This window comes from Acinetobacter sp. ANC 5414, assembly GCF_013004295.1.
Taxonomy (GTDB): Bacteria; Pseudomonadota; Gammaproteobacteria; order Pseudomonadales; family Moraxellaceae; genus Acinetobacter.
Genome location: NZ_JABERM010000006.1, coordinates 1 through 99,332, shown reverse-complemented (window position 1 = coordinate 99,332; position 99,332 = coordinate 1). Strand labels below are relative to the sequence as shown.

86 protein-coding genes and 1 pseudogene are annotated in these 99,332 nt (G+C 38.8%); 57 read left to right on the top strand and 30 right to left on the bottom strand.

The window, feature by feature from the left end:
* The first annotated feature begins 566 nt into the window (after window positions 1-566).
* From HLH18_RS04375 to HLH18_RS04360, 4 genes are all read left to right on the top strand, one after another.
* On the top strand, window positions 567-1,916 hold the full coding sequence (locus HLH18_RS04375; RefSeq protein ID WP_171545897.1) for an aromatic acid/H+ symport family MFS transporter: 1,350 nt from the start codon (window positions 567-569) through the stop codon (window positions 1,914-1,916).
* A gap of 112 nt (window positions 1,917-2,028) precedes the next feature.
* Window positions 2,029-2,994, top strand: coding sequence for a DUF3644 domain-containing protein (locus HLH18_RS04370; RefSeq protein WP_214647264.1), 966 nt, complete (start codon window positions 2,029-2,031; stop codon window positions 2,992-2,994).
* A gap of 77 nt (window positions 2,995-3,071) precedes the next feature.
* Entirely contained in the window at window positions 3,072-3,395 is a 324-nt protein-coding gene (locus HLH18_RS04365) for an ankyrin repeat domain-containing protein (protein ID WP_131289214.1), read from the top strand.
* A 546-nt stretch (window positions 3,396-3,941) separates the two neighbouring features.
* Window positions 3,942-5,303, top strand: coding sequence for an MFS transporter (locus HLH18_RS04360; protein ID WP_171545895.1), 1,362 nt, complete (start codon window positions 3,942-3,944; stop codon window positions 5,301-5,303).
* Window positions 5,304-5,606: 303 nt separating this feature from the next.
* Here HLH18_RS04360 and HLH18_RS04355 read toward each other — a convergent pair whose 3' ends face one another.
* The gene (locus HLH18_RS04355; protein WP_171545894.1) at window positions 5,607-6,299 is read right to left on the bottom strand and encodes a TIGR04219 family outer membrane beta-barrel protein; all 693 of its coding nucleotides are present in this window, start codon (window positions 6,297-6,299) and stop codon (window positions 5,607-5,609) included.
* A gap of 148 nt (window positions 6,300-6,447) precedes the next feature.
* Between HLH18_RS04355 and HLH18_RS04350 the strand changes: the two genes are divergently transcribed.
* From HLH18_RS04350 to HLH18_RS04340, 3 genes are all read left to right on the top strand, one after another.
* Window positions 6,448-7,893 carry an aldehyde dehydrogenase family protein gene (locus HLH18_RS04350; RefSeq protein ID WP_171545893.1) on the top strand — a complete coding sequence of 482 codons (1,446 nt, stop codon included), beginning with the start codon at window positions 6,448-6,450 and terminating at the stop codon, window positions 7,891-7,893.
* A 410-nt stretch (window positions 7,894-8,303) separates the two neighbouring features.
* A complete protein-coding gene (locus HLH18_RS04345; RefSeq protein WP_171545892.1) occupies window positions 8,304-9,779 on the top strand; it encodes a sodium-dependent transporter in 1,476 nt (491 codons plus the stop codon).
* Window positions 9,780-9,789: 10 nt separating this feature from the next.
* Window positions 9,790-9,900 (top strand): methionine/alanine import family NSS transporter small subunit, encoded by a 111-nt coding sequence (locus HLH18_RS04340; RefSeq protein ID WP_004814066.1) that lies wholly within the window; start codon window positions 9,790-9,792, stop codon window positions 9,898-9,900.
* 209 nt (window positions 9,901-10,109) lie between these two features.
* Here HLH18_RS04340 and rsmB read toward each other — a convergent pair whose 3' ends face one another.
* Together rsmB and fmt are read right to left on the bottom strand one after the other, a co-directional pair.
* Window positions 10,110-11,417 carry a 16S rRNA (cytosine(967)-C(5))-methyltransferase RsmB gene (rsmB, locus tag HLH18_RS04335; protein ID WP_171545891.1) on the bottom strand — a complete coding sequence of 436 codons (1,308 nt, stop codon included), beginning with the start codon at window positions 11,415-11,417 and terminating at the stop codon, window positions 10,110-10,112.
* Window positions 11,417-12,376 carry a methionyl-tRNA formyltransferase gene (gene fmt / locus HLH18_RS04330; RefSeq protein WP_171545890.1) on the bottom strand — a complete coding sequence of 320 codons (960 nt, stop codon included), beginning with the start codon at window positions 12,374-12,376 and terminating at the stop codon, window positions 11,417-11,419. Before fmt ends, rsmB begins: the two co-directional genes overlap by 1 nt.
* A 429-nt stretch (window positions 12,377-12,805) precedes the next feature.
* Here fmt and ilvD (HLH18_RS04325) point away from each other — a divergent pair, with 429 nt between their 5' ends.
* The 4 genes from ilvD (HLH18_RS04325) (at window position 12,806) to HLH18_RS04310 (ending at window position 18,373) form a co-directional block, all read left to right on the top strand.
* The gene (gene ilvD / locus HLH18_RS04325; protein WP_171545889.1) at window positions 12,806-14,635 is read left to right on the top strand and encodes a dihydroxy-acid dehydratase; all 1,830 of its coding nucleotides are present in this window, start codon (window positions 12,806-12,808) and stop codon (window positions 14,633-14,635) included.
* Window positions 14,636-15,038: 403 nt separating this feature from the next.
* Window positions 15,039-16,724 carry a dihydroxy-acid dehydratase gene (ilvD, locus tag HLH18_RS04320; protein WP_131289198.1) on the top strand — a complete coding sequence of 562 codons (1,686 nt, stop codon included), beginning with the start codon at window positions 15,039-15,041 and terminating at the stop codon, window positions 16,722-16,724.
* Between the two features lie 70 nt (window positions 16,725-16,794).
* Window positions 16,795-18,105, top strand: a complete 1,311-nt coding sequence (locus tag HLH18_RS04315) for a hypothetical protein (protein WP_171545888.1) — start codon at window positions 16,795-16,797, stop codon at window positions 18,103-18,105.
* Window positions 18,086-18,373 carry a chorismate mutase gene (locus tag HLH18_RS04310; RefSeq protein ID WP_171545887.1) on the top strand — a complete coding sequence of 96 codons (288 nt, stop codon included), beginning with the start codon at window positions 18,086-18,088 and terminating at the stop codon, window positions 18,371-18,373. Before HLH18_RS04315 ends, HLH18_RS04310 begins: the two co-directional genes overlap by 20 nt.
* Window positions 18,374-18,451: 78 nt before the next feature.
* Here HLH18_RS04310 and HLH18_RS04305 read toward each other — a convergent pair whose 3' ends face one another.
* The 4 genes from HLH18_RS04305 to HLH18_RS04290 all read right to left on the bottom strand — a co-directional run bounded on the left by HLH18_RS04305 (window position 18,452) and on the right by HLH18_RS04290 (window position 24,537).
* On the bottom strand, window positions 18,452-18,943 hold the full coding sequence (locus HLH18_RS04305; RefSeq protein ID WP_171545886.1) for a peptidoglycan amidohydrolase family protein: 492 nt from the start codon (window positions 18,941-18,943) through the stop codon (window positions 18,452-18,454).
* A gap of 522 nt (window positions 18,944-19,465) precedes the next feature.
* Window positions 19,466-20,767, bottom strand: coding sequence for a solute carrier family 23 protein (locus tag HLH18_RS04300; RefSeq protein ID WP_171545885.1), 1,302 nt, complete (start codon window positions 20,765-20,767; stop codon window positions 19,466-19,468).
* A gap of 301 nt (window positions 20,768-21,068) precedes the next feature.
* Entirely contained in the window at window positions 21,069-23,753 is a 2,685-nt protein-coding gene (ppc, locus tag HLH18_RS04295; protein WP_171545884.1) for a phosphoenolpyruvate carboxylase, read from the bottom strand.
* 160 nt (window positions 23,754-23,913) lie between these two features.
* Window positions 23,914-24,537: a TetR/AcrR family transcriptional regulator gene (locus HLH18_RS04290; protein WP_171545883.1), complete on the bottom strand. Its 624-nt coding sequence runs from the start codon at window positions 24,535-24,537 to the stop codon at window positions 23,914-23,916.
* 146 nt (window positions 24,538-24,683) lie between these two features.
* Between HLH18_RS04290 and HLH18_RS04285 the strand changes: the two genes are divergently transcribed.
* The 4 genes from HLH18_RS04285 to dnaJ all read left to right on the top strand — a co-directional run bounded on the left by HLH18_RS04285 (window position 24,684) and on the right by dnaJ (window position 30,676).
* Entirely contained in the window at window positions 24,684-25,790 is a 1,107-nt protein-coding gene (locus HLH18_RS04285) for an efflux RND transporter periplasmic adaptor subunit (RefSeq protein WP_171545882.1), read from the top strand.
* Window positions 25,787-28,945: an efflux RND transporter permease subunit gene (locus HLH18_RS04280; RefSeq protein ID WP_171545881.1), complete on the top strand. Its 3,159-nt coding sequence runs from the start codon at window positions 25,787-25,789 to the stop codon at window positions 28,943-28,945. Before HLH18_RS04285 ends, HLH18_RS04280 begins: the two co-directional genes overlap by 4 nt.
* A gap of 133 nt (window positions 28,946-29,078) precedes the next feature.
* A complete protein-coding gene (locus HLH18_RS04275; RefSeq protein ID WP_171528773.1) occupies window positions 29,079-29,456 on the top strand; it encodes a hypothetical protein in 378 nt (125 codons plus the stop codon).
* 107 nt (window positions 29,457-29,563) lie between these two features.
* Window positions 29,564-30,676: a molecular chaperone DnaJ gene (gene dnaJ, locus HLH18_RS04270; RefSeq protein WP_171545880.1), complete on the top strand. Its 1,113-nt coding sequence runs from the start codon at window positions 29,564-29,566 to the stop codon at window positions 30,674-30,676.
* Window positions 30,677-30,746: 70 nt separating this feature from the next.
* Here dnaJ and HLH18_RS04265 read toward each other — a convergent pair whose 3' ends face one another.
* Together HLH18_RS04265 and HLH18_RS04260 are read right to left on the bottom strand one after the other, a co-directional pair.
* Window positions 30,747-30,995: a hypothetical protein gene (locus HLH18_RS04265; RefSeq protein ID WP_171545879.1), complete on the bottom strand. Its 249-nt coding sequence runs from the start codon at window positions 30,993-30,995 to the stop codon at window positions 30,747-30,749.
* A gap of 28 nt (window positions 30,996-31,023) precedes the next feature.
* Window positions 31,024-31,191 carry a hypothetical protein gene (locus HLH18_RS04260; RefSeq protein ID WP_171545878.1) on the bottom strand — a complete coding sequence of 56 codons (168 nt, stop codon included), beginning with the start codon at window positions 31,189-31,191 and terminating at the stop codon, window positions 31,024-31,026.
* Window positions 31,192-31,275: 84 nt separating this feature from the next.
* On the opposite strand from HLH18_RS04260, the gene dapB reads away from it, so the two are divergent.
* From dapB to HLH18_RS04245, 3 genes and pseudogenes are all read left to right on the top strand, one after another.
* The gene (gene dapB, locus HLH18_RS04255; protein ID WP_171545877.1) at window positions 31,276-32,097 is read left to right on the top strand and encodes a 4-hydroxy-tetrahydrodipicolinate reductase; all 822 of its coding nucleotides are present in this window, start codon (window positions 31,276-31,278) and stop codon (window positions 32,095-32,097) included.
* Between the two features lie 58 nt (window positions 32,098-32,155).
* Complete coding sequence (locus tag HLH18_RS04250; RefSeq protein ID WP_171545876.1) at window positions 32,156-32,800, top strand: START domain-containing protein; 645 nt, start codon at window positions 32,156-32,158, stop codon at window positions 32,798-32,800.
* A 362-nt stretch (window positions 32,801-33,162) separates the two neighbouring features.
* Window positions 33,163-34,058: pseudogene (locus tag HLH18_RS04245) on the top strand (LysR substrate-binding domain-containing protein).
* Between the two features lie 83 nt (window positions 34,059-34,141).
* On the opposite strand, the gene ahr reads toward HLH18_RS04245, so the two are convergent.
* From ahr to HLH18_RS04185, 12 genes are all read right to left on the bottom strand, one after another.
* Window positions 34,142-35,164 (bottom strand): NADPH-dependent aldehyde reductase Ahr, encoded by a 1,023-nt coding sequence (gene ahr, locus HLH18_RS04240; RefSeq protein WP_171545875.1) that lies wholly within the window; start codon window positions 35,162-35,164, stop codon window positions 34,142-34,144.
* Window positions 35,165-35,195: 31 nt separating this feature from the next.
* Window positions 35,196-35,768, bottom strand: coding sequence for a DNA-3-methyladenine glycosylase I (locus tag HLH18_RS04235; RefSeq protein WP_171528767.1), 573 nt, complete (start codon window positions 35,766-35,768; stop codon window positions 35,196-35,198).
* A gap of 22 nt (window positions 35,769-35,790) precedes the next feature.
* Window positions 35,791-36,036, bottom strand: a complete 246-nt coding sequence (locus HLH18_RS04230; protein ID WP_171528766.1) for a hypothetical protein — start codon at window positions 36,034-36,036, stop codon at window positions 35,791-35,793.
* 17 nt (window positions 36,037-36,053) lie between these two features.
* Complete coding sequence (locus HLH18_RS04225; RefSeq protein ID WP_171528796.1) at window positions 36,054-36,557, bottom strand: M23 family metallopeptidase; 504 nt, start codon at window positions 36,555-36,557, stop codon at window positions 36,054-36,056.
* 101 nt (window positions 36,558-36,658) lie between these two features.
* Window positions 36,659-37,693: an A/G-specific adenine glycosylase gene (gene mutY, locus HLH18_RS04220; RefSeq protein ID WP_171545874.1), complete on the bottom strand. Its 1,035-nt coding sequence runs from the start codon at window positions 37,691-37,693 to the stop codon at window positions 36,659-36,661.
* Between the two features lie 118 nt (window positions 37,694-37,811).
* Window positions 37,812-38,174, bottom strand: coding sequence for an HIT family protein (locus HLH18_RS04215; RefSeq protein WP_171545873.1), 363 nt, complete (start codon window positions 38,172-38,174; stop codon window positions 37,812-37,814).
* An 86-nt stretch (window positions 38,175-38,260) separates the two neighbouring features.
* Window positions 38,261-39,001: a dienelactone hydrolase family protein gene (locus HLH18_RS04210; RefSeq protein ID WP_171545872.1), complete on the bottom strand. Its 741-nt coding sequence runs from the start codon at window positions 38,999-39,001 to the stop codon at window positions 38,261-38,263.
* A gap of 363 nt (window positions 39,002-39,364) precedes the next feature.
* Window positions 39,365-40,066: a BamJ family beta-barrel-assembly machinery protein gene (gene bamJ / locus HLH18_RS04205; protein ID WP_171528762.1), complete on the bottom strand. Its 702-nt coding sequence runs from the start codon at window positions 40,064-40,066 to the stop codon at window positions 39,365-39,367.
* A gap of 50 nt (window positions 40,067-40,116) precedes the next feature.
* Window positions 40,117-40,821, bottom strand: coding sequence for a BamJ family beta-barrel-assembly machinery protein (gene bamJ / locus HLH18_RS04200; protein WP_171545871.1), 705 nt, complete (start codon window positions 40,819-40,821; stop codon window positions 40,117-40,119).
* A gap of 334 nt (window positions 40,822-41,155) precedes the next feature.
* Entirely contained in the window at window positions 41,156-43,348 is a 2,193-nt protein-coding gene (locus tag HLH18_RS04195) for a polysaccharide biosynthesis tyrosine autokinase (protein WP_171545870.1), read from the bottom strand.
* 17 nt (window positions 43,349-43,365) lie between these two features.
* Window positions 43,366-43,794 (bottom strand): low molecular weight protein-tyrosine-phosphatase, encoded by a 429-nt coding sequence (locus HLH18_RS04190; RefSeq protein WP_171545869.1) that lies wholly within the window; start codon window positions 43,792-43,794, stop codon window positions 43,366-43,368.
* Between the two features lies 1 nt (window position 43,795).
* The gene (locus HLH18_RS04185) at window positions 43,796-44,863 is read right to left on the bottom strand and encodes a polysaccharide biosynthesis/export family protein (RefSeq protein ID WP_250852369.1); all 1,068 of its coding nucleotides are present in this window, start codon (window positions 44,861-44,863) and stop codon (window positions 43,796-43,798) included.
* Window positions 44,864-45,270: 407 nt separating this feature from the next.
* Here HLH18_RS04185 and tviB point away from each other — a divergent pair, with 407 nt between their 5' ends.
* The 28 genes from tviB (at window position 45,271) to galE (ending at window position 73,827) form a co-directional block, all read left to right on the top strand.
* Window positions 45,271-46,548, top strand: a complete 1,278-nt coding sequence (gene tviB / locus HLH18_RS04180; protein WP_171545867.1) for a Vi polysaccharide biosynthesis UDP-N-acetylglucosamine C-6 dehydrogenase TviB — start codon at window positions 45,271-45,273, stop codon at window positions 46,546-46,548.
* Between the two features lie 14 nt (window positions 46,549-46,562).
* The gene (locus HLH18_RS04175) at window positions 46,563-47,588 is read left to right on the top strand and encodes an NAD-dependent epimerase/dehydratase family protein (protein ID WP_171545866.1); all 1,026 of its coding nucleotides are present in this window, start codon (window positions 46,563-46,565) and stop codon (window positions 47,586-47,588) included.
* Window positions 47,585-48,760 (top strand): lipopolysaccharide biosynthesis protein, encoded by a 1,176-nt coding sequence (locus HLH18_RS04170; protein ID WP_171545865.1) that lies wholly within the window; start codon window positions 47,585-47,587, stop codon window positions 48,758-48,760. The genes HLH18_RS04175 and HLH18_RS04170 overlap by 4 nt, the downstream gene beginning before the upstream one ends.
* Entirely contained in the window at window positions 48,757-49,371 is a 615-nt protein-coding gene (locus HLH18_RS04165) for an acyltransferase (protein WP_214647261.1), read from the top strand. Before HLH18_RS04170 ends, HLH18_RS04165 begins: the two co-directional genes overlap by 4 nt.
* 137 nt (window positions 49,372-49,508) lie before the next feature.
* The gene (locus HLH18_RS04160; protein ID WP_171545864.1) at window positions 49,509-50,060 is read left to right on the top strand and encodes an acyltransferase; all 552 of its coding nucleotides are present in this window, start codon (window positions 49,509-49,511) and stop codon (window positions 50,058-50,060) included.
* 23 nt (window positions 50,061-50,083) lie between these two features.
* Complete coding sequence (locus HLH18_RS04155) at window positions 50,084-51,202, top strand: glycosyltransferase (RefSeq protein WP_171545863.1); 1,119 nt, start codon at window positions 50,084-50,086, stop codon at window positions 51,200-51,202.
* Window positions 51,199-52,287 carry a glycosyltransferase gene (locus HLH18_RS04150; RefSeq protein WP_171545862.1) on the top strand — a complete coding sequence of 363 codons (1,089 nt, stop codon included), beginning with the start codon at window positions 51,199-51,201 and terminating at the stop codon, window positions 52,285-52,287. Before HLH18_RS04155 ends, HLH18_RS04150 begins: the two co-directional genes overlap by 4 nt.
* Window positions 52,288-52,289: 2 nt before the next feature.
* Window positions 52,290-53,429: a glycosyltransferase family 4 protein gene (locus tag HLH18_RS04145; protein ID WP_171545861.1), complete on the top strand. Its 1,140-nt coding sequence runs from the start codon at window positions 52,290-52,292 to the stop codon at window positions 53,427-53,429.
* Complete coding sequence (locus tag HLH18_RS04140) at window positions 53,429-54,037, top strand: sugar transferase (protein ID WP_171545860.1); 609 nt, start codon at window positions 53,429-53,431, stop codon at window positions 54,035-54,037. The genes HLH18_RS04145 and HLH18_RS04140 overlap by 1 nt, the downstream gene beginning before the upstream one ends.
* The gene (locus HLH18_RS04135) at window positions 54,030-54,686 is read left to right on the top strand and encodes a NeuD/PglB/VioB family sugar acetyltransferase (protein WP_171545859.1); all 657 of its coding nucleotides are present in this window, start codon (window positions 54,030-54,032) and stop codon (window positions 54,684-54,686) included. Before HLH18_RS04140 ends, HLH18_RS04135 begins: the two co-directional genes overlap by 8 nt.
* Before the next feature lie 22 nt (window positions 54,687-54,708).
* The gene (locus HLH18_RS04130) at window positions 54,709-55,878 is read left to right on the top strand and encodes a DegT/DnrJ/EryC1/StrS family aminotransferase (RefSeq protein WP_171545858.1); all 1,170 of its coding nucleotides are present in this window, start codon (window positions 54,709-54,711) and stop codon (window positions 55,876-55,878) included.
* A gap of 62 nt (window positions 55,879-55,940) precedes the next feature.
* Complete coding sequence (locus tag HLH18_RS04125) at window positions 55,941-57,809, top strand: polysaccharide biosynthesis protein (protein WP_171545857.1); 1,869 nt, start codon at window positions 55,941-55,943, stop codon at window positions 57,807-57,809.
* Window positions 57,810-57,935: 126 nt separating this feature from the next.
* Window positions 57,936-58,988 (top strand): dTDP-glucose 4,6-dehydratase, encoded by a 1,053-nt coding sequence (rfbB, locus tag HLH18_RS04120; RefSeq protein WP_171545856.1) that lies wholly within the window; start codon window positions 57,936-57,938, stop codon window positions 58,986-58,988.
* Between the two features lie 9 nt (window positions 58,989-58,997).
* Entirely contained in the window at window positions 58,998-59,876 is an 879-nt protein-coding gene (rfbA, locus tag HLH18_RS04115) for a glucose-1-phosphate thymidylyltransferase RfbA (RefSeq protein ID WP_171545855.1), read from the top strand.
* Entirely contained in the window at window positions 59,873-60,274 is a 402-nt protein-coding gene (locus tag HLH18_RS04110) for a sugar 3,4-ketoisomerase (protein WP_171545854.1), read from the top strand. The genes rfbA and HLH18_RS04110 overlap by 4 nt, the downstream gene beginning before the upstream one ends.
* Window positions 60,271-60,993, top strand: coding sequence for an N-acetyltransferase (locus tag HLH18_RS04105; protein WP_171545853.1), 723 nt, complete (start codon window positions 60,271-60,273; stop codon window positions 60,991-60,993). The genes HLH18_RS04110 and HLH18_RS04105 overlap by 4 nt, the downstream gene beginning before the upstream one ends.
* 85 nt (window positions 60,994-61,078) lie before the next feature.
* Window positions 61,079-61,231, top strand: a complete 153-nt coding sequence (locus HLH18_RS04100; protein WP_171545852.1) for an LbetaH domain-containing protein — start codon at window positions 61,079-61,081, stop codon at window positions 61,229-61,231.
* 168 nt (window positions 61,232-61,399) lie between these two features.
* Window positions 61,400-62,515, top strand: a complete 1,116-nt coding sequence (locus tag HLH18_RS04095; protein WP_171545851.1) for a DegT/DnrJ/EryC1/StrS family aminotransferase — start codon at window positions 61,400-61,402, stop codon at window positions 62,513-62,515.
* Window positions 62,516-62,517: 2 nt separating this feature from the next.
* Window positions 62,518-63,789 carry an O-antigen translocase gene (locus HLH18_RS04090; RefSeq protein ID WP_171545850.1) on the top strand — a complete coding sequence of 424 codons (1,272 nt, stop codon included), beginning with the start codon at window positions 62,518-62,520 and terminating at the stop codon, window positions 63,787-63,789.
* Window positions 63,776-64,663: a glycosyltransferase family 2 protein gene (locus tag HLH18_RS04085; RefSeq protein ID WP_171545849.1), complete on the top strand. Its 888-nt coding sequence runs from the start codon at window positions 63,776-63,778 to the stop codon at window positions 64,661-64,663. The genes HLH18_RS04090 and HLH18_RS04085 overlap by 14 nt, the downstream gene beginning before the upstream one ends.
* Window positions 64,664-64,665: 2 nt before the next feature.
* Entirely contained in the window at window positions 64,666-66,015 is a 1,350-nt protein-coding gene (locus HLH18_RS04080) for an O-antigen polymerase (protein WP_171545848.1), read from the top strand.
* Window positions 66,015-67,109 (top strand): glycosyltransferase, encoded by a 1,095-nt coding sequence (locus HLH18_RS04075; RefSeq protein ID WP_171545847.1) that lies wholly within the window; start codon window positions 66,015-66,017, stop codon window positions 67,107-67,109. The genes HLH18_RS04080 and HLH18_RS04075 overlap by 1 nt, the downstream gene beginning before the upstream one ends.
* Complete coding sequence (locus tag HLH18_RS04070; RefSeq protein ID WP_171545846.1) at window positions 67,099-68,250, top strand: glycosyltransferase family 4 protein; 1,152 nt, start codon at window positions 67,099-67,101, stop codon at window positions 68,248-68,250. The genes HLH18_RS04075 and HLH18_RS04070 overlap by 11 nt, the downstream gene beginning before the upstream one ends.
* Window positions 68,251-68,337: 87 nt before the next feature.
* The gene (locus HLH18_RS04065) at window positions 68,338-68,967 is read left to right on the top strand and encodes a sugar transferase (protein ID WP_284729606.1); all 630 of its coding nucleotides are present in this window, start codon (window positions 68,338-68,340) and stop codon (window positions 68,965-68,967) included.
* Between the two features lie 28 nt (window positions 68,968-68,995).
* On the top strand, window positions 68,996-69,871 hold the full coding sequence (galU, locus tag HLH18_RS04060; RefSeq protein ID WP_171545844.1) for a UTP--glucose-1-phosphate uridylyltransferase GalU: 876 nt from the start codon (window positions 68,996-68,998) through the stop codon (window positions 69,869-69,871).
* Between the two features lie 14 nt (window positions 69,872-69,885).
* Window positions 69,886-71,142 (top strand): nucleotide sugar dehydrogenase, encoded by a 1,257-nt coding sequence (locus HLH18_RS04055; protein WP_171545843.1) that lies wholly within the window; start codon window positions 69,886-69,888, stop codon window positions 71,140-71,142.
* Entirely contained in the window at window positions 71,142-72,815 is a 1,674-nt protein-coding gene (gene pgi / locus HLH18_RS04050; protein ID WP_171545842.1) for a glucose-6-phosphate isomerase, read from the top strand. Before HLH18_RS04055 ends, pgi begins: the two co-directional genes overlap by 1 nt.
* Entirely contained in the window at window positions 72,808-73,827 is a 1,020-nt protein-coding gene (galE, locus tag HLH18_RS04045; RefSeq protein ID WP_171545841.1) for a UDP-glucose 4-epimerase GalE, read from the top strand. Before pgi ends, galE begins: the two co-directional genes overlap by 8 nt.
* 70 nt (window positions 73,828-73,897) lie before the next feature.
* Here galE and HLH18_RS04040 read toward each other — a convergent pair whose 3' ends face one another.
* The 8 genes from HLH18_RS04040 to ribBA are packed head-to-tail and all read right to left on the bottom strand — an operon-like array spanning window position 73,898 to window position 82,077.
* Window positions 73,898-75,268 carry a phosphohexomutase domain-containing protein gene (locus HLH18_RS04040; protein ID WP_171545840.1) on the bottom strand — a complete coding sequence of 457 codons (1,371 nt, stop codon included), beginning with the start codon at window positions 75,266-75,268 and terminating at the stop codon, window positions 73,898-73,900.
* Between the two features lie 59 nt (window positions 75,269-75,327).
* Complete coding sequence (gene glmS / locus HLH18_RS04035; RefSeq protein WP_171545839.1) at window positions 75,328-77,166, bottom strand: glutamine--fructose-6-phosphate transaminase (isomerizing); 1,839 nt, start codon at window positions 77,164-77,166, stop codon at window positions 75,328-75,330.
* A 12-nt stretch (window positions 77,167-77,178) separates the two neighbouring features.
* On the bottom strand, window positions 77,179-78,543 hold the full coding sequence (gene glmU / locus HLH18_RS04030; RefSeq protein WP_171545838.1) for a bifunctional UDP-N-acetylglucosamine diphosphorylase/glucosamine-1-phosphate N-acetyltransferase GlmU: 1,365 nt from the start codon (window positions 78,541-78,543) through the stop codon (window positions 77,179-77,181).
* Window positions 78,544-78,566: 23 nt separating this feature from the next.
* On the bottom strand, window positions 78,567-79,043 hold the full coding sequence (locus HLH18_RS04025) for a phosphatidylglycerophosphatase A family protein (protein WP_171545899.1): 477 nt from the start codon (window positions 79,041-79,043) through the stop codon (window positions 78,567-78,569).
* Between the two features lie 22 nt (window positions 79,044-79,065).
* Window positions 79,066-79,998, bottom strand: a complete 933-nt coding sequence (thiL, locus tag HLH18_RS04020; RefSeq protein WP_171545837.1) for a thiamine-phosphate kinase — start codon at window positions 79,996-79,998, stop codon at window positions 79,066-79,068.
* Between the two features lie 20 nt (window positions 79,999-80,018).
* Window positions 80,019-80,468 (bottom strand): transcription antitermination factor NusB, encoded by a 450-nt coding sequence (nusB, locus tag HLH18_RS04015; RefSeq protein WP_171545836.1) that lies wholly within the window; start codon window positions 80,466-80,468, stop codon window positions 80,019-80,021.
* Window positions 80,469-80,472: 4 nt separating this feature from the next.
* The gene (ribH, locus tag HLH18_RS04010) at window positions 80,473-80,943 is read right to left on the bottom strand and encodes a 6,7-dimethyl-8-ribityllumazine synthase (RefSeq protein ID WP_004649641.1); all 471 of its coding nucleotides are present in this window, start codon (window positions 80,941-80,943) and stop codon (window positions 80,473-80,475) included.
* Between the two features lie 18 nt (window positions 80,944-80,961).
* Complete coding sequence (gene ribBA, locus HLH18_RS04005) at window positions 80,962-82,077, bottom strand: bifunctional 3,4-dihydroxy-2-butanone-4-phosphate synthase/GTP cyclohydrolase II (protein ID WP_171545835.1); 1,116 nt, start codon at window positions 82,075-82,077, stop codon at window positions 80,962-80,964.
* Window positions 82,078-82,582: 505 nt separating this feature from the next.
* Here ribBA and HLH18_RS04000 point away from each other — a divergent pair.
* Genes HLH18_RS04000 through HLH18_RS03960 form a run of 9 tightly spaced genes read left to right on the top strand, consistent with a single transcriptional unit; the run spans window position 82,583 to window position 93,718 of the window.
* The gene (locus HLH18_RS04000; RefSeq protein ID WP_171545834.1) at window positions 82,583-83,410 is read left to right on the top strand and encodes an ABC transporter permease; all 828 of its coding nucleotides are present in this window, start codon (window positions 82,583-82,585) and stop codon (window positions 83,408-83,410) included.
* Entirely contained in the window at window positions 83,407-84,069 is a 663-nt protein-coding gene (locus HLH18_RS03995) for an ABC transporter ATP-binding protein (protein ID WP_171545833.1), read from the top strand. The genes HLH18_RS04000 and HLH18_RS03995 overlap by 4 nt, the downstream gene beginning before the upstream one ends.
* Window positions 84,059-85,156, top strand: a complete 1,098-nt coding sequence (locus HLH18_RS03990) for a KpsE/RkpR family capsule polysaccharide export protein (protein ID WP_171545832.1) — start codon at window positions 84,059-84,061, stop codon at window positions 85,154-85,156. The genes HLH18_RS03995 and HLH18_RS03990 overlap by 11 nt, the downstream gene beginning before the upstream one ends.
* Window positions 85,157-85,159: 3 nt before the next feature.
* Complete coding sequence (locus HLH18_RS03985) at window positions 85,160-86,842, top strand: polysaccharide biosynthesis/export family protein (protein ID WP_171545831.1); 1,683 nt, start codon at window positions 85,160-85,162, stop codon at window positions 86,840-86,842.
* A gap of 2 nt (window positions 86,843-86,844) precedes the next feature.
* Complete coding sequence (locus HLH18_RS15835; protein ID WP_214647260.1) at window positions 86,845-88,419, top strand: tetratricopeptide repeat protein; 1,575 nt, start codon at window positions 86,845-86,847, stop codon at window positions 88,417-88,419.
* A 14-nt stretch (window positions 88,420-88,433) separates the two neighbouring features.
* Window positions 88,434-90,860, top strand: coding sequence for an alpha-2,8-polysialyltransferase family protein (locus HLH18_RS03975; protein WP_171545830.1), 2,427 nt, complete (start codon window positions 88,434-88,436; stop codon window positions 90,858-90,860).
* 14 nt (window positions 90,861-90,874) lie between these two features.
* Window positions 90,875-91,999: a UDP-N-acetylglucosamine 2-epimerase gene (gene neuC, locus HLH18_RS03970; protein WP_171545829.1), complete on the top strand. Its 1,125-nt coding sequence runs from the start codon at window positions 90,875-90,877 to the stop codon at window positions 91,997-91,999.
* Entirely contained in the window at window positions 91,996-92,682 is a 687-nt protein-coding gene (locus tag HLH18_RS03965) for an acylneuraminate cytidylyltransferase family protein (protein ID WP_171545828.1), read from the top strand. The genes neuC and HLH18_RS03965 overlap by 4 nt, the downstream gene beginning before the upstream one ends.
* Complete coding sequence (locus HLH18_RS03960) at window positions 92,675-93,718, top strand: N-acetylneuraminate synthase family protein (protein WP_171545827.1); 1,044 nt, start codon at window positions 92,675-92,677, stop codon at window positions 93,716-93,718. Before HLH18_RS03965 ends, HLH18_RS03960 begins: the two co-directional genes overlap by 8 nt.
* Window positions 93,719-93,744: 26 nt before the next feature.
* Here HLH18_RS03960 and HLH18_RS03955 read toward each other — a convergent pair whose 3' ends face one another.
* On the bottom strand, window positions 93,745-94,722 hold the full coding sequence (locus HLH18_RS03955; RefSeq protein ID WP_171545826.1) for a polysialyltransferase family glycosyltransferase: 978 nt from the start codon (window positions 94,720-94,722) through the stop codon (window positions 93,745-93,747).
* Window positions 94,723-94,832: 110 nt separating this feature from the next.
* Here HLH18_RS03955 and HLH18_RS03950 point away from each other — a divergent pair, with 110 nt between their 5' ends.
* Window positions 94,833-96,827 carry a capsule polysaccharide biogenesis protein gene (locus HLH18_RS03950; protein WP_171545825.1) on the top strand — a complete coding sequence of 665 codons (1,995 nt, stop codon included), beginning with the start codon at window positions 94,833-94,835 and terminating at the stop codon, window positions 96,825-96,827.
* A gap of 9 nt (window positions 96,828-96,836) precedes the next feature.
* Complete coding sequence (locus tag HLH18_RS03945) at window positions 96,837-98,096, top strand: capsular biosynthesis protein (protein ID WP_171545824.1); 1,260 nt, start codon at window positions 96,837-96,839, stop codon at window positions 98,094-98,096.
* Window positions 98,097-99,332: the final 1,236 nt, after the last annotated feature.

The window sequence follows — 99,332 nt, the reverse complement described above, 5'->3', positions numbered from 1 at the left end:
AGAAGTGAAACCTCTTTGCGCTGATGGTAGTGTGGGGTTACCCATGTGAGAGTAAGTCATCGCCAGCTCATTCATTCTAAAATCCCCCTGACTCGTAGAGCAGGGGGATTTTTTTATGCCTATAAAAAAGCCAATGCATTTTATTTTAGTCGGATTTTGCTGAGCATCATATTAGATAAATATTTTTAGAATTTATTACGAGAAATTTCAAATAAATTTGATTAAAAAATAAACTAAAATAGGTCAAGACGCACTGAACATGAATGGCAATTTTTATACTCTTAAATTTTTATTATTACTTAGAATATATTAATAAAAATAAAACGATTAAAGTCAAAATTAATCAATTAGTCGAATATCACGGTAGTAAATAACGAACATTTCTTCATTTGTATATAAAATTAGTTATTTCAATACAATAAGATAGAATACATTTTATAAAGAAATACTCATATTCTTTAGTCTTATTGAGCATGTATTGTGTTGTCAGTATATTAACACATAAATGAAATTTAACTTAATAATCTTTATTAAGTATGGACAAGTACTCATGGGAGATGAGAACGATGACAACGGAAAAAATAGATGTAAATTCTGTAGTCGATAATGCGAAATTTACGCCTTTTCACTTCAATGTAGTTGCTTGGTGTTTACTCATTATCTTATTTGATGGCTATGATCTAGCAATTAATGGCGTGACTTTACCATTGCTGATGAATGATTGGGGCTTGAGTGCTGTTCAAGCAGGCATGTTAGCCAGTACGGCACTTGCGGGCATGATGTTTGGCGCAATGTTCTTTGGATCATTGGCGGACAAAATTGGTCGTAAAAAAGTGATCATGATTTGTATTGTACTGTTTAGCGGATTAACTTTTGCAGGTGGTTTTGCATCGAATCCGACTGAATTTGGTATTTTACGTTTCTTGGCGGGTCTAGGGATTGGCGGTGTGATGCCAAACCTTGTGGCTTTAACCTCTGAATATGCACCGCAAAAGATGCGTAGTACGCTGGTTACAACCATGTTTAGTGGTTATGCCGTGGGTGGCGTAATGGCTGCACTGTTGGGTTCATGGTTTACTCCAACTTATGGTTGGCAGGTAATGTTCTTTATTGCGGGCATTCCTTTATTTTTACTTCCGCTTATTTGGAAATTCTTACCTGAATCTTTAGCGTTTATGGTGAAGCAAAACAAACAGGAAAATGCACGTGCTATCGTGCGTCGTCTTGAGCCTTCACTTAAAGTTACAGAATCCACGATTTTTACTTTGCCACAAGAAAATGTGCCTGAAGCTGCAAACGTAGTGAGCTTGTTCCGTCGTGGACGTGCAACCAATACCTTATTGTTCTGGCTTGCATTCTTTACCTGTTTACTGACGATGTATGCGTTAAGCAGCTGGTTGCCTAAGTTGATGATGGCGGCTGGTTACTCGATGGATAACAGCTTGATGTTCATGATGGTGATGAATGTCGGTGCGGTAGTCGGTATTGTCGGCGGTGGTATCTTGGCAGATCGTTTCCACTTGAAACCAGTACTGATGTCTCTTGGGATTATGGGTGCGATTGTGATGAGCTTAATGGGCTTCCAATCGAATCAATTCCTTCTGTACATTTTGGTGTTCTTGGCAGGTGCAGCTTCAATTGGCTCGCAAATGCTTCTATATAGCTATGTTGCGCAATATTACCCGCTTGCTGTACGTTCGACGGGGATTGGTTGGTCTTCTGCGATTGGTCGTATGGGCGCGATTGTAGGTCCAATTTTAATTGGTGGCTTACTGGGTATGAACTTACCTGCGCACTTTAACTTTATGGCAGTTGGTTTACCGGTACTGATTACTGCGATTGCGGTTGCATTGATTATGAGTGAAGATGAATCTGAAAAGATTGGTTCAACTGAGCCAGCAGTTTCTAAAGCTTAAAAGATTAAGTTTGAAAAAGAAGCCTCCGAAAGGGGGCTTTTTTTATTTGTTAATATACTTATAATGAAAAAAATAATGAAATTAATAAGATATGAAATCTAGATCGAGATTAATGTTAGAAAAATCGATAGCTGCAATGCTGTCTGCTATCGAAATCTATAACAAACCAGATTTTAAATATCGAGAAGATACATTTGCAGTGTTATGTATCAATGCTTGGGAATTACTACTTAAAGCTCAAATTTTACATTTATCAAGTAATAAGCTGAATGCCATTTATAAGACTGAGTATAAAACCTTAAAAAGTGGAAAAAAATCTACATCATCAACGATTAAAAAAAATAGATCTGGTAATCCTATGTCAATTAATTTATTTGAAGCATATAAGATTATTACTAGTGAATTTGGATTAAAGATTGATAAGGTTGTATACGATAATTTGATAGCTCTAACAGAAATAAGAGACAATTCGATTCATTTTATAAATGACGACATCAATATAGCTATAAAGATACAAGAGTTGGGAACAGCGTCATTACAGAACTATTTACATTTAGTGAATGAGTGGTTTGGTAATGTATTAGCAAGGTACAATTTTTATTTAATGCCTATTTCTTTCTTTAGAGATTTTCAACATGCTCCTGGTATTGCACTAAACACTAATGAGAAAAATGTTCTAAATTACATAAAAAAATCTGAAGAAAAATATGATGAAAAGGATCTTGGAAATTATAATTTAACTCTTAGGATTGATCTTAAATTTCAAAAAGTTAAAAGTACTACAGGAATACCCGTTTCAATAACTAATGATCCAACGGCAACACTTGTACAACTGTCAGAAGAAGATATTAGTGATAAATATCCTTGGAACTATGATGTACTAAACACAAGATGTATTAAACGGTACTCTGATTTTAAAATAAATGGTAAATATCATGAAATCAGAAGAAAATTTGAGTCAGAGCAAAAATATGCATATCAAAGACTTTTGGATCCATCCAATCCTAATAGCTCTAAAAAGACATTTTATAATGCTAATATCTTAAAAGAATTTGATCAGTATTATGAAAAAAAATGAACCATAACTATCCTCAATAATTTTAAGTAAGTGTTATTTTAGTTGTTATCAAAGACCAGCAGATTTTAGGATAATTTATGAAACTCAACTCATTCTCTCCAATCCCCGAAGATGACGAAGAATTGCATCTTCCTGAACTTGTGTACTGGGCTTCACTTGGTGATCTTGAACAGGTGAGTGAAACCTTAAAGCAAGGCATTGACCCTAATTCTACCGATGATGAGGGTTATAGTGCTTTACAAGCAGCAGCTGAAAATGATCATTTGGAAGTTGTGAAGTTACTTGTCAGTAAAGGTGCTGATATTGATCATCGTAGTACATATACTGCATTGGAGCTTGCAGAAATGGCAGGAAATCAAGAAGTTGTTGCTTACCTAAAAAGCCTGGAAAGCCTACATTAATAATTTAATAAATTAATAAAAAAGCCCTAGATTGATAGGGCTTTTTTATATCAGTTGCTTCGGTATCACTTCGATCGTACTTCCTTCTCTCAAATTTTATTGCTGTTTTTACTTTGATAAAAATAGCGCTTCCTGATGTATTTAGAATATGAAACTTATCTGAATGAATATCTATCCCAATATAAACATTCTTTAATATTACCTAGGATTTAAGGGTGCATTTCAACGTATCCGTTCTTGTCATTTTAGGACTTTAGTCGGCAAACTCTGACAATCTTTCAATCAAATCATCTTTAGTCGGGTATAAAATTTTAAATTTTTAAGATATTGTTTTTTATAAATAAAATAAGTGTGAACTATAGTTCACAGCAAAATATGTAACAAAAAATCCTACTCTTAGCGTGTATTGTCCTGACATTTTATTCCAGATGGGATTTTACATACCTTCAAGGTATAGGTTTATGCCTTTCAAGTTGTGGACAAAATTCCACCAGAAACCCATTGTAGATTGAAATTATAAAGTCTCACAATTGGAGGTGAGTACTCATGACAGCAACAATAATGAATGTAAATGCTGTAGTAGATCAGGCCAAGTTCAAGTCATTTCACTTGAAACTTGTGCTTTGGTGTCTGTTTATTGTGTTATTTGACGGTTATGACTTAGCAATTAATGGCGTGGTTTTGCCCTTACTGATGCAAGAGTGGGGCATGAGTGCCGTGCAGGCAGGCATGTTGGCCAGTACCGCTTTGGCCGGCATGATGTTTGGCGCGATGGGCTTTGGCATGTTGGCAGATAAAATTGGCCGCAAAAAAGTGATTTTAATTTGCGTTTCAATGTTCAGCCTGTTTACTTTTTTAGGCGGATTTGCCACTAATCCCACAGAATTTGGAATATTACGCTTTGTTGCAGGTTTGGGCATTGGCGGTGTATTACCAAATTTAGTGGCTTTAACTGCAGAATATGCACCGCAACGTGTGCGCAGTACTTTAGTGACCACCATGTTCAGCGGCTATGCCATGGGCGGGATTATGGCAGCTTTGTGCGGAACATGGTTTACCGCAGACTATGGCTGGCAAATCATGTTCCAGATTGCGGTGATTCCTTTACTGTTTGTGCCATTGTTCTGGAAATTCCTGCCTGAATCTTTAATATTTCTGGTTAAAGCAAACAAACAAGATCAGGCGCGTAATTTTTTACAAAAAGTTGAGCCGACTGCGCAAGTATCTGCAAATACACAATTGGTTTTAGCTGCGACTGATCAAAGCGGAAGTACTTCAGTAAAAGAATTGTTCACTGAAAATCGTGCTGTAGGAACATTCCTGTTTTGGCTTGCATTCTTTATGTGCTTATTAATGCTTTATGCATTAGGCAGCTGGTTGCCAAAATTGATGATGGCAGCAGGTTATTCTTTAGGCAGCAGCTTAATGTTCTTACTGGCATTGAATATTGGAGCAGTGATTGGAACAATCAGTGGAGGGGTTTTAGCTGACCGCTTTGACTTTAAACGCGTTCTGATTGGTATGTTAACTGTAGGCGTACTTTCTTTAGTTGGATTAGGCTTCAATTCTCCACAGCCTGTTATTTATTTACTGGTGAGTCTGGCAGGTGCATCCTCAATTGGTAGCAGTATTTTGCTATACAGTTATGTTGCACAGTATTATCCGGTTGCAGTCCGTTCAACGGGTATTGGCTGGGCATCAGCAGTGGGCCGTACTGGGGCGATTGTAGGTCCAATCGTGATCGGCATGCTTTTGGGCATGGAACTGCCGCATAAATGGAATTTTATCGCTGTGGCTATTCCTGGAATTATTGGTGCACTTGCCATATTCTTTATCCGTCCAGCAAAATCGGCTGAAATTAAAGCTGAAGCAAAAGTTGTGGCATCTGCACGAGCTATACGTTCTTAAAGCAGTTCATCTACATAAGATAGATTTTTGTAAAACTTAAGCCTCCTTCGGGAGGCTTTTTTTCTGTATGAGATGAATTTGAGGCATGAAAAAAGCCCCATCATCCTGATAGGGCTTCTTCGTATTGGTGACTTAGGGGTATAACTCCTGTCGTACCTCACATCCTGATGCTCAAACTGATTATTATTGTTTTTAGTTTGGGAAACTTCCTGTTTCCTGATGAGTTAAATATAGGGTGAATCAAACGGCTTGAACAGCTGGCGTTTTCTGCAGTTCATGTAAGCTAAAGCGTACAACACTGCTTTAGAAATGCGCTTCTAGACCAATATAAGGTCCTTTAAATTTCAATTTCGCTTCCTGATTTGAACCTTCTTCCAGTTGAATATCCAAAATGCGATAACCGGCTTTAGCACCGACATCGACCAGTACCGTATCCACAAAATTATATTTGAGTTCTAGCTGAGCGTCGGTCACTTGTGTATCGGTTAACTTGGCAAAACTGGCTTCTGCTTTGGCACTCAAACCTGTAAAGGGCAGTTTTACCCCTGCTTCTGCATAGAGCATCGGTAAAGTTTCACTGACTTCAGTATTTTGGGTAAAGTTCTGCTGGAGATCTCCATCCAGTAATTTGGCACCGAAGCCCACATCGGCAGACACGACATTATCGAGTATTTCGTAATACAGAATAAAGTCTGAATAATCGAGATCGACCTGATGGCTTTTCACCCCTGCAAAACTCTGATCACTTTCAGCCTGTAGATTGCTATGTTTAATTTTTGCATTGGGCAAAAAGGGTACCGGGTGTTCTACGGCAACGGAAAATGACACGCTGTGATCATCTTCAAGTTGTGGTTGTGGAACTGCTGATGCTGGATTGCTTAAATCTGCACTGTAGTTCCAGTAATCAATGCTGGCTTTAACACCAATGAAATCGGCTTGTGCAGAGTTGAATGTACCAAGTCCAAGGATGAAGCAAAATAATTTGAGTGATTGCATGGATATCCTGAATATCTGATCTGTTATTTTTAGAAAATAATTTTGTTACTTAAATATAGTGAACTGCTGCCCAACTCAGCGCATCATATAGTGAATCAAAAAAAATTGCATTGTTGTTATTTCTAGAAAATGAAAGGAAAATTTTTACATGTTAGATAAAGCTGTAAAAGTGATTGATTATCCTCTGTATGTTGCAGGTAAAGCGGTTAAAACCGAGCAATGGCTTGAAGTAGAACATAAATATACGCATGAAGTTTATGCACGGGTCGCTTTGGCCAGTGAAAAAACCATCGAAAAAGCCATTCAATCCGCAGTAAAAGCGGAAAAAGAAATGGCAGCTTTGGAACCTTTTCAAAAACAAAAAATCTTGCTGCATTGTGTGAAACGCTTTAATGAAATGCGAGCGGAGTTGACAGAAATTCTGATTGCAGAAGGCGGAAAACCACGCAAGGCAGCTGCTGCTGAAGTGGAACGCTTAATTAATACCTTTCAAATTTCGGCCGATGCGGTCACCCAACTGGATGATGGACGCATGATTCCTTTGGCTGTGACAGCAGCCGCATCGGGTTATCAAGGCATGATGAAATATGCACCGGTTGGCGCAGTTTCATTAATTAGTCCGTTTAATTTTCCATTGAATTTAACCGCGCATAAAATTGCGCCTGCAATTGCTGCGGGTTGCCCATTTGTGCTTAAACCGGCGAGTTTAACCCCTATTTCAGCGTTGAAAATTGCCGAAGTTCTTGCTGAAACAGATTTACCCAAAGGTGCATTTTCGATTTTACCTTGTCCACGTGAACATGCCGATGTACTGGTCACCGATGACCGTTTCAAACTGCTGAGCTTTACCGGTTCCGATGTGGTCGGCTGGGATATGAAGGCACGTGCCGGGCGGAAGAAAGTCATTTTGGAGCTGGGGGGGAATGCTGCAGTCATGATTGAAGCGGATACTGAAATTACTGATGCTTTGGTGGATCGCTTGATTGGTGGTGCCTATAATCATGCCGGGCAGGTGTGCATTAGTGTGCAACGCATTTTAGTGCATGCAGATGTCTATGCCGAACTGAAGAAAAAACTGGTCGCCAAACTGAAAAAAATCAAAGCCGCTGATCCTGAGCTGGATAGCACGCTGGTCGGTCCGATGATTAAGGAATCTGAAGCGATCCGTCTGAAAAAATGGGTCGATAAGGCCATGAAAAAAGGCGCAAAACTGCTTGTCGGTGGTGAGCTGAACGGGGTGATGTTTGAACCGACTTTGCTTGAAAATGTCGATGCCTCTTTAGAAGTGTATAAAGATGAAGTGTTTGGACCAGTCGCGATTATTGAGAAATATAAAAGCTTTGAACAAGGCATAGACCGAATCAATAGCAGCCGCTTCGGTTTACAAGCAGGGGTGTATACCCAGAATCTGAATAAAATGCTCTATGCCTGGGATCATTTGCATGTCGGTGGCGTGATTATTAATGACATTCCCTCTTTCCGGGTCGATAACATGCCGTATGGCGGTGTAAAAGACTCCGGTCTGGGACGTGAAGGCGTGCAATATGCGATTCGTGATATGCAGGAAGAGCGTATTTTAGCGATTAAAAGATAAAAAAATTCAGGCAATCAGTGTATTGAAATACGCTGATTGCCATTGATTTAAGCAAAATAAAAAATCAGGTCACACTTTAAAAAAAGTGCGCGGACTTAAAAATGGGTTAAATCAGCCATATTTTGATCAATTCATAATTTATAGATTATAAAATTAAATAATCTCCGCAAAAACTACAGAAAAAGGCCCAAAAAGTGGGTATTGTTCAAGCATTGAAAGGCAAAAAGAAGCAAAAGACTTTAAGCAAGATTTTGTGATGACTGCCTGTTTGCAATTTAGGACAGAATGCTCAAAAGGCGTAGAACTAACTTCAGACATAAAAAGATTAATTTTTTGAATGGTACTTTTTTTGCTCGCGAGATAACCCAACAACAAGCAGCAGCGAAAGATGCCTAAGGTTGAGGTGTTTTATGACAGATACTCGTGAAAACTGGACGTCACGATCGGGCTTTATTATTGCCGCGGTTGGATCGGCTGTTGGTTTAGGTAATATTTGGCGCTTTCCCTACATTGCTTATGAAAATGGCGGTGGCGCGTTCCTAATTCCATATCTGATTGCGATTTTTGCAGCAGGTTTACCTTTATTATTTTTAGATTATGCAGTCGGACACAAGTTCCGCAAAGCACCGCCGATGGCCTATAAAAAACTCATGAATGCAGAATCTCTGGGTTGGTGGCAGGTGATGGTGACCCTGATCATCGGCATTTATTATGCCAGCGTATTGTCCTGGGCCGGCAGCTATATGTTCTATTCCTTTGGACAGCAGTGGGGAACAGATACTCAGGGCTTCTTCTTCAACAGCTACCTTCAAAATGGTGAGAGCCTGACTTTCGGTTTTGTACCTGTACTGTTCTTTGGTCTGGTAGTCGTTTGGGCGGTGGTCATGCTGATTCTTTACGGTGGGGTACGCCGTGGGGTGGAACTGGCGAATAAAATCTTTATGCCATTGCTGGTGATTTTATTCACGATCCTGGTGATTCAGGCGGTACGTTTACCCGGTGCCGTTGATGGTTTAAATGCCTTCTTTACCCCGAACTGGGACGCCATGACCAATTATAAAGTCTGGCTGGCAGCTTTTGGTCACATCTTCTTCTCACTATCGGTGGGCTTCGGGATTATGTTGACTTATTCTTCTTATTTGAAACGCAAAACCAACCTGACTGGTTCAGGCATCGTGGTGGCATTGGCTAACTCGTCTTTTGAAATTCTGGCGGGTATTGGTGTCTTTGCAGCGCTTGGTTTTATGGCGTTCAGCTCAGGTGCCAAAGTTGAAGATGTAGTGTCCGGTGGTATCGGTCTGGCCTTTATTGCCTTCCCGAAAATCATTTCCAGTTTAGGCTCAGGCGGTGACCTGTTCGGCTTCCTGTTCTTTGGTTCATTGACGGTAGCGGGTATTACCTCCATGGTGAGCATCCTGCAAGTTCCGATTGCGGCGTTCCAGGACAAACTGGGCTGGTCAAAGAACAAGTCAGTGACGATTATTGCTGGTGGTTCAGCAGTGATTTCTACCCTAATGTTCTCGACACATAGTGCGATTACCTTTGTCGATATCATCGACTACTTTGCCAATAACATCGGTATTGTCGGTGGTGGTCTGTTATCGATTATTTTATTGTCCTGGTTCCGCCGTCCATTGATGAAACAGCTAGAAATACATGTGAACGAGTTTTCTAGTGTGAAACTTGGTGCCAGCTGGAAGTTCATGCTGACCGTGATCACGCCGTTGTCTTTATTATTGGCATTGGGTTTAACCCTGAAATCAATCATGGCAGAAGGCTATGGTGATTATCCCGCAAGTACGCTGTGGGTGATCGGTGGGGGCACCATTGCATTCTTTATTCTGGGCGCCGTTCTATTAAGCCTAGTTAAAGATCGTCATAGTTAGGAGAAGGAATATGAATACATCTGCATTGATCATGATGATTTTCTCCATTGTTTTATTATGGGGTGGTCTGGTACTGTCTGTAATTCATCTGGCAAAAAATCCAGAAGAACCAGAAGACTAACAATCTTCAAATAAACTGATTATTGTTGTAAACGAAAGTCATTATCATTTATGATGATGGCTTTTTTGTTTCTGAAATGGAGCATGGCATCCTTAGCTCTTAGTTTAGTGCTCTTTAATTTGTCTTTTAAAAACCATAGAGTTAAAAAACATAGACACAAAAAAGGTAGCTCAAAAGCCACCTTTTTGATTTGCATCTCGGTTATGTCATTATGCAGTTTTCTGGATACGACAATAGAAGAAACCATCGCCATGACCCACTTGTGGTAGTAATTGGCGACCGTGAATTTGTTCAATTCCCCAGTCAGCATCAATTTTTTGTTCTTGCGCATCGGCATGATTAGCAAAGAAATCCACCATTTGCTGTTCATTTTCAGCTTTTAAAATCGAGCAGGTGATGTACAGCAAGGTGCCACCGATTTTCAGCTGTTGCCACATATTTTCAAGAATCTGCTTTTGCAACTGAACAGTTTTGGCAATATCACCCGACTGACGCAATAAACGAATGTCTGGGTGGCGACGGATTACCCCAATCGCTGAACAAGGTGCGTCCAGTACGATGCAGTCTGCAAGCTCAGGCGCAGTCCATGTCACTGCATCTGCCGTGATAATTTCCACGTGTTTGCCATCGAGAACCAGGCGCTCCAAGTTTTCAGACACACGTTTTAAGCGTTTTTCGTCTTGGTCGAGTGCAATCAGTTTTTTCGGCTGATATTTCTCTAAAAGATGCGCCGTCTTACCACCGGGTGCTGCACAGGCATCAATCACAAATTTACCATCAAGATTAGGCACTAAGGTTGCGCAAAGCTGAGCGTGTTCATCTTGTACCGAAAAACCGCCGGCTTCAAAACCTGGCAGGCTAGGCACATGAATACTTTCATCCAGTACAATACCAACATCCGAAAGTTCACAACGATGTGCATCGATGCCTTCATCTTCCAGAATGTCGAGATATTCTTCACGGCTGACTTGGCGAGTATTGACACGTAAAGTCAGTGGTGCAACCTGTTTAAGCTCATAGCTAATTTCAGCCAGTTGCTCGCCCCAGTCCTTTTTCAAGCGTTTTGATAACCAGCTTGGCAAATTCGATGCCTGTTCCAAGACATCGTAGAACTGTTCAGTTTCACGCGTTGCACGGCGTAAAATGGCATTCACCACACCACTTAAACTTTCCATGCCCAGTTGTTTACTGGCTTCTACCGTTTCAGAAATCGCAGCATGTGCAGCCACACGGGTACATAGCAATTGATATAAACCAACATATAAACAGGTTTCAACCACTGCATTTTGAAGCGGTACAGAAAGGAGGGGTAAAGTCACCTGTTTCAATGCATGCCACTGGCGTAGACAGCCAAGAACCAGTTCGTGATACAACGCGCGGTCTTTATCTGACACGATATTCATGTGTTGATTTAACACTGATGCCAGTGATTGACCATTTTGGACAGCCAATAACGTTTTAACAACCTGAGCACGTAAGTTTAAAGTCTTACCAGAGGCGTGGGGAGATTGTCTCATTATAAAATTTGTCCGATATTCAGTTTTTGAGTTTGTAAAATTTGTACGGCATTCAGCGGTTTGCCACCTGGCCATTGTAAAGCAGTTAGCGTGATTACAGTGTTATTTGCACAGGCAACATGTACACCATGTTTATCAATCGCAATGATTTCACCCACTTGGGAATTTTCTGCAGTGGCATTTGATAACTTGGAATTCCATACGCGTAAGTTGTTTTGCTCATCAAGTACGATAAATGCCACGGGCCAAGGATTGAAGGCACGAATATTACGGTCGATTTGTACTGCATCGATTGACCAGTCAATTTGAGCTTCAGCTTTTGACAATTTGTGCGCATAGACAGTCAATGCTTCGTCTTGAACTTCACGCGTTTCTAAATAGTGTTGCAGTTTTTCTTCTGACTCTAAAACAGCGGCAATTGCAGTCGCACCTTGAATGGCCAATTTATCATGCAAAGTGGCTGAAGTATCTGTCGCTTCAATTGGGCAGATGGTTTTATACATCATGTCACCGGTATCCAGACCTGCGGCCATTTTCATAATGGTCACGCCTGTTTCGCGATCACCTGTGGCAATGGCACGTTGAATCGGTGCTGCACCGCGCCAGCGTGGCAATAAAGAGCCATGAATATTAAGACAGCCATATTTAGGCGTGTCTAAAACCACTTGTGGCAAGATCAAGCCATACGCTGCCACCACCATAATATCAGCGCCCAAGGCAGCCAATTGTTGTTGCGCAGCCAGACCTTCTTCAGTCGATGATTTGAAATGGAGCGGTTGATAAACCGGAATGTTGTGTTCTAAAGCCAATTGTTTGACTGCGGATGCGTGAAGTTTTTGCCCGCGACCTGCTTTGCGGTCAGGTTGGGTATAAACAGCCACAATTTCATGGTCGGTTTTTAACAGCGCGTCTAAAGCGACAGCTGCAAATTCTGGGGTACCCGCAAAGATGATTTTCACACATGAAATTCCAAATAAACTTAACTTATTATAAGGCAAAACCAGAGCGAGACCTAAGGTCGTGTACATGAACTCACAAGCTACTGAAACTAGGATACTTATCGAAGATTTTTGAAGCTGGATCTTTATTTAAGATGGGGCAGTAATAAAATAAAGTAATGCAAAATTAAAAAATTATTCATGAAAGTTTTGTATTTAATTCAGTGTTATGGCGTTATATTAGCTTTCAGCATCAGTTTATTTTATATAAATCGTCGAAAGATCCATAGATTTCTCTCATAAAAGATCATGCTTATGAGGCTTTGCTTAACCGCAAGCTGTAGTAAGATAGGTCTATATTTCGACTGATTTAGCGTTATACATCAGTATCATTCAGCCAGAGTGAATCCTAGAATTCATTTCGAGCACAAACTTTGTTGGAAATACACAATGCCTGACTATCGTTCAAAAACATCGACACACGGAAGAAATATGGCTGGCGCACGTGGCTTATGGCGTGCAACCGGCATGAAAGATGAAGATTTTGGTAAACCGATTATTGCGGTGGTCAACTCTTTCACTCAGTTTGTACCGGGTCATGTGCATCTGAAAGATTTAGGTCAACTCGTGGCACGTCAAATTGAAGCGTCAGGCGGTGTAGCCAAAGAATTCAATACCATTGCGGTGGATGATGGGATCGCCATGGGTCATGACGGCATGCTGTATTCATTGCCTTCACGTGACCTGATTGCGGACTCAGTGGAATATATGGTCAGCGCGCATTGTGCCGATGCCATGGTATGTATCTCCAACTGTGACAAAATCACCCCGGGAATGTTGATGGCAGCAATGCGCCTGAACATTCCAGTGGTATTCGTTTCTGGCGGTCCAATGGAAGCTGGTAAAGTCAAAATTCGAGGCAATGAAAAAGCCATCGATTTGATTGACGCAATGATTGTTGCCGCAGATGACAGCTTTAGCGACGAAGAAGTTGCAGAATACGAACGTTCGGCATGTCCAACTTGTGGTTCATGTTCAGGCATGTTCACTGCCAACTCAATGAACTGTTTGACTGAAGCTTTAGGTTTATCTTTACCGGGTAATGGTTCAACACTTGCAACCCACGCCAACCGTAAAAAGCTTTTTGAGCGTGCCGGTCAACTGATTGTTGAGATTACTAAACGTCATTATGAACAAGACGATTACAGCGTTCTTCCACGTTCAATTGCCACCAAAGCATCGTATGAAAATGCCATGACTTTAGATATTGCGATGGGTGGTTCAACCAATACCGTACTTCACTTGTTGGCTGCTGCAAATGAAGCTGGCGTTGACTTTACTATGGATGACATCGATCGTTTATCACGTAAAGTGCCGGTACTATGTAAAGTAGCGCCTGCAAAACAAGACGTGCATATGGAAGACGTGCATCGTGCCGGCGGCATTATGTCGATTCTTGGCGAGCTTGACCGTGCTGGTCTGTTAGTCACCGATGTTCCAACTGTTCATGAAAAAACGCTCAAAGACGCTTTGGATAAATGGGACATCATCCGTACCGAAGATCCGGAAGTGTATCAATTCTTCCGTTCAGCACCGGGTGGCGTACCGACTCAAACTGCATTCTCGCAAGATCGCTACTATCAAACTTTAGATGGCAACCGTGAAACGGGTGTGATCCGTAATGCAGAACACGCCTTCTCGAAAGATGGTGGTTTAGCTGTGCTTTACGGCAACATCGCGCTGGATGGCTGTATCGTAAAAACTGCCGGTGTAGATGAATCTATTTTGAAATTCAACGGTACAGCACGTGTCTTTGAAAGTCAGGATGCCGCAGTAGATGCAGTATTAGGTGGTGTAGTTAAAGCTGGTGATGTAGTTGTCATCCGTTACGAAGGTCCACGTGGTGGTCCTGGTATGCAGGAAATGCTGTATCCAACCAGTTACCTAAAATCGAAAGGTTTAGGTAAAGAATGTGCCTTATTGACTGATGGTCGTTTCTCTGGTGGTTCATCGGGTCTATCTATTGGTCACGTTTCTCCTGAAGCGGCTGAAGGCGGTGCGATTGGTCTGGTTGAAGATGGTGACCTGATCGAAATTGATATTCCAAATCGTACTATTCACTTGGCAGTAGATGAAGCAACCATGGCTGCGCGTCGTGAAGTACAAGAAGCGAAAGGCTGGCATCCAGTTGAAGAACGTCCACGTAAAATTTCGAAAGCATTGAAAGCGTATGCGATGCATACCACAAGTGCGGCGAAAGGCGCGGTACGTGAAATCTAATTTGTAATTCCTTTTACAGATCGAAAAAAGCACTCCAGATGGGGTGCTTTTTTATTGACCATTGAAAATAGTACGGTCGCATTTTACTTTGTGATCTTGCAATGGTATTGCGTAGACGAGATTTTACTTTTGGCGGCGCAAAAGTAACAAAACGCCTTTATTTTCCTGATGCAGCATCCTGAACAAGTTTAAAGCACTGCTTTTAAACGTAGTGCAAGACAGGAAAACAGCGACATCCATGTCGCTTCATCATGTGATCTGGTTGGAGTTGAAAAGCATTAAATAGGATAATGTGATAACACAGAGTTTCACTTTTATGTGCTGCCTGCCTTCTATACAATGATCTTAGAATAAATTGCTATAGACTGAAGCTTAAAATCGGTCATCGCCAAGGAATAAAATAATGAGTAAAGAAAATATCCGCGAGCATTCAGCACCGGTGTATGAAGGTATTGAAAATGCACCGGCACGTTCCATGATGCGTGCCACAGGTTTTAAAGATGCAGACTTTACCCGTCCATTTATTGGTATTGCCTCAACCTGGGCCAATGTCACGCCATGTAATATGCATATTGATGGGCTGGCACGTGAAGTGGAAAAAGGCGTCAATGCTGCAAATGGCAAGGGGATTATCTTTAACACCATTACTATTTCTGACGGTATCTCCAATGGTACTGAAGGCATGAAATACTCACTGGTTTCTCGTGAAATTATTGCCGATTCGATCGAAGCTGTTGTCGGCTGTCAGGCATATGATGGTGTAATTGCGATTGGTGGCTGTGACAAAAACATGCCGGGTTGCATCATGGGACTGGCTCGCTTAAATCGTCCGGGTTTGTTCATTTACGGTGGAACGATTAAACCGGGCGCGGGTCATACCGACATGATCTCTGTATTTGAAGCGGTCGGTCAGCATGCCAAAGGCGAGATCAACGAAATTCAAGTCAAACAGATTGAAGAAGTGGCACTGCCTGGTCCGGGCTCTTGTGGCGGGATGTACACCGCAAACTCAATGGCGTCCGCGATTGAAGCACTTGGCATGAGCTTACCCGGTTCATCTGCACAGGAAGCTGTTTCAGAAGAGAAGAAAATTGACTGTCTGCGTGCCGGTGAAGCGGTGATGAACTTACTGCGTCTGGACATCAAGCCTCGTGACATCATGACTAAAGCGGCATTTGAAAACTCCATTAAAGTGCTGATTGCTCTTGGTGGATCGACTAATGGGGTGCTGCATTTATTGGCCATGGCCCATACTGCAGGGGTGGAACTGTCACTGGATGATTTCGTGCGTATCGGTAAGGATATTCCAGTGGTAGCAGATGTGCGTCCATCAGGGAAATACTTGATGTCTGAACTGATCGCGATTGGCGGTATTCAGCCTTTAATGAAACGTATGCTCAATGCCGGTATGCTCGATGGTTCCTGCTTAACCGTGACTGGTAAAACCTTGGCTGAAAACCTGGCGGATGTTGAAGATTATCCTGAAGGTCAGCAAATCATCCTGCCATTTGATGCACCGATCAAAAAAGACTCTCACTTAGTAGTCTTAAAAGGCAACTTGTCACCAACCGGTGCTGTGGCAAAAATCACCGGTAAAGAAGGTCTGTATTTCGAAGGTCCAGCACGCGTGTTTGAAGGTGAAATTGGCGCCATGCGCGGGATCTTGGATGGTGAAGTACAAGAAGGTGAAGTGGTGGTGATTCGTGGTGAAGGTCCTAAAGGTGGACCGGGTATGCCAGAAATGCTCAAACCCACCTCAGCCATTATTGGTAAAGGTTTAGGGAAATCAGTCGCACTACTCACAGATGGCCGTTTCTCTGGTGGTAGCCATGGTTTTGTGATTGGTCATGTGACCCCGGAAGCCTATGAAGGCGGCCCGATTGGTTTGGTCAAAAATGGCGACAAAATTTCCATTAATGCTGAAACCCGAGAAATGACCTTGCATATTTCCGATGAAGAAATGGCAGCACGTCAAGCGGCTTGGGTGAAACCAAAACCCAATTACACCTACGGTGCTTTGGCGAAGTTTGCTAAATTGACCACCGGGGCTGAAAAAGGGGCAGTTACGGATTTAAATTTAGATGTATAATTGATCATTCCCTAACAAATTGTTATAAACCCTTGTAGCACTACAAGGGTTTTTTTTCGAGGCTTATCTCATGTCACTGTTGCGCCGTTGGTTTGATCCACTTCGATCGCGTTGGTTTTACCAAAAGCCGATTCGTAAAGTGGTGTTATCTACGGAACAGGGTTTAAGTATCCATTTACGTCTGGATGATGTGTACAGTTATTTGGCTGTACAGCAGTTACCTGAGCTTGAAGAAATTTTGAGTGATGAACTCAAACCTTTAAAAGTCATTATTTCCAGTCGAACGGCAGAACCCCCCAATAATATGTCTGCAATTGAGTGGCAAAATTACTGCTTAAACGATGCCAAAATCCTATCTAAACAGCATCGCTTTAGTTTCCATGAAACCCCCGAACAACCGCCCCTTGATGCCATAAAACAAGCAGAAACCATCCTTCGCAATACCCCATTACGCGGTCAAGATTTTCTCTATTTACTCGAAGATGTATTCCACATGCTGTGGCAAAAACAGTATGGAAAATTACGTACATTGCATGCCATGGCCAGCCGCCATCATAGCGCTCAAGAGTTTCCAGAACGTATTTTTAACGATGACGAAGTTCTTGCCAGCTATTTTGAGTTTGGCGAGCGTAAATACCATGCAGTTGATGATTTACTTCGCCTGATGCGCCGTTTAAAACAACAAAAATTGCTGACCGGAAATCCCATCTTTCTGATTAATCATATTGACTGGTGTGAACATTTAATTAGTGATGCTGAAGAACTGAATGAAATTCAGGCACTAGACCCTGAACTGGATTTGTATATTGCGCTTGAAGATCCAATCTCCTGGTTGTTGTTGGCCTATATTAAAGAAGAACTGGCCAACTTTTATAATATTCACCTGAATGTCTATCCGCTTTCTTATCATGGACGCGATCTATTTGACTGGGGGCTGGCGACGCGTCTTTCAAAACGCACAGAAGTGACCTTTACCCCGTTTTGCCGTCCCACACAGCAAGCCACTTTTGAGATGGCGAAACTATTTTATAGTGTGCCTGAAGAGCAGCGTGTTGAAGCGATGTATCGCATTTTGCAGGCGGTATGGACCCAAGGCAAGGACATGTCGTTTAAATCACATTTCGATCAGATGCAGCGTGATTTAGAGATCGATGAATTAACTAGTAAAGATATCACTGCCAAACTGAAAGAAAATGACATACTCTGTGAAATGAAATCACAGCCTGATTTTCCAGTACTTGAACTTCGCATTGATGGTCAAAGTTATGTGTTTAATAGCTTGTATCGGGTCTGGATGATTGAAAGTATTTTTAGTAATGTTTTAGAAGACCAATATAAAAGTGAAAATGATGATAGAAAAGATGAAGAAAGAAAAATGTGAGTCTTTAGAACAAGTCCGTGAAAAGATTGATGCCATTGATACTGCACTGATTGAAATGATTGCAACACGTCAATTTTATGTTGACCAATCGGTACGCTTTAAACGTACTGTGCAGGATGTGCAGTCACCGGAACGGGTTGAGCAGGTAATTAACAAAGTGCGTGCACAAGCGGTTGAATTGGGAAGCGATCCGGATTTGGTTGAACACTTATATAGAGAAATGATTCAGCGTTTTATTCAACGCGAATTGAAAGAGATTAGACCCTAATTTAATGGAGTTTAATGCCTAACATGCTATAAAAAAGACACCTTAAAAGGTGTCTACTCGAACTGTGCTGCCTATCTATTACACAAGTCGGTAATAGGTATAGTTCACCTGATCATTCTTGTAAACTGCATGACTGTTTTGGCGGAAATCAGAAACCCATTGGCGGCCTGTATAGGCAGCAATATGACCATAAACATGCTTTTGGGTTCTATGAATAATATAAATATCGCCTTCTTTAGGATTATTAAAAGAGGGATTAATTTTTTTATAGCCAATCGTCTGGAGAGTATTTCCCCAATCTGCAGCTGCCACCGGATGGTTCACAATTTTGGCACCTGCTGACTGTAGTGCAATACGAATGCTTCGTGCACATTTTTTAGTACTGGTGGCTGACGACATACTATGTAACTTTTGCGTGAATTTACGCACATCAAGATAGGGGATACCTGTATTCTTCTGTGGATTTTTGGCTCTTAAACCTGCTTGATTATCTTGATATTTCTGGGAGATCACTGCAGTGTTCTGGTTTGCAGCATTAATCATATTGCTATGATGTGCATCATAAATCATTCTTAAATCTCTACCTTATCTTCAATTGCTTTTAGAAAAAAATAGACAGCATTTTTCAGAACTGAAATACCAATATTTTTTCCTTAAAGTTATTTAAATGCTATGTTATTACATAGCGTCTCCTCATCGGAAGTGCGTACTTTAAACAGTTTGTGATCAAAAATCCACCCGATTTGTGACTCAACAAAGCAGATGTGAGGGGGTAAGCACCCTAAAATTGAAGATATAAAAACGAAAAGAGGGGAAGGGATAATTTATAAATCAGATATTTAAGGACAACTTACAAATATGTTATTTGTTAGATGAATTTTTATGTAATTATGCAATTAAATGATCAGTTGTTAATCAATTCTTAACATTTTGTCATATTTATAGTGCATATTTTTAACATTGCAGTATCAAAAAAGTCCAGACGCATGTGCGGTGTCATCTAAGTGAAATTCACTTCATCATACTAAAATTTTCTGAGCATCCGACATAAAAAAAGCAGCCTTGCGGCTGCCTAAAAATGTGTATTTATATTTATGATTTATCGCCCAAGCTAAAGAACCAGTTGAGGATCAGTGCTGCAAATGTAGCGGTACCAATACCGCCTAGGTTAAAGCTACCGAATTGCAGCGCAAAGTCACCTGTCCCTAAAATAATGGTCACCGCAGCCACCATCAGGTTTTTGTTTTTAGAGAAATCGACCTTGTTTTCAATCCAGATTTTCGCACCGGCAATGGTGATTAAACCGAATACCACAATAGAGGCACCAGTTAAAATTGCAGTCGGAATAGTATGAATAATCGCACCAAACTTAGGAGATAAACCTAAGAACACTGCAAATACACCGGCAAATACAAAGATGATGGTTGAATAGACACGCGTCACCGCCATTACACCAATGTTTTCACCATACGTGGTCATGCCTGGAGCGCCGACACCACCCGATAACGTCGTCGCAATGCCATCTGCCACAAAGGCTTTACCAATATGCGGATCCAGGTTTTCACCGGTCATGGCGCCGACTGCTTTAATATGACCCAGGTTTTCAGCCACTAAAATCAAGGCAATTGGAGCAATGATCAGCATGGCATTGAAGTCAAAGACCGGAGAGTGGAATGTTGGTACACCAAACCAGGCTGCCTGTTGAATCGGAGCGAAGTTAATTGCTGTGCCGTAACCCATGACATTGGAAACAATATAATAAGTCAGGTAAGCCAGCAATAAACCGATCAGTAACAACAGACGTTGCAACAAGCCTTTGGTGAATACCGCAATTGAACCCATACACATTACGGTTACCAGCGACATCCACATGTTAAAGTTATTGCCCGCCACACCTTTTACCGTAACCGGAGCAAGGTTTAAACCAATGATCATGACTACAGCACCGGTGACTACCGGAGGCATCAGTTTTTCAATCCAGTTGGTGCCGGTTGCCATCACAATAAAACCAACAATGGCATATAACACACCACAGGCCATAATGCCGCCCGCGGCTAAAGCGAGATTGGCATTGGGTGCACCTGTACCTGAAGCGGCATAACCCGTTGCGGCAATCACTACTCCAATAAAGGCAAAACTTGAACCTAAATAACTCGGTACACGCCCCCCTGTAATCAAGAAAAACAGAATGGTACAAATCCCTGACATTAAAATCGCCAGATTGGGATCAAAACCCATCAAAAAAGGGGCAAGAACCGTTGCACCAAACATGGCGAAAGCATGTTGCACACCTAAGACCACACTTTGAGCGGGAGGGAGATACTCATTGGTACCGACTGGACGTGCATCGATTTGACCTGAATAAGGACGCCATTTGGGAAACCAGCTGGACATAAAATGAGCACTCAAAAGATAAATTGTGCACATCATACTCTTGTTTTTTAGAAGATTTAATCTCTTTAACAATATTTTTGTTCAAATTAATATACTGACTTTTCTTATTTTTTTACCAGATGGTAAAAGTTTTATTATTGGAAAATTAATGCTAAATCAGCGCATTAATAGAGTAATAGAGCCAGTCCATTATTCATAACTAATACTTATTTTACTTATAAACAATATGATATTTCCTGCTAATTGCTGAGCAATAAAAAAGCACATCCTAAAGATGTGCTTTGCTGTGCAGATGAAATGCTTAACCGGTATTACGTAAACCTGCGGCAATTCCGGCAATACTGACCATCAAAGCATGATCGACCGGGGTATGTTCAGCCTGACATTCCGCTAAATAGCGACGACGACGTTTCATCAACTCGGCCTGTAATAAATGTAGCGGTAGTAAATACGGTTTACGTACTTTCATGGATTGATCCAGTACCTCGTTACTGCTGAGCAGTTGCGATTCACCTTTTAAAGCCAACAAAGTTTGTACCGCATCTTTTAAACGTTGACGCAATTGTTCGCCCAATATTTTTAAATCTTCATCATCGGTTAAATGCGATTCGTAATATAAGGCCACATGGCTGTCGGCTTTAGACAACACCATTTCCAGCATATCAATCAGGGTCTGGAAATAAGGCCATTGCTGCAACATTTCATCCAGCAGGTCTTTTTGACCCTGATCAATCACCTGATTAATCGCGGCGCCTGTACCTAACCACGCAGGCAGCATCAAGCGAATTTGGGTCCAAGCGAATACCCAGGGAATCGCACGTAAGGATTCAATGCCACCGCTGACTTTACGTTTCGCAGGGCGTGAACCTAAAGGCAACATTTGCAGTTCAAGCTCTGGGGTAACGGTACGCAGATATTTCACAAAATGTGGATTTTCGCGCACTGTTTCACGATAGACCTGTACCGACAAATCGGTCATGCTGTGCATCAACTGACGCCATTCCTCTTTCGGCACCGGTGGTGGCAACAAGGTTGCTTCCAGCGTTGCTGCGGTATAAATCTCTAAATTTTGCAGCGCAATGCCTTCCAGGCCAAACTTAAAGCGAATCATCTCGCCTTGTTCGGTGACCCGAATGGCACCCGAAATAGAACCCGGTGGTTGTGAAAATAGCGCTTGCTGGGTTGGTGCACCACCACGGCTGATTGAACCGCCGCGACCATGGAACAGGGTTAGTTGCACCGCATGCTTTTGCGCAACCGCAGTCAGTTCTTCCTGCGCCCGATATTGCGCCCAGTTGGCCGACATAAATCCGGCATCTTTGGCGGAATCCGAATAGCCAATCATCACCTCATGTTTGCCCTGAATATGCTGTTTATACCAATGCATATTGAACAAAGTGTTCATAGTGTCGGCTGCGCCGTCTAGGTCTTTGAGCGTTTCAAACAAGGGAACAACACGTAAGGGCTGTTTAATACCGGCTTCTTTTTGTAGTAGCAAAACTGCCAATACATCACTTGGATATTCAGCCATCGAAATAATATACGCGCCTAAACTTTCGCTCGGTTGTTCAGCTAAGGTGCGCATGGTGGCAAAAACTTCTTGCACATCCGGATGTTCAATCAGGCTTTGTTCAGGTTCATTCAAATGTTTCGGCAGCAATGGACGCTTGCTTTGTAATTCTTGCAACAAGAAGTTTTGACGTGCCTGTTCGGTCCAGGTTTCAAAATTGCCCAAGCCTAAATATTCGGTAATGGCGGAAATGGCTTGGCGATGGCGACCTGATTCCTGACGGATATCTAGTTTTAGCAATTCAATGCCAAAGCAGTTCACGCGATGGATAAAATCGAGCAGTTTACCATTGGCAATTTCAGGCAAGTTGCAGGCAATCAATGAGCGATAGCAAAGCAGCAAGGGTTGTAATAATTCATCTTTGCTTTTAATGACCAGATGATCATCGGCATCTTGCCCTTGCAGTTTTTGCGCCAGCCAGTGACGGGTCGCTTTTAGACGCTCACGGGTATCTCGCAGATATTCACGGTACGGTTCGGGATGTGAATGTCCAAGTGCCTGCATCAGTTCATCGCTTGCATTTTGAATCGACAGTTCCCAGCGCAGGTCTTCAATATCGCGCAGGTATAAATCCGCCGCTTTCCAGCGCGATAACCACAGGACTTCCTGGGTAATGTTATGCGTGACATTCGGGTTGCCATCTCGGTCACCGCCCATCCACGAAGCAAAACGAACCGGTGCAACATTTAAGGGTAAACGCTGGCCACAGTGATCTTCGACCATTTCATCCAGTTCACGAACGAACTTCGGTACTGCATTCCACAAGGTTTGTTCAATGGTGGTAAAGCCCCATTTCGCTTCATCAATCGGAGTGGGGCGATGCTGACGGATTTCATCGGTTTGCCAGGCAGAACAGATTAGTTGTTTGAGTTCTCCGAGTACTGCTTTGCGTTCACGCGGGGTCAGTTTTTGTTGATCTGCCTTGAATAAGCAATCATTAATATCGTCATATTTTTGAATCAGGGTACGACGGCTGACTTCTGTCGGATGTGCCGTGAGCACCAATTCAATTTTCAGTTCACAGATTTGCTTGAATAAGGTATCTGATGAAATTTCATGGTCTTTAAATTTTTGGAACAGATGATCGAGCGGATTCGGTGAAGGTGCATTTTCATCAAACTCACTCTTACGACGATTACGCACTACATTGTACTGTTCGGCAATATTGGCAAAATTAAGAAAGTGGGTAAATGCACGCGTCAGAGGAAGAATTTCCTCATCTTCCAGACTTAAAAAAAGTTGTTCGAGTTGTTTTTCTGCTTCAACCTGACCATCACGTGCACCTTTAGATAGCGCACGAATTTGCTCAACCTGATTAAACAAATCTTGACCTGCATGTTCCTTGAGGGTCTCTCCCAGTAAGTTCCCAAGTAAGCGTACGTCCTCACGCAGTGGAGCATCAATTTGTTGAATCATTTTTTTCATTCTCCTAGGCTTCTGTTCTGAATATACCCCGATTCGATGACATTCCAAGTAGGGGCAGACAAAAGTATGTAATCTGTTGCTGCTAAAACTCGCAATTAATCTGCCAGTTGAGCTTTTAGGAAAATGAAAGCTGATTTTTTAAATAATCGTTTTAAATGCGTTTTTGATATTTCAGCATAAATAATTCAATACTGTTCAGAATAATCTGCTGCTTTTCTTCAGCAGTCGGAACCTCCCGAACGCCGAGCAGCACTTCATGATGGCGCATACCAAACAACAAAGACACGATCAGCATCGTCAGCGTTTTTAATTCTTCAGCTTGAATAAAACCCAGATCAATCGCTTGTTGAAAGAAGTTTTCCCACACTGCATTCATGCGCAGGTGCGAAGCCTCATAAAACTTTTGTGCCAATGGATTTTGTGCAGCCGCCAGTTCCACCAATAACCGTTCCAGTTTAATGGCTTCAGGCAAGTTGGTGATATTGAGCGCCAGCTCGCAGGCATGCACGAATGCATGCTGAAAATCACTGTCGGCCTGCAAATTCAGTGGACGCGCGCTGATCAGCTCTTCGCAGGTCACTGCAATCGCACAGACAAATAAATTGGCTTTATCCTGAAAGTGATTATAGACCGTCAGTTTGGTCACGCCTGCTTCTTGCGCAATCTGATTCATACTGGAACCATGATAACCACATTTTAAAAATAGATTTTTTGCCGCATTTAAAATTTGCTGACGTTTTTCCAAGTCCTTCGGGCGACCTACATTTATTTGCACAATTTTTTCCAAAAAAATCAAAAAGGTCATTGCTTTGACCGATGAGTTTTAATTAATGTACCAGTAAGTATATTAATTAAAAAATAGACAATTTAAGATACTCGTTATTTTGCCCTAAAAAACATTTTTAAATAAGAGCGAATTTCATGAGCATAATTAAGACCGCAGTTGTCAGTATGATCATCGTTTGCAGTGTGACCTTATGGGGATGCAGCACGGATGCAACCGAAACAGAACATGTCCCCTTTGTGATGGTGACTCAACCGAATAGCACGCATAACGAGCAGAAAAGTTATGCTGGTGATGTACAGGCACGCCAACAAACGGCTTTGGCATTCCGGGTTGGGGGGCAAATCATTGAACGTTATGTCGATGTCGGTGATCAGGTCAAAGTCGGTCAGGTACTGGCCAAACTGGATGTCAAGGATGCACAGCTACAACTAAATGCGGCCAATGCTCAACTGGAAAGTGCGCAATCTACAGCAAAAAATGCCGAAGATGAACTGCAACGCTTTAAGCAGTTACTTCCAATGAATGCGGTCAGCCGTTCACAATATGATGCGGTGGAAAACCAATATAAAGCGGCGATGTCAGGCTTAAAACAGGCGCAATCCAATTATGACGTCAGCCGTAACCAAACCGGTTATAACCAGTTGGTCGCCAATAAAAATGGCGTGATTACTGCGCGTAATATTGAAGTGGGGCAGGTAGTCGCTGCAGGACAAGCAGCCTATCAAATGGCGATTGCCGGTGATCGTGAAGTGGTGATCGGGGTTCCTGAACAGGCTATTTCCGAGATTAAAGTGGGTCAAACCGCATGGGTGACCTTGTGGTCTAAACCAGAAGATAAATTTGCAGCTTATGTTCGTGAAATTTCACCCGCAGCAGATCAGTCCCGTACCTTTAGCGTCAAAGTTGCATTACGTGAAGGCAATGATGCGATTCAACTGGGGCAAAGTGCGCGGGTATTTTTTAACAACACCCAAAACAATGTATTAAGCGTACCTTTATCCAGTGTTTCTGCCAATGATCAGCATGCCTATGTTTGGGTGGTGAAACCTGACCAGACCATTCAGAAAGTCTTTGTGACCTTAGGTGCTTATGGTCGTGACAGCGTACCGGTATTGTCCGGCTTGAATCCGCAAGATTATGTGGTGATTGGTGGGGTGCATTTATTACGTGAAAAACAAAAAATCCAGCCGATTGACCGTGAAAACCGTGCCGTGAAAATTCAGGCAGGGACTGCATCATGAGCCAAGACCTGAATTCTGGATCGCGTTATAACCTGTCGGAATGGGCACTGAAAAATAAAGGCTTGATCCTTTATTTTATGCTGCTGTTGGGTATAGTCGGTATCGTTTCCTATTCCAAACTGGCGCAAAGTGAAGATCCCCCTTTTACCTTTAAAGTGATGGTGATTCAAACCTATTGGCCCGGCGCAACGGCTGAAGAAGTTTCCTTACAGGTCACCGAACGTATTGAAAAAGAACTGATGAGCACGGGCAAGTATGAGCGCATCATGGCCTTTTCACGTCCGGGCGAATCGATGGTGACTTTTGTTGCCAAAGACTCGTTGCGCTCCAATCAAATTCCAGATGTGTGGTATCAGGTCCGGAAAAAAGTCGGGGATATCAAACAGCAATTACCCAGTGGCGTACAAGGTCCATTTTTTAACGATGAATTTGGCGATACCTTCGGCAATATTTATGTGCTCACCGGCAAAGATTTTGACTACGGCATATTGAAAGAATATGCCGACCGCTTGCAACTGCAATTGCAACGGGTGAAAGATGTCGGCAAGGTCAATCTGGTCGGCTTGCAAGACCAGAAAATCTGGATTGAACTCTCCAATACCAAAGCAACTCAACTCGGTATTCCGGTCACCGCTATTCAACAAGCCCTGCAACAACAAAATACCGTGGCCAGTGCCGGTTTCTTTGAAACAGGCACCGACCGTATTCAGATGCGGGTCAGTGGTCAGCTACAAAGTGTTGAAGAATTAAAACAAATGCCACTTCTGGTGGCAGGCAAAACCATTCAATTGGGCGATGTCGCAGAGGTCTATCGTGGCTTTAGTGAGCCGGCTCAACCGCGTATGCGTTTTATGGGTGAAAACGGGATTGGCATTGCGGTCTCAATGCGTAAGGGCGGAGATATTCTGGCTTTGGGTGAAAACCTCGAAACCGAATTTTCCCGGTTACAAAAGTCTTTGCCTTTAGGCATGCAGCTGCAAAAGGTTTCCGATCAACCGGTGGCAGTGAAACACAGTGTCAATGAGTTCATGAAAGTATTGGCTGAGGCGGTGATTATCGTTTTACTGGTCAGCTTCTTCTCCCTCGGCTTCCGTACCGGACTGGTGGTGGCATTTTCCATTCCCTTGGTACTGGCGATGACCTTTGCCGGGATGAATTTATTCGATGTCGGGCTGCATAAAATTTCACTGGGTGCACTGATTCTAGCGCTCGGTTTATTGGTCGATGATGCCATTATCGCTGTCGAGATGATGGCGATTAAAATGGAGCAGGGCTATAGCCGGCTTGAGGCTGCAGGCTTTACCTGGAAGACCACTGCTTTTCCCATGCTGACCGGAACCTTAATTACCGCAGCAGGTTTCTTGCCGATTGCCACAGCAGCATCCAGTACCGGTGAATACACGCGTTCCATTTTCCAGGTGGTGACCATTGCCCTGATTGTGTCCTGGTTTGCTGCGGTGCTTTTTGTACCGTATTTGGGTGATAAACTGTTGCCGGATTTTGCAAACTTGCCACAAAAAGCGCGGTGGTATCAGCGTCTTTGGGCACATTTACGCAAGCAACCTGAACCACAACCGCTCCAGCATCATGCCGGTGAACATCATGATCCGTATCAAACCAAGTTTTATCAAAAGTTTAGAACTTGGGTGAATACTTGCCTGACCTATCGTAAAACGGTGATTGCAGCGACGGTGGGTATTTTTGTATTGTCGGTATTGATGTTTAAACTGGTGCCGCAACAGTTCTTCCCACCCTCAAATCGTGCCGAAATTTTGGTGGATTTAAAACTGGAAGAAGGGGCATCGCTCACTTCAACTGAAAGTGCGGTGAAAAAAGTCGAAAAATTCTTGTCGACCAAACAAGGCATTGATAACTATGTAGCCTATGTCGGCACAGGTTCAACCCGCTTTTATTTACCGCTAGACCAGCAACTTCCACAGGCGAGTTTTGCCCAGTTTGTGGTCTTGGCCTCCTCTCTGGATGATCGCAATGAAATTCGTAAATCTTTAGATCAGGAAATCCGTAAATTGTTGCCTGATGTGCGTACTCGGGTTTCATTACTGGAAAATGGTCCGCCCGTCGGTTATCCATTACAGTACCGCGTTTCTGGTGAAGACTTGCATCTGGTTCGTCAGTGGGCACATAAAGTTTCGGCCGTCATTGCAGAGAATCCGAATAGCACCAATGTCCATCTGGACTGGGGCGAGCCAAGCAAAGTCATTCATTTGAATATTGACCAGGACCGTGCCCGTCAAATGGGGGTATCGAGCTTGGATTTAGCCAATTTCTTAAACAGTTCAGTGAGTGGTGCCACCATTAATCAATATCGTGAAAAACGTGAGTTGATTGAAATCCGTCTGCGTGGTGATCAGGCTGAACGGATTAATGTTGAAGCGTTATCCAGTTTGGCGGTACCCACTGCAAATGGCGGTTCTGTGCCGCTGGCGCAAATTGCAAAAATTGAATATAACTTTGAAGATGGTCTGATCTGGCACCGTAACCGTTTGCCGACCATTACCGTACGTGCCGATATTCGCAGCAAATTACAGCCGGCAACCGTGGTCGGTGAACTGGCTGAAAAAATGGATCAACTGCGTGCTGAACTGCCAAGTGGTTATTTGGTTGAAGTGGGGGGAACCGTGGAAGAGTCGGCGCGTGGACAAAACTCGGTGAATGCCGGTATGCCATTTTTCTTGGCGGTAGTGATGACGTTATTGATGATTCAGCTCAAGAGCATGTCACGTGCGTTCATTGTCTTGTTAACCGCACCTTTGGGTTTGATCGGGGTGGTATTATTCCTGTTACTGTTCAATAAACCTTTTGGTTTTGTAGCGATGTTGGGCACGATTGCACTTTCGGGTATGATCATGCGAAATTCTTTAATTTTGATTGATCAGATTGAACAGGATATTCAAGAGGGACATGATCCATGGTCTGCGATTGTTGATGCAACCACGCGCCGTTGTCGTCCGATTGTGTTGACGGCATTGGCTGCGGTACTGGCGATGATTCCTCTATCTCGCAGTATTTTCTTTGGTCCGATGGCAGTTGCCATTATGGGCGGATTGATCGTTGCAACCCTGTTAACCTTGTTCTTCTTGCCTGCATTGTATGCACAATGCTTTAAAGTGAAAAAAAATAAGCAAAGTGCATAATTATTTGACAAGAATCAGGTGCGAAATATTGAAAATTTCAATATAGTAGCACCTAATATTTGTATATATTTCTATAAAGCAATTTACTGCATATTAAAAAACTAAACGTGTAGTAAATGGGGTTAAAAAGCACATGAAGCAAGATAACTTAAGCCGACTTCGCCGTTCCATTGCGACTTCTTATGTCTTCATGTTTTTTGCTTTATTTACTGTGATTAGTGGCATATTTGCTTACTGGTATGCGCGCAAAGTCACACAAGTGGATGAGGTTGAAGTATGGCTTGAAGCTCAAGCGCTTTGGGTGATGCGAAATATTGTGATCTATTCTATTTTGGTGTTATTTGCTGCACTTTGGTTTATTCCGCTGATTTTCTTTTATTGGGATAGCGCACTTTGGGTAACCGGTTGTACGGTTGCTGGTGTAGTATTTACGATTATTGCCTTTTTGTTTCTGCTTAATGCTTGGCTTAAAGGCATCTCTCGATTTTTAAAAAATAAAGCCGTTTTCTAATCTGGCTAAATTTTTTTCCATCATTCCCCTTGTAAAATTTGGATTGACCCCCAATTTCAGTCCACAGTTAAGCATTAAATCAAATTCCGTGAGGAGCATCGCCAGACATGGCTAAACGTGATTATTATGAGGTTTTGGGCGTCGCTAAAACCGCTAGTGATGATGAAATTAAAAAAGCCTACCGTAAGTTGGCGATGAAATATCATCCGGACCGCAATCCAGACAACCCTGAAGCTGAAGATAAATTTAAAGAAGCTGCTGAAGCTTATGAAATTTTATCTGATGGCGAAAAACGCAGCATGTATGACCGTATGGGGCACAATGCCTTTGAAGGTGGTATGGGCGGCGGTGGCGGCTTTGGTGGTGGTTTCAATGCAGAAGATATCTTTAGCCAGTTTGGCGATATCTTTGGTGGCGCTTTTGGTGGCGGTGGTCGTCAACAACAACGCGCACGTCGTGGATCTGACCTTCGCTACGTGATGGAATTGACCCTTGAAGAAGCGGTCAAGGGCGTGAAAAAAACCATTACCTTTACTGCACCTGCACCTTGTGATGTGTGTGATGGCAAAGGTTCAAAAAATCCTAAAGATGTTGAAACCTGTAAAACCTGTCATGGTGCAGGTCAAGTGCGCATGCAACAGGGTTTCTTCTCGGTGCAGCAAACCTGTAGCACCTGTCGTGGCCAAGGTACCATCATTAAGAATCCATGTAATAAATGTCATGGTTCTGGTGTATCAGATCGTCAACAAACGCTGGAAGTTACCATTCCTGCAGGCGTGGACAATGGCGATCGCGTACGTTTAACCGGCAAAGGCGAAGCGATTCGTGATGGTCAGTCAGGCGATTTATACGTAGAAGTTGTGGTGCGTGAACACGAAATCTTCCAACGTGATGGTGCAGATCTGTATATGGATGTGCCTGTCAGCATTGCTGATGCGGCTTTGGGTAAAGAAATTCAAATTCCAACCCTCGATGGCCGTGTAAGTTTGAAAATTCCTGAGGGAACTCAAACCGGTAAAATGTTCCGCTTACGTGGTAAAGGGGTTAAACCTGTACGTACTAGTATGCAAGGCGATTTACTCTGCCGCGTCGTGATAGAAACACCGGTGAATTTGACTGCTCGCCAACGTGAGTTGTTAAAAGAATTGCAAGAAACGATGGATGGTGAGGACAGCAAATCATCTCCAAAGAAAAAATCGTTCTTCGGTCTGTTTGATTAATTTCAGACACAGTTTGAAAAAAAAGGGGGAATATTCAATATTCCCCCTTTTTTTATAACCATTTAAGCGCTTATTCGATGATTGGTTGGTCAATAGCTTCGACATCTACCAATTGCGTTGCTGCTTCGCCAGCCGGTTCTTGCTTGGTCGCTGCCTGATTATTTTCAGCTTGAGCCGGTGTAGCGCTATGGGTACGAATATTGATTTTGACTTGCGATAAGCTTTCTAAAGTATCTCCCGCTTGGATTGCAGGTTCTGCCCACGCTGTGCTGATGAGAGTTGCCATAAAAACGGTTAACGCGATTTTTTTCGAATGCATGCTGATCTCCTTATAATTCATCTTTTGATCATTCGTGTCGCGTAGTCTGCGCAGTGATGTTTACAGGGAGATGAAAATCAGCAGCAAAATCATTTATTTTTAACGCTGAACGTTCAATACAGCAACTGGCCTGGGCTGAACCATTGCATCGTGCTTTGGCATAAGCATTCACCATGACCGGTTTTTCTTTTTTCAATAAAAAATTTCAGGCTGAAACTTAGTCTCTGTACAGAGTTTTGCTATAGTAATAACAATTTAGAAGCAACATTAGGAATATGTTATGTTAGCAGCTCCACGCATTGGTGTATTAGGTGCAGGCGGTCGTATGGGACGCATCCTCATTCAAGCAGTAAAAGAAGCAGGTTACCAGCTTGCAGCGGCAGTTGAACGCCCTGAAAGCAGCTTGATTGGTGCAGATGCAGGCGAGCTTGCCGGTATTGGTGCTGTGGGTGTTAAGGTTGTGGGCAATCTGCAAGACGTATTAAAAGACTGTGATGTGGTCATTGATTTCACAGCGCCTGTTGCGACTGAACAGCATTTAAAATTGTGCCGTGAAGCAGGTGTTGCCATTGTGATTGGCACTACAGGCATGAATGACGAACAAAAAGCATTTTTAGATGACAGCGCGACTCAAACTCCTGTGGTTTATGCAGCGAATTATTCGGTGGGTGTAAACGTTTCAATCAAACTGTTAGAACTCGCGTCTAAAGTGTTTGGTGACACAGTCGATATTGAAGTGATCGAAGCACATCACCGTCATAAAGTGGATGCGCCATCGGGTACAGCACTGATGATGGGTGAAGCGATTGCCGGTGCTTTGGGTCGTAACTTAAAAGAAGATGCTGTGTATTGCCGTGAAGGGCATACCGGTCCGCGTGAGCGCAAAAGTATCGGTTTCCAAACCATCCGTGGTGGTGACATCGTGGGTGAACATACTGCAATGTTTATTGCCGATGGCGAACGTGTGGAAATCACCCATAAAGCAACCAATCGCATGAACTTTGCTTCAGGTGCGGTACGTGCTGCAGCTTGGGTGGTAGGCCGTGAAGCGCGTAAATATGACATGAAAGATGTACTTGGATTTAACGATATTCAAGTATAAAAATGCATCAAAATCATTTATAACAATACAACAAAATTAAAATAAGATGTTCAACGGAATGAAAAAAGTGATATTGATGGCTTGTGCTGTAGCAATGTTGGCTACAGTGCAGGCTAAACCTGTTGATAATGCCAAGCTCAGCATTAATAAAAATAATATTAAAGTTTGGACCTTTCAAAATAGTCAAAACCCAGTATTTTTATATAAAGCTGAAACGACCTACGATACTGCGCTAGAAAAAGCGGTCAGTCTGATTTTAGATGTCGATCATGCAGTAAAATGGGTGCCGTATATGGGCAGTATCAAAGTGCTTTCGCGAGATGACAAGAAAGGCGAATTTTTATTGTATATGGTGCTGGATTTTCCTTTTCCGCTGAAAGATCGTGATTTGGTGGTGCAAGGTAAAATGATCAAAGATGCTCAAGGTACGATCACGATTAAAAATAAAGCAGTCGATAAAGGCTATGCCAAAAATCCAGATTATGTACGTTTAACCCATTATGAAGGCGATTGGACTTTTCAGAAACTTGCCAATAATCAAATCAAAGTTTCAACTTATGGTTATGCCAATCCTGAAGGTTCTATTCCTTTAACCTTTGTGAATATGTTTGTACAGCAGCAACCCTATCAGATGCTGCAAAAAATGAAAATGGAACTCGGCAAGCCCTCCAGTATTCCTGCTTTGCCAGAAGCTTTGCGTTAATCAATAATATTAAAAAGTCCGCATGATGCGGACTTTCTCTTCACAGTGTTTTATGAACAGGGTTGATAATCCAGTACTTTATTAGATGCAAGTTTCATTTGAATAAGTATCTATATTTACTGAAGAAACCAGACCTGAAGCATCATGAGCCACAAATATTGCAGGTATTTGTAGGATCAAATTGTCGAAACCACGACAAAAGCCGCTGTATTCCAAATGATGAATGCCAATGTAGTCGATAGATTTCGGTTAATTCAATCTTTAAGTTTTCAAGATAAGCGTGATTCTGAAGCTTTTATTGTTGTTAAAAATACATTAATTTGAAAAATATGATGGAATAAAAATCAATAAATGAGAGGAAGATGAAATCGACTATTGAAGAACTCCACGCTTTTGTGACTATCGTGGATAGTGGCTCGATTGTAATGGCAGCAGAGCGTTTAGGACAAACTACCTCGGGAGTCAGTCGAGCCTTACAACGTCTTGAGAACAAGTTGAATGTGACCTTGTTGGAACGGACTACTCGCAAGCTGAAACTGACCCAGGAAGGGCAACTGTTTCTTGAAAGATCCCGCAAAATTTTAAATGATCTCGCCGAAGCCGAAGATGCTTTACTCAAATCAGATACCGATACCTCTGGACTGATTCGGGTGGATTCTGCAACGCCTTTTATCTTGCATGTGATTGTGCCGCTGATTCAGGAATTTATGCAGCAATATCAGAATATTGAAATTGAATTGAATTGAATAATCATGATCAGGTAATTGATTTATTGGAACATAAAACCGATGTCGCGATTCGTTTTGGGGAACTGCATGATTCAAGTTTACATGCCAAATTATTGTGTCGCAGTCATTTATATATCGTGGCCAGTCCTGCCTACTTGGAACAAAACGGAGTACCGCAAGCTCCAGAGGATTTATCGCAACATGCTTTATTGGGTTTTAGTCAGCCGACCCATTTAAATACCTGGCCGATTCAGTTAAATGGTGAAGATTTTATTGCTCATCCCAAAATAAAAGCATCCAATGGTGAAACGGTTCGGCAATTAGCTTTACAAGGTGTCGGGATTACCTGCTTATCACGCTTTCTGGTGGAAGAGGATTTACAGGCCGGTCGTCTGAAAGCTTTATTTGAGGATCAAATCAGTCTGCATTATCAAAAAATTCATGCAGTTTATTATCGACAAGAACACCTGCCGAAACGGGTGCGTTTATTTATTGAGTTCCTGGCACACAAGCTTGCAGGGTATTTATGAGCGATTTAATTGTGGAGTTTTCAAGAAAATCTACCCAACCGCAATGGTTGGGCAGATTTGAATTCAGCAAGATAAAAGAAAAATTAGAAATCCGCTTTTAACACAATCCGGTAACGCGCTTTTCCTGAATGTAAGTGTTCAATCGCTTCATTGAGTTGTGACATTGGGAAGATTTCAATTTGTGGCGCAATATTTTTACGCGCTGCAAATTTTAGTAATTGACGCAGTGCAGCAGGGGAGCCGGTAGGCGAACCTGTGACCGATTTTGCACCACCAATCAGCATGCCCGCTGGAATTTGCATCGGCTCCAAAACCAGACCCAACATATGGATTGTGCCATGTGGCGCCAGACTGCCTAAGTAAGCAGGCCAATCTAAAGTCACATTGACGGTGCAGAGTAATAAATCAAATTTTCCGCGCTGAGCTTTTAGCGCAGCCGAATCGCGACTATTTACCACATGGTCTGCGCCCATAGCTTTCAGTTCTTCTGTTTTGTCTAAACTTGATGTGAATGCAGTAATTTCACAGCCCCAAGCTTTTAGCAGTTTAATTGCCATATGCCCCAAACCGCCAATCCCAATCACCCCAACATGGTGAATCGCTTGAATCTGGTGTTTAAGCATAGGATCAAATACGGTAATCCCACCACACAGCAGTGGACCAGCACTTTCTGGATCTAAATCTTCAGGGAGTGGAATTACCCATTGCCAGCCAGCGCGAACTTTGTTGGCAAAACCACCAGCATGTCCAACAATGGTCGCCGTTTGTCCACCACTACACATGACTTGTTGACCTGAAACACACGGGTCACAGTGCTGGCAACTTTCTGCTGTCCAGCCGATGCCAACGCGTTGACCCACTTTCAAGCCTTTGGCTTCTGCACCCAACTGGGTAATGATGCCAATAATTTCATGCCCTGCGACTACAGGATAAACCGAAGATTTCCAGTCATTATTAATCACTGAAATATCAGAATGGCATAAACCGCAATATTCAACTTTGACTTCAACTTGATGCGCTTGTAATTCTCCAGCATCAAATTGATAGGCTTCAAGTTCTGCGCCAGCCTGCATGGCTGCATAGGCATGGATGATGTTGTCATTCATAAGTGAATCCTTTTATTATCTTGTTTGTGCTTTAAAATGATTTAAAAGAGCAGTGATTTTCATGATCATCGACCATACCGACAGCCTGCATAAATGCATAACAGGTGGTCGGTCCGACAAATTTAAAACCTTTCTTTTTTAAAGCTTTGGAAAGTGTCACACTGATTTCTGTTTGGGCAGGTGCCTGACGATAATCTGGTACATCATTATGTTTAGTTTGATCTGCAACAAAACGCCATAACCAGTCGCTGACATTGATCTGCTGTTGTTGTAATTCTTGGGTTAAATGTTGCCAGGCAATGGCATTGTTACGAATGGCTTTGAGTTTACCGATATGCCGAATCAAGCCAGCATCTTGTAGCATCTCTTCTAATTTAAGATCACTGAATTGTGCGATTTCGGCAATAGGGTATTGAAAAAAATGCTGACGATAGTTGTCCCGTTTTTTCAGCACCGTAATCCAGGACAACCCCGCTTGTTGGCCTTCCAGACACAGCATTTCAAATAAATGGGCTTCATCATGACTGGCTTTGCCCCACTCATGATCATGATAAGCGATATAAAGAGGATCATTCGAGCACCAACCACAGCGTTGAATCGACAATTTTTGATGCTCCTGAAGCGGCTTAAAGCTTAAATTCAGCCCATTGATCGTGTTGATTATCCCAATAATACAGCTCTGCTTGTGGTAAATCGGTGAATTGAATCCACATATCTGTTCCGGTTTTTTCGGCAAAACCGGTACTAATCAAAAGCGCTTCTTCAGTGATTTCCATCACCCAGCCTTGATGGCTTTTTCCAGCCAAAACAATTTTTTGTTGATTGCCTGATTCAGCAAATTCGACCAAACGATTGATCAGCGCTTCTGACATGAATAGTTCCTAAAAAATTAACGTAAATAAGGATAGGGGTTGACCACACCACGACCTTTACCATCCAGGTAAATCCCATAGTGCAAATGCGGTGCTGTATGCCGCGCATTACCGGTGTTACCGACATAACCAATCAGATCACCTTTTTTGACATAATCCCCGACATTTAAGCCGCGTTTATGCTCATCCAGATGGGCATAGTAATGCCAGGTTCCGCCAGGTCCCATAATCCAAACCACTTTACCACCCAAATTGTTATTGCGTAAGTCAGCAATTAAACCTTCTGTGGCACTCAGTACTTTTGTTCCACGTGGAGCCATGATGTCAATGCCTTCATGGGTACGTCCACTACTGCGGGAAGCTCCCCAAGTATCGCGTAACTGTTTGGCTTTTATATTTTGTACTGGAATAGGTAATGATGATTTCAGCTGCATACTTTTCAGCTTTTGTACTTGAGCAGGCGAAAGGGGTGTCGTTGAGGACTTTTTAGGACTTGAGGTACATGCGGCAATCCATAGCATGCTAAAACCAAGTAATAATGCATAAATAAAACGGAGCACTGTTCATCCTTTTTTCATTCTAATCTGTGTGAAAATTATTTGAATAACAGTGCCTGACTATGTCATAAATTTATGGCAGAGATCAATTTTTTCATCGCCGTGGGAATGCCCATTTCGGTTGCATTTTGTGTAGCTAACCAAGTGCCATTCAGTTCAATGGAAAGATGCTCTTGTTGATCCGCATCAACCTCAAAACACACCGCTTCAAGTTGCCAGGTAAAATGGGTAAAGCTATGCGTGATCTCAGCGCGTTGGATCACTTTTTTGAGTCCCAGTGTTTGGCACAGGTTTTCAAATTCAACTGGATTTTCAATAATTGGCAAGCACCATAAGCCACCCCATAAGCCGCTATTTGGACGCTGCTGCCATAACCATTGATCATTCGACTGAATCACCAAGACTTGTGCCGATTTGACCGGCACGGCTTTTTTCGGTTTTTTAAAGGGCAGTTCGGTTTCTAAACCCTGCTGATGTGCTTTACAGTGCTGTTGCATCGGGCAATATAAACACAGTGGTTTTTTCGGCGTACATACGGTTGCACCCAAGTCCATAATCGCCTGGGTATAGTCGTGATTGCGCTCAACAGGACAAAGTTGTTCTGCCAGTTGCCACATCGCACGTTCATGTACAGGTTTAGTCAGATCATCTTCAATGGCAAAGAAACGCGCCAATACCCGCTTTACATTGCCATCCATAATGACACCGTATCGACGTAAACCAAGTGACATGAGTGCACCAGCGGTCGAAGGACCAATCCCGGGAAGTTCGATCCATTCTTCTAAGTTCGTTGGAAAATGGCCCTGACGTGCCACAATTCCCGCAGCTTTATGTAAATTTCGTGCGCGGGCATAGTAACCGAGCCCTGCCCAATAGGGCGCAACATCATCCCAACTGGCTAAGCCTAAATCGTTAACTGTTGGAAAGCGCTCTATAAAACGATCAAAATATTGCAGCACGGTTTTGACTTGGGTTTGCTGTAACATAATTTCAGATACCCAAACCTTATATGGATCATCAACCACTTGCCACGGCAGATCATGACGACCATGGACATCGAACCAGGAAAGAAGAGCATCGGAAAAAGAAAACTGTGACATGCGAACCGCGTATTTGGAATAGATGAATAGTATAGCGAAAACTGTGCAGCATTGCGGTTGCAACAAGACATAAAAAATGATGCCGGAGCATCATTTTTAAATTATTCGAATCTATTATTTACTCGCTGGTCATGCCCCAACGCTCATCCAGCTTTAAGGTCTGACCTTCATAACGTGGAATAATATGAATGTGCAAGTGCTGCGCTGCCTCACCAAATACGGCTCCATCATTGAACCCAATATGAAAGCCAGAAGGGTGGTGGCGCAGTTGAAGCTCATTACGTGCAAGCTCAAGCAAAGACATTAAGCTTTTACGTTCTTTATCGGTGACATCGAAAAAAGAGCTGATATGACGTAGAGGGACAATGACAGAATGACCTTTAGATAATGCATTCGGCTCAGGCAAAATCACACCAAAGTCATTTTTATCAATGATGTCATATTCATCAAAGTTGCAATATGGGCAGTTATTTTCAGTCATTGTTCTATCCTCTTTAAAAATTATATTTTTAAAATATCCAGGTCACTGGATGGGTAAAGATGGCACAGCCATATTTACCTTCATTGCTACTCACCAAGTCGCTTGTTTAATAATTCATACATGGCAGATAAGCCTTGTTGTTCTGCGGCTGCGTTATAGCCCAGATCAACTCCATTCTGTTTAGCACGTTCGTCTGCAAGCGGATTACTAAAACCATGTTTCGCATCTTCAAAAATCATTACCTCATGCTCGACTTGAGCCGCCTGCATTTCTTCTTTAAAGCGTGCCACATCATCCAGGCTGACCATGCTGTCGAGTTCTCCGTGGAGAACTAAAATTTCAGCTTTTACTTTTCCTAGCTGTGCAGGTGCTTTCGGAGTCAATGTGCCATGGAACGTGACCACCGCTTGTAAAGAGGCACCAGAACGTGCCAGATCAAGCACCACTTTGCCGCCATAACAGAAGCCTACAGCAGCCAGTTTATCTGCATTTACTTCTTCTTGCGCGGCTAATGTCGCTAAACCTGCAGACGCACGAGTCACAATTGTTTCAGGATCTTCAAAGGTTTGCATCATCCATTCACTGGCTTGTGGCACTGCAGTAGTTACTTTTTTATCGCCATACATATCAATGGCAAGTGCTGCATAACCATGTTCGGCGAGTTCACGGGCACGCTGTTCGGTGTATTCATTTCGTCCCCACCATTCAGGCGCTACAATCACGCCCGCGACTGGTGTTTCTGATTCAGGCGCTGCAAAGTATCCAATTAAATGAGTTCCATCTGCAGCTGTGTACTGAATTTCGCGAGTTTTGATTGTTAGAGCCATTGATTCAATCCTTGTTCTTAGTGAAGTTGGTGTATTGATGAAAATATAGAAATAAAACATCTTTGATGATTGTACAAGATCGATTTATTTTGACTGCATAGTATTATTAATAAATTGAAACATGCTATTAAACAAGATTATTTTAAAATATAAGAATTTAATAAATATAGCTTTATTTTTATATGGGTATGTTAAGTAGGGTCATATACATCGCTTGAAAAAGAACAAGCGTATTTATATTGAAAGCCAATACTGAAAATACGTTGATTAAATCATAAAAAAAATAGCGAGCAGGGAATGAGCATGATTTTTGCTCATATTGACCTGCTTGCTATTTTTTAATATGGATTAAATAGGGGGGGGCTATTTAGTCGATTTAGGTAAGACTTCAAGAAGTTCTACATCAAAAATTAAAGTGCTATTCGGTTCGATCACATCACCAGAGCCAATTTGACCATAACCAAGTTGTGCTGGAATGAAGAAACGATACTGAGCACCTTCTTTCATCAGTTGTAAGCCTTCAGTCCAACCTTGAATGACTTGACTGACCTGAAATTCAGCCGGTTGATTCCGGGCAATTGAGCTGTCAAAAACTGTACCGTCTATTAAACGACCTTCATAATTGACTTTGACAACGGAATTGGCCTGAGGGGATTTCCCTGTACCTTGTTTTAATATTTGATATTGCAAACCAGATTTAGTGGTTTGCACACCTTGTTTTTTAGCATTGGCTGTTAAAAATTCTGCCCCGATTTTGGCGTTGGCATCGGCTTTTTGTTTCAGTTCGATAAGCTGTTTTGCATCACTGAGCTTTTTATGTTGGGTCAGAACGCGCGCCATTTCCTCATCAGTGAGGGCAGATTTACCGCCTTGAGCTGCGGTCTTTAAACCGAGCATGAAAGCATCTAAATCCAAATCTTTAACAGATTCGGCATTGCTACGCCCCATTAAGTAGCCAAAGCTGTAGCCGACTTGTTCATTCAAACTACTGGTATTGGTTACGGGTTTTGCAAAGCTAGCCGTGGTAAAAAGGCAGAAACAAAGCAATGTTATAGGTGTTTTCATTCTCTTATCCCAAGATAAATAAGGAGAGCAAAAGCTCTCCTTGAATTTTTTTATTTTACTTTGATCAGTTCAACATCAAAAATCAGGGTACTGTTGGCAGGAATCATTCCCGGCACACCTTGTTCACCATAGCCCAATTTTGAAGGGATATAAAGGGTCACTTTACCACCTTCTTTCATCAGTTGAAGACCTTCAGTCCAACCTGGAATGACTTGATTTAATGGGAATTCAATCGGTTCACCACGTTCAATCGAGCTATCAAATACTTTACCGTCAACCAACTGACCTTTGTAATGGACGGTCACCATAGAGTTAGCAGCAGGCTGTTTGCCTGTACCTTCTTTGATGATTTTGTACTGTAAGCCAGAAGCCGTGGTTTTCACACCCGGTTTTTTCGCATTTTCAGTTAAGAAAGAATCGCTAGCTGTTTGTACTTGCTGTGCTTGCTGAACTTGCTTTTGTTGCATTTCTTTCTGGAATTGCTCATAAGCTTGTTGAAGTTCTTGTTCTGTATAAGCAGGTTTATTTCGAGCGTGACCTTCACGTACACCGGTAACAAAGCTATTGATATTTAATTCAGGTGGTGTTTGATGTGCAACTTCGTAGCCTAGCGCATAACTGATTTTCTCAACAGCAGATGCATTCTTTGATGCTTTTGATGTCACAGTAGCCGGGTTTTGAGTTGCATAATAAACAGGTACAAGTGCAGCACCGCCTAAAAGAACAGCGACAGCGATGGGTAAGGCTTTACTCATAGGTTTTCCCAAATTCATTTTATATTCAAAAGTTGCATTAATTTTAGCAGACTTTTCTATCCAACACGTTTCGAGGAAGCCGCATTGTACAGAAATCCAATATATTCTTATCAAGCCAGTTATTCTATAACAGACTGAATATATAAAACATTTTTAATACAATTAAATATCAATTTTTATCTACTTTAGAGAGTGAATTATTTTTTTGCTGTGATCCTGATTTTTTTTGTAAACTAAATTATTTTTTAGATTAAGAGTATCTTAAAAAGAAAAAGCCAGTGAAAATCACTGGCTTTTACAATAAAGAGATGCAATTGATCTGAATCAGATCTATTTAATCATTGTCTTTTGAAGCCGTGTAACTGTAGATATAATTATATCCATACTCATCAGCACCACGTTGAATATCATTTAGAATAAAGCCATTCACTTTTACACCTGCTTGTTCAAAGCGATTAACAGTTAATTCTAGTTCTTTCATTTGTGATTTTGCATAACGTGTAACCACTAAATTTACACCTGCATATTGTGAAATGATAACACCATCCGTTACTGCAAGTATTGGAGGTGTATCAATAATAATATGGTCATACATAGATGAAGTTTGTTCTAATAATTGTGCAAATTTTGCAGAATTTAATAACTCTGAAGGATTAACAGGACTCTTGCCACGCGTAATTACCTCTAAATTATGAACTTCAGTAGGTTTAATAATATCTTCCAATGTTTGCTGAGTATTTAAATATTCAGCCAAACCCGGTTGTTTATCATGATTGAAATGTTTATGTAAATTACCACGGCGCATATCCCCATCAATGATTAATACGCGTTTATTACTTTGCGCTAAAATAGCAGCTAAGTTCTTAGAAATAAAAGATTTACCTACTTCTGGTGAAGGACCCGAAATCATAATGATATTATTTTTAGCTTTATTCATAGCAAAGTGAATTGTGGTACGCATGCTGCGTAAGCTTTCAATTGCAATATCGTCCCCATTTTTAATCGCTAAAATAGGAACATGTTTTTTCTTCAGCAGTTTAGTGTGGCTTTCTTGAATAAGTGAATGAGGTACTGTCGCATATACAGGTAAGTTTAATTCATTTTCAATTTGACTTGAATCCTTAATGCCTGAGCGCATCGTATTGCGCAGTAGAGCTAACAAGCTTCCCAGGAAAATACCTACAAAAAGAGCAAGACTTAATACTATAAGTTTTTTAGGTTTAATCGGCTCAATAGGAAGGACTGCTGTATCTACAACACGCACACTACCAATTTCACCTGCTTTAGCAATACGTAATTGTTGGTAAGAGTTCAGTAAAGCTGTATAGAGTTGAGTTTTAACTTCAACCTCACGATATAATTGTAGATAGCGACGTTGTAAATCTGGCAATTGTTTTAACGTCCCATTCAACTCACCAATTTTTTTATTAATAACATAAAGCTGTGCATTAATTTGCTGCATCGCTGGGTGTTGGGTTGTGTATTGCGCTGCCATCTCTGCTTGTCGCTGTTGTAATTGTATTTTTTGGGTCTCTAAAGTAATACTTTGAGTCAAATACAATTCAGATTCTCTAGTCACATCAACTGTATTATATTTTTGACGGAATGTGTTAAATTCACGCTCTGCAAAATCAAGTTGTTGTTTTAATTCGGGTAATTGTGCATTTAAAAAATTGAGCGTTTGGGCGGTTTCTGCCGAACGACGTTCGATATTTTGTTGGCTATAAGCAACAAGAATAGAATTTAGAACTTTAGTAATATGTTGTTTATCTTGTCCTTGATATTGTAAACCTAAAATACCCGTTAATCTGCCTTTTTCAGCTACAGAATAATTTTTTGTAATTGACTTCATTGTTGAAGGTAAAGACATTTTTTGAATGTTGTAAGTGTCTTTAAGTGAGTCTTGGGTATAAATCGCAACTTTCCAAGTTCCATATTTAGAAGTGAGACTGCTTTCTTGGTTGATCGGTGCACTAAAAATGATTTGTTTAGTTTTTTTATCGGTTAAAGTAAATTTATTAGCATTAAAATTCAGTAGAAGATTTTTATCTAAGTAATAAGTTGGAACTTCAAATTTTCGAACATCAAAAGACTTAGAGTCATCTTGGAATAAAACTGATTTTGCTTGATATTGAGTTTTATACCTATGTGGGCGGAGTAAACGATCAAAAGAACTGTTTTCTGTTTCAGAAATTTTTAAATCTAAATTTAAGTTTTTAATGACAGAACCAAGCACTAAACGTGATTGAAGAAGTTCTATTTCAGCTTGAACAGGCTGCCTCTGCTCAGGATTCGGCTCAACTATATTGGATAAATTACCTAATAAAGCTGCAGAGGTTCCTCTGCTTTCTTCAATTTGTACTAATGCATCGACAGAATAAGTGTCGGGTGTGATTCTTAAATACAATAATGCACATACCAAACTTAAAATCACACAGAGTGCAATCAGTTTCCATTGAGCAATGAGCAAAAAAAACAGCTCTTTTAAATCAACGGTATCTTCAGTTAAACTATTTTTTTCGTTCATAATAATTATTCTAAAAGTTAAATATATTTTTTCCAATCAGCAATATAATTTTGTATGAGTTGACACGTCTCATCAAACACAACCTGATCGTGTTTGTACGGGTCAGGTACATTCTTACTTTGCCAATGCCCCAAACGGAAAGTCTTGCCTTTTGCGAAAGGCCAGATTTGTTCTAAATGTTTTTGTTGATTTTGACTCATCACCAAAATTAAGTCCGCTTTTTTGATCAATTCAGCATTCAGCTTGCGAGCAATATGTGGCTGCATATTAATCCCCAAGAGCTGCATAGATAATTGTGCTTTTTCATCTGCAGTATGGCCGATTAAACCGGAAATACCTGCAGACTCAATATTAAATTGCGGAAATTCCTGTTTTAAAAAATATTCAGCCATAGGACTGCGACAGATATTACCCACGCAAACCACAAGAATATTTTGAATATTCATATTAATTACCCGAATAATAGGCAGCATCAACAATGCTAGAAAAAGGAACTATTTGATTAATCACACGTTGCCAACGAGCAAGTCCAGTAGCATCGACATAGACAATATCATTCCTGCGCATTTTAAAATTATTGGCTAAACCAAAATCGCCAATGCTGGTCAAATCTAAATGATAAATTTCTGTCATCGGGTTATTTGGAGTGCTGCGCACCACATAGATTTTACTGCGGCTGGCAGAAAGAGGATTCAAGCCTAAGCTTTCACCTAACACATCACTTAAACTCATGCCTTGATCACGAAGCGAAACAGGTTGATTTTGTCCAGATTCACCCAGGACATAGATTCTTTGATTTTCTTTAGAATTGACATAGATCGTGTCATTTGGCTGAATTAATAAGTTATGTAACGAATAACCATTTTTTTCCAATTCAATACTGTTTAAATTGTAAATCTGTCCTTGACGTACCAACGTAATCGAAGTGTTATCACCATATTGTGTATTTACGCCGCCGGCCAAGCCCAATGCCGTATAGACACTTATGGGTTGGTCACTTAAGAAAAATTGACCTCCATTCATGACATTGCCTTGCACAGAAAAGCGCTGGCCTTGATAGGACAGTACACGTACTACTACATCAGGTGTTTTCAAATAGCGTGCAAGCTGAACTCGCAGTTCTTGATTGACTTGGGTTAAAGATTTTCCAGCAGCTTTATAGCGCCCAATGACAGGAAATTGAATATAGCCCTGCTGATCAATTTGATAGCCATTCGCTTGTGCAGAAAAATTGTTGCTTGCTGAATTATTTGGAGGTGTTATATCAGGATAAGCCCATAAATAAATAGAAAGAATATCGCCGGGACTTAAATGGTACTGGTTGTGCTTAACATTAAATAAATGCGCAAAGTTTTGCTGATTATACTGATCTGACTGAACTGCAGGAAGCGTTTCCTGAGATAAGCGGATGACATTGACTTGAGTGCCTAAATCGGTTTGATAAACTCCTTTTGAAGGTAAATCATAGGTTTGCAGACCAGAAGTAACTGCACAGCTAGTCACTCCCAATGTCATTGCGGCAATTAAACTGTAACGATAGAATTTCACTCTATAGAATCCCATTTATAAAAATTATTATGTGATGTCGCTATAATTTATTCATGTTACTAATTTAAATTTGTATTTTGTTATAGCGTTATTTTTCTTGAATATACCAAAAATAGGATTGAATGATAAGCTTTTTAATTTAAAAAATAGGGTACAAATTGTAAGAACTTTTCTCTGAATTATAGAAGTATAAATTTTTTTATTTATTATATTGATTTTTAATAATAAAACTTAAGAGGTGTAATTTTATTTTATAATCGATTGAGCTGGCAGGATAAGATTTTATACTAAAAAATGTCTTAAAATCTGCTATATTATAGGGCTGTTTATAACGTAATGATGATGAATAAAGCATCAATCACATAGGCTTCTATATGTTACAACTCTCTGAACTAAAAATAGCAATTATTGGTCTAGGTTATGTAGGACTACCTTTAGCTGTGGAGTTTGGAAAAAAAGTTCCAGTTGTTGGCTTTGATATTCACCAAAAACGCATTGATGAGCTGCGAAGCGGACAGGATCATACTTTAGAAGTCTCGCCTGAAGAATTAAAACAATCGACACATTTAAGCTATACCACGAGTTTGGATGACTTAAAAAGCTGTAATTTTTTTATTGTGACTGTGCCAACGCCAATTGATCAATATAAGCAACCTGATTTAACGCCATTGGTAAAAGCCTCCCAGAGTATTGGTCAAGTCTTGAAAAAAGGCGATATTGTGGTGTATGAATCAACAGTTTATCCGGGTGCGACCGAAGAAGTGTGTATTCCTGAATTAGAGAAAATTTCAGGTTTAAAATTTAATGAAGACTTTTTTGCTGGTTATAGTCCGGAACGTATTAATCCGGGCGACAAGCTGCACCGTGTGACCAATATTCTAAAAATTACCTCGGGTTCTACATTAGAAGTCGCTGACTTTGTGGATCAGGTTTATAACTTGATTATTGAAGCCGGGACACATAAAGCTGCAACTATTAAAGTCGCCGAAGCTGCAAAAGTGATTGAGAATACCCAACGTGATGTCAACATTGCACTGATTAATGAGCTGGCTTTAATTTTTAATAAAATGGGTATTGATACGGAAGCAGTTTTAGAAGCTGCGGGCACTAAATGGAACTTCTTACCGTTCCGTCCGGGTCTGGTCGGTGGCCACTGTATTGGGGTTGACCCGTACTACCTCACTCATAAAGCGCAAGCGATTGGTTATCACCCTGAAATTATTTTGGCAGGCCGTCGTCTGAATGATGGTATGGGCGCGTATGTGGTGACGCAGCTGGTCAAAGGTATGATCAAGAAAAAAATTCAGGTTGAAGGTGCTAAAGTTTTGGTACTTGGCTTAAGTTTTAAAGAAAACTGTCCAGATATTCGTAATACCCGAATTATCGATATCGTAAATGAATTGCAAGAATATCATGTCAATGTTGATGTTTATGATCCTTGGGTAGATGCTGCGGAAGCAGAGCATGAGTATGGTATCAGTCCTGTACAGTCTGTGGGAAAAGGTACTTATGACGCGGTGATCTTGGCAGTTGCACATGAGCAATTTAAAGATATGGGTGCTGAAGCGATCCGCGCACTTGGCAAGCCTGCACATGTGCTATATGACTTGAAATACGTACTGTCTCAAGCCGAATCTGACCTTCGCTTATAATAGGACATGCCCTTATGAATCAATATCAACAGGTATGTGAAACCCTGCAAGCTCAACCTAAAATATGGTTAGTCACAGGGGTTGCTGGCTTTATCGGCTCTAATTTATTAGAAACTTTATTAAAGTTAGATCAAACGGTTGTGGGTTTAGATAACTTTGCAACAGGTCATCAATATAATTTAGATCAAGTACAAGCTTTGGTGAGTCCTGAGCAATGGGCTAAATTTAAGTTTATTGAAGGTGATATCCGTCAATTCGCAGATTGTCAAAAAGCCTGTGCAGGTGTGGATTATGTCTTGCATGAAGCCGCGCTTGGCTCTGTACCGCGTTCCATTGCAGATCCGATCACCACTAATGAGACCAATATTAGCGGTTTCTTAAATATATTGACTGCTGCACGTGATACTGGTGTATCTAGCTTTACTTATGCAGCGAGCAGTTCAACTTATGGTGATCATCCTGCATTGCCAAAAGTCGAAGAAAACATTGGTAAGCCATTATCACCTTATGCAGTGACTAAATACGTGAATGAGCTGTATGCTGATGTATTTGCCAAAACCTATGGTTTTAAGGCGATTGGTTTACGTTACTTTAATGTGTTCGGTCAGCGTCAGGATCCAAACGGTGCCTATGCTGCGGTGATTCCAAAATGGACCGCAGCGATGATTGCCGGTGATGATGTGTTTATTAATGGTGATGGTGAAACCAGCCGTGATTTCTGCTTTATCGACAACACGATACAAGCCAATATTTTGGCAGCGACTACGCAAGACGAAGCAGCGAAAAACCAGGTTTATAATGTGGCAGTGGGTGACCGTACCACGCTGAATGACTTGTTTAATGCCATTAAAGTTGCGTTGAACGAAAATGACGTGAACTATGCCAAAGATGCTGTGTATCGTGAATTTCGTGCAGGCGATGTACGTCATTCACAAGCCAGCATTGCCAAAATTGAAAAGGCTTTGGGCTATGCACCTGAGTTCCGTATTGATGCCGGTATTCAATTGGCGATGCAGTGGTATGTGCAAAATCTGAAATGAGACTGGCACGTTTGGCCCATCAATATAAATCGATTGGCTTAATTACTTTAAGTTTATTAGTGGGTGCGATAATGACATTTATCGCACTTCCTTTTTTAACGCGCCTCTATTCTGTAAATGATTTTGGTCAGTATGGTGTGGCGTTGGCCTTCGTAAGTGTGTTATCCACGGTGGCGAATTTACGTCTCGATCAAGCCTTATTGGTGGCGAAGCCTGAACATCAAAAAAGCTTAATTTTTGAGAGCAGTGTTTTTTCACTGATTTTTTCAATTTTAAGTGCTGTGGTGATTGGCTTGATTTACGATGCGGAAATGGCAGTTGCCATTGCACTCGGTGTGTTTGCCAATACTCTCATTCAAAGTGTCTATAATTATAAATTTGCCCATGAAGCGGAGTGGTTTTGTGCAGGCTTAAATATTTTCCGCAGTCTGATTATTGTGGCGGTACAGCTCAGTCTGCCGTTGATGTTGAACATCAATTTACTCAATAGTTATAGCGTCAGTTCACTTGTCATGATCATGGTGCTGTTGATCTATGTGCTGAATCAGCATCTCTATCAAGTCAGTTGGAATGCCTTTAAAAATTATAAGGATTTTATTTTCAGTAATACCCCGCATGCTTTACTGAACAGTTTTTCGCATAATTTGCCATATTATGTGGTGGCGCATTTTGTTGGCTTTCAAGCGGTGGGTTTTTATTCCATTGTCGAGCGGACCTTGCGTGTGCCGATTAATTTGATGTCGCAAACCATTCGCCAGTTCTTTATCCGTAAATTCTATCAGCAGAATTCTGCTACTGAGGCTTTAAAAAACAGTGTCTTTTTAAGTCTTGTATCTTTACCTTTTTTTGCAATTTTCTTTGTGTTGCCTGAATCTTTTTATTTAATGATTTTTGGTCAAGCATGGCAGGGGATTGTTACATATTTCCAGATTTTAGCCTTGGGCTATTGGGCAGTCTTCTGTAATCCGCCAAGTTCGGCATATCTGATTGCCAAGCGCCAAAGCCATATTTTGTTTAAACTGCAAATTATCGAACTCATCATTAAATTTATTTTGTTTGCAGGGTTGTATTGGCTGTGTGCGGACAAACTGTATATGTTGCTTGCAGTGCCTGTTGCGCTGATCTTCTATAATTTTGCCATTTTAGCCGTGGTGTGGAGACGTCCAGAATGATCTTTTTTAAATGTTTAAAATTGCTGAACTGGTTCTCTGCACAGTGTCGCAAAAGCTTATATGGCATGGCTTTTGGCAGTCAGTTTAAATATTTTGGACGCCGAACCAAACTCGAAATTTCAGGCAAAGTCATCATCGGAAAAAATGTCTATATTGGCGATGATGTCACGCTGATTGTCGAGTCAGGCGCATCATTGATTATTGGTGATAACAGCTTTATTGGTGAAAGCTGTTACATCAAATGCTTTGGTGGAGAGATTGAAATTAGTCAAGATGTCAGCATTAATTCCAAATCCTTTTTAAATGGCTGCGGCGGTTTAAAAATTGGCAACAACACCCGTATCGGCACGCAAAGCATCATGATTGCCAGTAACCATAAGTTTGATGATCCCGAGGTTTTGGTGAAAGATCAAATTACCAAGCAGGGCATTGTGATTGGTGAAAATATTTGGTTTGGTGCAAGAGTGACAGTTTTGGATGGAGTCACGATTGCCGATAATAGCGTGATTGGGGCGTGTTCGTTGGTCAGTAAAAACATCACTGAAGCAGGCGTTTATGTAGGCATTCCTGCCAAGAAGCTGGAAAAGTCCTTACTGAAGTCAGTAGATTAAACCAAGATGTTGGGCAGTATCTGTCAGGCGCATTTTCGGTTAAAATAATCTGTCGAAAAAATGGGCTGATTAAAGCCCATTTTCTTTTGCTGTTTCACTTGAATTATTGCCTTTATCGGATCACATAGGTTTCAATCATGAGCTTTATCCGTGCTGTTTTTAATGCTGTCTTTGATTTGGTGTATTTTTTTGCCAAAGGCAGTGTGGCATACGCGCGAAAAAAAGGCGTGACCATTGGCAACAATTGCAGAATCTATATCCGCAGTTGGGGTTCTGAACCATTTTTGGTGAGTATGGGTGATGATGTTACCGTGACATCAGGAGTAAAATTTATTACCCATGATGGCAGTACCTGTTTGGTCAAAGATGAGCACGGCAAACGCTATCAACGCTTTGCCCCGATTCAAGTCGGTTCGCATGTGTTTATTGGGGTCAATACGATTGTGATGCCGGGTGTCATCATTGGTTCAAATGTGGTCATCGGTGCTGGTTCCGTGGTGACCAAAGACATTCCAGATAATTCAGTCGCCATTGGTGTGCCTGCCAAAGTCGTTTCAAGCTTTTCCGACTATCAAGCCAAAATCAAAGCCACTTGCGCCAGTGATTCTGAACTTGCAGGCATCACTGATTATGCCGAGCGTGTGCAGCGCGCAATTAAGCTACAAGCTCAAAAACAGTCCCATCATTAATCTCCCATTCATTAGGTTTCGTTATGCTGAATAAAGTCATGTTCTTTTTACCCACACTCGGTGGTGGCGGGGCAGAACGTACGGTCATTCAACTTGCCAACAGTTTTGCTGAGCAAGGTTTGCAGATCGATTTGGCCGTATGTAATTTGAATGGTGAAAAAGCGAAATTGCTTGCTGAAGTGAACAGTAAAATTCAGCTGATTAATTTTAATTGCGGGCGTGTGGCCAATGCCTTATTTCCACTAAAAAAGCGTTTACAAGAACAACAATATGATTGTGTGGTTGCCACACAAACCCATACTAATATTATTTGCGCTTTTGCCAAAAAATTGGCGAGGGTGAATACCAGACTGATTTTTAGAGAGGTATCCACACCTTCTAAAAATATGAAGCTTTCAGGCTTCAAGAAGTTTATTTTGACTAGTCTCATCAACTGGACGTATAACACGGCAGACCACGTCGTCTGTGTGTCGAATGGTGGCTTGGAAGATTTTCGTGAATATTATGGCTATCAAAAGCAAAATTTAATCACCATCTATAACCCTGTGATTGATGATGCCTATTTGGCAAAACTAAAAGCGCCTGTTGAGCATCGTTTCTTTCAGCCAGAACAGAAAGTAATTCTGGCGGTGGGACGTTTAACTGAAGCGAAAAATTTTGGCTTTTTGATTCGTTCTTTTGCGAAATTACATCAGCAACACCCTGAAACCCGTTTGCTGATTTTGGGCGAAGGCGAACTGCGTGCTGAGTTTGAAGCTTTGGTGAGCAGTTTGGGGTTGCAAGATGTGGTTGATTTACCGGGCTTCGATCCAAATCCTTATGCCTATTTAAAATATGCCGATTTATTTGTTTTAAGTTCAAATTGGGAAGGCTTGCCAGGTGTCTTAATTCAGGCCTTAGCCTCTAAAATTAAAGTGGTCAGCACCAATTGTCCAAGTGGTCCAATGGAAATTCTGGTGAACTCGAAATTTGGTTTATTGGTTGAATGTAATGATGTCGAGGGCATGGTTGCTGCGATGCAACGCGCGCTCTTCCAAAATTATGTCGAATATACCGATGCTGAATTTGAACAGCATTGCCAGCAATTTTATAAATCCAATGTGTTAAATCGCTATTTAATGATGATGGAGAACCCATCATGAACAAAGAATTGATGGTACATGTGATCACCAATTTTGCCGGTGTGGGTGGTGCCGAAATGATGCTGGCACGCCTGATCAAGCAAACGCAAAATGAATATGATCATGTGGTGATTTCATTGATGAAAACATCCGATGTCTATGCGGATACTTTGGCAATCTGTTCATCACATTATGCACTGGCCTGGAATGGTTTAAACAGTTTTAGTGTGCTTGCCAGACTTAAAAATTTATTAAAACAACTCGCACCAAAAACAGTGCAATGCTGGATGTATCATGCCAATGTGATGACCAGTCTCAGTGTGTTGGGCTTAGCGAATAAACCGAAGGTGTTTTGGGGTATCCATCACTCACTGGCTTCTCCAAAAGAAGAGTCGATAGCGACTAAATTATCTTTGGCAATCAGTAAAATGTTGTCAGCCAAACCTGCAGGCATTATCTACTGTGCGCATTCATCGTTACACCAACATCAGCAATATGGTCTGAATAACTCGAATACACAGGTGATTGCCAATGGTGTATCGCTAGATAAATTTCAGCCGAATCCTGTATTGCATGAGCCGATTGTGATTGGTTTTGCAGGGCGTTATCACACGGCAAAAGGCTATCCTTATTTATTTGAAACGATCGCCAAACTGAAAGATCAGCCGATTATTTTTAAAATTGCCGGCCAGGGTGCCCATTTAGACAATCCTGAAATCAAGGGCTATTTTGAGCAATATCAGCTCGATGAAAATCAAGTACAGTTACTCGATCAAATCTCCGATATGCCTGCGTTTTATCGATCGATTGATGCCTTCCTGCTGACTTCGATTACCGAAGGTTTTCCAAATGTTTTGGTCGAAGCGATGGCATCGGGTTTGCCATGTATCAGTACAGATGTCGGCGATGCCAAATATATCGTGCAGGAACTTGGCTCAATTGTTCCGCCACGTGATGCTGATGCTTTGGCAAAAGCAGTCATGGACTATGTTTATTTAAGTCCAAGCCAGAAGCTTGAACTGAAGCAGTTGACCCGTCAGCGTGTGGAACAAAATTTTAGTATCGAATATGTCAGTCAGCAGTATGTGGCAGCGTGGAGACAGTAGGCATGAAGTTTTTAATGATTTGTAGCTATCTTCCTTCAGCCTTGAATTTTAGGGGGAAACTGTTAGAAGCCATTCAAGCTAAAGGCTATGAAATTCATGTGTTCGCACCTGACTTAATTGACTTTGCTGATGAGTTAAATCAGCTGCAGCAATTGGGTTATCAGATTCATGAAATTCCAATGCAGCGCACTGGCACTAATCCGATCAAAGACTTGAATACATTGATGGAAATGTATCGTTTAATCCGTAAAGTTCAGCCAGATGTTGTATTGTCTTATACTATTAAGCCTGTGATTTACGGTACATTGGCGGCTTGGTTAGCGAAGGTTCCGAAACGTTTCGCACTGATTACCGGATTGGGTTATGCCTTTCAAAATGTCGAGTCGGGCAAGCGTAGTCTGTTTCAAAAAATGGTGCATGGCCTCTATGCGCAAGCCTTAAAACAGGCTGACAAAGTCTTTTTCCAAAATCCGGATGATCTTAAACTATTCCAAGATATGCATTTGCTTGAAGCCAATAAGCCGACAGTGGTGGTGAATGGTTCAGGGGTGAATGTGCAAGACTTTGAGGTTATGCCTTTGCCTTTAAATGAGCAAGGCATCGTCAAAGCCTCATTTTTGCTGATCGCCCGTCTTTTGGGGGACAAGGGCGTACGTGAATATGCCGAAGCAGCACGGATTATCAAAGCCAAATATCCCGAAACTGAATTTCATCTGGTCGGTTGGATTGATGATAATCCCTCTTCCATTTCGCAAGCTGAGCTGGATACATGGGTCAGTGAAAAAACGGTAAATTATTGGGGTAAACTCAGTGATGTGCGCCCTGCAATTGCGGCAAGTTCAGTCTATGTGTTGCCATCTTATCGTGAGGGTACACCGCGTACCGTGTTAGAAGCGATGGCGATGGGACGTGCGGTAATTACCACCGATGCGCCGGGTTGTCGTGAAACGGTATCAAATGGGTTGAATGGTTATTTGGTGGGGGTGAAATCGGTCGATGATCTTGTGAAAAGCATGCAATATTTTATTGAAGATCCAAAGTTGATCACCTATATGGGGCAGCGTTCACGTGAAATTGCATTGAATAAATATGATGTGCATCAAGTGAATAAACACATGATGACTGAAATGGAGATGATCTGATGCTGAAACGTGTCTGTGATGTAGTGATTGCATCCACCGCTTTATTGCTACTCTCTCCACTTTATGCTTATGTGGCTTATAAGGTACGTAAAAACTTGGGGTCGCCCGTATTATTTCGTCAGGTGCGTCCGGGGCTACATGGCAAGCCTTTTGAAATGATTAAATTCCGTAGCATGAAAGATGCAGTGGATGAAAACGGAAACTCATTACCCGATAGTGAACGTCTCACCCCATTTGGCAAAATGCTGCGTGCCACCAGTTTGGATGAAATGCCGGAACTGTGGAATGTGATCAAGGGTGAGATGAGCATTGTCGGACCACGCCCGTTGTTGATGGAATACTTGCCTTTATATAATGCTGAGCAGGCCAAACGCCATGACGTGCGTCCGGGCATGACCGGTCATGCACAGGTGAATGGTCGCAATGCCATTTCATGGGAAGAAAAGTTTAAGCTCGATACCTGGTATGTGGAAAATCAATCGCTTTGGCTGGACTTTAAAATTATGCTAAAAACAGTAAAAAAAGTGATTGCCAAAGATGACATTAGTGCCGAAGGCGAAGCGACTATGACCAAGTTCACTGGTTCGCCGGAACAGAAAAATGACTAAACTCTATGCGGTATATGGTGCATCGGGGTGCGGGCGCAGCCTGATGCCTGTGGCACATCAGCAATTGGCACGTGGAAATGACACATCAGAAATCGTGTTTATTGATGATGCTTTAAATGATATTCAAGTCGTGAATGGTCATCGCGCCATGAACTATCAAACTTTTTTAAATGAAGCTGTAGATGCCAAGTATGTGCAAATTGCGATTGCCAATAGCCGTGTGCGTGAAAAAATTGTGCAGCGTCTAGAGACGGATGGTATTTATTTATGGTCTGTGATTGCAGACAACGTGGTCTTAATGGATCAGGCTGAGATTGCAGAAGGCTGTGCCTTAAGTCCATTTGTCAGCATTACCTCAAATATTAAAATCGGCAAATGCTTCCATGCCAATTTATACAGCTATGTTGAGCATGATTGTGTGATTGGAGATTACGTTACTTTTGCGCCAGGCGTAAAATGTAACGGTAATATTCATATTGAAGATCATGCTTACATCGGTGCAGGCGCCGTGATAAAACAAGGCACACCCGATCAGCCTTTGGTGATTGGGCGCGGTGCGATTGTCGGGATGGGGGCTGTTGTCACCAAAAGTGTTCCTGCAGGCGTGACTGTGGTGGGCAATCCTGCTCGTATTCTCGAGCAAAAATAGATATTAAAGCTAGGAAAAATCCATGTTAAACACTGCATTTGAGCCGTGGCCAAGTTTCACCCAAGTTGAAGCAGATGCGGTTTCAAAAGTTCTATTGTCGAATAAAGTGAATTATTGGACAGGTCAGGAATGCCGTGAGTTCGAAAAAGAATTCGCACAGTTTGCAGGCACTGAATACGCCGTTGCTGTGGCAAATGGTACGGTAGCATTGGATTTAGCTCTCAAGGCACTCGATATTGGTCAACGGGATGATGTCATCGTCACCTCACGGACTTTCTTGGCATCAGCAAGCTCGATTGTTACTGCAGGAGCCAACCCAATTTTTGCCGATGTTGAACTGGATTCTCAGAATATTTCACGCCGTAGCATTGAAGCAGTCATCACGCCAAACACCAAAGCGATTATCTGTGTGCATTTAGCGGGCTGGATGTGTGATATGGATCCAATCATGCAATTGGCTGAAGAAAAAGGCTTATATGTGATTGAAGACTGTGCCCAAGCCCATGGTGCCATGTATAAAGGTAAATCTGCCGGTTCAATTGGTCATATTGGCGCATGGTCATTCTGCCAAGACAAGATCATGACCACAGGTGGTGAAGGTGGCATGGTCACCACCAATGATGAAAGCCTTTGGGAAAAAATGTGGTCGTACAAAGATCACGGCAAAAACTTTGACAGCATTTATAATAAACAACATCCACCGGGTTTCCGCTGGTTGCATGATTCTTTTGGTACTAACTGGCGCATGATGGAAATGCAGGCAGTGATCGGTCGTATTCAGCTGAAACAGATGCCGGAGTGGACTGCTAAACGTCTGGATAATATGCACAAAATTCAAAGTGCCTTTGCCAATAGCCCATATTTCACTGTCGCTCAACCCTCAAGTGATTATGTACATGCAGCTTATAAATGCTATGTACAAGTGAATATTGATGCTTTACCTGAAGGCTGGGCACGCGACCGTATCATGCAAGAAATTAACGGTTTAGGTGTGCCATGTTTTAGCGGTTCATGTTCAGAAGTGTATTTAGAAAAAGCCTTTGATGGAACAAAGTGGCGTCCGGCACAGCGTTTAGAAAATGCCAAACAGCTTGGTGAAACCAGTCTCATGTTCTTGGTACATCCAACTTTGTCTGAGCAAAGTATTAGCAAAACAGTGGATGCGATTCAGCAAGTCATCGCTAAAATCTAAACAGCAAAAGGGCGTATAATTTACGCCTTGTCCAATTTCCCAGACCTTACTTCGAGTCCTTTGTGAAAGACATTATCCGATCTATAGCATCATTACCGCGTCGCCAAAAACAAATCGTTTTGGTGTTGATGGATATTTGTGTTTTACCACTCATGATGTGGCTGGCTTATGCCATTCGTTTGGCACGTCCCAACGTGCAAGTGATGCAAGGTCTTGATGGCTGGTATGTGTATATTGGTATTTTTGGCATTCTGATTTTTGCCTTGCTTGGCATTTATAGTGCAATTGTCCGTTCATTTAATGAAGATTATTTGCTGCGGATCTCCATCGGCACATTTATTCAAATTGTTGCGTTGTATGCGATTAAAAAGTTAGATATCGCATTTATCCCAATGAGTATTCCGCTCATGTACGGCTTCATGCTGTTTTCTTACATGTGGTGGAGCCGTGCTGTCATTCGCTATGCAACGATTAAAACTTTTGCCAAAAAACAGACCCGTAAACGTGTGGCAATTTATGGGGCAGGGCTCGCAGGTCAACAAATTGCAGCAGCGTTAAATCGCTCAGATGATTATTTACCGGTATGTTTTATCGATGATAAAAAATCACTACAAGGCCAGTCCTTAAGTGGTTTGAAAATTTACTCACCCAAACGTGCTGCTACAAAATTCGGAAAATTTGCGATTGAAGAAATTCTTTTGGCAATGCCTTCAGTGGGGCGTGCGCGTAAAAAAGAAATTATTGAATCTTTTGATTCTGCTGACGTGAAAATTATGGAACTGCCAGGGGTAACCCAGCTGGTCGATGGTCGGGTGCAAATCTCGGATATCCGTGAAGTGGATATTATTGACTTACTTGGCCGTGATCCTGTTCCACCTAAACCGGAGCTGCTCGAGAAAAATATTACAAATAAAGTGGTAATGGTGACTGGAGCAGGGGGTTCGATTGGTTCCGAGCTTTGTCGTCAAATAGTGAAACATCAACCGAAACTTTTAGTGTTGTTTGAGATGTCGGAGTTTGCACTGTATTCGATTGATCGTGAACTACAAACCTCAGCTATAAAAGTTGTTCCTGTTCTGGGTTCTGTCACCAATCAGCAAAAACTGGAACGTATTATTGCCCAATACCAAGTACAAACGGTCTATCATGCAGCTGCGTATAAGCATGTGCCACTGGTTGAAGCCAATCCATTCGAAGGAATTTATAATACCTCGATTGGTACAGCGCGTAGTGTGGATGCTGCAGTGAATCAAGGTGTAGAAACCTTTGTATTGATTTCTACTGATAAAGCGGTGCGTCCGACCAATGTCATGGGCGCTTCTAAACGTATGGCAGAACTCTATTGCCAAGGTTTAGCGGCTACTAATCCTAAAACACAAATCAGTATTGTCCGTTTTGGTAATGTCTTGGGTTCATCAGGTTCTGTTGTGCCTTTGTTTAAAAAGCAGATTGCCCAAGGTGGACCCGTTACTGTTACTCATCCTGAAGTGACACGTTATTTTATGACCATACCTGAAGCTGCGCAGCTTGTCATTCAAGCTGGGGCCATGGGCACCGGTGGCGATGTGTTTTTGCTGGATATGGGTGAACCGGTGAAGATTATCGACCTCGCCAAACAGATGATTCGTTTAAGCGGTTTCCGTCCAATCGATGAAAATGGACTAGGGGATATTGAAATTCAGTTTACCGGATTGCGCCCTGGGGAAAAATTGTATGAAGAGCTTTTGATTGACCAAGAGAATGTTGAAAAGACAGGTCATGAGCGGATTTTGAAATCTTTTGAAAAACATATTTCACTAAATATGCTCCAGCCGATTTTTAAACAACTTGATAATATTGAAGAGAATCAAAAAAATCTCGAATGGTTATTGAATCAATTAGAATATTTTGTAGATGGATATAATTGTCGAAAAAGTGTACACATTAATTAGATTTTCGCTTATAATATTTATAAGTATCCCGAATTAAAAAATAATTAAAAAATAATTATATAAATTTCAAGTTATTTTTCAGCTAATTATTTTTTAGTCAATAAAGTGAAAAATGGGGCTAAATTTATGAAAATAATAATTACTGGAGGAGCAGGTTTTATAGGATCTGCAGTAATCCGTCACATTATTACTAATACAAATCATGAAGTATTAAATATAGATAAGTTAACGTATGCTGGTAATCTTGAATCGCTTAGCTTGGTGGATCAAAACCCTAGATATCATTTTAGTCAAACGGATATTTGTGACCGTATTGAAGTAGATAAATTATTCGAATTTTTTCAGCCTGATGCAGTGATGCACTTAGCAGCAGAGTCTCATGTGGATCGTTCAATTTCAGATCCTTATACATTTATTGAGACCAATATTATTGGAACCTATACTTTACTTGAAGTGGCGAGAAAGTATTGGTTGCAGTTAGATGAAAAGCATCGAGCTGAATTTAAGTTTCATCACATTTCAACAGATGAGGTGTATGGAGATTTGGAAGGAACGACAGATCTATTTACTGAAAAAACATCTTATGCCCCAAGCTCTCCTTATTCTGCAAGTAAAGCAAGCTCAGATCATTTAGTGCGTGCATGGTATCGAACTTATGGCCTGCCGACCATAGTGACCAATTGTTCAAATAATTATGGTTCTTATCATTTTCCTGAAAAGCTCATTCCTTTGGTGATCCTCAATGCTTTGGATGGTAAGTCTTTGCCTATTTATGGGAAAGGAGATCAGATTCGTGATTGGTTATTTGTTGAAGACCATGCTCGAGCTTTATATAAAGTCGTGACTGAAGGTGTTGTAGGAGAAACTTACAATATTGGTGGTCACAATGAAAAGAAAAATATAGAAGTGGTTAAAACCATTTGTAAAATATTGGATGAATTAAAGCCACAATCAAATGGTCAGCAATATGAATCACTGATTACATTTGTTAAAGACCGTCCTGGACATGATTTGCGTTATGCAATTGATGCTACAAAAATTGGTAATGAATTGGGATGGAAACCAAAAGAAAACTTTGAAACAGGTATTCTTAAAACTGTTAAATGGTATTTGAATAATTTAGATTGGTGCCGTCGAATTCAAGATGGTAGTTACCAACGTGAAAAATTAATTGGGTAGAAATGCATAATGAATACAAAGGGGATTATTTTAGCAGGTGGTTCGGGTACACGTTTATATCCAATTACTAAGGGTGTATCGAAGCAGTTACTTCCAATTTACGATAAGCCAATGGTTTACTATCCGCTATCTGTACTGATGCTGGCAGGTATTTGTGAAGTTTTGATTATTAGTACACCAGAAGATATTGATGACTTTAAACGATTATTAGGTGATGGTTCTCGATTAGGCATTGAATTAACTTACGCGGTTCAACCTAGTCCAGATGGTTTGGCTCAAGCATTTATTGTTGGAGAGGATTTTATTGGTGACAGTAATGTTTGCTTGGTTTTAGGTGATAATATTTTCTATGGTCAAGGTTTTACACCGATGTTGCATCAAGCTATTTCTCGCCAAAAAGGTGCAACCGTATTTGGTTATCAAGTCAAAGATCCTGAACGTTTTGGTGTGGTTGAATTTGACAGTGCGAAACGTGCAGTTTCAATCGAAGAAAAACCGAAATATCCAAAATCGAACTATGCTGTAACGGGGTTATATTTTTATGACAATGATGTTGTTGAAATTGCTAAAAAAGTAAAACCATCGGATCGTGGGGAGTTAGAAATTACAACAGTAAATCAAATATACTTAGAGCGAGGTGACTTAAATGTAGAGTTACTTGGTCGTGGATTTGCTTGGCTAGATACAGGAACTCATGCAAGTTTGTTAGAAGCTGCGCAATTTGTAGAAACCATTGAAAAGCGCCAAGGTTATAAGGTTGCATGTTTAGAAGAAATTGCTTTGAATAATGGATGGCTATCTAAAGAAAAAGTTTTAGAAATTGGTCAAAACATGAGTAAAAATGATTATGGACAATATTTGATTTCATTGATAGGTGAAGATTTATGAGTCTCGTAGAATGGATTCAACTTCCTAACTTTGGAGATCATAGAGGGGCTTTAGTCGTTGCTGAGGCTGATAAAAATATCCCTTTTGAGATTAAAAGACTCTATTATATTTTTGGTGTTCAAACTGATTTTCCACGTGGTTTTCATGCTCATAAAGAACTTCAGCAAATTGCTTTTTGTATTCAAGGCAGTTGTAGAATGTTGATGGATAACGGTATAGACAAGGAAGAGGTTTTGTTGAACCAATCTAACAAGGGATTAAAAATTCCCCCAATGGTTTGGCATGAAATGCATGACTTTTCACAAGACTGTATTGTGCTTGTGCTCGCAAACGAACATTACGATGAATTTGACTATATTCGTAATTATGAAGAATTTAAGATCAGGGAGTTAAAATGACAATACATCATACAGCTATTATATCTCCAAAAGCTAAAATTGGTGCAAATGTTGAAGTAGGACCAAGCACTATTATTTATGATAATGTAGAGATTGGTGATAATACGGTTATTGGAGCATTTTGTGAGATAGGTGTTGTAAATCATCTATCGCAAGGGTTGCCTTTGATTATTGGTAAGAATTCGAATATACGCTCTCATAGTATTTTTTACGAAGGTTCAACTTTTGAAGAAGGTTTGACAACTGGCCATCGAGTAACCGTGCGAGAGTTGGTGAAAGCAGGTAAAAATTTACAAATTGGTACTTTGTCGGATTTACAAGGACACTGTGAAATTGGGGATTATGTGAGATTTCATAGCAATGTTCATATTGGGCAACACAGTAAAATCGGTAATTTTGTTTGGATTTTCCCCTATGTGGTTTTAACAAATGACCCACATCCTCCAAGCAATACTATGTTGGGTGTAACAGTTGAAGATTATGCATTAATTGCAACTATGAGTGTAATTTTACCAGGAGCGGTAATTGCTGAAGGTTGCTTGATCGGAGCACATAGCTCAGTAAAAGGAAAAACTGAAAAGCATAGTATATATGTGGGTAGCCCAGCTAAAAACGTAGGTCCTACATCTAGGATTAAATTAGAAGATGGATCGGATGCATATCCTTGGACAAAGCATTTTAAAAGAGGTTATCCCGAGGATGTAATTAAGAACTGGTAATTTGAGTAAGGAAGGAAAATAGTTTAAAAGTATTTATCCATCCGAACTCTGATGTTCAAATTAATAAAAAAGTGCAAGTATTGGTGTGAATGCCACACTATTGTCTGATATTACAATTGGTAAAAAAGTTTTAATTGGAGATGGTGTTTTAGTTATCAAAGATGTCCCAGACTTTGTAATTGCTGTTGGAAATCCAGCAGTAATTAAACCATATAAAAACTTTATGAAAAGCAAGTGAATAATTTATTAAACAAAACCAACGTAATTTTTTAGAATTTATAGATACTAAAATTTTTATTCGATCTAAGGTCGAAAAACAATAATTTTGGATTGAAAAATGACTATTTAGATTGTGTAAATTTAATTTTAATTAAATAAAATCAATTATTAAAGGGTGTTTTGAAAAATGATCCCATTTTTAGATTTACAAAGTATTAATAGGCAGTATAGAGCTAGATTGATCGAAGCATGTACACGTGTGATTGACTCAGGTTGGTATATTGGTGGAAAAGAGCTGGAGCAATTTGAACAGAGGTTTGCAAACTATTGTGGAACACAATTTGCAATTGGTGTTGCAAATGGTTTGGATGCATTAATTCTTACACTTAATGCTTGGAAAGAATTAGGAAAGTTAAAGGATGGTGATGAAATTATCGTTCCATCGAATACTTATATTGCAAGTATTTTAGCGATTACAGCAAATAACTTAACCCCAGTTTTAGTTGAACCAAATAGTCAAACTTATAATATTGATCCTATAAAAATTGAAGAAGCAATAACCTCTAAAACTAAAGTAATTTTACCCGTTCATTTATATGGTCAATTAGCTCCAATGCCAGAAATCATGGAGATTGCAAATAAGTATAATTTGCTTGTTTTGGAAGATTCAGCTCAGTCACATGGTGCTGAAATAGATGGAAAAAAAGCAGGAAATTGGGGGGATGCTTCAGGTTTTAGTTTTTATCCAGGTAAAAATCTAGGGGCTTTAGGAGATGCTGGTGCTGTAACAACTAATGATCAAGAACTTGCACAAATGTTATACGCATTGCGCAATTACGGCTCTCATGAAAAGTATAAAAATTTAGTGCCAGGTGTGAACAGTCGGTTAGATGAGATTCAGGCAGCGATGTTAGATATTAAGTTGAATTTTTTGAATAGCGAAGTTAAACATCGCCGTGAGATTGCCAATTTATATTTAACACAAATTAAAAATTCTGAAATTATATTGCCTTTGTCAAATGTAGATGCGACTCAATATCATCAGCATGTTTGGCATTTGTTTGTAATTCGTTCAAAAAATCGAGTGGCATTGCAAAAATATTTAGCAGAACATGGAGTACAAACCTTAATCCATTACCCGATTCCTCCCCACAAGCAGCAAGCTTATAAAGAATGGAATGATTTAAGTTATCCTGTCTCTGAACAAATTCATGAAGAGGTGCTTAGCTTACCTATTGGTCCAACTTTAAGTTTGGAAGAGGTTGGAAAAGTGATTCAGCTTTGTAACAGTTTTGAAGCCTGAAAATGACTTTATTCAAGACAAGTATATTAAACGGAATTGCTGTATTAATTAGAACAGCAACTATGTTTTTATTGAATAAAATATTAGCTGTTTATGTTGGTCCTTCAGGTTATGCGGCGATAGGTCAATTTCAGAACTTTATTCTGATGATTACGACCTTTGCTGGAAGTGCAGTGAATACTGCAGTGGTTAAGTACACTGCTGAATATCATGAAGATGAAACAAGGCAAAGAACGGTCTGGAAAACAGCAGGCAGTTTTGTCTCAATTTTTAGTTTTATTTTTACTTTTCTTGTATTGATTTTTCACCAACAGTTATCATTGTTGATATTTAAAACAGAAGCTTATGGTTCAGTTTTAATATGGTTTTCAGCCTTTCTGATTTTTTTTAATTTAAACGCACTTTTATTAGCGATCTTAAATGGTAAAAAAGAAATATTAAAGTTGGTTGTTGCAAATATTGCTGGCAGTTTATTTTCTTTAGTGATCACAGGGTTACTTGCAGTAATGTTTGGATTGTATGGTGCACTGGTTGCATTGTGTATTTATCAATCACTTAACTTTATTGTGACTTTATATTTAAGCTATAGATCAGAATGGTTTGATTTTTCTTATTTTTTTGGAAAAATTGATCGTGATATTGCAAAAAAATTTCTTGCTTTTGCTGCAATGGCATTAGTCAGTGCCATTTGTGTACCATTATCTCAAATGATCATTCGTGGTTATCTCATCCATGAATACAGTGCTGTGTATGCAGGTTATTGGGAAGCGATGATACGTTTAAGTGCTGCATATCTCATGCTGGTCACTACAACATTAAGTGTTTATTACTTGCCAAGGTTATCTGAGCTGACAAATCTGCAAGATATTAAAAAAGAAGTTTATTTGGGTTATAAACTAATATTTCCATTGGCTATATTTGGTGGAATCATTGTATATGTACTAAAAGATTGGATTATTCAGTTGCTTTTTAGTGCTGCATTTTTACCTATGCGCGAGCTTTTTCTATGGCAGATGATTGGTGACTCACTTAAAATTGGTAGTTGGATTTTAGCTTATCTGATGTTGGGTAAGGCTATGACAAAGTTGTTTATAGTTACGGAAATAACTTTTGCCTGTAGTTCTATTATTTTAACTTATTTATGTACCCAATATTTTGGCTTTAAAGGGGTTTCTATTGCACATTTAGTCAATTATGCACTGTATTGGGGAGTTATAGGATATTTTGTATTTGCAGTATTAAAAAATAGTGAGGATAATTTTGGAAAAAAATAATCAACCTCTAGTTTCGGTCGTGATCCCTTGTTATAACCATGAGCAGTTTGTGCAAGATTGTATCCAGAGTGTAATTGATCAGACTTATGAAAATATTGAACTAATTATTATTGATGATGGCTCAAAAGATAATTCTATTCAAAAAATTCAAGAGAAAATTACTGCATGTGAAAAACGGTTTGTAAATTTTCAGTTTATATATAGAAAAAATAAAGGATTATGTGCAACACTAAATGAAGCTATTTCATTATGTTCAGGTAAATATTTATCTCTTATAGCTTCAGATGATCAAATGTTGCCAAAAAAAACCTCAATACAGGTAGAATATATGGATAGCGACAGCAATATAATTGCTCATATGGGAGGAGTTTATTGGATAGATGAAGATTCTAAAATTCTAAAAAAGATTTCATCTAAAAATAAAAATTATAAATTTAATGAAGTTTTTTTATTAAAGCATGATCTAAATGTTTGTACTCAAATGTTGAGATCTGATTTTATTAGAAGTGTTGGAGGGTATCCAACAAATTTTGTTATTGAAGACTGGTATATGTGGTTGAAAATATTAGAAAATGATAATAATAAGGTTGTTAGTGTTGATGAAATTTTATGTAAATATAGGAAACATAAAAATAACTCGATAAATAATGGTTATTTTATTTACCATGGTCTATTGCAAATAGCATTACAATACGATAAGAGTCAATTCTTCTTTAAAAGTATTTCACAAATAAGGTGGAGATATATAGCAGCTAAAATTATTTCTAATAAAACTGAGGGTATTATACTTTTTTATAGAATGTTCTTGGATGATATTTTTAGCATTTTCTCTAAAAATTTTTGGAGATGTGTTAGAAATTTAGTTAGGAAGTAAAGATGAAAAAAATTATATATTTTATTTTAAGTTTTTTAATTTCTGTGCTGTCTTTCTTGTTTTATTATTTATTTGATAGTTACGATTATTTTGTTTTTGGTCAAATTTCTGTTTGGGTTATAACTTATATTATAACTACAGAAAGTTTAAAGAAAATTTTTTCTTTACAATCTTTATTTTTACTTGGGTATGGTTTGTTTATTCTAGGAAGATTTGTTGCACAAATTTTTTACAATATACCTAGTATTTATTGTATGGACTTTATATTTGATTATTGTTTATCTAGTGATCAAATATTGAATTTAAATTTGATTTTGTATTTAACATTGCTTTCTTTTAGTTTGCCTTTCTTGTTTAATAGTGAAAAAAAGAGCAAATTAAGTTTAGATGTCTTTTATTCTATTAATAAAATTAAAATGTTAATTGCTGTGCAATTTTTTTTACTAGTTTATTATTCTTATAATTCATATAAAGCAATAGAGTTGGCATCATCTAGTGGCTATATGGCATTATTTTATGGGCAAGCGGAGGTATATGAAACACCTATTGCTATTTTAGTTTTTTCAATGATTATTGTTATATTTTCTATATTGTTAAATAATGATTCAAGTGCAAATAAATTATTGATAAAAATTATGTTCTATTATTTTTTAATCTTAATGCTAGTGGGTATATTGAGTGGTTCAAGAGCTTCATTTTTAACAGCTTTATTTATGTTGGGTTATTATCTTTATAAAGATGTTAAGTTTGGTTTTTTAAAAAATTTATTAATACTTTCTTTGTGTATATTAATAATTTATTTTATTAATATTCTGGCTGCTTTTAGTGGTGCACGTCCGTATGATAATAATGAAATTTTTTTACAAATTTCGGATACACTTTTTGGCCAAGGCATTACTTTAATGGTTTTTGATGCGAGTATGCATGTGGATCAATATCCCTTATTGGCCTATTTAAAAACTATTCTTCCAGGCATTCAAATATTTTATAGTTTATTTGATATCGATCATCGTTATTTGTTTGATTTTTCTTCTTATTTGGTTTATGTGAATAATAAAAATATGTACTTTGAAGGATATGGTCTGGGGTGGTCATTACTTAGTGATTTCTATATTTTTTCTTTTGGTTTTATCCCTTTATATCTTTTATTTATATACTTTTTTTCTTATTTTTTAAAAAATATTCAACAGGTTGGCGGAAGTTGGATTAATGGTTTATTATTTTTATTTGCATCTCAGATGTTTATAATTAGTCGATCAAGTATTTCTCTTATTATTTTAATGTTAATTTTATATTGTTTATTTTCTATTATTTTGGGTAATTTTAGAATTGATAAAAATAGAGGTGTATAATGAAAATTCTCTATGTTATTACGGGACTTGGGGATGGAGGTGCAGAGAAGATTGCTTCTGAATTGGCAGATCAAATGTTAATTTATGGACATACCGTCAAAATTGTTTATTTAAAGGGTAATATTGTTATTCATCCTAAATCGAATGATATTGAAATTGTTTATTTAGGTTTAGAAAAATTAGTTGATATTTTTAAAGCTTTCCAAAACTACAAAAAATTGTTACATGAATTTAAACCAGATGTAGTCCATGCACATATGGTTCATGCAAATATTTTTGTCCGTATTTGTAGAAATTTTATACCTGTTCCTCGTTTAATTTGTTCTGCACATAGTAGTAATGAAGGTGGATGGCTTCGTATGATTGCATATAAATTAACTCATAAATTTGCTGAAGTAACAACTAATGTGAGTCAGAGTGCTTCAAAAAAATTTGAAGAATTAGGTGCAGTACCATCTGGAAAAATAATAACGGTATATAATGGAATAGATCTAACTAAATTTGAAAAAAAAAATGATAATGATAAGTTAAGAAAGGATCTTGGAATTAATATTGGTATTCCTGTATTTTTAGCTATTGGTCGCCTTGATGAGGCTAAAGATTATTCAAATTTATTACATGCTTTTTCAATTTTTAAAGAGACGCTTACTTTTAAAGAAAAGCAGCCTATTTTGTTGATTGCAGGTGATGGAGAGCTTCGCTCAGAATTAGAAAATTTAATTTGTAATTTGAATTTGCAATCAGATGTTATTTTACTTGGTAGACGTGATGATATTGCAGCCTTACTGAATATGTCTGATTTTTTTGTACTTTCATCTAAATATGAGGGCCTACCAACAGTAGTGATTGAAGCAATGGCATGTGAAACCTATGTTATTGCAACAGATTGTGGAGGGAGTGCGGAAATTATGGGCACGACTGGTAAGCTAATACCTATTCAAAATAGTGTTGCTTTATCAAATGCAATAAATGAGGTGTTAAAATTATCAAAAGTTTCTATTTTAGATAATAATTTAGTAGCACGAAAGCGAGTCGAAGATAAATTTTCTTTAAAAAGCTCAGTAGAAAGATGGATAGAATTATATGAAAGTTAAAAAAATTATAATTATAGGTAATACAGCATCAAATCTTTATTTATTTAGAAAAGATTTCATAACCTCTTGTATTAATGAAGGATACAGAGTTATTTGTCTTGTTTCAGAATATGATGACGAATGGATAAATAAAATCAAAAGTTTAGAGGCTGAGACTGTTACTTACAAACTAAGTAGAGGAGGATTAAGCCCTCTAAAAGATATTAAGTCTCTGTTTTATATAAAATGTATTATACAAAAATACAAACCAGATATTGTTTTTTCTTTTTTTACAAAGCCTGTAATTTATGGCTCTTTAGCTGCTAAACTAGCAAAGACTCCAAAAGTTGTTGGTATGATTGAAGGTTTGGGTTCTCCTTTTACTGAGCATCCGAATGGCCAATCCTTTAAAATGAAAATAGTGAGATTTTTTCAAATTTCACTTTATAGGATAGTATTCCCTTTTTTAGACAAAATTATTTTTTTAAATAGGGATGATCCAATTGACTTAGTTAATAATAATAAAATTTATCATAAATCAAATGCCGTAGAAGTTTTAGGTCCTATAGGTTTAAGTTTGGATGATTATCCCTATGAGCTTTGGGATGAATCACAGGAAGTTTCTTTTATTTTTGTTGCGAGATTACTTGCTGAAAAGGGTATTTTTGAATATTTAGAGGCGGCTAAAATAGTTAAATCTAAATATCCTAATGTAAAATTTAAAATAATAGGTGGTCTAGATACTGAAAATCCTTATGGACTTTCAAAGGAAAAATTAGATAAAGTTATTACGACTGGTATGATCGAATATCCAGGTTTTGTAAATAATGTAACAAGGCATCTGGTTCAAAGTTCCGTATTTGTATTGCCTTCATATTACAGAGAAGGTGTGCCAAGGAGTACCCAAGAAGCAATGGCTACAGGAAGACCTGTTATTACGACTGATGTACCTGGTTGCCGCGATACAGTGTTGGACGGAGTTAATGGTTTTTTGGTTCCCAAATGGGATGTAAACGCCCTTGTTGATAAAATGTGTTTTTTTATTGAAAATCCAGAAAAAATTAACATTATGGGGAAAGAAAGTTATAAAATTGCTTGTGAGCAGTTTGATGTTGATAAAGTGAATAAAAAATTATTTAAAATTATGGGCATCCATGATTGAAAAGAAAGTTATAAGATTGTTTGGTGCAGTTTGATTTTGAAAAAATGAATAAAAATGAATAAAAAATTATAGGTATCAATGATTGATATGAAACGTTTAATTGACATAATTATTGCACTGACGGCATTGTTGATCTTGTCGCCTATATTTATTCTAGTTGCATTGAAAGTGCGGAGAAATTTAGGTTCGCCAATTTTCTTTTACCAAGAGCGTCCTGGTAAAAATGGTAAACTATTTAAAATGATCAAGTTCCGTTCTATGAAGGATGCAGTAGATAACGAGGGCAATCCTTTACCGGATGAATTTCGTATTACGTCATTTGGACAAAAGTTACGCTCTACGAGCTTAGATGAAATGCCACAGCTTATTAACGTTTTAAAAGGAGATATGAGCATCGTTGGACCTCGTCCTCAAATGAAAGAATTTTTAGAACATTATACTGCTGAACAAATGCGACGACATGAAGTAAAACCTGGCATGACAGGGCTTGCTCAAGTGAGTGGACGCAATAATTTATCTTGGGAAGAAAAGTTTGAATTAGATGTACAATATGTTGAACAGTATACCGTTTGGCTCGATTTTAAAATTATGTTTAAAACTGTTAAAGTGATGTTAAGTCAAGAAGGGATTAATGCTCCTGATCAGGAAGTTGGTGCTGTACGGTTTTCGAGTAAAAGTATTTCGGACACCAATGTATTAAAAAAAAAGATAAAATAACTTTTCTTTTTTAAAATCTGTAAATAGCATGATCAAAAAAGCCATTCTCCCTGTAGCTGGTATAGGTACCCGCTTTCTGCCTGCAAGTAAATCTATTCCCAAAGAAATGGTGACGGTGGTTGATCGTCCAGCCATTGAATACGTTGTCAAAGAAGCAGTTTTAGCAGGAATCGAACAAATCATTTTGGTGACTCATTCTTCAAAAGCATCTATCGAAAATTATTTCGACCGTAATTTTGAACTGGAAACCACTTTAGAAAATAAAAAGAAATATGATCTACTCGATGCGATTACTAATATTGTGCCTGAACATGTCAGTATTGTCAGTGTGCGTCAGCCTCAGCCTCTAGGTTTAGGTCATGCAGTATTGTGTGCAAAAGCCATTGTAGGAGATGAAGACTTTGCAATTCTACTGCCAGATGTACTTATTAAAGATGATCAAATTGAAAATGATCTAGCGAAAATGATTGCACGTTTTGAAGCTACTGGGGCTTCACAAATCATGGTTGAAGCAGTACCTGAAAATATGGTTGATCAATATGGAATTGTTGATGTAGCTGAGAGTCCGGCAATTGCTGAAAGTATTATGATGCAAGGTATTGTAGAGAAGCCTGTACTAGGAACAGCACCATCAAACTTAGCTGTTGTGGGGCGTTATATTTTACCTGCTAAAATTATGCAATTATTAGAGCAGATACCAAAAGGTGCAGGTAATGAAATTCAATTGACTGATGCGATTGCGATATTACATCAAACAGATAGCATTGAAGCTTATCGTATGAAAGGTCAAACCTTCGATTGTGGTAGCAAACTTGGTTATTTAAAAGCAGTACTTCATTATGGTATTGCTCATCCTCAATTAGGTGATACATTTAAAGGGTTAATCAAAGAATTAGAATTATAAAATCAGGAGCTTCTATGAGAGTTGCGGTATTTGGACAGACCCTTTATTCAGGTGTAATGGCAGCTTTATTGGCAGAGTGCGGACATCAGGTTTATTGGTGTGATGTATTAAAAAAATTATCATTAGAACAAGCCTATGTACAAGATGAAGCGGTTCAACATTTATTAGATAAACAAGAAAAAAATGGATTTCTTCAATACTGCAATTTCAATGAAATTTCTTTAGATATCGATGCTTATTTTTTTAGTTTAAGCCCTGCTGAAGAAGCACAAGGCATCAAAATCTTAAAAGAGCTAAAACAGCACCCAATTATTCATCCTAAATTAATGATTAATGCTTCAACGTTAGGGTTACACGGTACTGATAAATTTAAAGCCATCCTTCCTCAGGATGATTGGGTGTATTTACCAGATGTTATCCAAGAAGGTAATGTCTTGCAAAGTTTTACTCATGCTAAACAGTTGATTGTGGGTTATTCTACTGAATCGAGCCAAATCAAAGTTAAAGAATTGCTTCGTCCATTGTTCCCTCTAGAGCAGCAATACTTGTTTATGCCAATTCTTGATGCTGAATTTACCAAACTCAGTATTTCTGGAATGTTGGCAACGCGCATTAGCTATATTAACGATTTAGCTGTAGTTGCGGAAAAATTAGGCATTGATATTGAGCATGTACGTCAGGGTATGGGTGCAGATAGTCGCATTGGACTATCTTATTTAAGCCCAAGTGCAGGCTTTGGTGGAGAAAATTTCTCACATGATATTTTAACCTTATCCAATACAGTTGCCAACACAGGAGTTAAAAGTCAGCTTTTAGCCCAAGTTTGGGAAATTAATCAACAGCAAAAAGAGCTATTATTTAGAAAATTATGGAACTATTTCAATGGTGACTTAAAAGAAAAAACAGTTGCCATTTGGGGGGCTTCATTTAAGGAAAATACCTCTAGTATTAAACAGTCTCCTATTCATATCATGCTGAATGCCTTATGGGCACAAGGAGTTAAGGTTCAACTCCATGATCCTCAGGCATTGTCTGAAATAAAAGCCTTATATGGTCAAAGACCTGATTTGATTTTATGCGATGATCAATATGATGCTGTTAAAGATAGTCATGCATTGTGTTTATTAACGGCTTGGAAGCAATATTGGAGTCCAGATTATAAGAAACTGCTCCAGACCATGCAGCATCCCTTAATTTTAGATGGTCGTAATATTTATGATCCTGATTATGTTAAAGCACAAGGCTTTGCTTATATGGGAGTGGGGCGCTAATGGTACAGAATATTCAGCCTTTTCCAATCAATGATGATGAATCCATTTTAGCGAAACTTTATGCTTTAAAAAAACAATTTGAGAGTGTGCATTTAAATGAATTGTTTGCACAGGATGAGCAGCGTTTCCAAAAATTCTCGGTGGTGTGTGAACAGATTGTTTTAGATTTTAGTAAGCAGCGTATTGACCAGAATGTATTAAATACTCTAATTCAGTTTGCTGGAACACAAAATTTAGAAAACTGGATTAAAAAGCTTTTTTCACAAGAGCAGATCAATTACACAGAGCAGCGTGCAGCAATGCATTGGGCTTTGCGTTTGCCAGTCTATGATGAAAAGTATCCTAAAATTGCAGATCAAGTTCATGAACAATTTCAAAGTATGTTTGCATTGGTCAATAAAATTCACGATGGTCAATATCGCGGTGCAACAGGTGAGGTGATTCAGGATGTGGTCAATATTGGGGTAGGAGGATCAGACCTGGGATCTCTCATGGTGACGCAAGCTTTATCTGATTTTAAGCAAGCAACTGCAAAATCACTGGATGTACATTTTGTTTCGACTATTGATGGCAGTCAGTTATCCGAGTTATTGCATAAGCTGCGTCCAGAAACCACTCTATTTATTATTTCATCGAAATCTTTTGGGACGATTGATACCTTATCCAATGCGCAAACAGTACGTTTGTGGCTAGAAAAAGCCTTGGGTCAACATACTCAGGTACTCAAGCACCATTTTGTGGGTGTATCGACCAAACCTGAAAAAATGACTGAATGGGGCATTGCACCTGAAAATCAATTCTTACTTTGGGATTGGGTGGGTGGTCGTTACTCATTATGGTCATGTATTGGTTTTCCAATTGCTTTAACGATTGGTGTGGAAGGCTTCAAGCAATTGCTTGCCGGTGCGTATGCTATCGATCAACATTTCCAAACAGCACCTTTAAGTCAGAATATTCCGGTACTGATGGGCTTGCTTGGGGTTTGGAATAATAATTTTCTTGATATTCAGACCCATGCGGTACTACCGTACGATGGTCGCCTGAAATATTTTGCATCTTATTTGCAGCAGCTAGAAATGGAATCGAATGGTAAGTCGATTCAACGTAACGGTGAAAAAGTAGAATTAGATACGTGCCCGATTGTTTGGGGCGAAATTGGACCGAATGCCCAGCATGCCTTTTATCAACTGTTACATCAAGGTACACAGGCAGTGTGTTGTGACTTTATTGCACCAGTGCAACGTTACAATTCTAATCAGTTTACCTATATAGATAATGCAGCTGCATTAGTTGAACAGCATCATTTAGCCTTATCCAATTGTTTAGCCCAGTCGCGTTTATTGGCATTTGGTAATCAAGCACTTGATCAAAATGAATTAGAAAATTTAGCACCTTATAAGCAGTATTCGGGTAATCAACCGAGCAGTACGATCTTATTACAAGAATTGAATCCTTATAGTTTAGGCATGCTGATTGCCATGTATGAACATAAGGTGTTCGTACAGTCTGTACTTTGGAATATCAATCCATTCGATCAATGGGGCGTGGAAAAAGGCAAGGAAATTGCCAATCAGCTGTTACCGATTTTAAATGGGGATATACAAGACATTTCGAGTTTAGATGTCTCTACTCAAGGGCTAATCCAAATCTTACTAGGGAAAACACATGGCTAAAATTTTAGTTACAGGAGGGGCCGGCTATATTGGCTCACATACCTGTGTGGAACTATTAAATTCAGGACATGAGGTTATTGTTCTGGATAATCTTTGCAATAGTTCAGAAGAATCCTTAAATCGCGTGCAGGCACTTACTGGAAAAACCTTGGCCTTTGTGGAAGGGGATATTCGTGATGCACAAGTTCTGGATCAGGTTTTTCAGCAGCACTCCATTGATGCCGTGATTCATTTTGCCGGTTTAAAAGCTGTAGGTGAAAGTCAGCAAATTCCATTGACCTATTTTGATAATAACATTGCAGGTTCAATTAGCTTGGTCAAAGCCATGCAACGGGCAGAAGTCTTTAATTTGGTTTTTAGCTCATCGGCCACAGTGTATGATGAAGCAAATATATCTCCACTGAATGAAGAGATGCCTACAGGCATGCCGAGCAATAACTATGGCTATACCAAACTGATTGTGGAACAGCTGTTGCAAAAATTATCAGTTGCAGATGAACGTTGGTCTATTGCCTTACTTCGTTATTTTAATCCGGTCGGTGCGCATAAAAGTGGGTGTATTGGCGAAGATCCCCAAGGGATTCCCAATAATTTAATGCCCTATGTGACTCAGGTGGCGGTAGGGCGTCGTGAGAAACTCTCTATTTTTGGTCATGATTATGACACGGTCGATGGCACAGGGGTGCGCGATTATATCCATGTGGTCGATTTAGCTAATGCACATTTATGTGCCCTGAATAATCGTTTAAATGCTCAAGGTTGTCGTGCCTGGAATATTGGTACTGGCAATGGTTCATCGGTGCTTCAAGTCAAAAATACTTTTGAAAAAGTGAACGGTATACCGGTCGCATTTGAATTTGCACCACGACGTGAAGGGGATGTAGCAACCTCTTTTGCAGATAATGCACGTGCAGTGGCTGAGCTTGGCTGGAAACCACAATATGCTTTAGAGGATATGTTGGCAGATAGTTGGAACTGGCAAAAGCAAAATCCGAATGGCTATCGTGATTAAAACATGTGTGTCATTTATAGGATGAAAAAAGGAGCTTGATAAAAGCTCCTTTTTTGATTGATTGAAGGTTTTAGCCTTCGATCAATTGTGTCACTTCATCCACATATGTCTGAATGCTTTTTGGATTTTGATCACGACGACTTTCAATATTTAAACGCAATAGGGGTTCAGTATTTGAAGCACGTACGTTCAAACGCCATACGCCAAAATCTAAACTCACACCATCCGTGTAATCAATCACAGGTTTTTGATCGGCATAGTGATCGAAAATCTTTTGAATCGTCGTTTGAGTATTAGCAACTTTAAAGTTGATTTCACCCGAACATGGGAATTTCGTAATCATCTCTTCGACCTGGCTTGATAATGATTGCTTGGTTTCAGATAAAACGACAACCGCCAATAACCACGGAATCATGCCACTATCGCAATAAGCAAAATCACGGAAATAATGGTGCGCACTCATCTCGCCACCGTAAACCGCATTGTGTTCGCGCATCACATCTTTAATGAATGCATGCCCTGATTTTGATTGCACAGCAATACCTTGATATTGCTCGACAACATCTAAGGTATTCCATACTAAACGAGGATCATGAACGATCTTTTCACCAGATTGTTTCAGTAAGAAGGCTTGAGCAAGTAAACCCACGATATAATAGCCTTCAATAAATTGACCTTTCTCATCGAAGAGGAAACAACGGTCAAAGTCCCCATCCCAGGCAATTCCCATATCTGCTTGACGCTGAATGACTGCATTACGGGTACTATCACGGTTTTCGACCAGTAATGGGTTAGGGATGCCATTTGGGAAAGTACCATCTGCTTCATGATGAATTTTGATAAATTCAATCGGTACATTCAGTAATTTAAATTTATCTTCAATCGCATCAACGACATGACCTGCTGCACCATTGCCGGCATTCACCACCAATTTCATTGGACGAATTTTTGAAACATCAATGTAAGTCATTAAGTGTTCAATAAATTCAGGCAGAATATTGTAGCTTTGCGTTGTGCCTTTTCGTGCAACTTCAGTAAATTCACCTGTTTCAGCCAAAGCACGAATTTCTTTCAAACCGGTATCCGCACTAATTGGACGTGAGTTCTCACGAACCAATTTCATGCCGTTATAATCCATCGGATTATGGCTGGCGGTAATTTCGATACCACCTTGTACATCTAAATGGAAGGCACCGAAATAGACTTCTTCTGTGCCTGTCATGCCTAAGTCGAGAACATTGACACCGGCATCATTTAAACCGCGAATAGTGGCTTGTTTAAGACTTTCACTGCTTAGACGGATATCACAACCAACGACAACTGATTTCGGTTGATAAATCTGACCATAAGCACGGCCAACTTTGTAGGCGATATCTTCATTCAGTTCAGTACCAAGTTTGCCGCGAATATCATAAGCTTTAAAACAAGTCAGTTGCGTCATACTATTTTTTCTTCTCTCTACAAAGAAAAGGCCGGTTCTCACCAGCCTCTATGTTTCGCTTATTCTACGGTGACTGATTTCGCCAAGTTACGTGGCTGATCGACGTCAGTTCCACGTAATACCGCAACATGGTATGACAGCAGTTGTACAGGGATGCTATATACGATTGGTGCAAGTAGCGCACTCACATGGGGAATATAAACAATATGTTGACGATCTTTTTCTTTAATGCCGCTATTCTCATCGGCAAATACAAATAATTCACCGCCGCGGGCTTGCACTTCTTCCATATTGGATTTGAGTTTGTCCAGCATGTCATCTTGAGGGGCAAGAATCACTACCGGCATGTCATTATCAACCAGTGCCAATGGACCATGTTTGAGCTCACCTGCAGCATAGCCTTCAGCGTGGATGTATGAAATTTCTTTCAGTTTCAAAGCACCTTCTAGCGCAATAGGAAAGTTTGTACCACGACCGAGAAAGAGGCAGTGCTGTTTCTCTACAAAGAGTTCAGATAAACGCAAAATATCTTTATCTTTTTTCAGGGTATCTAAAATTACTTTTGGTGTATGCCATAAATCGGTAATGATCGCGCTGGTTTTTTCAGCAGGAATACTTTGCTTCACTTGACCAATTTTTAAAACCAGCAACATAAGGGCTGCGAGTTGTGTGGTGAAGGCTTTGGTCGATGCAACCCCAATTTCTGGCCCAGCCAAAGTGAGTAAACTATGGTTGGTTTCACGAACCATTGAAGATGTGGGCACATTACAAATGGTTAGGGTTGCAATGTTTAAATTTTTTGCAGCAGCACGTTTTTGTGTGTCACGAAGCGCAGCCAAAGTATCAGCCGTTTCACCTGATTGAGAAATACACACATACAGTGTGTTATTTACAATTACGGGTGTGCGATAACGGAATTCACTGGCAATTTCAACCTGGCACGATAAATCAATCAGTTGTTCGAACCAGTATTTTGCGATCATGCCGGCATGGTAACTTGTACCACAAGCAATGATTTGTACTTGTTGAATTTTTTCAAAATCAACCACAGCATCTTTTAAGAAATCTTCTCGTAAAACATTTCCGTTTAACGCTTGGGAAATGGTTTGTTGAATCGCTTCTGGTTGCTCGTAAATTTCTTTGAGCATGTAATGTTTGTATTCACCTTTCGATGAATTGCTTACAGTCGCATCTAATTCTTTAACAGGACGTTCAACCAATTGACCATTCACAAATACTTCAATGCTGTTACGGGTTAAACGCGCAATATCACCTTCTTCAAGGTAAATAAAACGGTTGGTAATTGGAAGTAAAGCCAATTGATCCGAACTGATAAAGTTTTCGCCAATCCCTACACCAATGACTAAGGGTGAACCTTCACGCACAGTAATCAACTCATCAGGATGATCGGTATGTACGATACCCAGTGCATAAGCACCTTTCAATTGTGGAACAACTTGTTGAACTGCAGTTAAAAGGCTAGAAGTCGATTTCAATGCATCATTCACTAAATGTGCAACAACTTCGGTATCTGTTTGTGAAGTAAATACATAACCGAGTGCTTCAAGATCATCTTTGAGTTCTTGATAGTTCTCGATAATGCCGTTATGAACTACAGCCACCGTACCTGAAATATGTGGATGAGCATTATTTTCAGTCGGTTTACCGTGGGTTGCCCAACGAGTATGCGCAATACCGAGTGAACCTTGAATATCAGCTGCTGCTACTGCCTGTTCCAAGTTGACGACTTTACCAACACGGCGTTCACGCAGTACATGGCCACCATTAATCAGGGCTAGACCTGCTGAATCATAGCCACGGTATTCCAGGCGTTTTAAGCCTTCAATTAAAATATTGCTAATATTACGTTCCGCAACGCCACCGACAATTCCGCACATATTTAAATCCTCTTATTTTTTCAGCTTTTGGGGGCGTTGATAGTTTTCTTTAGCCACTTGTTTTGAACGTTCGAAAGCCAAGCTATTCTCGGCAACATCACGGGTAATCACCGAGCCTGCACCAATGGTTGCACCATTGCCAATGCTTACAGGGGCAACCAGTGAGCTGTTTGAACCGATAAAAGCAGCATCGCCAATAATGGTTTTATATTTATTTGCACCATCATAGTTACAGGTAATGGTGCCCGCACCAATATTTGAACCTGCACCCACTTCAGCATCACCCAAATAAGTGAAGTGGTTGGCTTTAGACCCTAGACCAATGCTTGAATTTTTAACTTCAACAAAGTTACCGATATGCACTTTAGCTGCAAGTTTGGCACCTGGACGTAATCGTGAAAATGGACCAATTTGGGCATCTTCACCCACCACAGCATGATCAAAGATGCTATAAGGTTGTACTTTGGTGCCTGATGCAATCACAGTATTTTTAATCACACAGCCTGCACCAATTTCAACGTTGTCACCAAATTCGCAATCACCTTCAATGATCACATTGATATCAATACGAACATCTTGACCAACGCTTAAGTTGCCACGTAAATCAAAACGACTTGGGTCGATCAAATGCACGCCTTGCTGCATTAATTTTTTTGCTTGGTAGTTTTGGAATTCACGTTCCAATGCTGCCAGTTGAACACGGTCATTAACCCCTTCAACTTCAAAAGCAAGTTCTGGTTCAACAGAAGCAACTTCCAAGCCATCTAAAATTGCCATAGCAATAATGTCAGTCAGGTAGTATTCACCTTGCGCATTTTCATTTGAAAGCTTGGGTAACCATTGATGCAATTTGGCATTGCTGACACAGTAAATACCGGTATTAAATTCTTTAATTTTACGTTGTTCTGCAGTGGCATCTTTATGTTCAACAATGGCTTGAATTTGACCATCTTCACGAACAATACGACCATAACCTGTTGCATCATCAACCGTTAAAGTCACAATGCCAATGCCTGTTTTTGCTGCAACATCAAGTAGACGTTGTAATGTCTCTTGAGTCACACACGGTACGTCACCGGAGAGAATCAGAGATATACCTTCAGTAGGAAGTACAGGAAGTGTTACTTTTACGGCGTGACCGGTACCAAGCTGTTCCGCTTGTTCAACCCATTGCACATTTTCTTGTGCGAAAGCTTGTTGTACTTTATCGCCACCATGACCATAAATGGTAATGATATTTGCTGCGTTGAGTTTTTTTGCCGTTTCGATGACATGTCCAAGTAGCGGGCGTCCTGCTAAAGGTTGTAGCACTTTAGGCAGGCTGGAGCGCATACGTGTTCCTTTACCGGCAGCAAGAATAATAACGCTAGTCGACATTTTAAATCCTGAGTGTATTAAGTTTATACAGCAACGAAATAGAAATAAGCACAGATGCAAAGTGCAGCCCAAATACCGGCAATGATGTCATCGAGCATTATGCCGAAGCCACCACCGACTTGGCGGTCAATGACACGAATCGGCCAAGGCTTCCAGATATCGAATAATCGGAATAAGCCAAAACCAATGAGTGCCCACAGCCAATTCATGTTGCCTAAATAGATTAAAGGCAAAAAGCTGATGGACTGACCTGCAAATTCATCCCAGACAATACGGCCATCATCATGCACACCCATGACTTTTGCAGTATGACCACAAACATAGATGCCAATCATGGACATGACTGCGATGGCTAATATGGAGTTGAAAAAGCCCAATGCAAGCCATAACGGAATAAAAAGCAATGCAAATGCCGAACCAAAGGTGCCTGGAGCTTTTGGGGCAAGACCCGAGCCAAAGCCTACGCCGCAAAATACAATAAAGCGGTCGTATGCAGACATGGTTTTAAACTGAATGGCAGGCTTATGCAAAATGCTGATATCCCTGAAATTGAATAGATGACATTAATCCATTATGTAAAAAATTTAATCCCAAATCTTGGGTAATTTGTCCGATTTTACTAATTTTGACATCTAATTGTTGTTGCAAAAGTTTTTCATAATTTTGCGGACTGATTGTAAAGCATAATTCATAGTCGTCGCCACCCGCGAGTGCGTATTGCCATTGCTTTTCTTGTTGTAATTTTTTTAAAGCGGCATCAATCGGTAGTTGGTCTAAATCCAAAGTTGCACCGACATGTGATGCTTTAAGGATATGCCCTAGGTCTTGGGCTAAGCCATCAGATACATCAATCATACTTGATGCCAAGCCTTTTAACTTTTGACCGAGCTGACAACGTGGAGTAGGGTAATCCAGACGTTTTTGTAATGGATGACCTAAATGAGCTAGACCAAAAGCTGCATCGCCAACGGTTCCACTGACACAAATATAGTCACCCACTTGAGCACCGAAACGTGTCACGGCTTGACCTGTTTCAATCCAGCCAAGGGCAGTGACTGAAATGGTCAGATGAGGACTTTGCGTGGTATCACCACCAATTAAACTCACCCCAAATTGATCGCAGCAATCATATAAACCCTGACTAAAGCCTTTTAGCCAGTCGTGATCAATTTGGGGTAAGCTCAATGCCAATAAAATACTCTGCGGTTTGGCACCCATTGCAGCAATATCAGATAAATTGACAGCAACAGATTTCCAGCCAATGGCATGAGGAGAAGTCTCTAGAGGGAAATGTCGACCCGCAACCAAAGTGTCGGCACAGATGACCAGTTGCTGGTTGGGCGGGGGAGTGAGCAAGGCTGAGTCATCACCAACACCTAAATCGACAGAATTGACATCGGTAGATGTAACAGTCTGACGATTGAAATAGGTGTCAATAATCGAAAACTCAGCCATACAACAAATCTACTGAAAAATTAGTCGGCTTGTTGCTTTTCTGCTGCACGTAAGCTAGTTGCTAAACGGTCTAATACACCATTGATGTATTTATGGCTGTCAGCACCACCAAAGTGTTTAGCAAGCTCAATCGATTCATCTAGAACCACGCGATATGGAATCTCAAGATGATCTTTCAATTCATAGGCGCCCAGACGAAGGGTTGCAAGTTCAACGCCATCAAGGGCGTTAACTTCGCGGTCAAGCACAGGGATTAAGAGCGCATCCAATGCTTCATGATTGGCAACCACTTGAGTCAACAATTCATGATAATAGCCGAGATCCACTTTGTGCATGGCATTTTCCACACGCGTACGTGCTTCAATCTCATGCACTGGATTGTGGCTCATCTGCCATTCATAAATTCCTTGTACAGCAAAGCGACGTGCTTTACGTTTCGCTGCATAAGTTGCTTGAAGTGTTTGCGACATAGCGTTAAATAGCCTTTAACAAGTTAACCATTTCAATCGCAGTAAGGGCAGCTTCGCCACCTTTATTACCTGCTTTTGTTCCAGAGCGTTCAATCGCTTGTTCAATACTATCCGTAGTTAATACACCGTTGATCACTGGTAAGCCGGTGTCCAGGCCAACAACGCCTAAACCTTTGGCACATTCACCAGCAACAAAATCAAAGTGAGGCGTGCTACCACGAATCACGGCGCCAAGTGCAATAATCGCATCAAAACGATCTGAAGCGGCAAGTTTTTTTGCAACGACAGGAAGTTCCCAAGCGCCAGGTGCGTGAACAACAGTGATATTATCCTCTGATACGCCATGACGTTTCAACGTATCAATTGCACCTTCTAGCAAATGTTCAACCACAAAGCTATTAAAGCGACCCACTAAAATCGCGTAACGGCCTTCGCTCGCGAGATGTAACATACCTTCAATACGGCGAACTGCCATAGCAACCTCGATTATTTCTTAAGTTGTTTGTTGTGCGGTGATATATTCAACCACTTCTAAGTTAAAGCCAGATAGCGCGTTGAAACGTAATGGAGAGCTAAGCAACTTCATTTTTTCAACACCTAAATCACGTAAAATTTGTGCGCCTACGCCAATCGTTTGATATTGCTGAGAAAGCGCAGCATTGGATTTTGTTGGTTTTGGCACAGTCAAGCTGTCCAGTGCTGGACCTAAGTCTTGTAAGTGGCGTTGACCAATCCAGACCAAGACACCACGATCACTGTTGGCGATCTCTTTTAATGCACGGTCTAAGTTCCATGCCGGTTCGCCATCTTGTTTATTCAGTTTAAGTAAGTCGCGTGCTGGATTAAAGCCATGTACACGAACAGTGGTCACGCCGTCTTTCGGTTGACCTTTCACTAAAGCTAAATGAATGTCTGGGTTACCAATTTCGCGGTAACGATATAAATCAAATGTACCGTATTCTGTGTTAATGCTTTGTTGGTCAATACGTTCAACCGTTTGTTCATTGGTCATGCGGTAATGAATCAGATCGGCAATAGTCCCCATTTTCAAACCATGTTTTTCTGCGAAAACTTCAAGGTCTGGACGGCGTGCCATGCTGCCATCTTCATTAATAATTTCACAAATGACAGATGCTGGCTCAAGACCTGCTAAGCGAGCAAGATCGCAACCCGCTTCAGTATGACCGGCACGGTGCAATACGCCACCTGGCTGAGCCATCAATGGAAAAATATGTCCCGGTTGTACGATGTCTGCCGGTTTTGCATGTGCCGCAACCGCAGTTTGAATCGTGTGTGCACGTTCAGCAGGAGAAATACCGGTTGAAATACCTTGTGCCGCTTCAATTGACAAGGTGAAGTTGGTGCCGTGTTGTGCACCGTTAGCATCCACCATTAAAGGTAGATTGAGTTGCTGGCAACGGTCGCGACTCAGCGTTAAGCAAACTAAACCACGCGCATGCGTGATCATGAAGTTGATGTCTTCTGGACGCACGTGTGTCGCAGCAATGACTAAATCACCTTCATTTTCACGATCTTCATCATCCATCAGGATGACCATTTTTCCTGCACGGATATCTGCTACGAGCTCTTCAACGGTATTGAGCGGCATCAACCTTCACCTTCTTTTTGTCTCAAATGACATTTTGCTTGCATTGATTGCTGCATAGTCTAACGTGTTTTGACGTCATTTGCCTATGCTTATTGATTTCCCTAAACTGTCTATTGTTATACACAGTCGTGGAATGCTTGAAAAGAGGACTTTATTTTTAAAAGCCGTGATTATGCCCAATCTTTAAGCAGTTGAAATACATAAATAACGACAAGCTTATGCAAAATATTGATGATTGATTGGATTTTAAGCTGTTATTCCACATTACTAAAAAGGTAGATATGACGTTTTAAGAAATAAATATCGTTATATGCAGGCTATTTGGTAGGAATTTACGCTTTTTTATATGTTTACTAGTGTATTAGAAGAATAAACTTATCTTTAGTTGAATAGGCTGATCCATTATTGGGGTTAACTCATAATCTACTTTATAAAGATTAGGGATGCCGGTATGATGTCATCCACATATTTAACTTAATATGATTCACTAAAAAAGTTTATATACATGGAATTTCCAGAACAATCTCAGCTGAAAAAACTCCCTCGACTCAAAGCTCGTGGTGGTTTACAAGTGATGTATGCATCTATACGTGCATTACTGCTTCGGGAATTACAAACTCGCTTTGGTCAATACCGTTTAGGATATTTATGGGTCTTTCTAGAACCCTTATTAACCATTGGGATAATGGTGATACTTTTTGGTACAGTCATGCAAAAAACATTACCCGGTATGGATTATGTGGTCTTTTTAATTAATGGCATTATTCCCTTCTTTATGTTTAGAACAGGAGTGAGGCTGGGAATTAGTGCAACTGAGTCCAATCGGGGGCTGTTTAGCTATCGTCCAGTAAAACCGATCGATGCTTTGCTCGCGCGTAATATTCTTGAGTTTTTGCTGAAATTTACCGCTTATATCGCCTTTACTGCAGCATTTGTATGGTTCGGCTATAGCATCAGTTTTGGACAGATTCCGCAGCTATTGGGCTATTGGGCGCTCTTATTTATATTTATGTTGGCGTGTAGCCTGATTTTTATTGTGATTGGTGATTTCTCAAAAGAAATAGGGAAATTTCTTTCAGTGTTCTTTTTAATTCTTTACTTCCTGTCTGGTATTTTATATTCCATTCATATTATTCCAACGGAATATCGCGAATATTTATTATACAACCCCTTGATTCATATCTTTGAATTAATGCGCCATGCTGTTGCACCTACTTATAGTTTAGTACCGGGAATTAGTTTAAGTTACTTTATGATATGGATGATTATTTCTTTATTTATAGGATTGCTTCTGTATAAACGCTTTGAACGCCGTATGGTGAAATCAAAATGATCGAACTAAAAAATTTAACCAAATCATATGCAACGCCTAAAGGTCGGCATTATGTCTTTAAAGACTTAAATGCGATTTTACCTGAAAATAAAAGTGTGGCTCTTTTGGGTAAAAATGGGGCAGGCAAGAGTACCTTGCTGCGTGTGATTGGTGGGATTGACTATGCTGATTCTGGCAGGGTTATTACCAATAAAACCATTTCCTGGCCAGTGGCGTTGTCAGGGGGCTTCCAGGGAAGTTTAACGGCTCGGCAAAATGTACGTTTTGTGGCCAGACTTTATGTCAATAGTCATGAAGAAGTTGAACATGTGGTAAATTTTGTTGAAGAGTTTGCTGAAATTGGTAAATACTTTGATATGCCGATGAAAAGTTACTCGAGTGGTATGCGTAGCCGGATTGGTTTTGGTTTAAGCATGGCCTTTAATTTTGATTATTATTTGCTGGATGAAGCCGGGGCGGTAGGGGATGCTTCTTTTCGGAAAAAAAGTCAGGCTTTACTCGACGAACTCAAAGAAAACTCAAATATCATTATGGTTTCCCATGATTTAAAAGATTTGACCCGCAATTGTGATGTCGCTTTCCTGGTGCGAGATGGCAAAGCAGAATATTTCGATAATGTGCAAGATGCAGTAGAGGTATATAAAGCGTATGCAAGCTAAAATAAATAAGCGGCTTTGGATTGCCTATACCTGCTGTGTTCTCATTCCGGTATTGGTTATTGTATTTTATCTTTTTGCCTTTGCTAAAGATCGTTATGAGTCTTCTTCTACATTGCTGGTAAAGCAGGTGGCTGATACTGCAGTGGCTGATACTGCAGGATTAGGAGCTTTGTTGGGAGTGCCCAATACCAGTCGTGAAGACTCTCAGATTCTCAAAGAGTATATTGGCTCTCGCGATATGATTGAGCAGTTAGATCAAACCTTGAATTTGCGTCAGGAGTTTTCATCGGTTCGTGATCCGATTTTTGCATTGTCGGAAGATGCTTCAGTAGAAGACCTGGTCGAATATTTCAATAAAATGATTAAAGTCGAACTGGATGAGCAAACCATGATGCTACATGTGCATGCCCAAGGTTTCTCTCCAGAATTTTCACTGAAACTGAATCAGGAAGTATTGAAGCAAAGTGATCAGTTTATTAATGAAATTTCACAAACCATTGCGCAAGAGCAGCAGGTATTTGCACAGAAACAGTATGCAGAAGCGACAGCGCAGTTAGATGAGGCACGTCAGGCGGTGCTTGCGTATCAAAATGAAAATGAAATTTTTGATCCTGAATTGCAAGCCAAAGCTGTGGCTACGCTGATTGCAGGATTGCAGAGCAGTCTTGCACAACTGAAAACCGAAGAGCGGACTTTACTGAGTTACTTAACCGCTGAAGCGCCTCAAGTGGTGGCTTTGCGCAGTCAAATTGCAGCATTACAACAGCAAATTAATACTGAAAGTTCTAAGCTGACTTCACCGAATAATTTAAAGCTCAATAAAAATGTAGCGGACTTTGAAGCCCTGAAAGCGCAGGTTGAATTTGCAGCTGATCTTTATAAAATCTCTTTGGTATCTTTAGAAAAAGCTCGATTAGAAGCTTCACGTAAGCTCAAGAAATTGGTGGTGATTGCGACACCGCGTTTAGCTCAGGATGCTTTATATCCGCGTAAAGTCTATATCAGTCTGACTTCATTTATTTTATTGAATATTATTTTTGGTATTGGATTACTGATTCATTCCATTATCCGTGAGCACAGAGAATAAATTATGAAAAAAATTGCTTTATCAGTTTTATCATTGGCATGTGCAGCGGCAAGCTATGCATTTGAGCCAAATTTATTGCCAACAGAAGTGTCTCAGGCTTTGAATGGTGAAAACCTGGATCCAAGCAGTGCCAATAATGCTGCTCTATTAAAGAGTCAATCGGTGGTTGAGCTTTCTCCCAGTAGCTCAATGAAATACCCAGCTCAAAATCAGATGTTTGGTTCACAGCTGTTTAAAGGCGCTTTTGCTTCAACTGCAGGATCAACCTTCAATAGTAGTTATCAGATTAATCCGGGCGATAATATTAATTTACGTCTATGGGGCGCTTATCAGTTTAACGGTACTCAAACCGTCGATCCACAAGGCAATATTTTTATTCCGAATGTTGGACCGGTCAAAGTGGCAGGTGTTCGCAATGGCAATCTGCAATCGGTGGTTGAAGCGCAGGTACGCCGTATTTATGTCTCTAATGTCGGCGTGTATGCAGCCCTCGAGCAAGCCCAGCCCGTGAAGGTGATGGTTACTGGTTTTGTCAATCAGCCCGGTAATTATGGTGGTGTCGCCAATGATAGTGTCATTGCTTATGTGGACCGTGCGGGTGGGGTAGATCCAGAACGTGGCAGTTATATTGATATTAAAGTCATGCGCAATGGCCAAACGATTCAGCAGGTTGATTTGTATGACTTCTTGTTACAAGGTCAAATTCGTCCTTTTTCCTTCCGTGATGGCGATGTGATTGTTGTAGGACAGCGTACCCATACCTTTAATGTATCGGGTGAAGTCTATAACCAGAATGATTTTGAGTTTAATTCACCCGCAGTTACGCTGGCACAGGCATTGGCATTTGCCAAACTCAAACCAGGGGCGACCAATGTCAGTATTCAACGTCGACAGGGTGCAGAATACCGCAGTGAATATTACTCGCTGAGCCAAGCTTATAACGTAATGGTGGAAGATGGCGATATTGTCACTGTAACGGCTGATCGCTATGCGGGTACCATTCAAGTACGTGTCGATGGTGCACATAATGGTGCTCATGCCATTGTATTGCCTTATGGAGCCAAGCTCAGTGATGTCCTGACGCAACTGCAACCGAATGCTTTAGCTGAAGTTGAATCTTTGCAATTGTTTCGTCCTTCTGTGGCCAAGCGGCAAAAAGAAATGTTGAATGTTGCCTTAGATAAGTTAGAAGAAACCACATTCAATGCCCGCTCAAGCACTCAGGAAGAAGCAGCTTTGCGTTTACGCGATGCAGAATTGGTGAAGCAGTTTATTGCTAAAGCGAGACTAGTTGAACCTAAAGGGCAAGTAGTACTCAATCCAGATACTTTTCAAGATGTGATATTGGAACAAGGTGATATTTTACATATTCCAGAGAAAACATCAGTGATTATGGTACATGGGGAAGTTGCTTTCCCGAATGGTATTGAATACAGAAATGGATTGAGTGCCAAAAATTATATTGAGCAGGTCGGTGGCTTTAGCCAAAAATCGAATAAATCCAAAGTGATTGTGATTCGTCAAAATGGTAAAGCTGAACTTGTACGTAAAGGTGAGAAAATTCAGCAAGGTGATGAGATCTTAGTATTACCTAAAGCTCAGACCAAAGGGATTGAGCTTACTCGTGGTATTACGCAAGTGCTCTATCAAATTGCTGTAGCAGCTAAAGTGGCGCTGGATCTATAAATATGAATAAGGCAGATTTAGATAAAGCTATATTAGATTATATAAAAGCAAAAATGATGAATGAAACTGATGTATTGGAAGCAATATATCAGAAAGATGATTTATGGGATCAAAAATATTTTGTTAAGCAGTTAAGATTAATAGAGCTATACATTTTGACACATGACATCAAAAAATTAGTGGATTTAGATTCTTCAGTTATTGAAAGTAAGTACTTTTCTAATTTTTTTGAAAATGTTTGTGATGAGGCTAAAGCAAAGAAATATTTAGCAAATAGGGAATATGAAAAAATTTTAAGAAAATATGATAATTCTTTACATAATAATATCGAAATACTAAAAGCATGCTGTGAAGCAAGTTTTAGGCTGAAAAAATTTTTACGCTGTAAAGAAATTTCGACAATTATTCTTAGTCAAAAAGATGATTATTATATTTCGGAACTCATGGCGGAAAGTTGTATTAAACTAAATGCTTTGGATGAAGCATACAAATATTTAAAAAAAGCTATTGATATTAATCCAAAACTAATTTCTGCAAGAGTGAAAATGCTAACTATTGCAGCGCAGAAAGGTATTAAAATAACTACAAGTGAAATAAAAAATTTTCAAAAAATAGCATTAAATAAGAAAAAAAATGATTGGATTAGGGATCTTGCATATATTCAAAGCGCATATGGTATGTATGAAGAGAGTATAAGTAATATTGAGCAAATAAATATAGAAAACAGAACTGTATTTGATAGTTTATGTCTTACTTATAATTATGAGAAAAAAAAGGACTATCAAAGATCAGAATATTTTAGACAAAAAGCAGAAAATGAAAGTTTTAAATATTCTTATGAAGACAATAACAAAGATAACTTGTTAATAGTTTTTTCATCAACAGTAAAGTTTGAATTAAGAAAGTACGAGTATGATGCCGATAAAATATTTGTAGCTGATACCAGTATGAGTATGTATATTTATTCACATGAATTGATTTTTAAAAGGATAATTGAGGAAATTGGAAAGAAGAAATATAAGAAAATATCGGTTGTAGGTCTGTCTAAAGGTGGGTGTGGTGCAATACTAGTGTCAAAACTATTGAGAGAAAACACTGATTTTGAAATAAATATAAGTGTGGTTGTATTTTCAACACAAATAAAAATATATCCATATAATCCTAATTTGGTATTTCAAACTTATAGAAATTTCATGAAATATATAGCAATTAATCCAAATTTAATGAATTATCCAAATAGCTTGTATGATTTATCAAAATTAGATTTTGAGAAAGAAAATTATAAAATTACATTTATTTATGGGAATGGTTTCCCGATGGATGTAGAAGAAATGAAACATATCCAGACCAGTAAGTCAGTAGAAAAGTTAGAGCTTGCATATTCTGGGCATGGAACTAGTATTCCTTTGACTATTCCAGAGGGAAAGACATATGATAATTTACAAAGCATGTATAGCAAATTAAATATTACTGAAAATGATTTTAAGGAATTAGGTGGTAATAAAGTAGGAAGTCTTGTAGATGAAATTTATGAGATTTATAAAAACCCAGTTATGCGATTATCAACTTTTCTTTAGTAAGGCTTTTTAAAGTGTCTAAATTAACAAAATTTATTAAATCTCCTCGTGAATTTATTAAAGATTCAATTTACTTTGGTTATCCTGATTTATCTATAAATAAATGTGATAATTTGTTTTTTATTACAACGTTAGGTCAATTAAGAAATGCAGAAAATTTGATTGAAATTCAAGGGTTGAAAAACTCAAATTTAATTATTTTATATACTTTGGCTAATAAAAATATGCCAAATTTAATTAAAAAATCTGTTAATAAAAAATTATTTCAATCTATTGAAATGTTGAAAATTCCAAAAAGGCCATCAATTTTAGATATTTACAAAGCAAGGTACTTTATAAATAGCTATTTTCTGGTGTTGATAAAAGCAAAACCAAAAAAATTATTTCTCTTCAGTTTTGAGTCTCACTACACGATACTACAAAAAATTGCAAAAATAAATAAAGTAAAAATCTGTATCGTTGAAGAGGGTACGGGAACATATAAAAACAAAGCATCTATAGAAAAAATAGATAGCACGGTTAAAGAGAAAATATTAAAAAAACTACCATTGTTGAATAATTTTGATGGTTATTTTAATGAGGTGGATAAGGTTTATGCTTCTTTTCCAAATTTAATCCAAAAGGATTTTTCTGCTGAAGAATATAACACTTTTTTTTACCCAATCTTGCACGCATATAAAAATAATTTAAGTGTTTTGAGTAAATATAATATTACTAGCAATGATAGTATATATGTAAATCAAAGCTTTAATTTACATACAATTGATCATGTAAATAGTGCACTTACTATTTTAAATCAAATTTCATTGAAATTTAATAGTAATATATATATAAAAATGCATCCGAAAGATAGTGAAAAATTAAAGATAATATTTAAAAAAGAAACAGAACGGTTTGAAAATCTTATTTATATAGATGAAGAAAGTTTTTTGGTCGAACCTATGTTGAGTGCAGTGAACCCTAAATTAATCATTGGCTTAACATCGACATCATTGGTTTACGCCCCTTTAATAAGTAAGGGTACACAAGTTCTTTCAATTGCTAATGAGTTTATTAATAATATTGAATATAGTAAACGAAATGCAAGAGGTATAGATACAATAAAAGATCATTTTACTATATTGTATAATTTTAATAATATTTTTGAGTATTTTAACGGTGAGATTAAGCCACTTGGTAAAACCAAAAAAACTGAATTTTATTTTGAGGATTTTATCTTCTTTAAAATAGTCGGTGAGCTAGATTATTTTTATGAAAATGTTGTAGAGGGCTTGGATAATATTTGTTATGACTCTGAAGAGGAGTTATTTTATTTTTTTAAAAATAAGTATGGGGTTAATTCAGCTTTTGAAAAAATTCATTTAATTGATATTCTTTCGCTAGATTTTTCCAGCTATAAATTAAATAACGATTTTAGTTTTTTAGCTAAATACTTAAATGTATTAAAGTATAAGGTTGAAAACCCATATAAGTCTTTTTATTATTTGGTTCTTATTGTATCTCAACTTGGTTTTCTACCTAGCTACTTGGTGAATGATTATCTACTTTTATTGTATAAAAATGACCTTTATTTTAATAGAAAGGATGAGGTAATTTCAATTTTAAAAAATAATATTTCTATTATTGATTTTGAAAATATAAATAGATATATTTTATTTATTCCCGAAGTTTTTCTTAATAGTAAATCATGTGAGTTAAACTTATTAGCAAAATACAGTATTGATTTTTTTGAAAATAACCAAAATGAGTATGAGTGTTTCAGTGAATTTGAAATTTTTCTTGATATTTTTTTCAAGACTTTAATTTTCTTGAGAGATGGAACAAAATTTAATTTTGTTGATAGAAGAAATGAATTTTTAGATCAAGATTTGAAAAAAATATACTGTTTATGTTTGATGATTTCCAATAACCAAAAATTTAAAAAACATGATGAATTAAACACTAATAGTTCAGATTATAGCGGTTTTATTCTAATTCTTGAGGTTTTTTATAATACTAGACATAGTTTTTTAGATTTGAAAAAAAATCTAATTTTTATAGAAAAAAACAATATAGATAGTTTGTTTTTTGGTAATATTTTTCTTTCTTATTCTAGAAAGCTAAATAAACAGAAAAACTTCAATATTACTTTTGATCAGTTATTCTCAAAAGGTCTTCCAATTTCTACTTCTAATATTTTATATTTTATCGAAAATGATGAAGACTTTTTGAAAATGAGTGTATTCTTGGAGAGTAGGTATTTTGATAACCTAAACTACTGCGTTTATTATACTTGCGTTAAGAAATTTATTGACTTCTACTCAATTAGTAAGAATACTAAAGTATTTATTTTTTTCGAAAAATATGAAAATGTAGAGTTTAATCATCAAATTTTAACTGATGGTTATTTTTATAATGATATTGTAAGTTTAGAAGTATTTAAAAAATACTTTCAATTTTAATTTAAGTTGTTGATATGAAAAAGTTTTTTTTTATTACTGGTACTCGTGCTGACTTTGGTAAAATTAAACCTCTAATGAATTATATAGAAGGTCATCCTGAGTTTGAACTGCATGTATTCGTAACCGGTATGCATATGATGCAGAGGTATGGTGGAACTTTTCGTGAAGTCATTAAACAAGGTTATGTTAATGTATATTTACAATCTAATCAGTATTTAAATGAACCAATGTCATCTGTTTTGGGAAATACTATTTCTGCATTTTCAAAATCAGTCGAAGAAATCAAACCTGATATGATTGTTGTACATGGTGATAGATTGGAAGCGTTAGCTGGTGCTACTGTGGGAGCGCTAGCTAATTGTTTAGTCTGTCATATTGAAGGTGGTGAATTATCTGGTACAGTTGATGATATTATTAGACATTCAATAAGTAAATTATCTCATATACATATGGTTGCGAATGAATCAGCTAAATCTAGATTGATTCAAATGGGAGAATCAGAAAATAAAATTTTTATTATAGGTTCGCCTGATCTTGATGTTATGAGTTCGTCTAATCTACCAAAATTAGAAGATGTAAAAAGAAGATACAATATTGACTTTGATAAATATGCAATATGTATGTTCCATCCGGTAACAACTGAATATTCAGAATTTAAGCAATATGCTACAAATTTCTTCAAAGCTATTAATGAATCAGAAAAAAATTATATTGTTATATACCCTAATAATGATTTGGGTTCTGATTTTATAATTGATGAAATTAAAAAATTAGATATATTAAAAAATAAAATTTTTCCCTCAGTTGAGTTCGAATCTTTTTTAGTATTGTTGGAGAATTCGGAATTTATTATAGGGAATTCTAGTGCTGGTATCCGCGAGGCATCTTTTTATGGAGTACCAACTGTGAATGTGGGTACACGCCAAAATAAGCGTTTTTTTAGTAAATCTATTATAAATTGTTCATATGTAACTAATGATATTTTAGATGCTATTAATAAATGTTTACTTTTAGAAAATATTGAAATTAGCCATGAATTTGGTGATGGTAGTAGTATAAGCCGTTTTAAAGATGCAATTAATTCTGAAAACTTTTGGAATACCTTATTGCAGAAAGATTTTGTGGAGTTTATTCAATGATTGTTGCGATAATTCCAGCAAGAGCTAATTCTAAATCAGTAAAAAATAAAAACTTGGTAAAAATAGGTGATGACTCATTACTGGCTATAACTATTAAATCAGCTAAAAATTCAGGTATATTTGATAAAATTATAGTAAGCACTGATGGTATTCAAATAAAAAATGAAGCCATTAAATATGGAGCGACTGTTATAGATCGTCCTCAATATTTAGCATTAGATAATTCTAAATCTATAGATGCTGTTTTACATGTAATTTCTGAACTAGGATTGAATAGTGGTACAAGTATTTTACTTCAACCTACTAGCCCTTTTAGAACTAGTACACATATAAAAGAGGCTTATTCTGAATTCATTAGAAATTCTGATAAAAATAGTTTAATTTCAATAACTGAATCTGATGTTCATCCCTATAAAATGTTATTGAAATCTAAAGATGAATATATATCATTAGCTGATATTGAGTACATGGAATATCCGCGTCAGGATTTACCCAAAGCATATCAAATCAATGGTGCAATATATATTAATAAAATTGAAAAATTATTAGATAGTAAAAATTTTTTTATCAGTCCTGTTTCATATTACGAAATGGATAAATCTAGTTCTTTAGATATTGATTATCCAGAAGATTTATACGAAGCAAATAGAATCTACTCGCTTAGGAATAACGTCAATGACTAACCCTTCATTTAAAATTGGTAATCGTTCTGTAGGTTTGGATTATGACCCTCTAGTGATTGTGGAAATTGGAATCAATCACGAAGGTTCATTAGATACAGCTATAGCAATGGTTGATGCGGCTTATAGTGCGGGTGCTGAAATTATAAAACATCAGACACATATTGTAGAAGATGAAATGTCAGATGAAGCTAAGCTAGTCATACCAGGTAATACAAATGTTTCAATCTATGATGTCATGGCGAGATGTGCTTTGAATGAGTCAGATGAAATCAAACTAATGAATTATGTAAATTCTAAAGGTATGGAGTTTATCAGTACTCCTTTCTCACGTGCTGCTGCACATAGATTACATAAAATGAATATTCCTGCTTATAAGATTGGTTCTGGTGAATGCAATAATTATCCTTTAATTAAATTAATCGCATCTTTCGGGAAACCTATTATTTTATCTACAGGGATGAATAATATAGCGTCGATTAGAAAATCCGTTGAAATTATTCGATCATATGGAGTGCCTTACGCATTATTACATTGTACTAATATCTACCCAACACCATATGAACTTGTACGTTTTGGTGGAATGGAAGAATTAATCAAAGAGTTTCCAGATGCGGTAGTAGGTCTTTCGGATCATACTATTAATAACTGGGCATGTTTGTCATCAGTTGCTCTAGGAGCCAGTATACTCGAAAGACATTTTACTGATGATATGTCCAGACCCGGTCCAGATATAATTTGTTCGATGGATCCTTCAAATTTAACTGAGCTAATTCAAGGATCTTGTGCGATTGCAAAAATGCGTGGTGGGCAAAAAGAACCGGCAAATGAAGAGCAAGTTACAATCGATTTTGCATTTGCTTCAGTTGTTGCGGATGATCATATAAAAGCTGGAGAGAGTTTTACAGAAGAAAATATTTGGGTCAAAAGACCGGGAACGGGTGACTTTAGTGCGAATGATTATGAATCATTAATAGGAAAAATCGCTGCAAAAGATATTAAAAAAGGGTCTCAGTTAAAATTTGAAGACGTTAAATAAAAAATAAAGTGAGTTACTGGGGTAACTCACTTAAATAATATAAAATCAAATTGCTTTAATATATTATAATCCTCAATAATTTGATTGTTTATCCCAGTTAATTTTATGTATGTAGGAGTAATACTGATAGGTATTGTATTTTGACTTATCATTTTTGAAAGTATTAAAGATGTTGAGTTAAGCGAAATCACGTATTTTGGTTTGCTAATTTGTATTATATCCTCTGCACTAATGTATTTGTTCTTTAAAATTATTATGTTTTTATCTTTAATTTTTTTTTCAATTTCAATAGTATGTTCTATAGTATTATTTGGGTGTAATTTTAAATAAATTTTTTCTACATCATGAAAGCTTGAAATGATGCTAATAATGGCTTCTATGTCTATATTGTAATTTTGATTTAGAAATATTGCATCATTGTGGTTTGGCATATCAAGGGATGTTAAATTTTTATTTTTTAGGGGTAAGTAGGGTATAAATAAGATATAATTTTCTGATTTTATATATTTTTTTGCATAATTAGGATGTGTGCAATAGTAGTTTTTAAATTTTAACTCATTATTGAATAATGAATTAAACAATTTGTTTTTAGTATAGTTTTTTTTAAAAAATTTATAATTAACTAAACCATCTTCTATTAAATTCATTTCACATTGATTTTTATAAATTTTTGCAAAGATATTATTGTAACCCATGCAATTGAAGAAAAAAATTTTTTTTGATGCAATAATTTTATTAATTAATTTAAATATAATCATAAAATAAATATATTTTAAAGTTCTAATCCTATTTGGTTTGAATGATAGTGGAATATAGATTAATTTTAATTTATTATTTTCCTGTTTAAATGTTCTAAAATGATCAAGATTCCCTTTTCTCCCAAAAAAAATAAAAGCATTGTTGGTTAAGTTATTTTTTTCACAAAAAATTAAAGATTTTTTAAGTTGATTGTAGCTTGAAGTTAAGAATAGGTTTTCAAAGGTTTTTGTTTTTAATTTAAACATAAGATAAGAAATTCAATTTGAAGTATAAATATATATTCTATTATGTATGATAAATTTTGCAAATATAGAGTTTTTTAGTATAATTGAATTCAAAATTTTTATGAATATCTATGATAAGTGGTAATACCAAAACTTTAAAAATTCCTTTTATTGAAAAGTATACAAGTGATTTTTTTGTTTTACCGTCCCTATATTTAGCAGGCTGGGGACGTAAAAAAAGCTTTTTTAAGGCCCAAGCACTGGCTCAACAAAAGGGTTTAAAAGCGTTATGTCTAGAGGATGGTTTTATCCGTTCTTTAGGCTTGGGCAAAGATGGCTATGCGCCTCTTTCTCTGGTTGTAGATGAAACAGGGATTTATTTTGATGCCTTGCAATCATCCGACTTGGAGCAACTGATTCTTCAACCCGAAAAAGAAGAGTTAAATCTACGTGCTGCACATGCCATTCAGACCATTCTGAATCATAAAATCACCAAGTATAATCAAAAATTTCAAAGCATAGATTCAGCTCAATTTAATCAAAATACCCAACATATTTTAGTGATTGATCAGACCTATGGTGATCAATCTATCAAATATGCAGGTGCTACGCCAGAAACCTTTAAGACCATGTTGGCACAAGCTTGTTTAGACCATCCAGCAGCCACCATTTGGGTCAAAACCCATCCAGATGTGCTGGCAGGCAAAGCACAGTCACATTTCCAGCCACAAGATTTAGCGTCTGTAAATATTCAGGTCTTAACTGAAGCCTATAATCCGATTGAATTGTTGGGTCATATGGACGAAATCTATGTGGTCAGTTCGCAGCTTGGCTTTGAAGCCTTGTTGTGTGGCAAGAAAGTTCATTGTTTCGGCGTGCCATGGTATGCAGGCTGGGGTCTAACCAATGATATGTTTGCTCCTGTGGGGGTTCTTCAGGGACGCCGAGGAGTTAATCGCTCCTTGGAACATCTTTTTGCCTGTGCTTATCTAAAATATGCGCGCTATGTTTCACCAGTCACACATAAACGCTGTGAGCTAGAAGAGATTATTGATCTGCTTATACCGAATATTGAAGTACAAGCAACTTTACCCTTAAAACTTACAGCCTATGGTTTTAGCGCTTGGAAGAGGAAATTTATACGAGATTTTTTAGCTTTTCCAAAAGGTGAAATTAATTTTAAAAACTTCTTCAGACCAAATCGAAATGATCATATTTTGGCTTGGGGGAAAAAAGCCAAACTATTAAAAGATAAAGGCTATAAAAATGTGATAACAGTCGAAGATGGTTTTATTCGTTCGATTGGTCTTGGGGCCTCACTGATCCGTCCCTGTTCTTTGGTGTTTGATGATGTGGGTATTTATTATGATGCAACACAGCCTTCTAAAATAGAAAATTTACTCAAAACGACAGAATTGACTTCTACGCAGTATGAGCGTGCCCAGAATCTGCGTGATTTATTGGTTGAACTCAATATTTCCAAATACAATGTGGGTATAGCAAAAAAGTTAACTAAACCCTCAGAAGATCAAAAAATTTTATTGGTCATCGGGCAGGTTGAAGATGATATGTCGGTGCAATTGGGGGGAGTCGAAATAAAGACAAACCTTGCTTTGCTTAAAGAGGTTAGAAACAATAATCCAAAGGCATATATCATTTATAAGCCTCATCCTGATGTTCATGCTGGCCTTAGAGTGGGCAAAATTGAAGGGCAGGTCGTGTTGAAATATGCCAATCAAATTGAATTGAACTCTTCAATTTTAGAATGTTTTGAAATTTGTGATGAGGTGCATACCATTACTTCATTAAGCGGTTTTGAGGCATTGTTAAGAGGATTAAAGGTATATTGTTATGGCATGCCTTTTTATGCGGGTTGGGGCCTAACACAAGATAAATTTCAGTGTGATAGACGGAATAAAAAAATAGACCTTGATACTTTGGTGTATGTGACACTTGTAGAGTATGCGGTATATAATATCAAAAAGACGACAAGTATGAATATCCCACTCGTTTCTCCTGAAGATGTTATTTTATACATTCAAAGCCAGATGAATTTTCCAGCCGAAACTTCAAAAGAAACATGGAAGGATATTTTTTTAAAGTTTAGAAAAATTCAGAATAGGTAAAACTCATTCATGTCTATACATGTAGATAAATTATTGCTGGCGAATAAAGTCTTACTCTTACAGGGGCCCATGGGTGATTTTTTTTATCGTTTAGCACAATGGTTAAATGGTAAAAATATTGAATGTTATAAAATCAACTTTAATGGTGGCGATCGGTTTTTTTATAAATCCAAAGAGAACGTTTTTGATTATCAAGGACGTTTAGGCGATTTTTTAGGGTGGATTGAGGCTTTTTTAATAGAGCATGAAATAGATGCTATTGTTTGCTTTGGTGATTGCAGAAAATATCACAAGTTGGCAAAAGTAATAGCAGAAAAAAATAATATTGATTTTTTTGCTTTTGAAGAGGGTTATATTCGGCCTAATTACATCACTTTTGAGCAAAATGGCGTTAACTTTTTCTCTAATTTTTTGAACCACTTAAATAATACACAAGTCTCAGAAAATCGTAATGATTTAAATTCCAATATCACTGATGTACAACATAGATACTATAAAATGGTTGCGAGTGTTATTACTTATTATATTTTATGGGTTTTATTTTCTTTTAAATACCCGAATTATGAGCATCATCGCGGTATTCATCCAATAAAAGAATTGGGATTTTGGACGTTATCAGGTATTAGAAGCATTGAAAATAAACTGTTTGAAAAGCGTAAATTTAATAAATTTTTAGAGGAAAATTCAAAAAAATATTTTATTTTTTCTTTGCAAGTACATAATGATTCGCAAATTAAAATACATAGTGATTTAAAGAATGTAGAAAAGTATATTGAACTGGTTTTAAAAGATTTCGGTCTGCATGCAGATCAGTCAATGCATTTGGTTTTGAAACATCATCCAATGGATAGGGGATATCGAAATTATAGAAAATTAATTAATCAATATGCCAAGCAATTCCACATTCAAGGGCGAGTTCATTATTTTTGTGATATACATTTTCCTACCCTGTTAAAGCATGGCTTAGGTTTGGTGACCGTTAATAGCACCACAGGTATTCAGGCATTATTCCATCAAATACCGGTTAAAGTGCTTGGTTTTGCTTTATATAATTTACCAAAACTTACCAATCAATATGCTTTGTCCAAGTTCTGGACAAATCCCGGAAAGGTTGATTTTCATTATTTCTCTTATTTCCGCAGAGAGCTTATCCTCTATTCACAATTGAACGGTTCTTTTTATGGTATTTCTCCTTGGAAAGAAGTTTATAGCAATCAAGCCGTAATTGCTAATCAAGAAGATCCAGAGAAACAAACTAAAGTTGTTTAAATGTGGGGATTAGCCTTCTTTAATGAAGAAATTTCATGTGATAAAAATACTAATGCAGGGGTGAGGGTGAGTAGGACAACTCGAACTCCTAACTCATCTTTGGTAAGATCACTAAGATTTAATTCTATCAGCCTCTGAAAAACAGACAGTTAATACGCTAATTTGAACCATAAAATTCTTGAGGGAGGATTTTATTTTTAAGCCACTCTGCGGATGGTTGTAATTATAATTTTCTATTCAATTTGATCTGCATGTTTGTGTATCTGGAATATCATTCAAATAAACCTTCTTATTTTGAGTATCTTTATAAAGTTTTAATCATACATCTGACTTTGTGGACTCTTAATCGGTATTGTAGAAATATGAAAGCCAAGTATTTGTATTAATTGAAGTATCGGCTTTGTCATATAAAAACTAAACATGCTCAACTATTCTAGGCAAATTTTGCGAATTCTACCTGTCCTAGCTCATATTCATGAGTAGATACCTAATGATTTTTAACATCTCATTTTATGGTTATTTGGTGATATATCCTTAAAATTTTCAGAACAGATAAACATCAACAAGAAAAAAGCCCCCATCTTTCGATAAGGGCTTTTTAAATCTGGAGCGGGAAAGGAGACTCGAACTCCCGACCCCAACCTTGGCAATAGTCACCGACATAAATTACACTAATTTAATTAGAATAACTTTTAAATATATATATATAAAACATATATATATATTATTTTTATTTTTTAATGTAGTTTAAGATAGGGTAAAGTAACAAGAAGTTGGTCACTTTAAAAATTATGAAGATTCAACAATAATTACCAACATAACAAGAATGTTGATACAGGTGAAATAGATACTTTTTACCATTTGATAAATTATTTTTGAAGAGACTATCCTATGATAGCTTTGGACTGCTCCCAGTATCCTAGACACAAGATAGCTTCATTTGAAGCTGCCTCAAATGCTTCTGGACTCATTCCATCAAGATGCGAATGGCGCCTGATTCGATTTTAAAAGATAAAACAATGGCTGTTATGTTGTGTTGATGATTGATGATGATGTTGTTATTCAGCAATTAAAATGTCTGGTTTATGATGGTTTTCACCATCATGGACTGGATATAAAGTAAGCATCCGCTGAATCCCATTGCTATGTTTTAACGAGGTTCAGGTTTCCAACGATGAGGTAGCAAATCCTCAATTTCTGTGACTTTATGGGTGGGTAGTCTTTTTAGGACATCAC

Bases quoted from the DNA above. Each gene is read 5' to 3' on its own strand.
- HLH18_RS04375 (WP_171545897.1), top strand. From the start codon at position 567: ATGACAACGGAAAAAATAGATGTAAATTCTGTAGTCGATAATGCGAAA.
- HLH18_RS04370 (WP_214647264.1), top strand. From the start codon at position 2,029: ATGTTAGAAAAATCGATAGCTGCAATGCTGTCTGCTATCGAAATCTAT.
- HLH18_RS04365 (WP_131289214.1), top strand. From the start codon at position 3,072: ATGAAACTCAACTCATTCTCTCCAATCCCCGAAGATGACGAAGAATTG.
- HLH18_RS04360 (WP_171545895.1), top strand. From the start codon at position 3,942: ATGACAGCAACAATAATGAATGTAAATGCTGTAGTAGATCAGGCCAAG.
- HLH18_RS04355 (WP_171545894.1), bottom strand. From the start codon at position 6,299: ATGCAATCACTCAAATTATTTTGCTTCATCCTTGGACTTGGTACATTC.
- HLH18_RS04350 (WP_171545893.1), top strand. From the start codon at position 6,448: ATGTTAGATAAAGCTGTAAAAGTGATTGATTATCCTCTGTATGTTGCA.
- HLH18_RS04345 (WP_171545892.1), top strand. From the start codon at position 8,304: ATGACAGATACTCGTGAAAACTGGACGTCACGATCGGGCTTTATTATT.
- HLH18_RS04340 (WP_004814066.1), top strand. From the start codon at position 9,790: ATGAATACATCTGCATTGATCATGATGATTTTCTCCATTGTTTTATTA.
- rsmB (WP_171545891.1), bottom strand. From the start codon at position 11,417: ATGAGACAATCTCCCCACGCCTCTGGTAAGACTTTAAACTTACGTGCT.
- ilvD (WP_171545889.1), top strand. From the start codon at position 12,806: ATGCCTGACTATCGTTCAAAAACATCGACACACGGAAGAAATATGGCT.
- ilvD (WP_131289198.1), top strand. From the start codon at position 15,039: ATGAGTAAAGAAAATATCCGCGAGCATTCAGCACCGGTGTATGAAGGT.
- HLH18_RS04315 (WP_171545888.1), top strand. From the start codon at position 16,795: ATGTCACTGTTGCGCCGTTGGTTTGATCCACTTCGATCGCGTTGGTTT.
- HLH18_RS04310 (WP_171545887.1), top strand. From the start codon at position 18,086: ATGAAGAAAGAAAAATGTGAGTCTTTAGAACAAGTCCGTGAAAAGATT.
- HLH18_RS04305 (WP_171545886.1), bottom strand. From the start codon at position 18,943: ATGATTTATGATGCACATCATAGCAATATGATTAATGCTGCAAACCAG.
- HLH18_RS04300 (WP_171545885.1), bottom strand. From the start codon at position 20,767: ATGTCCAGCTGGTTTCCCAAATGGCGTCCTTATTCAGGTCAAATCGAT.
- ppc (WP_171545884.1), bottom strand. From the start codon at position 23,753: ATGATTCAACAAATTGATGCTCCACTGCGTGAGGACGTACGCTTACTT.
- HLH18_RS04285 (WP_171545882.1), top strand. From the start codon at position 24,684: ATGAGCATAATTAAGACCGCAGTTGTCAGTATGATCATCGTTTGCAGT.
- HLH18_RS04280 (WP_171545881.1), top strand. From the start codon at position 25,787: ATGAGCCAAGACCTGAATTCTGGATCGCGTTATAACCTGTCGGAATGG.
- HLH18_RS04275 (WP_171528773.1), top strand. From the start codon at position 29,079: ATGAAGCAAGATAACTTAAGCCGACTTCGCCGTTCCATTGCGACTTCT.
- dnaJ (WP_171545880.1), top strand. From the start codon at position 29,564: ATGGCTAAACGTGATTATTATGAGGTTTTGGGCGTCGCTAAAACCGCT.
- HLH18_RS04265 (WP_171545879.1), bottom strand. From the start codon at position 30,995: ATGCATTCGAAAAAAATCGCGTTAACCGTTTTTATGGCAACTCTCATC.
- dapB (WP_171545877.1), top strand. From the start codon at position 31,276: ATGTTAGCAGCTCCACGCATTGGTGTATTAGGTGCAGGCGGTCGTATG.
- HLH18_RS04250 (WP_171545876.1), top strand. From the start codon at position 32,156: ATGAAAAAAGTGATATTGATGGCTTGTGCTGTAGCAATGTTGGCTACA.
- ahr (WP_171545875.1), bottom strand. From the start codon at position 35,164: ATGAATGACAACATCATCCATGCCTATGCAGCCATGCAGGCTGGCGCA.
- HLH18_RS04230 (WP_171528766.1), bottom strand. From the start codon at position 36,036: ATGTCAGAAGCGCTGATCAATCGTTTGGTCGAATTTGCTGAATCAGGC.
- HLH18_RS04225 (WP_171528796.1), bottom strand. From the start codon at position 36,557: ATGCTATGGATTGCCGCATGTACCTCAAGTCCTAAAAAGTCCTCAACG.
- mutY (WP_171545874.1), bottom strand. From the start codon at position 37,693: ATGTCACAGTTTTCTTTTTCCGATGCTCTTCTTTCCTGGTTCGATGTC.
- HLH18_RS04215 (WP_171545873.1), bottom strand. From the start codon at position 38,174: ATGACTGAAAATAACTGCCCATATTGCAACTTTGATGAATATGACATC.
- HLH18_RS04210 (WP_171545872.1), bottom strand. From the start codon at position 39,001: ATGGCTCTAACAATCAAAACTCGCGAAATTCAGTACACAGCTGCAGAT.
- bamJ (WP_171528762.1), bottom strand. From the start codon at position 40,066: ATGAAAACACCTATAACATTGCTTTGTTTCTGCCTTTTTACCACGGCT.
- bamJ (WP_171545871.1), bottom strand. From the start codon at position 40,821: ATGAGTAAAGCCTTACCCATCGCTGTCGCTGTTCTTTTAGGCGGTGCT.
- HLH18_RS04195 (WP_171545870.1), bottom strand. From the start codon at position 43,348: ATGAACGAAAAAAATAGTTTAACTGAAGATACCGTTGATTTAAAAGAG.
- HLH18_RS04190 (WP_171545869.1), bottom strand. From the start codon at position 43,794: ATGAATATTCAAAATATTCTTGTGGTTTGCGTGGGTAATATCTGTCGC.
- HLH18_RS04185 (WP_250852369.1), bottom strand. From the start codon at position 44,863: ATGACATTGGGAGTGACTAGCTGTGCAGTTACTTCTGGTCTGCAAACC.
- tviB (WP_171545867.1), top strand. From the start codon at position 45,271: ATGTTACAACTCTCTGAACTAAAAATAGCAATTATTGGTCTAGGTTAT.
- HLH18_RS04175 (WP_171545866.1), top strand. From the start codon at position 46,563: ATGAATCAATATCAACAGGTATGTGAAACCCTGCAAGCTCAACCTAAA.
- HLH18_RS04170 (WP_171545865.1), top strand. From the start codon at position 47,585: ATGAGACTGGCACGTTTGGCCCATCAATATAAATCGATTGGCTTAATT.
- HLH18_RS04165 (WP_214647261.1), top strand. From the start codon at position 48,757: ATGATCTTTTTTAAATGTTTAAAATTGCTGAACTGGTTCTCTGCACAG.
- HLH18_RS04160 (WP_171545864.1), top strand. From the start codon at position 49,509: ATGAGCTTTATCCGTGCTGTTTTTAATGCTGTCTTTGATTTGGTGTAT.
- HLH18_RS04155 (WP_171545863.1), top strand. From the start codon at position 50,084: ATGCTGAATAAAGTCATGTTCTTTTTACCCACACTCGGTGGTGGCGGG.
- HLH18_RS04150 (WP_171545862.1), top strand. From the start codon at position 51,199: ATGAACAAAGAATTGATGGTACATGTGATCACCAATTTTGCCGGTGTG.
- HLH18_RS04145 (WP_171545861.1), top strand. From the start codon at position 52,290: ATGAAGTTTTTAATGATTTGTAGCTATCTTCCTTCAGCCTTGAATTTT.
- HLH18_RS04140 (WP_171545860.1), top strand. From the start codon at position 53,429: ATGCTGAAACGTGTCTGTGATGTAGTGATTGCATCCACCGCTTTATTG.
- HLH18_RS04135 (WP_171545859.1), top strand. From the start codon at position 54,030: ATGACTAAACTCTATGCGGTATATGGTGCATCGGGGTGCGGGCGCAGC.
- HLH18_RS04130 (WP_171545858.1), top strand. From the start codon at position 54,709: ATGTTAAACACTGCATTTGAGCCGTGGCCAAGTTTCACCCAAGTTGAA.
- rfbB (WP_171545856.1), top strand. From the start codon at position 57,936: ATGAAAATAATAATTACTGGAGGAGCAGGTTTTATAGGATCTGCAGTA.
- rfbA (WP_171545855.1), top strand. From the start codon at position 58,998: ATGAATACAAAGGGGATTATTTTAGCAGGTGGTTCGGGTACACGTTTA.
- HLH18_RS04110 (WP_171545854.1), top strand. From the start codon at position 59,873: ATGAGTCTCGTAGAATGGATTCAACTTCCTAACTTTGGAGATCATAGA.
- HLH18_RS04105 (WP_171545853.1), top strand. From the start codon at position 60,271: ATGACAATACATCATACAGCTATTATATCTCCAAAAGCTAAAATTGGT.
- HLH18_RS04095 (WP_171545851.1), top strand. From the start codon at position 61,400: ATGATCCCATTTTTAGATTTACAAAGTATTAATAGGCAGTATAGAGCT.
- HLH18_RS04090 (WP_171545850.1), top strand. From the start codon at position 62,518: ATGACTTTATTCAAGACAAGTATATTAAACGGAATTGCTGTATTAATT.
- HLH18_RS04080 (WP_171545848.1), top strand. From the start codon at position 64,666: ATGAAAAAAATTATATATTTTATTTTAAGTTTTTTAATTTCTGTGCTG.
- HLH18_RS04075 (WP_171545847.1), top strand. From the start codon at position 66,015: ATGAAAATTCTCTATGTTATTACGGGACTTGGGGATGGAGGTGCAGAG.
- HLH18_RS04070 (WP_171545846.1), top strand. From the start codon at position 67,099: ATGAAAGTTAAAAAAATTATAATTATAGGTAATACAGCATCAAATCTT.
- HLH18_RS04065 (WP_284729606.1), top strand. From the start codon at position 68,338: ATGAAACGTTTAATTGACATAATTATTGCACTGACGGCATTGTTGATC.
- galU (WP_171545844.1), top strand. From the start codon at position 68,996: ATGATCAAAAAAGCCATTCTCCCTGTAGCTGGTATAGGTACCCGCTTT.
- HLH18_RS04055 (WP_171545843.1), top strand. From the start codon at position 69,886: ATGAGAGTTGCGGTATTTGGACAGACCCTTTATTCAGGTGTAATGGCA.
- pgi (WP_171545842.1), top strand. From the start codon at position 71,142: ATGGTACAGAATATTCAGCCTTTTCCAATCAATGATGATGAATCCATT.
- galE (WP_171545841.1), top strand. From the start codon at position 72,808: ATGGCTAAAATTTTAGTTACAGGAGGGGCCGGCTATATTGGCTCACAT.
- HLH18_RS04040 (WP_171545840.1), bottom strand. From the start codon at position 75,268: ATGACGCAACTGACTTGTTTTAAAGCTTATGATATTCGCGGCAAACTT.
- glmS (WP_171545839.1), bottom strand. From the start codon at position 77,166: ATGTGCGGAATTGTCGGTGGCGTTGCGGAACGTAATATTAGCAATATT.
- glmU (WP_171545838.1), bottom strand. From the start codon at position 78,543: ATGTCGACTAGCGTTATTATTCTTGCTGCCGGTAAAGGAACACGTATG.
- HLH18_RS04025 (WP_171545899.1), bottom strand. From the start codon at position 79,043: ATGTCTGCATACGACCGCTTTATTGTATTTTGCGGCGTAGGCTTTGGC.
- thiL (WP_171545837.1), bottom strand. From the start codon at position 79,998: ATGGCTGAGTTTTCGATTATTGACACCTATTTCAATCGTCAGACTGTT.
- nusB (WP_171545836.1), bottom strand. From the start codon at position 80,468: ATGTCGCAAACACTTCAAGCAACTTATGCAGCGAAACGTAAAGCACGT.
- ribH (WP_004649641.1), bottom strand. From the start codon at position 80,943: ATGGCAGTTCGCCGTATTGAAGGTATGTTACATCTCGCGAGCGAAGGC.
- ribBA (WP_171545835.1), bottom strand. From the start codon at position 82,077: ATGCCGCTCAATACCGTTGAAGAGCTCGTAGCAGATATCCGTGCAGGA.
- HLH18_RS04000 (WP_171545834.1), top strand. From the start codon at position 82,583: ATGGAATTTCCAGAACAATCTCAGCTGAAAAAACTCCCTCGACTCAAA.
- HLH18_RS03995 (WP_171545833.1), top strand. From the start codon at position 83,407: ATGATCGAACTAAAAAATTTAACCAAATCATATGCAACGCCTAAAGGT.
- HLH18_RS03990 (WP_171545832.1), top strand. From the start codon at position 84,059: ATGCAAGCTAAAATAAATAAGCGGCTTTGGATTGCCTATACCTGCTGT.
- HLH18_RS03985 (WP_171545831.1), top strand. From the start codon at position 85,160: ATGAAAAAAATTGCTTTATCAGTTTTATCATTGGCATGTGCAGCGGCA.
- HLH18_RS15835 (WP_214647260.1), top strand. From the start codon at position 86,845: ATGAATAAGGCAGATTTAGATAAAGCTATATTAGATTATATAAAAGCA.
- neuC (WP_171545829.1), top strand. From the start codon at position 90,875: ATGAAAAAGTTTTTTTTTATTACTGGTACTCGTGCTGACTTTGGTAAA.
- HLH18_RS03965 (WP_171545828.1), top strand. From the start codon at position 91,996: ATGATTGTTGCGATAATTCCAGCAAGAGCTAATTCTAAATCAGTAAAA.
- HLH18_RS03960 (WP_171545827.1), top strand. From the start codon at position 92,675: ATGACTAACCCTTCATTTAAAATTGGTAATCGTTCTGTAGGTTTGGAT.
- HLH18_RS03955 (WP_171545826.1), bottom strand. From the start codon at position 94,722: ATGTTTAAATTAAAAACAAAAACCTTTGAAAACCTATTCTTAACTTCA.
- HLH18_RS03950 (WP_171545825.1), top strand. From the start codon at position 94,833: ATGATAAGTGGTAATACCAAAACTTTAAAAATTCCTTTTATTGAAAAG.
- HLH18_RS03945 (WP_171545824.1), top strand. From the start codon at position 96,837: ATGTCTATACATGTAGATAAATTATTGCTGGCGAATAAAGTCTTACTC.